The 110,586-nt window shown below is 60.5% G+C and carries 111 protein-coding genes, 2 tRNA genes and 6 pseudogenes; 85 read left to right on the top strand and 34 right to left on the bottom strand.

The genetic code is table 11. The annotated features are described in order from the left end of the window. Positions 1–239: 239 nt before the first annotated feature. Both PFEN_RS12695 and PFEN_RS12690 read right to left on the bottom strand, forming a co-directional pair. Entirely contained in the window at positions 240–1,157 is a 918-nt protein-coding gene (locus PFEN_RS12695) for a putative 2-dehydropantoate 2-reductase (protein WP_191487172.1), read from the bottom strand. Then, entirely contained in the window at positions 1,157–2,110 is a 954-nt protein-coding gene (locus PFEN_RS12690) for a diguanylate cyclase domain-containing protein (protein WP_191487171.1), read from the bottom strand. Before PFEN_RS12690 ends, PFEN_RS12695 begins: the two co-directional genes overlap by 1 nt. 118 nt (positions 2,111–2,228) lie before the next feature. Between PFEN_RS12690 and PFEN_RS12685 the strand changes: the two genes are divergently transcribed. Together PFEN_RS12685 and PFEN_RS12680 are read left to right on the top strand one after the other, a co-directional pair. Beyond that, on the top strand, positions 2,229–2,714 hold the full coding sequence (locus PFEN_RS12685; protein WP_191487170.1) for a YajQ family cyclic di-GMP-binding protein: 486 nt from the start codon (positions 2,229–2,231) through the stop codon (positions 2,712–2,714). Between the two features lie 122 nt (positions 2,715–2,836). Continuing rightward, complete coding sequence (locus PFEN_RS12680) at positions 2,837–3,679, top strand: mechanosensitive ion channel family protein (RefSeq protein WP_191487169.1); 843 nt, start codon at positions 2,837–2,839, stop codon at positions 3,677–3,679. Positions 3,680–4,166: 487 nt separating this feature from the next. Here PFEN_RS12680 and PFEN_RS12675 read toward each other — a convergent pair whose 3' ends face one another. Further along, positions 4,167–5,516 (bottom strand): OprD family porin, encoded by a 1,350-nt coding sequence (locus tag PFEN_RS12675; protein WP_191487168.1) that lies wholly within the window; start codon positions 5,514–5,516, stop codon positions 4,167–4,169. Positions 5,517–6,475: 959 nt separating this feature from the next. Between PFEN_RS12675 and PFEN_RS12670 the strand changes: the two genes are divergently transcribed. Next, on the top strand, positions 6,476–6,907 hold the full coding sequence (locus PFEN_RS12670; RefSeq protein WP_191487167.1) for an HIT domain-containing protein: 432 nt from the start codon (positions 6,476–6,478) through the stop codon (positions 6,905–6,907). Next, entirely contained in the window at positions 6,904–7,110 is a 207-nt protein-coding gene (locus PFEN_RS12665; protein ID WP_191487166.1) for a SlyX family protein, read from the top strand. The genes PFEN_RS12670 and PFEN_RS12665 overlap by 4 nt, the downstream gene beginning before the upstream one ends. 62 nt (positions 7,111–7,172) lie before the next feature. On the opposite strand, the gene PFEN_RS31190 is transcribed toward PFEN_RS12665, so the two are convergent. Beyond that, a complete protein-coding gene (locus PFEN_RS31190; RefSeq protein WP_191487165.1) occupies positions 7,173–7,778 on the bottom strand; it encodes a cold-shock protein in 606 nt (201 codons plus the stop codon). 366 nt (positions 7,779–8,144) lie between these two features. Here PFEN_RS31190 and PFEN_RS12655 point away from each other — a divergent pair, with 366 nt between their 5' ends. The 32 genes and pseudogenes from PFEN_RS12655 (at position 8,145) to PFEN_RS12505 (ending at position 34,198) form a co-directional block, all read left to right on the top strand. Continuing rightward, complete coding sequence (locus PFEN_RS12655) at positions 8,145–8,615, top strand: Dps family protein (protein ID WP_100938823.1); 471 nt, start codon at positions 8,145–8,147, stop codon at positions 8,613–8,615. A 256-nt stretch (positions 8,616–8,871) separates the two neighbouring features. After that, positions 8,872–9,210 (top strand): ribbon-helix-helix domain-containing protein, encoded by a 339-nt coding sequence (locus PFEN_RS12650; protein WP_191487481.1) that lies wholly within the window; start codon positions 8,872–8,874, stop codon positions 9,208–9,210. 166 nt (positions 9,211–9,376) lie between these two features. Beyond that, the gene (locus tag PFEN_RS12645; RefSeq protein ID WP_191487164.1) at positions 9,377–9,598 is read left to right on the top strand and encodes an FmdB family zinc ribbon protein; all 222 of its coding nucleotides are present in this window, start codon (positions 9,377–9,379) and stop codon (positions 9,596–9,598) included. A gap of 83 nt (positions 9,599–9,681) precedes the next feature. Then, positions 9,682–11,457, top strand: coding sequence for an aspartate--tRNA ligase (gene aspS / locus PFEN_RS12640; RefSeq protein WP_191487163.1), 1,776 nt, complete (start codon positions 9,682–9,684; stop codon positions 11,455–11,457). 130 nt (positions 11,458–11,587) lie between these two features. Further along, positions 11,588–12,334, top strand: a complete 747-nt coding sequence (locus tag PFEN_RS12635; protein WP_191487162.1) for a YebC/PmpR family DNA-binding transcriptional regulator — start codon at positions 11,588–11,590, stop codon at positions 12,332–12,334. A gap of 16 nt (positions 12,335–12,350) precedes the next feature. After that, positions 12,351–12,875 (top strand): crossover junction endodeoxyribonuclease RuvC, encoded by a 525-nt coding sequence (gene ruvC, locus PFEN_RS12630; RefSeq protein WP_100938827.1) that lies wholly within the window; start codon positions 12,351–12,353, stop codon positions 12,873–12,875. 115 nt (positions 12,876–12,990) lie between these two features. Next, the gene (gene ruvA, locus PFEN_RS12625; RefSeq protein WP_191487161.1) at positions 12,991–13,605 is read left to right on the top strand and encodes a Holliday junction branch migration protein RuvA; all 615 of its coding nucleotides are present in this window, start codon (positions 12,991–12,993) and stop codon (positions 13,603–13,605) included. Continuing rightward, on the top strand, positions 13,606–14,664 hold the full coding sequence (gene ruvB / locus PFEN_RS12620; RefSeq protein WP_191487160.1) for a Holliday junction branch migration DNA helicase RuvB: 1,059 nt from the start codon (positions 13,606–13,608) through the stop codon (positions 14,662–14,664). Between the two features lie 138 nt (positions 14,665–14,802). Beyond that, a complete protein-coding gene (ybgC, locus tag PFEN_RS12615) occupies positions 14,803–15,270 on the top strand; it encodes a tol-pal system-associated acyl-CoA thioesterase (RefSeq protein ID WP_191487159.1) in 468 nt (155 codons plus the stop codon). After that, positions 15,260–15,955 carry a protein TolQ gene (gene tolQ / locus PFEN_RS12610; RefSeq protein ID WP_191487158.1) on the top strand — a complete coding sequence of 232 codons (696 nt, stop codon included), beginning with the start codon at positions 15,260–15,262 and terminating at the stop codon, positions 15,953–15,955. The genes ybgC and tolQ overlap by 11 nt, the downstream gene beginning before the upstream one ends. Before the next feature lie 14 nt (positions 15,956–15,969). Continuing rightward, on the top strand, positions 15,970–16,422 hold the full coding sequence (gene tolR, locus PFEN_RS12605; protein WP_191487157.1) for a protein TolR: 453 nt from the start codon (positions 15,970–15,972) through the stop codon (positions 16,420–16,422). Next, positions 16,422–17,486 (top strand): cell envelope integrity protein TolA, encoded by a 1,065-nt coding sequence (gene tolA, locus PFEN_RS12600; protein WP_191487156.1) that lies wholly within the window; start codon positions 16,422–16,424, stop codon positions 17,484–17,486. Before tolR ends, tolA begins: the two co-directional genes overlap by 1 nt. Before the next feature lie 47 nt (positions 17,487–17,533). Next, a complete protein-coding gene (tolB, locus tag PFEN_RS12595) occupies positions 17,534–18,784 on the top strand; it encodes a Tol-Pal system beta propeller repeat protein TolB (protein WP_412071438.1) in 1,251 nt (416 codons plus the stop codon). Between the two features lie 54 nt (positions 18,785–18,838). After that, the gene (pal, locus tag PFEN_RS12590; protein ID WP_191487155.1) at positions 18,839–19,336 is read left to right on the top strand and encodes a peptidoglycan-associated lipoprotein Pal; all 498 of its coding nucleotides are present in this window, start codon (positions 18,839–18,841) and stop codon (positions 19,334–19,336) included. Positions 19,337–19,342: 6 nt separating this feature from the next. Next, complete coding sequence (ybgF, locus tag PFEN_RS12585; protein WP_191487154.1) at positions 19,343–20,164, top strand: tol-pal system protein YbgF; 822 nt, start codon at positions 19,343–19,345, stop codon at positions 20,162–20,164. A gap of 164 nt (positions 20,165–20,328) precedes the next feature. Next, entirely contained in the window at positions 20,329–20,976 is a 648-nt protein-coding gene (gene queE, locus PFEN_RS12580; protein ID WP_191487153.1) for a 7-carboxy-7-deazaguanine synthase QueE, read from the top strand. Position 20,977: 1 nt separating this feature from the next. After that, on the top strand, positions 20,978–21,667 hold the full coding sequence (gene queC, locus PFEN_RS12575) for a 7-cyano-7-deazaguanine synthase QueC (RefSeq protein ID WP_191487152.1): 690 nt from the start codon (positions 20,978–20,980) through the stop codon (positions 21,665–21,667). A gap of 63 nt (positions 21,668–21,730) precedes the next feature. Next, a tRNA-Lys gene (locus PFEN_RS12570) sits at positions 21,731–21,806 on the top strand. A 227-nt stretch (positions 21,807–22,033) separates the two neighbouring features. Beyond that, on the top strand, positions 22,034–22,267 hold the full coding sequence (locus tag PFEN_RS12565; protein ID WP_224770954.1) for a type II toxin-antitoxin system Phd/YefM family antitoxin: 234 nt from the start codon (positions 22,034–22,036) through the stop codon (positions 22,265–22,267). A gap of 77 nt (positions 22,268–22,344) precedes the next feature. Next, positions 22,345–22,599 (top strand): PIN domain-containing protein, encoded by a 255-nt coding sequence (locus PFEN_RS12560; RefSeq protein WP_412071437.1) that lies wholly within the window; start codon positions 22,345–22,347, stop codon positions 22,597–22,599. 196 nt (positions 22,600–22,795) lie between these two features. Continuing rightward, positions 22,796–24,060, top strand: a pseudogene (locus PFEN_RS12555) (HD-GYP domain-containing protein). A 713-nt stretch (positions 24,061–24,773) separates the two neighbouring features. Beyond that, positions 24,774–25,376, top strand: a pseudogene (locus tag PFEN_RS31455) (methyl-accepting chemotaxis protein); the annotation flags it as partial. A 12-nt stretch (positions 25,377–25,388) separates the two neighbouring features. Continuing rightward, positions 25,389–25,757 carry a response regulator gene (locus tag PFEN_RS12545; RefSeq protein ID WP_191487150.1) on the top strand — a complete coding sequence of 123 codons (369 nt, stop codon included), beginning with the start codon at positions 25,389–25,391 and terminating at the stop codon, positions 25,755–25,757. 31 nt (positions 25,758–25,788) lie between these two features. After that, complete coding sequence (locus PFEN_RS12540) at positions 25,789–26,106, top strand: lipid asymmetry maintenance protein MlaB (RefSeq protein WP_191487149.1); 318 nt, start codon at positions 25,789–25,791, stop codon at positions 26,104–26,106. A 4-nt stretch (positions 26,107–26,110) separates the two neighbouring features. Further along, positions 26,111–28,252 carry a chemotaxis protein CheA gene (locus PFEN_RS12535; RefSeq protein WP_224770953.1) on the top strand — a complete coding sequence of 714 codons (2,142 nt, stop codon included), beginning with the start codon at positions 26,111–26,113 and terminating at the stop codon, positions 28,250–28,252. 23 nt (positions 28,253–28,275) lie between these two features. Beyond that, positions 28,276–29,517: pseudogene (locus tag PFEN_RS31450) on the top strand (methyl-accepting chemotaxis protein); the annotation flags it as partial. 33 nt (positions 29,518–29,550) lie between these two features. Further along, positions 29,551–30,678 (top strand): annotated as a pseudogene (locus PFEN_RS31445) (methyl-accepting chemotaxis protein); the annotation flags it as partial. 3 nt (positions 30,679–30,681) lie between these two features. Continuing rightward, complete coding sequence (locus PFEN_RS12525; protein ID WP_191487147.1) at positions 30,682–31,194, top strand: chemotaxis protein CheW; 513 nt, start codon at positions 30,682–30,684, stop codon at positions 31,192–31,194. An 89-nt stretch (positions 31,195–31,283) separates the two neighbouring features. Beyond that, on the top strand, positions 31,284–31,811 hold the full coding sequence (locus PFEN_RS12520; RefSeq protein WP_191487146.1) for a chemotaxis protein CheW: 528 nt from the start codon (positions 31,284–31,286) through the stop codon (positions 31,809–31,811). Further along, positions 31,808–32,611 carry a CheR family methyltransferase gene (locus PFEN_RS12515; RefSeq protein WP_191487145.1) on the top strand — a complete coding sequence of 268 codons (804 nt, stop codon included), beginning with the start codon at positions 31,808–31,810 and terminating at the stop codon, positions 32,609–32,611. Before PFEN_RS12520 ends, PFEN_RS12515 begins: the two co-directional genes overlap by 4 nt. A 1-nt stretch (position 32,612) precedes the next feature. Continuing rightward, positions 32,613–33,125 carry a chemotaxis protein CheD gene (locus PFEN_RS12510; protein WP_191487144.1) on the top strand — a complete coding sequence of 171 codons (513 nt, stop codon included), beginning with the start codon at positions 32,613–32,615 and terminating at the stop codon, positions 33,123–33,125. Then, positions 33,122–34,198: a protein-glutamate methylesterase/protein-glutamine glutaminase gene (locus tag PFEN_RS12505; protein ID WP_191487143.1), complete on the top strand. Its 1,077-nt coding sequence runs from the start codon at positions 33,122–33,124 to the stop codon at positions 34,196–34,198. Before PFEN_RS12510 ends, PFEN_RS12505 begins: the two co-directional genes overlap by 4 nt. Positions 34,199–34,213: 15 nt before the next feature. Here PFEN_RS12505 and PFEN_RS12500 read toward each other — a convergent pair whose 3' ends face one another. After that, positions 34,214–34,843, bottom strand: a complete 630-nt coding sequence (locus tag PFEN_RS12500) for a response regulator (RefSeq protein ID WP_191487142.1) — start codon at positions 34,841–34,843, stop codon at positions 34,214–34,216. After that, positions 34,840–37,584: a PAS domain S-box protein gene (locus PFEN_RS12495; protein ID WP_191487141.1), complete on the bottom strand. Its 2,745-nt coding sequence runs from the start codon at positions 37,582–37,584 to the stop codon at positions 34,840–34,842. Before PFEN_RS12495 ends, PFEN_RS12500 begins: the two co-directional genes overlap by 4 nt. A 357-nt stretch (positions 37,585–37,941) precedes the next feature. Between PFEN_RS12495 and PFEN_RS12490 the strand changes: the two genes are divergently transcribed. Further along, positions 37,942–39,003 carry an HD domain-containing phosphohydrolase gene (locus PFEN_RS12490; RefSeq protein ID WP_191487140.1) on the top strand — a complete coding sequence of 354 codons (1,062 nt, stop codon included), beginning with the start codon at positions 37,942–37,944 and terminating at the stop codon, positions 39,001–39,003. A gap of 211 nt (positions 39,004–39,214) precedes the next feature. Beyond that, the gene (locus PFEN_RS12485; RefSeq protein WP_191487139.1) at positions 39,215–41,185 is read left to right on the top strand and encodes a putative bifunctional diguanylate cyclase/phosphodiesterase; all 1,971 of its coding nucleotides are present in this window, start codon (positions 39,215–39,217) and stop codon (positions 41,183–41,185) included. Between the two features lie 57 nt (positions 41,186–41,242). On the opposite strand, the gene PFEN_RS12480 is transcribed toward PFEN_RS12485, so the two are convergent. Together PFEN_RS12480 and coaA are read right to left on the bottom strand one after the other, a co-directional pair. Continuing rightward, positions 41,243–41,485, bottom strand: coding sequence for a co-regulatory protein PtrA N-terminal domain-containing protein (locus PFEN_RS12480; RefSeq protein ID WP_191487138.1), 243 nt, complete (start codon positions 41,483–41,485; stop codon positions 41,243–41,245). A gap of 2 nt (positions 41,486–41,487) precedes the next feature. Continuing rightward, positions 41,488–42,414, bottom strand: coding sequence for a type I pantothenate kinase (gene coaA, locus PFEN_RS12475; RefSeq protein ID WP_191487137.1), 927 nt, complete (start codon positions 42,412–42,414; stop codon positions 41,488–41,490). A gap of 244 nt (positions 42,415–42,658) precedes the next feature. On the opposite strand from coaA, the gene nadA reads away from it, so the two are divergent. Further along, positions 42,659–43,717: a quinolinate synthase NadA gene (gene nadA, locus PFEN_RS12470; RefSeq protein WP_191487136.1), complete on the top strand. Its 1,059-nt coding sequence runs from the start codon at positions 42,659–42,661 to the stop codon at positions 43,715–43,717. A gap of 135 nt (positions 43,718–43,852) precedes the next feature. On the opposite strand, the gene PFEN_RS12465 is transcribed toward nadA, so the two are convergent. Continuing rightward, positions 43,853–45,286 (bottom strand): M48 family metalloprotease, encoded by a 1,434-nt coding sequence (locus PFEN_RS12465; protein ID WP_191487135.1) that lies wholly within the window; start codon positions 45,284–45,286, stop codon positions 43,853–43,855. 127 nt (positions 45,287–45,413) lie between these two features. Between PFEN_RS12465 and PFEN_RS12460 the strand changes: the two genes are divergently transcribed. Further along, positions 45,414–45,653, top strand: a complete 240-nt coding sequence (locus PFEN_RS12460; protein WP_191487134.1) for a sulfurtransferase TusA family protein — start codon at positions 45,414–45,416, stop codon at positions 45,651–45,653. A 14-nt stretch (positions 45,654–45,667) separates the two neighbouring features. Here PFEN_RS12460 and PFEN_RS12455 read toward each other — a convergent pair whose 3' ends face one another. Next, complete coding sequence (locus tag PFEN_RS12455; protein ID WP_191487133.1) at positions 45,668–46,141, bottom strand: peroxiredoxin; 474 nt, start codon at positions 46,139–46,141, stop codon at positions 45,668–45,670. A gap of 10 nt (positions 46,142–46,151) precedes the next feature. Continuing rightward, positions 46,152–46,712, bottom strand: a complete 561-nt coding sequence (locus PFEN_RS12450) for a glycine cleavage system protein R (protein ID WP_191487132.1) — start codon at positions 46,710–46,712, stop codon at positions 46,152–46,154. A 326-nt stretch (positions 46,713–47,038) separates the two neighbouring features. Between PFEN_RS12450 and dapA the strand changes: the two genes are divergently transcribed. The 5 genes from dapA (at position 47,039) to PFEN_RS12425 (ending at position 50,714) form a co-directional block, all read left to right on the top strand. After that, positions 47,039–47,917 carry a 4-hydroxy-tetrahydrodipicolinate synthase gene (gene dapA, locus PFEN_RS12445; RefSeq protein WP_191487131.1) on the top strand — a complete coding sequence of 293 codons (879 nt, stop codon included), beginning with the start codon at positions 47,039–47,041 and terminating at the stop codon, positions 47,915–47,917. Positions 47,918–47,934: 17 nt separating this feature from the next. Continuing rightward, entirely contained in the window at positions 47,935–49,038 is a 1,104-nt protein-coding gene (gene bamC, locus PFEN_RS12440) for an outer membrane protein assembly factor BamC (protein WP_191487130.1), read from the top strand. A gap of 4 nt (positions 49,039–49,042) precedes the next feature. After that, the gene (locus tag PFEN_RS12435) at positions 49,043–49,843 is read left to right on the top strand and encodes an MBL fold metallo-hydrolase (RefSeq protein WP_191487129.1); all 801 of its coding nucleotides are present in this window, start codon (positions 49,043–49,045) and stop codon (positions 49,841–49,843) included. Then, positions 49,830–50,540: a phosphoribosylaminoimidazolesuccinocarboxamide synthase gene (purC, locus tag PFEN_RS12430; RefSeq protein WP_191487128.1), complete on the top strand. Its 711-nt coding sequence runs from the start codon at positions 49,830–49,832 to the stop codon at positions 50,538–50,540. Before PFEN_RS12435 ends, purC begins: the two co-directional genes overlap by 14 nt. Positions 50,541–50,624: 84 nt before the next feature. Further along, positions 50,625–50,714, top strand: a tRNA-Ser gene (locus PFEN_RS12425). Between the two features lie 95 nt (positions 50,715–50,809). Here PFEN_RS12425 and PFEN_RS12420 read toward each other — a convergent pair. Beyond that, a complete protein-coding gene (locus PFEN_RS12420) occupies positions 50,810–51,184 on the bottom strand; it encodes a helix-turn-helix domain-containing protein (RefSeq protein ID WP_191487127.1) in 375 nt (124 codons plus the stop codon). A gap of 199 nt (positions 51,185–51,383) precedes the next feature. On the opposite strand from PFEN_RS12420, the gene PFEN_RS12415 reads away from it, so the two are divergent. Continuing rightward, positions 51,384–52,304 (top strand): LysR family transcriptional regulator, encoded by a 921-nt coding sequence (locus tag PFEN_RS12415; protein WP_191487126.1) that lies wholly within the window; start codon positions 51,384–51,386, stop codon positions 52,302–52,304. A 25-nt stretch (positions 52,305–52,329) separates the two neighbouring features. On the opposite strand, the gene PFEN_RS12410 is transcribed toward PFEN_RS12415, so the two are convergent. After that, a complete protein-coding gene (locus PFEN_RS12410) occupies positions 52,330–52,611 on the bottom strand; it encodes an addiction module antidote protein (RefSeq protein ID WP_191487125.1) in 282 nt (93 codons plus the stop codon). Then, the gene (locus PFEN_RS12405; RefSeq protein ID WP_412071436.1) at positions 52,608–52,946 is read right to left on the bottom strand and encodes a type II toxin-antitoxin system RelE/ParE family toxin; all 339 of its coding nucleotides are present in this window, start codon (positions 52,944–52,946) and stop codon (positions 52,608–52,610) included. The genes PFEN_RS12410 and PFEN_RS12405 overlap by 4 nt, the downstream gene beginning before the upstream one ends. 154 nt (positions 52,947–53,100) lie before the next feature. Here PFEN_RS12405 and PFEN_RS12400 point away from each other — a divergent pair, with 154 nt between their 5' ends. After that, positions 53,101–53,460, top strand: a complete 360-nt coding sequence (locus PFEN_RS12400; RefSeq protein WP_191487124.1) for a 5-carboxymethyl-2-hydroxymuconate Delta-isomerase — start codon at positions 53,101–53,103, stop codon at positions 53,458–53,460. 207 nt (positions 53,461–53,667) lie between these two features. On the opposite strand, the gene cynS is transcribed toward PFEN_RS12400, so the two are convergent. Next, positions 53,668–54,138, bottom strand: a complete 471-nt coding sequence (gene cynS / locus PFEN_RS12395) for a cyanase (protein WP_191487123.1) — start codon at positions 54,136–54,138, stop codon at positions 53,668–53,670. A gap of 34 nt (positions 54,139–54,172) precedes the next feature. Then, on the bottom strand, positions 54,173–54,832 hold the full coding sequence (locus tag PFEN_RS12390) for a carbonic anhydrase (RefSeq protein ID WP_191487122.1): 660 nt from the start codon (positions 54,830–54,832) through the stop codon (positions 54,173–54,175). 111 nt (positions 54,833–54,943) lie between these two features. On the opposite strand from PFEN_RS12390, the gene cynR reads away from it, so the two are divergent. From cynR to PFEN_RS12365, 5 genes are all read left to right on the top strand, one after another. Beyond that, positions 54,944–55,852: a transcriptional regulator CynR gene (gene cynR, locus PFEN_RS12385; protein ID WP_191487121.1), complete on the top strand. Its 909-nt coding sequence runs from the start codon at positions 54,944–54,946 to the stop codon at positions 55,850–55,852. 164 nt (positions 55,853–56,016) lie between these two features. Next, complete coding sequence (locus tag PFEN_RS12380) at positions 56,017–56,682, top strand: class I SAM-dependent methyltransferase (RefSeq protein WP_191487120.1); 666 nt, start codon at positions 56,017–56,019, stop codon at positions 56,680–56,682. A gap of 141 nt (positions 56,683–56,823) precedes the next feature. Further along, positions 56,824–57,957 carry a ribonuclease D gene (gene rnd, locus PFEN_RS12375; protein ID WP_191487119.1) on the top strand — a complete coding sequence of 378 codons (1,134 nt, stop codon included), beginning with the start codon at positions 56,824–56,826 and terminating at the stop codon, positions 57,955–57,957. Further along, positions 57,954–58,247, top strand: a complete 294-nt coding sequence (locus tag PFEN_RS12370) for a YcgL domain-containing protein (protein ID WP_191487118.1) — start codon at positions 57,954–57,956, stop codon at positions 58,245–58,247. The genes rnd and PFEN_RS12370 overlap by 4 nt, the downstream gene beginning before the upstream one ends. Positions 58,248–58,373: 126 nt before the next feature. Continuing rightward, complete coding sequence (locus PFEN_RS12365) at positions 58,374–59,306, top strand: D-2-hydroxyacid dehydrogenase (protein ID WP_191487117.1); 933 nt, start codon at positions 58,374–58,376, stop codon at positions 59,304–59,306. An 88-nt stretch (positions 59,307–59,394) separates the two neighbouring features. Here PFEN_RS12365 and PFEN_RS12360 read toward each other — a convergent pair whose 3' ends face one another. Next, positions 59,395–59,988, bottom strand: coding sequence for a nitroreductase family protein (locus tag PFEN_RS12360; RefSeq protein ID WP_191487116.1), 594 nt, complete (start codon positions 59,986–59,988; stop codon positions 59,395–59,397). A 156-nt stretch (positions 59,989–60,144) separates the two neighbouring features. On the opposite strand from PFEN_RS12360, the gene PFEN_RS12355 reads away from it, so the two are divergent. Together PFEN_RS12355 and PFEN_RS12350 are read left to right on the top strand one after the other, a co-directional pair. After that, positions 60,145–60,594: a YcgN family cysteine cluster protein gene (locus PFEN_RS12355; protein WP_191487115.1), complete on the top strand. Its 450-nt coding sequence runs from the start codon at positions 60,145–60,147 to the stop codon at positions 60,592–60,594. Positions 60,595–60,618: 24 nt separating this feature from the next. After that, positions 60,619–61,857, top strand: coding sequence for a hypothetical protein (locus PFEN_RS12350; RefSeq protein ID WP_191487114.1), 1,239 nt, complete (start codon positions 60,619–60,621; stop codon positions 61,855–61,857). Between the two features lie 50 nt (positions 61,858–61,907). Here PFEN_RS12350 and PFEN_RS12345 read toward each other — a convergent pair whose 3' ends face one another. Further along, positions 61,908–62,375: an RNA methyltransferase gene (locus tag PFEN_RS12345; RefSeq protein WP_007926908.1), complete on the bottom strand. Its 468-nt coding sequence runs from the start codon at positions 62,373–62,375 to the stop codon at positions 61,908–61,910. Positions 62,376–62,423: 48 nt separating this feature from the next. Beyond that, a complete protein-coding gene (locus tag PFEN_RS12340) occupies positions 62,424–63,131 on the bottom strand; it encodes a glutathione S-transferase family protein (RefSeq protein ID WP_191487113.1) in 708 nt (235 codons plus the stop codon). 125 nt (positions 63,132–63,256) lie between these two features. On the opposite strand from PFEN_RS12340, the gene PFEN_RS12335 reads away from it, so the two are divergent. Further along, complete coding sequence (locus tag PFEN_RS12335) at positions 63,257–63,838, top strand: TetR/AcrR family transcriptional regulator (RefSeq protein WP_191487112.1); 582 nt, start codon at positions 63,257–63,259, stop codon at positions 63,836–63,838. A 55-nt stretch (positions 63,839–63,893) separates the two neighbouring features. Here PFEN_RS12335 and PFEN_RS12330 read toward each other — a convergent pair whose 3' ends face one another. After that, positions 63,894–64,796, bottom strand: coding sequence for an HD-GYP domain-containing protein (locus tag PFEN_RS12330; protein ID WP_191487111.1), 903 nt, complete (start codon positions 64,794–64,796; stop codon positions 63,894–63,896). Between the two features lie 135 nt (positions 64,797–64,931). On the opposite strand from PFEN_RS12330, the pseudogene PFEN_RS31440 reads away from it, so the two are divergent. Next, positions 64,932–66,080, top strand: a pseudogene (locus PFEN_RS31440) (methyl-accepting chemotaxis protein); the annotation flags it as partial. After that, positions 66,054–66,935, top strand: a complete 882-nt coding sequence (locus PFEN_RS31435; RefSeq protein ID WP_412071435.1) for a methyl-accepting chemotaxis protein — start codon at positions 66,054–66,056, stop codon at positions 66,933–66,935. The pseudogene PFEN_RS31440 and the gene PFEN_RS31435, both read left to right, overlap by 27 nt. A 12-nt stretch (positions 66,936–66,947) precedes the next feature. On the opposite strand, the gene PFEN_RS12320 is transcribed toward PFEN_RS31435, so the two are convergent. Together PFEN_RS12320 and PFEN_RS12315 are read right to left on the bottom strand one after the other, a co-directional pair. Beyond that, positions 66,948–67,322, bottom strand: coding sequence for a YajD family HNH nuclease (locus tag PFEN_RS12320; protein ID WP_017124556.1), 375 nt, complete (start codon positions 67,320–67,322; stop codon positions 66,948–66,950). A 50-nt stretch (positions 67,323–67,372) separates the two neighbouring features. Then, a complete protein-coding gene (locus tag PFEN_RS12315; RefSeq protein ID WP_191487109.1) occupies positions 67,373–68,059 on the bottom strand; it encodes a spermidine synthase in 687 nt (228 codons plus the stop codon). 82 nt (positions 68,060–68,141) lie between these two features. Here PFEN_RS12315 and PFEN_RS12310 point away from each other — a divergent pair, with 82 nt between their 5' ends. After that, positions 68,142–68,423 carry a hypothetical protein gene (locus tag PFEN_RS12310; protein ID WP_191487108.1) on the top strand — a complete coding sequence of 94 codons (282 nt, stop codon included), beginning with the start codon at positions 68,142–68,144 and terminating at the stop codon, positions 68,421–68,423. Here PFEN_RS12310 and PFEN_RS12305 read toward each other — a convergent pair. Together PFEN_RS12305 and PFEN_RS12300 are read right to left on the bottom strand one after the other, a co-directional pair. Further along, positions 68,420–68,893: a cyclic nucleotide-binding domain-containing protein gene (locus PFEN_RS12305; protein ID WP_191487107.1), complete on the bottom strand. Its 474-nt coding sequence runs from the start codon at positions 68,891–68,893 to the stop codon at positions 68,420–68,422. The genes PFEN_RS12310 and PFEN_RS12305 overlap by 4 nt on opposite strands. Positions 68,894–68,984: 91 nt before the next feature. Continuing rightward, positions 68,985–71,036, bottom strand: a complete 2,052-nt coding sequence (locus PFEN_RS12300; RefSeq protein ID WP_191487106.1) for a S9 family peptidase — start codon at positions 71,034–71,036, stop codon at positions 68,985–68,987. A gap of 20 nt (positions 71,037–71,056) precedes the next feature. On the opposite strand from PFEN_RS12300, the gene PFEN_RS12295 reads away from it, so the two are divergent. From PFEN_RS12295 to PFEN_RS12285, 3 genes are read left to right on the top strand one after another with little or no spacing between them, the layout of a single operon-like run. Next, positions 71,057–71,626, top strand: coding sequence for an MFS transporter (locus tag PFEN_RS12295; protein ID WP_191487476.1), 570 nt, complete (start codon positions 71,057–71,059; stop codon positions 71,624–71,626). A 32-nt stretch (positions 71,627–71,658) separates the two neighbouring features. After that, positions 71,659–72,435: a class II glutamine amidotransferase gene (locus PFEN_RS12290; protein ID WP_191487105.1), complete on the top strand. Its 777-nt coding sequence runs from the start codon at positions 71,659–71,661 to the stop codon at positions 72,433–72,435. An 11-nt stretch (positions 72,436–72,446) separates the two neighbouring features. Further along, positions 72,447–72,980 carry a DUF2937 family protein gene (locus PFEN_RS12285; protein ID WP_191487104.1) on the top strand — a complete coding sequence of 178 codons (534 nt, stop codon included), beginning with the start codon at positions 72,447–72,449 and terminating at the stop codon, positions 72,978–72,980. A gap of 25 nt (positions 72,981–73,005) precedes the next feature. Here PFEN_RS12285 and PFEN_RS12280 read toward each other — a convergent pair whose 3' ends face one another. Then, positions 73,006–73,938, bottom strand: coding sequence for a LysR family transcriptional regulator (locus tag PFEN_RS12280; protein ID WP_191487103.1), 933 nt, complete (start codon positions 73,936–73,938; stop codon positions 73,006–73,008). Between the two features lie 159 nt (positions 73,939–74,097). Here PFEN_RS12280 and PFEN_RS12275 point away from each other — a divergent pair, with 159 nt between their 5' ends. From PFEN_RS12275 to PFEN_RS12260, 4 genes are all read left to right on the top strand, one after another. Continuing rightward, the gene (locus PFEN_RS12275; RefSeq protein ID WP_191487102.1) at positions 74,098–75,384 is read left to right on the top strand and encodes an MFS transporter; all 1,287 of its coding nucleotides are present in this window, start codon (positions 74,098–74,100) and stop codon (positions 75,382–75,384) included. A gap of 63 nt (positions 75,385–75,447) precedes the next feature. Then, positions 75,448–76,200, top strand: a complete 753-nt coding sequence (locus tag PFEN_RS12270; protein ID WP_191487101.1) for a 5-oxoprolinase subunit PxpA — start codon at positions 75,448–75,450, stop codon at positions 76,198–76,200. Then, positions 76,197–76,901 (top strand): 5-oxoprolinase subunit B family protein, encoded by a 705-nt coding sequence (locus tag PFEN_RS12265; protein ID WP_191487100.1) that lies wholly within the window; start codon positions 76,197–76,199, stop codon positions 76,899–76,901. Before PFEN_RS12270 ends, PFEN_RS12265 begins: the two co-directional genes overlap by 4 nt. Continuing rightward, positions 76,898–77,815 (top strand): biotin-dependent carboxyltransferase family protein, encoded by a 918-nt coding sequence (locus PFEN_RS12260; RefSeq protein ID WP_191487099.1) that lies wholly within the window; start codon positions 76,898–76,900, stop codon positions 77,813–77,815. The genes PFEN_RS12265 and PFEN_RS12260 overlap by 4 nt, the downstream gene beginning before the upstream one ends. Before the next feature lie 189 nt (positions 77,816–78,004). Here the strand turns inward: PFEN_RS12260 and PFEN_RS12255 are convergent, their stop codons facing one another. Both PFEN_RS12255 and PFEN_RS12250 read right to left on the bottom strand, forming a co-directional pair. After that, on the bottom strand, positions 78,005–79,183 hold the full coding sequence (locus tag PFEN_RS12255; protein WP_191487098.1) for a vWA domain-containing protein: 1,179 nt from the start codon (positions 79,181–79,183) through the stop codon (positions 78,005–78,007). Positions 79,184–79,251: 68 nt separating this feature from the next. Beyond that, the gene (locus PFEN_RS12250) at positions 79,252–80,097 is read right to left on the bottom strand and encodes an AAA family ATPase (RefSeq protein WP_191487097.1); all 846 of its coding nucleotides are present in this window, start codon (positions 80,095–80,097) and stop codon (positions 79,252–79,254) included. Between the two features lie 245 nt (positions 80,098–80,342). Here PFEN_RS12250 and cysK point away from each other — a divergent pair, with 245 nt between their 5' ends. From cysK to PFEN_RS12235, 3 genes are all read left to right on the top strand, one after another. Next, entirely contained in the window at positions 80,343–81,317 is a 975-nt protein-coding gene (cysK, locus tag PFEN_RS12245) for a cysteine synthase A (RefSeq protein WP_191487096.1), read from the top strand. Positions 81,318–81,534: 217 nt separating this feature from the next. Further along, positions 81,535–82,473 carry an aspartyl/asparaginyl beta-hydroxylase domain-containing protein gene (locus PFEN_RS12240; RefSeq protein ID WP_191487095.1) on the top strand — a complete coding sequence of 313 codons (939 nt, stop codon included), beginning with the start codon at positions 81,535–81,537 and terminating at the stop codon, positions 82,471–82,473. Positions 82,474–82,820: 347 nt separating this feature from the next. After that, positions 82,821–83,684 carry a DMT family transporter gene (locus PFEN_RS12235; RefSeq protein ID WP_191487094.1) on the top strand — a complete coding sequence of 288 codons (864 nt, stop codon included), beginning with the start codon at positions 82,821–82,823 and terminating at the stop codon, positions 83,682–83,684. A 165-nt stretch (positions 83,685–83,849) separates the two neighbouring features. On the opposite strand, the gene PFEN_RS12230 is transcribed toward PFEN_RS12235, so the two are convergent. Further along, positions 83,850–84,761, bottom strand: coding sequence for a DMT family transporter (locus PFEN_RS12230; protein ID WP_191487093.1), 912 nt, complete (start codon positions 84,759–84,761; stop codon positions 83,850–83,852). Between the two features lie 143 nt (positions 84,762–84,904). Between PFEN_RS12230 and aceK the strand changes: the two genes are divergently transcribed. The 7 genes from aceK (at position 84,905) to PFEN_RS12195 (ending at position 95,968) form a co-directional block, all read left to right on the top strand. Continuing rightward, entirely contained in the window at positions 84,905–86,626 is a 1,722-nt protein-coding gene (aceK, locus tag PFEN_RS12225; protein ID WP_191487092.1) for a bifunctional isocitrate dehydrogenase kinase/phosphatase, read from the top strand. Between the two features lie 97 nt (positions 86,627–86,723). After that, complete coding sequence (hrpA, locus tag PFEN_RS12220; RefSeq protein ID WP_191487091.1) at positions 86,724–90,635, top strand: ATP-dependent RNA helicase HrpA; 3,912 nt, start codon at positions 86,724–86,726, stop codon at positions 90,633–90,635. A 254-nt stretch (positions 90,636–90,889) separates the two neighbouring features. Beyond that, a complete protein-coding gene (locus tag PFEN_RS12215) occupies positions 90,890–92,011 on the top strand; it encodes a beta-ketoacyl-ACP synthase III (protein ID WP_191487090.1) in 1,122 nt (373 codons plus the stop codon). 61 nt (positions 92,012–92,072) lie between these two features. Further along, entirely contained in the window at positions 92,073–92,684 is a 612-nt protein-coding gene (locus PFEN_RS12210; protein ID WP_191487089.1) for an RNA polymerase sigma factor, read from the top strand. Beyond that, positions 92,678–92,917, top strand: a complete 240-nt coding sequence (locus PFEN_RS12205) for an anti-sigma factor family protein (RefSeq protein WP_191487088.1) — start codon at positions 92,678–92,680, stop codon at positions 92,915–92,917. Before PFEN_RS12210 ends, PFEN_RS12205 begins: the two co-directional genes overlap by 7 nt. A gap of 244 nt (positions 92,918–93,161) precedes the next feature. Beyond that, positions 93,162–94,532, top strand: coding sequence for an OprD family porin (locus PFEN_RS12200; protein ID WP_191487087.1), 1,371 nt, complete (start codon positions 93,162–93,164; stop codon positions 94,530–94,532). Positions 94,533–94,843: 311 nt separating this feature from the next. Further along, a complete protein-coding gene (locus PFEN_RS12195) occupies positions 94,844–95,968 on the top strand; it encodes a GNAT family N-acetyltransferase (protein WP_191487086.1) in 1,125 nt (374 codons plus the stop codon). Between the two features lie 28 nt (positions 95,969–95,996). Here the strand turns inward: PFEN_RS12195 and PFEN_RS12190 are convergent, their stop codons facing one another. From PFEN_RS12190 to PFEN_RS12175, 4 genes are all read right to left on the bottom strand, one after another. Next, positions 95,997–97,829 carry an ABC transporter ATP-binding protein gene (locus tag PFEN_RS12190; RefSeq protein WP_191487085.1) on the bottom strand — a complete coding sequence of 611 codons (1,833 nt, stop codon included), beginning with the start codon at positions 97,827–97,829 and terminating at the stop codon, positions 95,997–95,999. A 98-nt stretch (positions 97,830–97,927) separates the two neighbouring features. Then, positions 97,928–98,491 (bottom strand): peptidylprolyl isomerase, encoded by a 564-nt coding sequence (locus PFEN_RS12185; RefSeq protein WP_191487084.1) that lies wholly within the window; start codon positions 98,489–98,491, stop codon positions 97,928–97,930. 3 nt (positions 98,492–98,494) lie between these two features. Then, positions 98,495–99,298 carry an alpha/beta fold hydrolase gene (locus PFEN_RS12180; protein WP_191487083.1) on the bottom strand — a complete coding sequence of 268 codons (804 nt, stop codon included), beginning with the start codon at positions 99,296–99,298 and terminating at the stop codon, positions 98,495–98,497. A gap of 14 nt (positions 99,299–99,312) precedes the next feature. Beyond that, positions 99,313–100,236 carry a LysR family transcriptional regulator gene (locus PFEN_RS12175; RefSeq protein ID WP_191487082.1) on the bottom strand — a complete coding sequence of 308 codons (924 nt, stop codon included), beginning with the start codon at positions 100,234–100,236 and terminating at the stop codon, positions 99,313–99,315. A 49-nt stretch (positions 100,237–100,285) separates the two neighbouring features. Between PFEN_RS12175 and PFEN_RS12170 the strand changes: the two genes are divergently transcribed. From PFEN_RS12170 to PFEN_RS12160, 3 genes are all read left to right on the top strand, one after another. Further along, positions 100,286–100,600, top strand: a complete 315-nt coding sequence (locus tag PFEN_RS12170) for a 3-phosphoglycerate kinase (protein WP_191487081.1) — start codon at positions 100,286–100,288, stop codon at positions 100,598–100,600. Between the two features lie 147 nt (positions 100,601–100,747). Continuing rightward, entirely contained in the window at positions 100,748–101,347 is a 600-nt protein-coding gene (locus PFEN_RS12165; protein WP_191487080.1) for an FMN-dependent NADH-azoreductase, read from the top strand. 375 nt (positions 101,348–101,722) lie between these two features. Beyond that, positions 101,723–102,583, top strand: coding sequence for a carboxylate/amino acid/amine transporter (locus PFEN_RS12160; RefSeq protein ID WP_191487079.1), 861 nt, complete (start codon positions 101,723–101,725; stop codon positions 102,581–102,583). On the opposite strand, the pseudogene PFEN_RS12155 reads toward PFEN_RS12160, so the two are convergent. After that, a pseudogene (locus PFEN_RS12155) lies at positions 102,580–103,188 on the bottom strand (mechanosensitive ion channel family protein); the annotation flags it as partial. The gene PFEN_RS12160 and the pseudogene PFEN_RS12155 sit on opposite strands and share 4 nt — an antisense overlap. 340 nt (positions 103,189–103,528) lie before the next feature. On the opposite strand from PFEN_RS12155, the gene PFEN_RS12150 reads away from it, so the two are divergent. Beyond that, positions 103,529–104,356, top strand: coding sequence for a DUF6685 family protein (locus PFEN_RS12150; protein ID WP_191487078.1), 828 nt, complete (start codon positions 103,529–103,531; stop codon positions 104,354–104,356). Between the two features lie 1,217 nt (positions 104,357–105,573). Here the strand turns inward: PFEN_RS12150 and PFEN_RS12145 are convergent. Continuing rightward, positions 105,574–105,858 (bottom strand): helix-turn-helix domain-containing protein, encoded by a 285-nt coding sequence (locus PFEN_RS12145; protein ID WP_191487077.1) that lies wholly within the window; start codon positions 105,856–105,858, stop codon positions 105,574–105,576. Positions 105,859–106,595: 737 nt separating this feature from the next. Here PFEN_RS12145 and PFEN_RS12140 point away from each other — a divergent pair. From PFEN_RS12140 to PFEN_RS12115, 6 genes are all read left to right on the top strand, one after another. Continuing rightward, positions 106,596–107,495, top strand: a complete 900-nt coding sequence (locus PFEN_RS12140) for a hypothetical protein (protein ID WP_191487076.1) — start codon at positions 106,596–106,598, stop codon at positions 107,493–107,495. Between the two features lie 62 nt (positions 107,496–107,557). Then, on the top strand, positions 107,558–107,980 hold the full coding sequence (locus tag PFEN_RS12135; protein ID WP_191487075.1) for a hypothetical protein: 423 nt from the start codon (positions 107,558–107,560) through the stop codon (positions 107,978–107,980). A gap of 68 nt (positions 107,981–108,048) precedes the next feature. Beyond that, positions 108,049–108,543 (top strand): hypothetical protein, encoded by a 495-nt coding sequence (locus PFEN_RS12130; RefSeq protein ID WP_191487074.1) that lies wholly within the window; start codon positions 108,049–108,051, stop codon positions 108,541–108,543. Positions 108,544–108,603: 60 nt separating this feature from the next. Beyond that, positions 108,604–108,801: an AbrB/MazE/SpoVT family DNA-binding domain-containing protein gene (locus PFEN_RS12125; RefSeq protein ID WP_191487073.1), complete on the top strand. Its 198-nt coding sequence runs from the start codon at positions 108,604–108,606 to the stop codon at positions 108,799–108,801. A gap of 244 nt (positions 108,802–109,045) precedes the next feature. Further along, on the top strand, positions 109,046–109,327 hold the full coding sequence (locus PFEN_RS30600; RefSeq protein ID WP_224770951.1) for a hypothetical protein: 282 nt from the start codon (positions 109,046–109,048) through the stop codon (positions 109,325–109,327). Between the two features lie 479 nt (positions 109,328–109,806). Then, positions 109,807–110,586, top strand: a 780-nt coding sequence (locus PFEN_RS12115; protein WP_191487072.1) for a hypothetical protein, incomplete at its 3' end; no start/stop codon positions are given.

Here is a 110,586-nt window from a genome sequence, read left to right as displayed (position 1 = left end):
GTCCTGTTTCGAGAGACGAAGGGAAGCGGGCAGGGGGCTACCGCCAAGCCTTCCTTGAGTGTACCAAACTCAGGATTTACCGGAACGCCGCGAAGAGGCCGTTGAGGCCACCAAAAGCTGTGGGAGCAGGATTCATCCGCGAAGAGGTCGTTGAGGCCACAAAAAGCTTCGTCGGAACGCCGCCCGGACCAAGCACCGCTCCCACATCCATGGTGACCTACTCATCTATGATGACCCACTCAGGTACTGGGCAAACCCTTTGCCATCAGATGAGCCACCAGCCGGTTGTACAGGCGGCTCAGGTGCGGCAGGTTGCGGTGATGGCGTGCCGCCGCCGAGCAAGCATAGCCCAGCAGGTAGCCGATTTCGGTACGTCGCCCCTGAGCGACGTCCTGATGCATGGAGGAATAGTTCGCCGCCGTGGCCTGGATCACCCGTTCCACTTCGCTGTGCAAGTCCAGGGCGGCGGCCGGCTGGCCGCAGCATTCGAGCAGCTCGGCCAGTTCGGCGCAGAGTGTGGCGACTTCACAATGATGTTCCAGCAAGCCGCCGTTGCGGCAATCGTAGAGCACCGTCAGCGGGTTGATGGCGCAGTTGAGCGCCAGCTTGCGCCAGAGCCGGGTGAGGATCTGGGTGTTCCATTCATGGGGAATGCCAGCCAGTGTCAGGTCATCGAGCCAGTACGGTGGCTGGGGGTGGGCGACATCCCCCAGCCAGGTGAAACCGTGACCGGCGAACACCACGCGCCAGTCACCATCGCGAAAGGCGCCTTCGGTACTGGAGGCGAACAGGCAGCGCGCGTGCGGTGCCCGGGCCGCGACCGCGTCCTGGCTGCCAAGGCCGTTTTGCAGCAGCACCAGTTCGGCGCCGGGGGTGAGCCGTGCAGCGAGGCGGGCCACCGCGGCTTCGGCGTCGTAGGCCTTGCAGGCAACCAGCAAGCGCTCGATGGGGGTGTCGGCGTCGAGGCTCTGGGCGGGAATCGCAAAGCGTTGTTCCTGGCCTTGTTCGATCAGGGTCAGGCCGCCTGCCGCCTCATACGCCGCCAGCCGCGCGGTATCGCGCAGAATAAGCTCGACCGGCAGGCCAGCCCTGGCCAACCGGGTGGCCCACAGGCTGCCCAGGCTGCCGGCGCCCAGTACATGCCAGTGGGTGCTCATCAGCTGCGGGCCGGCAAGCGTTTGGCGCTGACCGTGCCGGCGGTATAGGACTCGAGCAGCAGTTGCTCGGCTTCGTCGAACAGGGTTTGCGGGTCCAGCGGGAAGCACTTGTTGTCCAGGCCGACCAGACTGATGCCGGCCTTGAGCTCAATGGGGCCGGCGTTGGTCATGAAGGTCTTGAGGTTCAGACCGTCGTGCAGGCGCTTGAAGCTGCTGGGCGCGCATTCCTGAAGGTCGGGCGGCAGGGTCATCAGGACGAAATGCCGCTCATCCAGGCGGGCCAGCACGTCCAGTGGGCGCACCAACTGTTGCAGGCGGCGGGCGATGGCTTGCAGCAGTTCGTCGTAGAGATCGTTACCATATTGGCGTTGTAGCAATTCGGCCTGTTCGATACCGATCAGCAGATAGCAGATGGCGCCGCCACGGGCCTGGACCTGGCGCAAGCTGTCGACGAGTTTCTGGCGCAGATAGCGGGCATTGCCCAGGCCGGTCAGGGAGTCCACCAGGTTGCGCTGCTCGAGGCTCGCGATATTCTGGCGCAGCAGGCGGTTTTCCTGGCGCAGGCGCTGCAAGGTGTTGCACAGGCGGTCGGCGGCGAGCACGCGGGTCAGCAGGTGGCGCTCGACATCGAGCGGGGCGAGCAGGTCGTCGATGTCGTTGTCCGAGGTTTCGTCCAGCAGGATCGCGGGTGATTGTTCGCTGATCAGCAGCACATAGGTGTAGTGATCGTTCATCTCGTCCCGTTGCCGGACCTTGGCGGCCAGCGCCAGGCCCGCGTTGCCCGCGCAGATCAGCAGGCTGGTGGCCCGCTGGTCGAGCTGCTCGAGTGCCAGGACGCTGTCATTGGCCTGACGGATGTCCTGATAACCCGCGCGCTGGAGGCTGCCGCCCAAGGTACTGCTGGCCAGATTCTCGTCACTCACCAGCAAAATGCTCAGATCCGGGTTCGGCATGGGTGACTCACAAGTGAATGAGTGGGAAGAACCGCTATAATGCTCGCGGATTTTAACCGTCAAACCTGGCGCGCTCCATCGGTATTGAGTGGCGCCGATTTAATTTTGGAGAAAAACGATGCCGTCGTTCGACGTGGTATCCGAACTGGACAAGCACGAAGTCACCAACGCCGTCGAGAACGCCGTCAAGGAGCTGGACCGTCGTTATGACCTCAAGGGCAAGGGCTCCTTCGAGTTCAAGGAAAAAGAACAGACCATCACCTTGACCGCCGAGGCCGAGTTCCAGCTCGAAGCCATGCTGGAGATTCTGCGCATGGCCCTGGTCAAGCGCAAGATCGACGTCCGGTGCCTGGAAATCAAGGATGCCTACGCCTCCGGCAAGCTGATGAAGCAGGAAGCGACCTTCAAGGAAGGTATCGACAAGGACACGGCGAAGAAAATCGTCGCCCACATCAAGGACGCCAAGCTCAAGGTCCAGGCCGCCATCCAGGGCGAGCAGGTGCGGGTCACCGGCAAGAAGCGCGACGACCTGCAGGAGGCCATTGCCAACCTGCGGGCCAAGGAATTCGACGTACCGCTGCAATTCAACAATTTCCGCGACTGATCTAGTCTGTCAGGGAACCTCTGGGAGTTATCGGCGTCGGAGGGCCCAGCCACGGTGAAACGATGGGCCGCATGGCGCGGCCAGCGTTTTGCCGGGTCATCGCATGGTAACCGGAGAGAACAATGGATTTGAACGCGCAAGTGGATCACCTGGTCAAGGCCTCGGAAGCCTGGATCCCGATGATCATGCAATACGGCAGCCGTGTGTTGCTGGCCATCGTCACCCTGTGCATCGGTTGGTGGTTGATCAACAGCCTGACCCACCGCGTGGGCAAGCTGCTGGCGTTGCGCAATGCCGACCTGGCGCTGCAGGGGTTTATCAGCAGCCTGGCGAACATCATCCTCAAGGTACTGCTGATCGTCAGCGTCGCCTCGATGATCGGTGTGGAGACCACCTCCTTTGTCGCGGCCATCGGTGCGGCGGGCCTGGCCATCGGCCTGGCGTTGCAGGGCAGCCTGGCGAACTTCGCCGGTGGGGTCTTGATCCTGTTGTTCCGGCCGTTTCGTATCGGTGACACGATCACCGCGCAAGGGGTGACCGGGACGGTCGACAGTATCCAGATTTTCCATACCATCCTGCGCACGGGTGACAACCAGACGGTGATCATGCCCAACGGCAACCTGTCGAACGGCATCATCACCAACGCCAACCGTCAGGCCACCCGCAAGGTGGTGTTCGATGTCGGCGTGGATTTCCAGGCGAATCTGCAGGATGCCCGCGCGGTGCTGCTGGAGATGGCGAAGGATCCCCGGGTGTTGGCCGATCCGGCGCCGGCGGCGGTGGTTGCGGCGCTGGGGGCGCACTCGATCACCATGTCGTTGCGGGTGTGGGTCAATACCGCCGATTACGGCGATGTGTTGTTCCTGTTCAATGAGCTGGCACGGGACCGCCTGAAAGCGGTGGGGATCGAGATTCCGTTTCCGCAACAGGTGGTGCGGATGCTGCAGGAAGAGTCGGCGAAGTAATCTCGAGGTGGGTGCCTGGCCGCAGGCCGGGCATCAAGGGAGCAAGAATGCTGGACTGACGATGTGAATGCCATTTTGATAGCGCGCGACCCCTTGTGGGAGCCTGGCTTGTCGGGACGCCGCATCGCAGCGAAGAGACCCTCAAGCCTGGCGACAATTGCGTGAGCTGCGCAATCTCTTGTCGGTGCGGCCGGTCGACGTTCGATTGCCAGCGATGGCGGTGGTGAATGTGACGCCGGAATCGCGAGCAAGCTCGCTCCTACAGGTTTTGCGGCGTTTTCAATATTCACGTATTCAACGAGTGGCACTGGGGCGAAAGCTCTTTTTTTGTGCCCGTAGTCAAGGAGGGGCGGCTGATTATGATGTTTGTTATTCATTAGTTAGCTATCAGGTTCCGGACTAAACGTCGATGCAATAAAAAAGGCCCATCACCAGGATGGGCCTTTCTTCAAACGAGTGTCACATCATCAAGCAAGTAATCAGGTGATTACAGGATGGTGATTGGGTACTCGGTGATCAGACGGAACTCGTTGACGTTGCCTTCTGCGTCATCCGCATTGCCGCGGTGCCAAGCTTGGCGTGCACGGAAGGACAGGTCTTTCAGAGGACCAGACTGTACGACGTACTTGGCTTCCAAGTTGGTTTCGAAGTGGTGACCGTTTGAACCGTAGCTATTACCCGCGTAAGGGGTATTAGCTGCGATCTTGCTACCATCGATACCTGTACCGTGGACATAACGAGCCATGAAGCTCAGACCTGGGATACCGTACTCAGCCATTTTGATGTCATAACGAGCCTGAATGGATTTCTCGTTAGGACCGTTGAAGTCGGAGTACTGAATCGAGTTTGCCAGGAAGATCGAGTCGCCACCTTGGTGGCCGGGCACCCCATTAGACATGCCACGTTCTACACCGATGTAGTCGAATGGCGTGTCACCGTGCACCTTCTGGAAGGCCAGGGTAACGGTGTGTGCTTTGAGGAACGAGTAAGCCGCTGCCAGCGAGTAAGTGGTGTTACTGATATCACCTGCCAGCGCCCTACCGGTATCGTTGGTGCGATAGAGGTTGAAGTCGAAGTTCAGGCTTTGATCACTAGCCATTGGCAGGGTGTAGTTGACGTTGGTGTAGTACTGGTTCCAGACATCCTCGAGCTTGGCACCGTACAGGGAGGCAGTCAGGTTGTCATTGATGGCATATTTGCCACCCATATAGTCGATGCTCTTGGCCCGAACGTGAGTGTAGGCGGTAGTCAGAGTGCCCTGAAGAGTGGTGTAGTCCGAGCTGCTGCCACCGTAAAAATGACCGGCTTCGAGATCCAGGTCTTTGACTTCACTGCTCTGCAGTTCAAAACCACGGGCGGTTTGCTGGAACAGACGGCTGCCGCCTACGGCGAATACTGGCGAAGTGGTAGGAGTGAAGTCGCCGAATTTCAGCTGGGTTTTGGAGAAGCGAACACGGACATCCGCGCCTGCTTTACCAAAGCTGTTGTTGACGCCACTTGCGCCGTGACTCAGGTTACCGGTACCTACATGGTCGTCAGTGCCGTCAAGCTTGAAGCCGGCATCGCCGAAGACATCTACACCTACGCCGACAGTACCTTGGGTATAGCCAGAGCTGAATTTGCCCAGTACACCTTGAGTCCAGTCTTTCTGGTCGTTGTTACCGTGATCTTGATTGGTCCGGTTGAAGTAGTAGTTCTTCAGAACTACACCAGCCGAAGCACCTTCAACAAAACCCTTGGCATCAGCCTGAGAGGTTACGAACGGTTCGGCCATGGCCAGTTGGGTGCCTGCTGCGGAAACAGCCAGGGCGATCATGCTCCACTTCATCACGCGCATCGTGATTTGCTCCTTTGGTTTAGGAAGAGTACTGCCGTCCCACCTGTATTTTTGTCTGGGCGGCTCTTTCTTTTTTGTGTCGGCGCAAACTTATATCACGCCGACAAACTTGGCGATACTTGCACACCTATCCTTGCGGCTTCTTTACGACCCTGTCGCAAAAAGCTAGCTCCATGTCGCAAATTCACAGCCCATATATCACAGGCCGTACAACTTCAGCGCCGTTTTCAAGCGCATGAGCATAGAAGGAAAGCATCTATGTTCAAGCCCTGAACGCTCCATGGTCGCACCGTTCAGCGTTGTTACGATGTCGCAGGGGCTTCAGCATCCGGGCCGGCCCTCTGTCGCGACTATTTACTCACCGATGCAACAAGCATGCACAAAGTGAAAAAAACGTTAGAAAAAATTCACCGGCCCGCCTCATCGCGCTGAAACCCTTATGAAACCTAGGGTGGCTGCCGTTTTCTCTAGCTCTTGACGTACTGCTTTTCCTTGTGCTGCTAATCCATTGAAAATCCATGGAAAGCGAAAAACGTTACCGGTCCACACTCTGACTGGGTAGTCGGGGGTGAGGTGTGCACTAATAGTAGCCGTAGTGTGCGGTTTTGGTGCAAAAAGCTGATCGGCAGTTTCCCTGTGGGCAGCGAGTACCGGCAAGCAGTCCTCCCTTATCCCTTGAGTCAGCTGTTGCGCTCGATGACGTAGGTCAAGAATTTCAGAAAAAGGTGACATTTTTGTGGTGGCGTGGGTTTCTTCTGGTCGATGTGTAAATTTGTGGTGTTTCTTGCGCCAAAAAAGCGCTGCCTGTTCCATCCTGGCGCGGCTTGTGCTCTTTATTCGCGCATTTTCGACCGGTGCCCGCCTGGCTCGTGAATCGACGGCCAATCACGGGTATCCTGATGGCCTGTCGCCGGGCGTTCGCCGGGCACAAACCTACCCGTCCCGCAGGAGTATTCACGGTGTTCGTTCTCGATTCGCGCCTTCAACAAGACACCTTGCCGATGGCGGACCTGCCGCTGTGCCGCGTGCTGCTGTCCAATGATTCGAATTACCCCTGGTTCATCCTGGTGCCAAGGCGTGCGGATATCAGTGAAGTGTTTCAACTGGAAGTGGCCGATCAGGCGCAGCTGTGGCGCGAGACCACGGAGCTGGCGCAGGTGCTCCAGCAGGTTTTCCAGGCGGACAAGATGAATGTCGCGGCCTTGGGCAATGTGGTCAGTCAGCTCCATATGCATGTGATCGTCCGTCGGCGCGACGATGTGGCATGGCCGGCACCGGTCTGGGGCAAGCATCCGGCCCGGCCTTATAGCGACGAGGAGGTCGCCACGATTCGCGAACAGTTGCGCGTGGCGTTCCAGCATGATGAACATTTTGTTCCGGTGAGCGTATGAACACTGAAGATCGCGTGACCGAACTGGAAAGTCGCCTGGCGTTTCAGGATGACACCATTCAATTGCTCAATGATGTACTGGTGGAGCAGCAGCGCGTGGTCGAGCGCCTGCAATTGCAGATGGCGGCGCTGCTCAAGCGCCATGAGGAAATGATGGGACAGTTCGAGTCTTTCGAGGAAGAAGCGCCGCCGCCTCATTATTGATCAAAGGCTGGACCATAAAAAACGCGAGGCAGCCAGGCTGCCTCGCGTTTTTTTGTGGGCGCTCAGCGACGCGGCAGGGCTGCGATCACGTCTTCGGCCTGCAGGCCCTTGTCCCGGTTCATCACCGAGAACTCCACGCGCTGGCCTTCGACCAGGACGCGGTGGCCTTCGCCACGGATGGCGCGAAAGTGCACGAAAATATCATCGCCGGAATCGCGCGAGATAAAGCCGAAACCCTTGGAGGTGTTGAACCACTTGACGGTGCCGGTATCGCGATTGCTCATGTCGTAGTTGTGGGAAGCCGCCGCCGGGGCCGATTTCTTGTAGAAACTCACCGCCAGGTGCAGCAGTACGGCAAGCACGGCGGCCAGCAGACTCGGGAGCACGGCGGGTTGGCCGCCGATCAGGGTCAGAGGGGCGAGCAGGGTGAGGATTTGCAGTGCCACGGCGACGATCAGCAGGATGCTGACCAGGATTTGCAGTTGATGCCGTGGGCCCTTGTTCCAGTAGGGAATGACTGGCGCGAGGGTCAGGTTGAGCAAGCCGAAGAATGCCAGGTACAGCGCATCGGGTTGTTGCAGGTAAGGCAGGGCTTCGGATCGCAGGCTGGGGATAAAGGACAGCAGCAGGGCAACAGCGCCCGTTAGCAGGTGGACGATTTTCAACATTTTGATTGACTCACTCAAGACGGATCACAAGGAAGAGCGGGTGGCACACGGTTCGCTTCTGGAAAAAAGGTGAGGCGTTGGGCACGTGTGGGCATCCGCCTATGCGCCTCTGCCAGAGATTCGACAGTGACGACACAGCCTCTATTTAACAGCAAAGCCCATGCCTTCTCAAACTTCGGCGCCTGGCCGCTGTCGGAGAGTTTGCCGCGGGACTGGGTCGGATTCGGCAAGGTCCGCGAGCCAGACGCTTGCAAGGGCGGGCAAGGCGGATTTGTCGTGGTGGTTCCGGCACTGCAAGTTGCAGGCATTTGCTAGAGTGGTCCTGCGCCTTCGAAGACGATGTTCATTCTGATAAAGGGAGTACATATGGCTATTGATATCGGTATCAGCGAAGCGGACCGCAAATCCATTGTTGAAGGTCTTTCGCGTCTTTTGTCGGATACCTACGTGCTTTATCTGAAAACCCACAACTTTCACTGGAATGTCAGCGGGCCGATGTTCCGCACGCTGCATTTGATGTTCGAAGAACAATACAACGAGTTGGCCCTGGCGGTGGACCTGATCGCCGAACGCATTCGCGCCCTGGGTTTTCCGGCGCCGGGGACCTACTCCACCTATGCCCGGCTGTCCTCCATCAAGGAGGAAGAAGGGGTACCCAGTGCCGAGGAAATGATCAAGCAGCTTGTGCAAGGCCAGGAAGCGGTCACGCGCACGGCGCGCGGGCTCTTTCCGTTGCTGGACAAAGTCAGCGATGAGCCCACCGCGGACCTGCTGACCCAGCGCATGCAAGTGCATGAGAAAACCGCCTGGATGTTGCGTGCCCTGCTGGAGGGCTGAGCTCGCCCGGGCATGAATGAAGCCGCCGCGGTTTCGTTCATGGCGTGAGTCTTCCCATCCGGGATGCAGGGTGCGGCGCAAGCGTTCGCCTGCACCCTGTCCCGGGCTTTTCGTTGTTCTCCTTTATTTAATGGACCCTTCCTACAGAGGCTGTAGTGCAGTCTGCTGGATAGGGTTTTTTACTTAATGTTTTATGTCAGGAGGTTTGCCAGGAGCGCCTTTATTCAAAGGTGTGTAGCGACGGAGTGCGATGAAAATGGTTCAGTGGGTGGGGCATGAAGTGGGGAGTTCCGGTTGTTTGCGCAAGACCCGGGTGGATCCCCTGTTGCTGGATTTCGATATTGGATTGGCAAAACCGGTTTCGCGTTCGGTGCGTTTGAATGGTTTTGCCACCTGCTTGCGTCTGGAGGAGGTTTATTGGAAGGTATTGGCCGATATTGCCAGTACCCATGACTGTACGGTCAATGCCTTGCTGTCCAATGTCGATATGGAAGTTCACCTGCGATATGGCGGGGTGAAGAATTTCAGTGGCTTGATTCGGGTGGTGTGTGTCGTGCATCTGCTGACATTGGGCGGTTTATCCCGGGCGATATAGGCCTGGCCGGGCGTCTCGGTGGATTCACGCGGTGGCCTGGGCTGAGGCAGTGACCGGTCCACGGCTGCAAAGGCTCGATTTAACGGATATAATCCCGCTCTTTGCTGCATGGCCCGTCCCGGGCTCGGGCAGCAGTGATGCCGTTATCTGATTGCCGAGACGCCCCATGCCCATGTACGACTACCAATGTGCTTCCTGCGCTCATCAACTGGAAGCCATTCAAAAGATCAGTGATGCACCGCTGGTCGACTGCCCGGCCTGCCAGGCACCGCAATTGAAGAAAATGCTCTCCATGCCGGGTTTCCGCCTGAGCGGTACCGGCTGGTACGAGACGGATTTCAAGACCGGCAGCAAGAAAAACCTGGCCGGTGGCGATAAAGCCGACTGAAATAAGCGACACGAGCGGGCGCTTGTCGCGTTGCCAGGACAAGACCTCCACCGAATTCGAATGACTAGAAGCGAACCACGACCATGATGCGCAGCCACTATTGCGGCCAACTGAACGAGAGCCTGGAAGGCCAGGAAGTCACCCTTTGCGGATGGGTCCACCGTCGTCGCGACCATGGCGGGGTGATTTTCCTCGATATCCGTGACCGCGAAGGTCTGGCCCAGGTGGTCTTCGACCCGGATCGCGCCGATACCTTCGCCGCCGCCGATCGCGTGCGCAGCGAGTATGTGGTCAAGATCACCGGCAAGGTACGCTTGCGTCCGGCCGGTGCCGGCAATGCCAACATGGCCTCCGGTGCGATCGAAGTGCTGGGCTATGAGCTGGAAGTGCTGAACGAAGCGGAAACCCCGCCGTTCCCGCTCAACGAATACTCCGATGTCGGCGAAGAAACCCGCCTGCGCTATCGTTTTATCGACCTGCGTCGTCCGGAAATGCTCGAGAAGCTGCGTCTGCGTTCGCGCATGACCACCAGCATTCGCCGCTACCTGGACGAAAACGGCTTCCTCGACGTCGAAACCCCGATCCTGACCCGTGCGACCCCCGAAGGCGCCCGTGACTACCTGGTGCCGAGCCGCACCCATGCCGGCAGCTTCTTTGCCCTGCCGCAATCGCCGCAGTTGTTCAAGCAACTGCTGATGGTGGCCGGCTTCGACCGTTACTACCAGATCGCCAAGTGCTTCCGCGACGAAGACCTGCGTGCCGACCGCCAGCCGGAATTCACCCAGATCGACATCGAGACCAGCTTCCTCGATGAAAAAGACATCATGGGCCTGACCGAAGGCATGATCCGCAACCTGTTCAAGGAAGTGCTGGGTCTGGAGTTCGGTGAGTTCCCGCACATGACCTGGGACGAGGCCATGCGTCGCTACGGCTCCGACAAACCGGACCTGCGTATCCCGCTGGAACTGGTGGACGTTGCCGACCAGCTCAAGGACGTTGAATTCAAGGTGTTCAGCGGCCCGGCCAACGACCCGAAATGCCGCGTGGCCGCCTTGCGCGTCCCGGGTGCGGCGAGCATGCCGCGCAGCAAGATCGACGAGTACACCAAGTTCGTCGGCATCTACGGGGCCAAGGGCCTGGCGTACATCAAGGTCAACGAACGCGCCAAGGGCGTTGAAGGCCTGCAGTCGCCGATCGTCAAGAACATCCCCGAGGCCAACCTCAACGTGATCCTTGATCGCGTTGGCGCGGTCGATGGCGATATCGTGTTCTTCGGTGCCGACAAGGCCAAGATCGTCAGCGAAGCCCTGGGCGCGTTGCGGATCAAGGTCGGCCACGACCTCGAGCTGCTGACCTGCGAGTGGGCGCCGATGTGGGTCGTCGACTTCCCGATGTTCGAAGAGAACGACGACGGTAGCTTCACCGCCTTGCACCACCCGTTCACCGCGCCGAAGTGCTCGCCGGAAGAACTGGAAGCCAACCCGGCCACCGCGCTGTCCCGTGCCTACGACATGGTCCTGAATGGCACCGAGCTGGGCGGCGGTTCGATTCGTATTCACCGCAAGGAAATGCAACAGGCGGTGTTCCGTCTGCTGGGTATCAGCGAAGCGGAACAGGAAGAGAAGTTCGGCTTCCTGCTCGACGCGTTGAAATACGGCGCGCCGCCCCACGGTGGCCTGGCCTTCGGCCTCGATCGCCTGGTGATGCTGATGACCGGCGCGCAGTCGATCCGCGAAGTGATCGCGTTCCCGAAAACCCAGAGCGCGGCCTGTGTCATGACCCAGGCGCCAGGGGCGGTGGACGCCAATGCCTTGCGCGACTTGCATATCCGCCTGCGCGAAACCCCCAAGGCAGAGTAAGACGGACCCGAGGGCGCATCCACTGGATGCGCCTTTTTTCAAGGTCGAGACTTTTTATTGTTGGCCGCTGTCCCAGGGCAGGGCGGACAATGTTTCATTGCAATGTTTCAAAGAGCATTCGGAGCGAGTTATGGCAGGTCATTCCAAGTGGGCGAACATCAAGCACCGCAAAGAACGTCAGGATGCCAAGAAGGGCAAGATCTTCACCAAGTGGATTCGTGAGCTGACCGTTGCCGCTCGTCAGGGCGGTGGTGATCCGGGCTCCAATCCACGCCTGCGCCTGGCGCTGGACAAGGCCCTCGGCGCCAATATGAGCCGCGATATCATCGATCGCGCGGTGGCCCGTGGTGCCGGTGCGGCCGACACCGACGATATGGTCGAACTGAGCTACGAAGGCTACGGCCCCGGCGGCGTCGCGGTGATGGTCGAGTGCATGACCGACAACCGCAACCGCACCGCGGCGGCCGTGCGCCACGCGTTCAGCAAATGTGGCGGTAACCTGGGGACCGACGGTTCCGTGGCCTATCTGTTCGAACGCAAGGGGCAGTTGTCCTTCGCGCCGGGCATCGATGAGGACGCGCTGATGGAAGCGGCGATGGAAGCCGATGCCGATGACGTGGTGACCCACGACGACGGCTCGATTGACGTGTTTACCTCGTTCGCCGGCTTCTATACGGTGCGTAACGCCCTGGACGCGGCGGGGTTCAAGGCGGCTGACGCGGAAATCGTCATGCTGCCGACCACCAGTGCCGAGCTCGATCTGGAGGGCGCGGAAAAGGTGCTCAAGCTGATCGACATGCTCGAGGACCTGGACGACGTGCAGAACGTCTACTCCAATGCCGATATTCCCGAATCGGTGGCCGAACAGCTCGGCTGACCCAAGCGCAGGCACTATGACTTTGATTCTTGGTATCGACCCCGGTTCGCGTATCACCGGCTATGGTGTGGTGCGCGATACCGGGCGTGGCTGCGTATATGTGGCGTCGGGTTGTATCCGCACCGGCAGTGGCGAACTGCACGAGCGTTTGCAGATCGTCTACCGCAGTGTCCGCGAGGTGATCCAGACCTACGGTCCGGTAACCATGGGCATCGAAAAGGTGTTCATGGCGAAAAACGCCGATTCGGCGCTCAAACTCGGTCAGGCGCGGGGCGCGGCCATTGTCGCCGGCGCCGAGGAAAACCTCGAGATCGCCGAGTACACCGCGACCCAGGTCAAGCAGGCCGTGGCCGGCACGGGCGGCGCCAACAAGGAGCAGGTGATGATGATGGTCATGCATTTGCTCAAACTCACCACCAAGCCGCAAATAGACGCCTCGGATGCCCTGGCGATTGCCCTGTGCCATGCGCACACCCGCTCCAGTCTCTTGCCCCATGGCCTGGGCGCTGCACGGAGCCGTGGCGGTCGCCTGCGTCTCTGATAGCATCATCGTCTCAAACAATTTTGCTGGTCGATAGTGCCCCACCGGACAAGGTAGTGCGCTATCGTTCCGAGTCGTCAGCCACTGGTCTGGCCAGAAAGTAAGGATCTGATACGTGATTGGACGTTTGCGCGGCACCCTGGCTGAAAAACAGCCGCCGCACCTCATCCTTGATGTGAATGGCCTCGGCTATGAGCTGGAAGTGCCGATGACCACGCTTTACCGCCTGCCGTCGGTCGGCGAGCCGCTGACCCTGCACACGCATCTGGTTGTGCGCGAGGATGCCCAGTTACTCTATGGCTTCTTCGGCAAGCGCGAGCGCGACTTTTTCCGCGAATTGATCCGGCTCAATGGCGTCGGGCCGAAGTTGGCCCTGGCACTGATGTCGAGCCTGGAGGTCGACGAACTGGTGCGTTGCGTGCAGGCCCAGGACACCTCGGCGCTGGTGCGGGTGCCCGGCGTTGGCAAGAAGACCGCCGAGCGCCTGCTGGTCGAGCTCAAGGATCGCTTCAAGGCCTGGGAAACCGTGCCGAGCATGTTTGCCCTGGTGCCCAACCAGCCAGACGGCGTGGCCGCGGTGCCGGTGGCCAGCGCGGAAACCGATGCGGTCAGTGCGCTGATTTCCCTGGGCTACAAGCCTCAGGAGGCGAGCAAGGCGGTGTCGGCGATCAAAGACAAAGGCCTGAGCAGCGAAGACATGATTCGTCGCGCCCTGAAGGGAATGATCTAAGTGATTGAAGCCGACCGTTTGATTACCGCCTCGGGCGGACGCGACCGCGAGGAAATCCAGGATCGCGCCATCCGGCCGTTGAGCCTGGCCGAGTACATCGGCCAGCCGACGGTCAAGGAGCAGATGGAGCTGTTTATCCAGGCGGCGCGCGGGCGCGGCGAATCCCTTGATCACACCCTGATCTTCGGCCCGCCGGGCCTGGGTAAGACCACCCTGGCCAATATCATCGCCCAGGAAATGGGCGTGTCGATCAAGAGCACTTCGGGGCCGGTATTGGAACGGGCCGGAGACCTGGCGGCGCTGCTGACCAATCTCGAGCCTCACGATGTGCTCTTTATCGATGAAATCCATCGCCTGTCGCCCGTCGTCGAGGAAGTCCTGTACCCGGCGATGGAGGACTTCCAGCTCGATATCATGATCGGCGAAGGCCCGGCGGCGCGCTCGATCAAGCTCGATCTGCCGCCCTTTACCCTGGTCGGCGCCACCACGCGCGCCGGCATGTTGACCAATCCCTTGCGTGACCGCTTTGGTATCGTCCAGCGTCTTGAGTTCTATAGCATCGCGGACCTGGCGATCATCGTCACTCGCTCGGCGGGCATTCTCGGCTTGCCGCTGGACCCTGAAGGTGCCTTCGAGATCGCCCGACGGGCCCGTGGTACGCCGCGGATCGCCAACCGTTTGTTGCGTCGGGTACGCGACTTCGCCGAAGTGCGGGCCAAGGGCCATATCACCAAGGCCGTGGCGGACCTGGCCTTGAACCTGCTGGATGTCGACGAACATGGTTTCGATCACCAGGACCGGCGTCTGCTGTTGACCATGATCGAGAAATTCGACGGCGGTCCGGTCGGCGTGGACAGCCTGGCGGCGGCGATCAGCGAGGAGCGGCATACCATCGAGGATGTACTCGAGCCCTACCTGATCCAGCAGGGCTATATCATGCGCACGCCCCGTGGACGGGTGGTGACCCGGCATGCCTATCTGCACTTTGGTTTGAACATTCCGTCACGCTTGGGTGAAATGCCCGTGGTAGACGAGTTTCTGGATGCGCTGGACGAGTAATGGCAGGATCGGGGCTGATTTATTCGCGGTTTGCGTTGTCCGAGGGGCACGTGTCACGAATCTTCATGCAAAAAATCGTCGAAGGATGAAAAACAGTTGCCTGGCCGGATTGGCAACCTGAGGAGTAAGCACTAGAGTATGCGCGCGCAAAACGGGGTTCAGTCGTTCGCACATCGCTGTCGCGTTTATTACGAGGACACCGATGCCGGCGGCATCGTGTATTACGTCAATTACCTTAAGTTCATGGAGCGGGCTCGGACCGAGCGGCTACGGGAGTTGGGCTTTGCCCAATCGTCGCTGGCAGGGGAGAACCTGTTGTTCGTCGTGCATTCCAGCGAAGCGCGGTACCACGCGCCGGCGCGATTGGACGACGAGCTTTCGATCAGCGCCGAGGTGATTGAGCTGAACCGTGCGAGCCTGCGCTTCAAGCAGCAGGTCAGGCGGGCTGATGATGAAACGCTGCTCTGCGAAGGGCGGTTCCTGGTGGCCTGTGTGCGCGCCGATAGTTTAAAACCCCGGGCCATTCCAGAAGCCTTGCGTTCGGCCTTTGCCGACACAAGCGGCGCGGGTACTCACTTAGAGCAGGAGATAAAGCGTGGAAGCTAACGTCGTCGACCATTCCTCCATGTGGAGCTTGGTCAGCAATGCCAGCATCGTGGTGCAATTGGTCATGCTGATCCTGGTGGCCGCCTCGGTCACCTCGTGGATCATGATTTTTCAGCGCAGCAACCTGTTGCGTGCCGGTCGCCGCGCTCTGGAGAGCTTCGAAGAGCGCTTCTGGTCCGGTATCGACCTGTCCAAGCTGTACCGTCAGGCCGGCAGCAACCCGGACCCTGATTCGGGCGTGGAACAGATCTTCCGCGCCGGCTTCAAGGAGTTCTCCCGTCTGCGCCAGCAACCGGGCGTCGATCCGGAAGCGGTCATGGAAGGTGTGTCGCGGGCCATGCGCGTGGCCATCTCCCGTGAAGAAGAAAAGCTCGAGCAGAGCCTGCCGTTCCTCGCCACCGTCGGCTCCGTCAGCCCGTACATCGGTTTGTTCGGTACCGTCTGGGGGATCATGAACTCCTTCCGTGGCCTGGCCACCGCCCAGCAGGCGACCCTGGCCACCGTGGCCCCGGGTATTTCCGAAGCGCTGGTGGCCACCGCCATCGGCCTGTTCGCGGCCATTCCGGCGGTGATCGCCTACAACCGCTTCGCCTCCCGTGGCGAGGCCCTGATCAGCCGTTACTACACCTTCGCCGATGAGTTCCAGGCGATCCTGCACCGTAAAGTGCACACCAGCGAAGAGTGAGCAGGTAAATCCCCATGGCCCGAGTTCGCCACAAACGCAAGCCGGTCGCCGAGATGAACGTGGTGCCCTACATCGACGTGATGTTGGTGCTGCTGGTTATCTTCATGGTGACCGCGCCGATGCTCAATCAGGGCGTGAAGGTTGATCTGCCCAAGGTTTCCAGCGAAGCCTTGCCGCAGGACAACAACACCCAGGTCCTGACCATTTCGATCAAGGCTGACAAGACCTACTACTGGAACCTTGGCAGCGAAGTCGACACCGAAAAACAGCAGGACAGGGCGATGACCCTGCCGCAGATGACCGATGCGGTGACCAAGATCATTCGCGCCGGCACTGAAAGTGGCAAGCGTACCCAGGTGTTCATTCGCGGTGACAAGACCGTCGATTATGGCTCCGTCATGGGTGCCATGGGCGGTCTGCAGAAAGCCGGCGTCGGTAATGTTGGCTTGATTACCGAGGCCCCCTGATGCACCAACAGCGAGAGCCGTCCGCTTCGGAAAGCTACTTCTGGCCTAGTGTCTGGGCGATCGCCCTGCATATCCTGATCTTTGGCATGCTGTTCGTCAGCTTTGCCATGACGCCGGAATTGCCGGAGGCCAAGCCGATTGTCCAGGCGACCCTGTATCAACTGAAATCGAAAAGTCAGGCAACCACCCAGACCAATCAGAAGATTGCCGGTGAGGCGAAGAAATCCGCCGCGCGCCAGACCGAAGTCGAACAGATGGAGCAGAAGAAGGTCGAGCAGGAAGCGATAAAGGCTGCGGAACAAAAGAAAGAGGAAGCGGCTCAAAAGGCCGAGGAAGCCAAGAAGTCCGAAGAAACCAAGAAAGCCGACGAGGCGAAAAAGGCCGATGAGGCCAAGAAGGCCGACGACGCGAAGAAGGCTGCCGAAGCGAAAAAGGAATTGGCTGATATAGCCAAGAAGAAAGCCGAGGACGAAGCCAAGAAGGCCGCTGAAGAAGAGGCCAAGAAGGCTGCTGACGAAGCGAAGAAAAAAATCGTCGAGGACGCCAAGAAAAAAGCCGCCGAAGACGCGAAGAAGAAAGCCGAGGCTGACGAGGCGAAGAAGAAAGTCGCTGAAGACGCGAAGAAGAAAGCTGCCGCCGATGCTGCGAAGAAGAAATCGCAGGACGCGGCGCGTAAAGCTGCCGAAGATAAAAAGGCCCAGGCCCTGGCAGACTTGCTTTCCGACACGCCGCAGCGCCAGCAGGCCCTGGCCGATGAGCAGGGCGATGAAACGGCTGGCAGTTTCGACGATCTGATTCGTTCCCGTGCCGCGGAAGGTTGGGCACGTCCGCCTTCGGCGCGCAAGGGCATGACGGTGGTGCTGCAAATCGGCATGTTGCCGGACGGTACGGTGACCACGGTCTCGGTGGCCAAGTCCAGCGGTGACGGCCCGTTTGACGCCTCGGCGGTAGCTGCGGTCAAGAATATTGGTCGTTTGACGGAAATGCAGGGAATGAAACCGAGCGACTTTGCGCCCTATCGTTCCTTCAAGATGACATTCACACCTGAGGATCTAGCCTTGTGAGAAACCTTCTTCGAACAATGCTTGTCGTGATCTGCTGCCTGGCAGGGATGGCGATGGCGGATGAAAAGAACATTCTGGTCACCAGCGGCAGCGATCGGGCCACGCCTATCGCGGTCGTACCGTTCGGCTGGCAGGGCGGTAGCGTCCTGCCAGACGACATGGCCCAGATCATCGGCGACGACTTGCGTAACTCCGGTTACTACTCGCCGATTCCGAAGCAGAACATGATCAGCCTGCCAACCCAGGCCAGCGAAGTCATCTACCGTGACTGGAAGGCCCTGGGCGCCCAGTACATCATGGTCGGTAGCATTGTTCCCTCGGGCGGTCGCCTGCAGGTGCAGTACGCGCTCTTCAACGTCTCCACCGAGCAGCAAGTGCTGACCGGCAGCGTCTCGGGCACGGTCGATCAGTTGCGCGACATGTCGCACTACATTTCCGACCAGTCGTTTGAAAAGCTCACCGGCATCAAGGGCGCGTTCTCCACGCGCATGCTCTATGTCACGGCTGAACGCTTCTCGGTGAACAACACCCGTTACACCCTGCAACGCTCGGACTATGACGGCGCGCGCGCGGTGACCCTGCTGCAGTCGCGCGAGCCGATCCTGTCGCCGCGTTTTGCCCCGGATGGCAAGCGTATCGCCTACGTGTCGTTCGAACAGAAGCGTCCGCGCATCTTCGTCCAGCACATTGATACCGGTCGCCGTGAGCAGATCACCAACTTCGAAGGCCTCAACGGTGCGCCAGCCTGGTCGCCGGACGGTACGCGCCTGGCGTTCGTGCTGTCCAAGGACGGTAACCCGGACATCTATGTGATGAACATGGCCACGCGCCAGATGAATCGCGTCACCAGCGGCCCGGGTATCAACACCGAACCGTTCTGGGGCAAGGATGGCTCGACCCTCTACTTCACTTCCGATCGCGGCGGCAAGCCACAGATCTACAAGACCAACGTCAATGGCGGCGGTGCGGAGCGGGTGACCTTCATCGGTAACTACAACGCCAACCCGAAACTGTCGGCGGATGAGAAAACCCTGGTGATGATCCATCGCCAGGATGGCTTCACCAATTTCCGGGTAGCGGCTCAGGATCTGCAACGTGGGACAGTAAAAATACTGACAGACACCAACCTTGATGAGTCAGCCACTGTCGCACCCAACGGCACCATGGTAATCTACGCCACCGCCCAGCAGGGCCGGGGAGTCTTGATGCTCGTGTCCATCAATGGACGCGTAAGGCTCCCGCTTCCTACCGCTCAAGGCGAAGTCAGAGAACCTTCCTGGTCCCCTTACCTGAACTGACGCGGCGCTACAAAGATTTTGCTTAACACACTGGGGTTCATTAGGAGTTTTACGATGGAAATGCTGAAGTTTGGTAAATTTGCTGCGCTGGCTCTGGCCATGGCTGTAGCTGTAGGTTGCTCGTCCAAAGGCGGCGACAATGCCGGTCAAGGCGCTGTAGATCCAAACGCTGGTTACGGCGCTAACACTGGTGCAGTCGACGGCTCCCTGAGCGAAGAAGCTGCTCTGCGCGCTATCACCACTTTCTACTTCGAATACGATAGCTCGGACCTGAAGCCAGAAGCCATGCGCGCCCTGGACGTTCACGCCAAGGACCTGAAAGCTAACGGCGCTAAAGTCGTTCTGGAAGGTAACACCGACGAACGTGGTACTCGCGAGTACAACATGGCACTGGGCGAGCGTCGTGCGAAAGCCGTTCAACGCTACCTGGTACTGCAAGGTGTTGCTCCAGGCCAACTGGAACTGGTTTCCTACGGTAAAGAGCGTCCAGTTGCTACTGGCCACGACGAGCAGTCCTGGGCTCAAAACCGTCGCGTCGAACTGCGTAAGTAATTCGTCATGCGAACGTGCCGTCGTGCTGTAACTGTTCTGGCTCTCAGCCTCATGCCGCTTGCGGCGTGGGCTGCGGTTCCTGTGGTCGATGACAACTCCGGCAATAATAGCGGTGGGAGTTATCCGCCTGCGGGTTACGGTACGAACGGCGCCTATGCCGGGGGAGGGGTTTCGACCCCTGTCTCGGCACAGGGCGAGCTGTTCAATCAATTGCAACGCATGCAGGAACAAATCGCGCAGCAGCAAGGCGTGATCGAAGTTCTGCAAAACGATATTGCGCGCATGAAGCAGGAAAACCTGGAGCGATACCAGGATCTTGATCGGCGCATAGGTAGTGGCGGCGCTCCGGCGGCTGCAGCTCCCGATAATTCTTCAGCCGGTGGCAATGTCAGTGCCGCCGCCGGTGCCGTACCCGCTGCCCAGGCCCCCGCGGCCAGCAGCGAGCCGGGTGATCCGGCCAAGGAAAAGCTCTACTACGATGCTGCCTTCGACCTGATCAAGGCCAAGGACTTCGACAAGGCCAGTCAGGCGTTCAGCGCTTTCCTGCGCAAGTACCCGAATAGCCAGTACGCCGGTAACGCGCAGTACTGGCTGGGTGAAGTGAACCTGGCCAAAGGTGACCTGCAAGGCGCCGGTCAGGCCTTTGCCAAGGTCAGCCAGCTGTATCCCAAGCATGCCAAAGTGCCGGACTCGCTGTACAAGCTGGCGGATGTCGAGCGTCGCCTGGGTCATACCGACAAGGTCAAGGGTATTCTGCAGCAGGTAGTTTCCCAATATCCGGGAACTTCCGCCGCGCAGTTGGCACAGCGCGATCTGCAGCGTATGTGATGGCCGACGGCCCGTTTGAAGAAACCCGCGCTTGCCGCGGGTTTTTTCGTTAGAATTCACCCCCATTTTTATGAAACACGCTGTCCTGGACTATGCGATTGCAGGTTCATGGCGGTGCCTGACTGAGGCGGACGGCCTGTTTAGCTGTTACGCCCGTGGCGACTATGCAAGACACATTGAGAATTACCGAAGTTTTTTACTCGTTGCAGGGTGAAACGCGGACGGCTGGGCTGCCCACCGTTTTCGTGCGCCTGACCGGCTGCCCGCTGCGTTGCCAGTACTGCGACAGTGCCTATGCCTTCAGCGGCGGCACCCTTATGACCCTGGACAGCCTGCTGGAGCAGGTGGCTGGTTACCGCCCGCGCTATGTCTGCGTGACAGGTGGCGAACCCTTGGCCCAGCCCAATGCCATTCCCTTGCTCAAGCGACTCTGTGACGCGGGCTACAGTGTGTCCCTGGAAACCAGCGGCGCGCTGGACATCTCGCCGGTGGACACACGGGTCAGTCGCGTGCTCGACCTGAAGACCCCGGGCTCGAAAGAATCGCAGCGCAACCGCTACGAGAACATCGAGCTGTTGACCGCCAACGACCAGGTCAAGTTTGTGATCTGCTCGCGGGAGGACTATGACTGGGCGGTGTCCAAGTTGATTCAGTACGGTCTGGAGCGGCGTGCCGGTGAAGTCCTGTTCTCGCCGAGCCATCACGATCTGTCGGCCCGCGAACTGGCCGACTGGATCGTGGCGGACAACCTGCCGGTGCGCCTGCAACTGCAGTTGCACAAATACCTATGGAATGACGAGCCGGGGCGCTGATATGACCACGCAAGCAAGCACTGAAAAGAAAGCGGTGATCCTTCTCTCCGGGGGCCTGGATTCGGCCACCGTGGTGGCCATGGCGCGTGCCCAGGGTTATAGCTGCTACACCATGAGTTTCGACTACGGCCAGCGGCACCGTGCCGAGTTGCAGGCGGCCGAACGGGTGGCGCGCGACCTCGGCGCGATCGAGCACAAGGTGATCGGCCTGAACCTCAACGGCATCGGCGGCTCGGCCTTGACCGACAGCAGCATCGATGTGCCCGAAGCGCCGAGCGAAGGGATTCCGGTGACCTACGTACCGGCGCGCAACACGGTGTTCCTGGCGCTGGCCTTGGGTTGGGCCGAGGTGCTGGGGGCTCGGGACATCTTTATCGGGGTCAACGCGGTGGACTATTCCGGTTATCCGGACTGCCGTCCCGAGTTTGTCGAGGCCTTTGAAACCCTGGCCAATCTCGCGACCAAAGCCGGCGTCGAGGGCAATGGTTTCCGCATCCAGGCCCCACTGCAGAACCTGAGCAAGGCCGATATCGTCAAAGCCGGGGTCAAGCTGGGGGTCGACTATTCGCTGACTGTATCCTGCTATCAAGCGGATGCTAACGGCTTTGCATGTGGGAAATGTGACAGCTGCCGACTGCGTGCCGAAGGCTTCGCAATGGCCGGAATCAGCGATCCGACACGTTATTTTTGATTTTTTTCATTTAAAGTGTTGAATTCCCGTTAGAAATCAGTATTATACGCGCCACCACACAGCGGGTCGTTAGCTCAGTTGGTAGAGCAGTTGGCTTTTAACCAATTGGTCGTAGGTTCGAATCCCACACGACCCACCATATTTGTTGTAGAAGAAAATCCGGAAAGCCCACGAAAGTGAGGATTTCCGGATTTTTTTTGCTTGCGAGAAGTGCCGACGCGGCACCGAGAGCATTGAGTGCGCGGGTTGCTCGATTCATCTGTGCCATTAGCAAACAAATATTGTTCTGATGGGTGCGTTGTTGCTACAGGAGCGGCTCCTTAAGCTGAGATCCAGTTAGCCACCCCCCAAAAAAGGAACTTCATCATGGGCAACGTCGCTCTGTTTCAAGCCGCTGAGGCCGGCGCCGGTATTGCCTGTTTCACCCAGGCCACCGTGCGTGGCAAGCCTGCGCATGTTCTGCTTTCCGTTGAGGAATACCAGCGCTTGGCTGGCGGTAATACCAGCATCATTGATGTTCTGGCGATGCCCGGTGTTGAAGATATTGCATTCGATCCGCCGCGTGCTGTCATCCATCAGCGACCTGCTGATCTTTCCTGATGTTTATTCTCGATACCAACGTGGTTTCCGAGCTGCGCAAGGCGAAATCGGGCACGGCAGATGGTGGTGTGCTTCAGATGGAGCGACGGGATACGGCCCAGGGAGACCTTCTACGGACGTGGCTGGATCAGCATGTGATCCCCGGTTTTTCCGGGCGCATTCTGGCGGTCGATACCGCTGTGGTACTGCGCTGTGCTCGACTGCATGTACCCGCCCCCCGTGCTGAGCGGGATGCATTGATTGCAGCCACGGCCCTCGTCCACGGGATGTCGGTCGTTACCCACCCCCTGTTCGGCACGCTGGCAGCCGTTGACCTTAGCCTGCGGGCTTAGGGATTTTCCTACCCGGTTCCCCATTATCCCTACCCTGAAATAGGGATACTCCGATGGCGAGGCATACCCGCATGCGGTGATATTTTTTCATGCCAGTCAGGTTTCCCGTCATGTTCCATCGCTTGCCGGCTCGATAGACGGGGGCGTAGCGGAACATTCAGCGAGGGCTTGTCGCTACCTGAAAAGGGGCTCAATCGTGCTGAAAAAAGTCTTCGTCGCTGATCTGAGCGTCGGTATGTATATCCAGGAACTGTGTGGTCCCTGGATCGATCACCCGTTCTGGAAAAAGAGCTTTCTGCTTGAGGATGAACAGACCCTGGCGAAAGTTCGGGACTCATCCATTACCCATGTCTGGATCGATCCCGCCAAGGGGCTCGATACGCCGGTTGTGGTGCAGGATGAGCTTCTCTGCGAAGGGCCGGTTGTCGCTCCTGTCGTGCCAATAGCGCCCGTCCTCCCCCGGCCAAGCCCTCCCGCGCCCGGGTGACGATGAGCGACGAACTGGTCCGCGCCGCCAACGTCTGCGCCAGGTCCAAGGCCGCGGTCATCGAGATGTTTGGCGATCTGCGCATGGGCCGGGTCATCCAGGTGGATCACGTGGCCGACATGGTGCGGGAGATCTCCGATTCCCTGATGCGTCATCCGGACGCCCTGATCAATCTGGCGCGCCTCAAGACCGCCGATGAATACACCTACATGCATTCGGTGGCGGTTTGTGGATTGATGATCGGCCTGGCCCGCCAGTTGGGCCTGCCGCCGCTGCTGGTACAGGATGCCGGGCTCGCCGGCCTGCTCCACGACATCGGCAAGATGACCATACCGGAGACGATCCTCAACAAACCATCGGCGCTGACTGAAGTCGAGTTCGAGACGATCTGCTCACACCCGGAGGCCGGGGCAACGTTGCTCGACCACCAGTACTTCAGTTTGCGGGTACTGGACGTTTGCCTGCATCACCACGAGAAAATCGATGGCAGTGGTTATCCGCACAAGCTGCGTGGCAGCCAGATCAGCCTGTTCGCGCGAATGGCCGCGGTCTGCGATGTCTATGACGCCATTACCTCGGACCGCCCCTATCGCCGCCACTGGGGGGCGGCCGAGTCGATTCACCGGATGGCCGGATGGGAGGGGCACTTCGATCAGAAGGTGCTTTACGCCTTTGTCAAATGCGTCGGGATCTATCCGGTGGGGGCACTGGTGCGCCTTCGCAGCGAGCGCCTGGCCATTGTCATGGAACAGAACGCCGACTCCTTGCTGATCCCCAAGGTCAAGGTTTTCTACTCGATAGCGCGCGGCATGCCGGTGGCCCAGGAACTGGTGGACCTGGCCAGCGGGCAGGACGCGATCGTCGGCCTGGAGTTGGAGAAAAATTGGGGTTTCAACCATCTCGAGACGCTTTGGACGGAGGGCGTTTGTAGGGATTTTCCTAGTTGCCGTCCTGCAAGTCCTAGTTGCAAATAGGGATGCTCCGATAGTTGCGTTGATGTCGTTGGGCCATTCTTTCTCCAGACCGACGAAATACCAGCCCAGCGCTTTTGCCGATGCATGACCGCTCCTCTGGTTTTTCTGATCCGCCCTGATCTGGAGAGACGAAGGTGAAAGGACAGACGCTTGCTTCCCCCGTGAACCTGACGTTGCTGCCAGCAGTCTTGAGTGGCGCGCTCGGTTGCCTGGCGATCCTGCTCGGCACGGGCCTGACCGTTCTGGCCATGGGCAGTTGTGCCGCGGTGCTGTTGGGCTCCTTGTTGATCGGCACTGTTGCCTTGCGTGCCCTGAGCGCCGGACAACGCCGCCAGGAACAGGAACTCGAGCAATTGCGCCGGCCTGCGGCGGTATCTCCGGATGAGGGCTTGGGCGAGGTCTGCAGCCAGGTTCTGCCGATCTGGTGCCGCCAGATCGACGCGGCCCGTAGCCTCAGCGAAGAGTCGATTCTCAACCTCAGTAATCGTTTCGCCACCTTGTCGGGCGATATCAGTGCCTCCGCCTCCAGGGGCGCCGGGCAGACTTCCGGGGCCCGGTTGGTGGAGATCCTCGAAGTCGGTCAACGTGACCTCGACGCGATCATGGTTGCGCTACGCAGTGCCCTGTTACGCAAGGAGTCGGAGCTCAAGGAGGTCCTGATGCTGTCCGACTTCACCTCCCAACTGCAGGAAATGGCCAAATTCGTCGGTGACATCGCCAGCCAGACCAATCTGCTGGCGCTGAACGCGGCCATCGAGGCGGCTCGCGCCGGTGACGCCGGTCGCGGTTTCGCGGTGGTGGCGGATGAAGTGCGCAAGCTGTCCAGTCTGTCCGGCGACACCGGCCTGAAAATCAGCGAGACGGTGAACACGGTCAATGCGGCGATCTCCCGGACAGTCGAGCTGTCCCGGCATCAGGCGCAGCAGGACGCGCAGACCCTGAGCCATTCCGAACAACTGGTGTCCCAGGTGATCGAGCATTTTCGGCACAACGCCCAGGCCATTGTCGACACCAGCAGCAGCTTGCAGCAGCAGAGCGAAAACGTCGCCAGCGAAATCGCCGACGTACTGGTGGCCCTGCAGTTCCAGGACCGGGTCAGCCAGATGCTCAGCCTGGTCAACAAGGACCTCGGCAAGCTGCATGCACACATGAACGAACGTCAACAGCTCAGCCAGGCCGGCGTCATGCCGCCGCTGATCGGCGCCCATGACTGGCTCGAGCAACTGGCCAGCACCTACACCATGCCAGAGCAGCACGCGATTCATCACGGCAAGTCCCTGGCTGGCAGTGCTTCATCCGACATCACCTTTTTCTAGGGAGCATCCCCCATGAACAAAACCATCCTGATCGTCGATGACTCCGCCTCCATTCGCCAGGTGGTCAGCATCACCCTCAAGGGCGCCGGTTACGACGTGATCGAAGGCTGTGACGGCAGAGATGCCCTGAGCAAGCTTGACGGTCGCAAGATCCACCTGATCGTCAGCGACGTGAATATGCCGAACATGGACGGCCTCAGCTTCGTCAAGGCCGCCAAGCAGATGCCGGCCTACAAGTTCACGCCGGTCATCATGCTCACCACCGAAGCGTCGGAGTCGATGAAACAACAGGGCCAGGCCATTGGCGCGAAAGCCTGGATGGTCAAGCCCTTCCAGCCCGCGCAGATGCTCAGCGCCGTGTCCAAATTGATCATGCCGTAACCGTCCAGGGAACCCTGGAAAGGAGATTGTCATGTCACACACCATGCCCTGCCTGCGTCGGATCCTGGTCCTTGAGGGACCGCTGACCATCTACACCGCCACCGAGCGTCGGGATCTGCTGCTGGAGCTGTTTCCCCTGGCGCAAGAGGTGGAGATGGACCTGGGCAGTGTCGACGAACTGGATACCGCCGGCCTGCAATTACTGGTACTGGCCAAGCAGGAGTCGATCCGCCAGGGCCGTACCCTGATCCTGAGCAATCACAGTGCCGCGGTACTCCAGGCTTTTGATTTGAGCGGCTTGCACCACTATTTCGCCGAGCCGCTTGTTGCTCATGCGCAGAGAGGCTGACGCCATGACCCCGCCGATGAACCTGGACGATGTGCTGCAGACCTTTATCGCCGAAAGCCAGGAGCTGTTGTTGTTGATGGAGGATGCGCTGCTGCAGATCGAGCAGGTCCCCGACGACGTCGACACCATCAACGCGTTGTTTCGCGTGGCCCACACCATCAAAGGGTCCGCCGGCCTGTTCGGCCTGACCCCCATCGTCGCCTTCACCCATGTGGCGGAAAGCGTGCTGGATCGGGTCCGCGGTAATGAGCTGCGGGTGGATGAGGCACTCAGTGCCTTGTTCCTGCAGGTTCGCGACCACCTGGGCGAACTGATCGAGCTGCTGGCCCGCCATGGCGACCTGCAAGGTCTCACCGCCGATCACGAACGGCAGGGCAGCGCGCTGGTGGCACGGCTCAATCATTATCTGGAGGCGTCCCTGGCGCCGGAGCCCGGGACACTCGTGGCCCCGCCTGCGTCCGACTCGGCGGCTGGCTTGCGCCATTGGCACCTGTCGCTGCGTTTCGGTGCCGATGTGCTGCGCAATGGCATGGATCCCTTGTCTTTTCTGCGCTACCTCAAGAGTTTCGGGCAGATCACCGGGGTGGTCTGCATGACCGACGGCCTGCCCGAAGTCGCGGCAATGGACCCCGAAAGCTGCTACCTGGGTTTCGAGTTGGGTTTTCTCAGTGAGGCCGATCAGGCGACCATCGAGAGCGCTTTCGACTTCGTTCGCGAAGACAGCCAGATCTGCGTGCTGCCGCCAGAGCGTCAAGCCGCGGACTTCCAGGCGCTGATCGGGCGCCTGGGTGGTGACCCGGAGGTGTTGCTGGAGGCGTTCATCGCCTGTGGTTCGCTGACCCGCGAGGACTGGCGGTTGGCAACTCAAGCGCCGGAGCCGGCCCCCGAGAGCGTGCTGGATCAGTCGAGCCCTCAAGGTGACGGGCTGTCCAGAGCCAAGGCCCCCAGGGATGCACGCGCGGTCGAGGGCAACCTGATTCGCGTCGATGCCGGCAAGCTGGATCAACTGATCAACCTGGTGGGCGAGCTGATCATCGCCGGTGCCGGCGCCAACCTGGTGGCGGTGCGCAGCGGTATCGGCGAGATGATCGAGGCCGCCAGTTCACTGTCGCGCCTGGTCGAGGAGGTGCGCGACAGCGCCCTGACCCTGCGCATGGTGCAGATCGGCGCGACCTTCAACCGTTTCCAACGAGTGGTTCGCGATGTCTCCAAGGAGCTGGGCAAGGACATCGTCCTGCAGGTCAACGGCGCGGAAACCGAATTGGACAAGACCGTGGTCGAGCGCATTGGCGATCCCTTGACCCACCTGGTGCGCAACGCCATGGATCACGGCATTGAAGCCCTGCAATTGCGCCGCGAGCGGGGTAAACCCGCGCAGGGCACCGTTCGCCTCAACGCTTATCACGAAGCCAGCAGCATTGTCATCGAAGTCTCCGACGACGGGGGGGGCCTGAACAAGCAGCGGATTCTGGCCAAGGCCCGGGAGCGGGGTTTGCTGGCCGAGGGGCAGGTGCTGGCGGACAAGGACATTCTCAACCTGATCTTCGAACCGGGTTTCTCCACCGCCGAACAGGTCAGCAGCTTGTCCGGCCGGGGCGTCGGCATGGACGTGGTGAAGCGCAACATCATTGCGCTGCGCGGCAGCGTCAACCTGGAAAGCGAGGAGGGCGTCGGCACCACGGTACGCATCCGTCTGCCACTGACCCTGGCGATCATCGATGGCTTTCTCATCGGGGTCGGCAAAGCCTCTTATGTGGTGCCCCTGGATATGGTCGAGGAGTGCATCGAGCTGAGCGCCGATGATCGCAACGATCAAGACTATCTGGACCTCAGGGGCTCGGTACTGCCGGTCCTGCGGCTACGGGAAATGTTCGCCATCGACGAGCCGAACCATGGCCGTGAAAACATCGTGGTGGTGCATTACGCCGGCGTCCGGGTGGGGCTTGTGGTCGATCAGTTGCTGGGCGAGTTCCAGACGGTGATCAAACCACTGGGCAAGTTGTTCGGCACGGCCCATGGATTGGGTGGTTTCACCATTTTGGGGAGCGGCGCGGTGGCGCTGATCCTGGATATTCCCAAACTACTCGGGCAAGTCGCCAGCCAGCAGAAGCACGGCGCGACTCTCAGCCCTGAACTGACTCAATAGTTTTCACCCTGGAGTGCAGCATCATGACCGTCAAAAAGAATATCTCGCTGTTGGTCGCGTCCGCCCTGTTGGGCATCCTGATCCTGGGCACTGTCAGTCTCCACCTGATGGGCGGGGTCCGAACCATGGCCGGCTACGCCCAGGTCAATACGGTTCCCAGCATTGTCTTGCTCGACCAGGTGGCCGAGACCCTGGCCGACAGCCGCAATCTGCAGTGGCAAAGCCTTTCCGCGTCGCTCGACAACCGCCCGGCGCTGACCGGCAAGGCCCAGGCGGCGGTGGCACAGGCGCTGGATCGCTATCAGAAAGAGTTGATCTCTGATGATCACGACGCGGCGTTGCTCAATAGCCTGCGCGCTCGCATCGATGACTACAACCGTAGCCTGGAACGTTTCGACAGCCTGCTCAAAAGCGGCGATCAGGCGGCGGCGCGCGGCCTGTTGTTCGACAGCGAAGCGGCGCGGGATAAGGTTGCGGTGGCCTTGGGCGATATGCGTCAGTACAACCTGGAACTGGGTGGCAAGGCGGCCCAAGCCGCGACCGGGACTGAGCAGGCAGCGTTGTACACCGTGATCCTGGTGGGGGGTGTGACTTTACTGGTCACCATCCTGTTGGGCTTTTTCCTGGCGCGTGGTCTGTTGCGTACCCTGGGCGGCGAGCCAGATGAAGTCCGGGTCCTGACCGAGCACCTGGTTGCCGGTCAACTGGAAACCGTGACCAGTGGTAATGGTGTTGTACGGTCGGGTCTGCTGGGTTCCATGCAACAACTGAGCGGTACCCTGAACCAACTGGTCACGGAAATGAACCACATGTCCGTCGAGCATGATAAAGGCGATATCGAGGTGCAGATCGAGGCCGGCCGTTTCGCCGGAAGCTACGGGCTGATGGCGCAAGGGATCAACAATATGGTCAACGGCCATATCAGCGTGAAGAAACAAGCCATGGCCTGCATCAAATCGATCAGCGAGGGCGACCTGGACGCTCCGCTCCAGGCTTTCCCCGGTAAGAAAGCCTTTATCAATGTCACCATCGAACATCTGCGCAGCACGATCATGGCCTTGATCGCAGAGATGCGTCGGATGTCGGAGGAGCATGAGAAAGGCGACATCGATGTGCAGATCGATGCACAGAAATTCCAGGGCTCGTACCGTCAGATCGCCCAGGGCATCAATGACATGGTCAATGGCCACATCAGCGTGAAGAAACAAGCCATGGCCTGTATCCGTGCGTTCGGCGAAGGTGACCTGTCGGCGCCCCTGGCCCGCTTCCCCGGCAAGAAAGCCTTTATCAACGACAACATCGAGCAGTTGCGCCGCAATATCCAGGCCCTGATCGAAGACACCCGCCGGCTGAGCGAGGATGCCGTGGTCGGCAAACTCGATACCCGCGCCGACAGCACCCGGCACCAGGGCGACTTCCGCCGCATTGTCGAGGGGATCAATAGCACCCTGGACTCGATCGTCGCCCCGCTGAGCGAGGCGATGGAAGTCATGGCGGCGCTGTCCAGCGGCGACTTGACCCGCAGCGTCAAGGGGCACTACCAGGGCAGCCTGCAAGACTTGAAAAACTCGGTCAACGAGACGGTCAGCAAGCTCTCGCAAATCATCGGTGAAGTACGCAGTTCCGCCGATTCGCTGTCCAGCGCTTCGGAAGAGATTTCCGCCACCGCGCAGAGCATCAGCCAGTCGGCCTCGATGCAGGCCGCGTCGGTCGAGGAAACCTCGGCGTCGCTGGAGCAGATGTCGGCGTCGATCGCCCAGAACACCGAGAACGCCAAAGTCACCGACGGCATGGCGGGCAAGGCCACCCAGGAAGCCAGCGAAGGTGGGCAGGCGGTGAAAGACACGGTTTCGGCGATGAAAACCATTGCCGAGAAGATCGGTATCGTTGACTCGATTGCCTATCAGACCAACCTGCTGGCGCTCAACGCGGCGATTGAAGCGGCCCGTGCCGGCGAGCATGGCAAGGGCTTTGCCGTGGTCGCGGCGGAAGTGCGCAAGCTGGCGGAACGGAGCCAGATCGCGGCCCAGGAGATCGGTCAAGTGGCGAAGAACAGTGTCGCCCTGGCCGAGCGTGCCGGCAGCCTGCTGGATGAAATCGTGCCCTCGATCACCAAGACCTCCGACCTGGTCCAGGAAATTGCCGCCGCTTCCGAGGAACAGTCGATTGGCTCCGAACAGATCAATGGCGCCATGTCGCAGATGAGCCAGATTACCCAGCAGAACGCCTCGGCTTCCGAGGAGTTGGCGGCTACCGCCGAGGAAATGAGCAGTCAGGCCGAGCAGTTGCAGGAACTGATGGGCTTTTTCACCTTGCAGGGCGGTACCGCTTCCGCATCGGTGCTGCGTGTTGCCCCTTCCAGCCAGAAGGGCATGCAGGGCAGCGAGCATGCCCATGAGGGCGGTTTCATTCGTTTCGGGAGTTGAGTCATGAACCCAACAGCCACCAGCGTCCTCGAACCGGGGGCGCGGAACCCGGGAGAGGGCGAGCCCTCACAGTTCCTGACGTTCACCTCGGCCAGGGAGACCTACGCCATCGATACCTTGTGCGTGCGCGAGATCATCGAGTACGGCCAGGTCACCCAGGTGCCGATGATGCCGGACTTTATCCGCGGGGTGATCAACCTGCGCGGCTCGGTGGTACCGGTGATCGATCTGCAGGCGCGCTTCAGCAGAGGCACCACGCAACAGGGCATTCGCACCTGCATCGTGATCCTTGAGGTGTTCCAGGATGGCGATTCGCAGGTGCTGGGTATCGTCGTCGACTCGGTCAGCGAAGTGATCGAGATCGACTTGGCCGACATCAAGCCGGCCCCGGTGATTGGCAACCGGATCCGCGGGGATTTCATTCGCGGCATGGTCAGGGTCCGGGGAGAGTTCCTGACCTTGCTGCAAGTCGACCAGGTGCTCTGCGTCAGCGAAATCGCCGGCCAACTGCACTGAGTGCTGTTGTCGGGCACCGGGCAAGCGGGTGCCTCTGTCCAATCTTGAGAAGGGAACGGCCGTTCACGGCCGGCCCCGGGGAGTGAGCCATGTCTGAATCCATTACGCTTCTGCGACCGCCACGGGAGGCGGTACCGACCCAATACCTGACATTCAGCCTGGGGCAGGAGATGTTTGCCGTCGATACCTTGAGTGTCCGGGAGATTGTCGAGTATGGCCCGATCACCGCGCTGCCGCTGGCGCCGCCGAGCATCCGTGGGGTGACCAACCTGCGTGGCGCGGCGATTCCGGTGCTGGATCTGGGACTGCGTTTTGGCGGCAGCCTGACGCAGCAGAGTCCGCGCACCTGCATCGTCATGCTGGAAACCCGCGGGGCGGGCAGCTCCGGTCTGGTGGGCATCATTGTCGATGCGGTCAGCGAGGTGCTGGAGATCACCGCGGATCAGATCGAGCCCGCACCGGCCCTCAATGGCCGCCTCAGCCCGGCGTTCATATTGGGCATTGGCAAGCTCAACAGCGGCTTTGTCCTGCTGCTGGACATCGAGCAGATTCTCAGCGCCGACGACTGGTCGGCGTTGCAACCCCAGGGTGCGCTGGCACAAGGACTGGCCTCATGAATGTGATTCTCTCGGACAATGAGTTCCAGCAGTTTCGCACGATGATTCGTGAGATCGCCGGCATCAGCATGTCCGACGCGAAGAAGCAATTGATCAGCGGTCGCCTGGCCAAGCGCCTGCAGTTTTTCAAACTGACCAACTATGGCAGCTATTATCGCCTGCTGATGAAGGACAAGGCCGAGCTGCAGATGGCCGTGGATCTGTTGACCACCAACGAGACCTATTTTTTTCGCGAGCCGCGGCATTTCGAATTTCTCAAGGAGACGATTCTCCCCGAGTTGCGCGGCCATGGCGCGGTGCGGGTCTGGAGTGGCGCCTGTTCCACGGGTGAAGAACCCTACACCCTGGCCATGGTCCTGGCCGACAGCCTGGGCACGCGGCCGTGGGAGATCGTTGCTTCGGATATCAGCTCGCGCGTGCTCGACAAGGCCCGTACCGGACGCTATCCGCTGGATGCCATCAAGGGCATCCCCGAGGCGCTGTTGAACAAGTACTGCCTCAAAGGCGTCGGCAGCAACTCCGGGATTTTCATGGTCGATCCGGGACTGGCGTCGCGGATCGAGTTCAGTCCGATCAACCTGAACAACCCGATACCGGCGGTGGGTCAGTTCGATGTGATTTTCCTGCGCAACGTGATGATCTATTTCGACAACCAGACCAAGTCCCAGGTGGTGCAGCGTTTGCTCAAGCACCTCAAGCCCGGTGGTTACTTCGTCATTAGCCATTCGGAGAGCCTGAATGGAATTACCGATGATGTGCAGTTGGTCAAACCGTCAATCTACCGCAAGCCCGCGGTCTGAGATGTCTGGAGTGGTGGAGCATTTCCTGCAGCCGGGCGAAGTGGTCTTTGGCGGCCGGCAACTGCGCTTGCGTACCTTGCTGGGGTCCTGCGTGGCGCTGGTGCTCTGGCATCCGCAGCGGTTGCTGGGGGGAATGTGTCATTACATGTTGCCGTTGCGTCACGGGCGGGATTCGGGCGACCTCAATGGTCGTTACGCCGCCGACGCGCTGGCGCTGTTGTTCACCTTCATCCGCCAGGCCGAGGCGCGGCCCGAGCAGTTCGTCGTCAGCGTCTTTGGTGGCGGCGACATGTTTCCCAGTGCCCGGCGGCATGGCGGGGTCGGCATCGGCGAGCTGAATGTGCATGCCGCCCGGCGTTTGATCAAGGCCCATGGCCTGCGTTGCGACGTGTATCACGTGGGCGGCCAGGGCTATCGCAGCCTGGTGTTCGATGTCGCCAGCGGGAGCCTGCAACTCAACCATACCGACTCGGCCGCAGGTCGGGTCGAGCCCCCGAGGAGCCGCGCAAGATGACGGATATCAAGGTATTGATTGTCGACGACTCGGCGGTGGTACGTCAGGTATTGAGCGCGACCCTGGGCCAGGCCAGTGGTATTGAAATCATCGGTGTCGCGGCCGATCCGGTGTTCGCCATGGAAAAGATGAGCAAGCAGTGGCCGGATGTGATCGTGCTGGACGTGGAGATGCCGCGCATGGACGGTATCACCTTCCTGAAAAAGCTCATGGCCGAACGTCCGACACCGGTGGTGATTTGCTCGACCCTGACCGAGAAGGGCGCCAAGACCACCTTGCAGGCCCTGGCGGCGGGGGCGGTGAGTATCGTCACCAAACCCCAATCCAACCTGCGCCAGTTCCTGAGCGAGAGTGCCGATGAGCTGATACATGCGGTCAAGGCCGCAGCCAGGGCCAATATGAAACGGGTCCTGGGCTCCCAGGGCGTTGCCGCAGTGGCGCCCAAGCTCACCGCTGATGCCATCCTGCCAGCGGGCAGCACGGCCATGCTACGCACCACCGAGAGCATTGTTGCCCTGGGCACTTCCACCGGTGGCACCCAGGCCCTGGAGCAGGTGCTGCGGGTGTTGCCGCGGGTTTGCCCGGGTATTGTCATCGTCCAGCACATGCCGGAAAAATTTACCGCCGCCTTTGCCGAACGCCTCAATCAGGTCTGCGAGATCGAAGTCCGTGAGGCCCGACACGGCGACCGGGTGATGCCGGGGCGCGCCTTGATCGCCCCGGGAGGCCAGCACATGCTGCTCAAGCGCAATGGTGCGCAGTATCAGGTGGATATCGTCGAAGGTCCGCCCGTCAGCCGGCACCGGCCTTCGGTCGATGTGCTGTTCCGCTCGGTCGCGCGGGGTGCCGGCAGCAATGCGCTGGGCATCATCATGACCGGGATGGGCGATGACGGTGCCCGGGGGTTGAAGGAGATGCGCGATGCCGGTGCCAGGACCCTCGGCCAGGACGAGGCCTCTTGCGTGGTTTACGGCATGCCGCGGGAGGCGTTCAAGCTGGGGGCGGTGGAGCGGGAGTTGCCGCTGGAGCAGATCGCCGGGGCGATCCTCGGTATCTGCGGGCACGCTCGCTGAGGCCGCGGAGCCGGCTCAGAGCAGTCCCTGGTTGAGGGCATAACGCACCAGGTCGGTGCTGGTGGTGAAGCACATCTTCTCCATCAAGCGGGTCTTGTGGGTGCTTACGGTCTTGTTGCTGATCACCAGTTGCTCGGCGATCTGATTGACGCTCAGGCCCTGTGCCAACATGCGCAGGATCTGGAATTCCCGTGCTGAAAGTGCTTGCGACGGGCTTTCGGGAGACAGGCCGCTGCTCTGCAGGGCGATCTGTTCGGCCAGTTCCGGGTCAAGATAGCGACCACCACCACTGACCTTGCGGATGGCGGCGAGCAGGGTCTCCGGGTCGTGGTCCTTGGTCATGTAGCCCGAGGCCCCGGCGCGGAGTGCCCGTTGGGCGATATGGGCTTCGTTGTGCATGCTCAGGATCAGGATCGGCAGCTTCGGATAATGGGCGTGGATACGTCCGATCAGGTCCTCGCCGCTGCTACCGGGCATGGTCATGTCGAGCAGCAATAGGTCGATTTCGGTGTGGCGCAACAGCTCCAGGACCTGGGCGCCGTTTTCCGCCTCGGCCACCACGGAAAAATCCTTGACCAGGGCAAACAGCTGCTTGAGGCCTTCGCGCATTATTCTGTGGTCGTCGGCCACCATCAGTCGGATCATGAGTCGTGCCTCCTTGAGTCGGGTACCTTCAACTGCACGCTGGTGCCGCCGCCGATCCTGCTGGAAATATGGGTGGTGCCCCCCAGGGTCAGGCCGCGTTCGCGCATGCCCAGCAGCCCGAGGGTTTTGCCGGACAACCCCCGCTGTTCGAAACCCTTGCCGTTGTCGGTGATCTCCAGTGACCAGCCACTGGCGGTTTTTTCGAGCGTTACGCTGACGTGGCTGGCCTCGGCATGACGGGCGATATTGGTCAGCGATTCCTGGGCGATCCGAAACGCCGCGGTAGCGGCGGCATCCTCCAGTTGTACCGGCTGCCGGGGGAGCTGCAAGTCGCAGGCAATGCCCCATTGTTGCCTGAACGTATCGGTCAGCCACTCCAGGGCGGCCACCAGCCCCATGTTGAGGATCGACGGGCGCAGGCTGGTGGAGATGTTCCGCACCACCTGGACCGTCTGATCGATCAGTTGCAGCAGCCGTGTGACCTGTTCACTGAGCTGCGGTACTTGCTCGCCGTACTGAAAGCGCAACAGCGAAGTGCCCATGCGGATCGCTGTCAGGTGTTGCCCCAATTCGTCATGAATTTCCTGGGCGATCAGCTTGCGCTCCTCTTCCCGGGCACTTTCCCGGCTGGACATCAGTTGCCGGAGTTGATTGTTCAGCGCGGCCAGGCGTTGCTCGGCCACCCGCAGTTTGGAAATATCGCGGACCACCGCCAGTACGGTGCCGATGCGCCCCTGGACGTTTTGTTCAGGAACCAGGCTGATGTGGTAGACCCGTTGCTGGCGTTGCTGGCCACTGAGCACATACTCGTGCTCCAGGGGCTGGCCGGTTTCCACCGCTTCGAGCAGCGCCTCCTGGAACAGCTGGCTTTGCAGGTTGCGTGGCAGGATTTGCAGCAGGCGTTTGTGCAGCAACCTGGCCTTGGGCCGGTCCAGCCAGCGTTCCAGCGCCGGATTGATGAACAGCAGCTTGCCTGACGGACTCAAACGCGCAATACCATCCGGTGAGTTTTCCACCAGGGTGCCGATTTCTTGCTGGCGGGCCCGCTCGTTACGCTGGATTTCCCGCAGGTCGGTGATGTCTCGGGCAATGCACACCATTCGGTGCAGCCGGCCGTTGGCGTCGGCCACCGGCACCAGGTTGAAATGGATAAAGAACGAGCGCTCGCCGCAGGGCAGGTGCGCATCGAGCTCGATGGGGGCACCGACCGCGATGCAGTGTTGGCAGATCGCCTCGACCACTTGCGCGGCTTCGCTCGGCAGCCATTGCTCCAGGGCCTGGCCGATCAAGTCCGCATGATTCCTGGCGAGCATCTGGCAGAGCATCGGATTGGCCTCCAGGCAACTGAACCGCTGGTCGGCATCGATGGCCAGCAGGCAGAGCATGTCCTGGGTGTGATCGAAGATTTCGCGATAACGACGCTCGCTTTGCGCGAGGTGGTCCAGGGCGGAACAACGCTCCCAGGCGATGGAGCCGATATGGCTGGCCATCTGCGCATACTTGCGGTCTTGTTCATGCAGTGGGTGTTCGCCGTTGGTAAACAGCACGATGGCCCCCAGTACCTGGCCGCTGCTGTTGACCACGGGCTCCAGCCAGCAGCCCCGATAACCGGCCAGCAGGGCGGGTGTGCTGAAGTTCAGGTGCGCGGCATCGGTCCTCAGGTCGTCGATCAGCCGGCGTTGCTCGAAGAACCCTGGAATGTGGTTCAGGTCCTTGGCCAGGCAGGCCTGGATCGATTGCGGGTCGTCGGGCGGTGGAGGTGGATTGTCGCTGCCGGGCTCGGTCTTGAAGACGATGGCATGGTGAAACTCCGGGGTCAGTACCTCCAGGTAGGTGCTCAACAGCGGCAGCACGGTGCGTAGCGCACCGTCGGTGATCATCACCTGGAAAATCGCCGAGCGTGCATTCTCTGCTCGTTCTTGCTGGCGCAGCGAGCTGACATTCTGGGCCATGACCAGCACCCCGGAGATATCGGCGCTGTCCTCATGCTCCACCGTCAGGCTGCAGAGAAATGCCACGGCGCGCCCGGAGTAAGGGTCCTTGCTTTCCAGCAGTTGGGTGGCGGGGATACCGGTGGACAGGGTGTGTTGCAACTGCGCGCGGAACTCCTCGTCGATCGGTAGAGCGTGGGAGGCCTGGGACGACGTGCGTTCGATGCTGGGAACGTCGGGAAAACCGCGGGTGCGTTCGAACTCGGGGTTGGCATAGATGCGTTGTCCGAGACGGTTGTAGCGCAGGATGATATTGGGCGAGTTCTGTGCCAGGGAACGGTATTTCTGTTCATTGCTCAGCAGCGCCTGGCGCAAGGCCAGGTGCTCACTGATGTCCTCGAACTGGGACACGTAGTAAAGGGCTTCGCCTTTCTGGTCGCGGGCGACGCCGATGGTCAAGCGTGCCCACAGCACGCTGCCGTCCTTGCGCAGGTAACGTTTTTCCAGGGTCAGGCTCGAACGCTGGCCCTGGATCAGCCTGGGGATTTCGTCGCGGCCGGCCTGGAGGTCGTCCGGGTGGGTCAGTTGCTGGAACGAGGTGCCGCGCAGCTCTTCTTCGCTGTAGCCGAGCATCCGACAGAGCATCCGGTTCGCGGCAATCCATTCGCCGCTCAGGCGCAGCAAGGCCAGGCCGGTGCCGGCGGAATTGAAGGCCAGGCGATAATCCTGCTCGGCGGGAGCTGGCGGCAGTGCATCGGTTTCGTCAGCGCCTTGGGTCGGTGCGACGCCTGCTGTGACAGCTGAATCCATTCGCCTTTCTCCCGATTATCCTGCCTGGAGCATAGCGCAAGCATCCGTCAGTATGAACGCCTGTTCGCTCTGGCGACATGGCGCCCCCATCGCCAGCTTGATGCTGGCCGGTGGGCCGGCCGCTTGCGTCACGGCCCGTTTGCCGACGGAAGGACGTCTGGCGGTTTGGACAAATGTTTAAGACATGAACAGATTGATGTCAATATGATGTCATGTAGTTAATCGTGTGTCGTCGAGTCTCTTGATGAAAGTAGCTAAGCTTCGCAGGGGGCATCCGCGCGAATGGATCTGCTGTGCTTTTGCCAAGATCGACAGCGCTCGTAGCGACGGAATACTGGTCATGGGAGTGACGGATTTATGTTCTCCAAAGTAGGCGCTGAAAGTGAGATCGTCATTATCGATGACGTTCCGGTCAACCTCCGGCTGTTGGATTCTTGCTTGCGGGCCTCCGGGCTCAACAACATCAGAACCTTCTCCGACTCCACCGAAGGGCTGGCCTGGCTGCAGGCCAACCCCTGGGACTTATTGTTGCTGGACCTGTATATGCCGGTGCTCGACGGCTTCGAGATTCTGGAACGACTCAAGCAGCGCAGTCGGATCGAGTCGCCCATCATCATCGTGACGGCCCTGAATGATCCGAAGAACCGCCGTAAAGGTTTGGAGCTGGGCGCCAACGACTTCATCAGCAAGCCCATTGATCTGCCGGAAGTACTGCTGCGGGTGCGCAGTTGCCTGGAGCTGGCCCAGACTACCCGCTTGCTGCGCGATGCCAATGGCGATCTGGAACGCAAGGTCGAACGGCGTACGGCTCAACTGGAGGCCGGCTACCAGTCGATCATCAAGAGCCTGGGCCGGGCCGCCAGCTACCGTGACCACGACACGGGCAGTCATATCCGTCGCATTGGCGATTCCGCGGCGATGTTGGCCAAGGCCTGCGGCATGCCCAGGCAATGGTGCGAACTGATCCGGATGGCGGCACCGATGCACGATGTCGGGGAAATCGGCATAGAAGAGGCGATATTGCAAAAGCCCGGGCCGCTGACGGCGCAGGAGCGGGAAGTCATGCAGGAACATCCGCGCATTGGCTATGAACTGTTGCATGACAACAACGGCTCGCCGCTCACCGAGCTGGCGGCGGAGATTGCCCTGGCGCACCACGAACGCTGGGACGGCAGCGGCTACCCCAACCGTTTGCAAGGCGAGGCAATCCCTTTGTCGGGTCGGATCGTGGCGATCTGTGATGTCTATGACGCACTCAGAATGCCACGGCCCTACAAGCAGGTCTGGAGTGTCGAGCGCTCAAGGGAATATCTCTGTGAACAGGCCGGCCGGCATTTTGACCCGCAGCTCGTGGATATTTTTTGCGGCTTGCTTGATGCGGTCGAAGAGCTGGATGTGACGGCTAGACGCGCTCAGTGAGGGGCAGTGATCCCGCCTCGAGTCATGGTTGTGGCTAAGGGATCCGACCAGCGACCTCTTGAGGTGGCCATTCGTCTGTCGCCAGGGGTTATGCTCTAAAGAAAAGAACGCTAGCGCCGACAGTTGTATCGAGCAGGTCTTCATTTTCGATCAGCTACTTGAAAGGGATGAGCGCTGCACGCCTTCACTGCGCAGACAGAGAGGCATTGCGATGATAAGAAAACTCCTGGATACGCTGCGGACCCTCATGTCCGTACCCCGCGACAATCCCAAGCTGCTCCGGGCCCAGTACCGGGCCTTGTCCCGCCAATTGCCGCTGATGTACCTGGTCCTGCTGCTCAATATGTGGGCGCTGGTCTTCACTCACCTGCCCAGCGCGCCCTTGTGGCTGACATTGCACATCCCGCTGGTCATGACGGTGGTCTGTGTGCTGCGCGCCTGCATGTGGTTGCGTAGTGCCAGACGCTTGCCCGACGATACGCAGATCCTGGCATCACTGCGGCGAACCAATCAATTGGTACCTGTTATCGCCGGTGCCTTCACCTGCTGGTCCCTGGCCCTGTATCCCTACGGCGACGCTTATTCTCAGTCTCAGGTCGCCTTTTTCATGGGGATCACGGTGATCGTCTGCATTTTTTGCATGATGCACCTACGCCCCGCGGCGTTGACCGCCACGCTGGTGGTCAACGTCGCGTTCGTGGTGTTTTTCGCCTCGACCCACAATCCGGCCTTTATTGCCACTGCGGTGAATGTCCTGCTGGTGTCGCTGGCCATGCTGATCATCCTGCAGCATCACTATCACGACTTCACCCGCTTGGTGAATGTGCAGGCGCAGACCGAACGGCTGGGCAACGAGAACCTGCGACTGGCCAATCAGGACAGCCTGACCGGGCTGCCCAATCGCCGACAGTTCTTCACCACCCTGGAGAGCGCCATGAACCTGGCGATCGCCGAGCAAAAGCGCCTGGCGGTAGGGATTCTCGATCTCGATGGGTTCAAGCCGGTGAACGATCTCTACGGCCACAGCGTCGGCGACAGGATTCTGATCATGGTGGGGCAGCGCTTGCAGCAGTTGGCCGGGGCAACGGTGCATGTGGCGCGGCTGGGTGGGGATGAGTTCGCCCTGGTGCTCGAAGGCGATCTCAGCGACGAGGATTTGCAGGTCTTCGGCAGGACCGTGTGCGAGCAGTTGCACGTGGAGTTTTTGCTGGTCGATGTGCCGATCCAGATCGGCGCCACCCTGGGCATCGCCACGTTTCCCCATTGCGCCGCCAGTGCCGTGCAGCTATTCGAATACGCCGACTATGCGCTCTATCAAGGCAAACGCCATAACCCCGGTTCGATGTGCCTGTTCTCGGCCAGCCATCGCGAGCAGTTGCATCGCGACGCCATCACCGAGCAGGCGTTGCGCAGGGCGGTGCTGGACAAGGAGTTCTTCGTGCTGTTCCAGCCGATTCTCGACAGTGACAGTGAAACCATTGCCTTCGAGGCCTTGGCCCGCTGGGAAAGCCCGGAGCTGGGCCTGGTTTCCCCGGCGCAGTTCATTCCGATTGCCGAACGCATCGGCCTGATCAATCGCCTCACGTTACCTTTGTTGAGGCAGGCGTTGGGTATGGCGCGGCTCTGGCCTGAAGGCATGCGGCTTTCATTCAATCTGTCGGTCCACGACTGTGGTTCCGCCGAGAGCGTGCAATCGATCATCGATGTAATCAAGGCCAGTGGCTTCAATCCGGCGTGTCTGGACCTGGAAATCACCGAAACCGCGGTCATGCAGGACATTCCCCAGGTGCAATGGGCGATCGGGCGCTTTCGCAAGCTGGGCTGCGGTATCTCGCTGGACGATTTCGGCACGGGCTATTCAAGTCTGAGCCAGCTGCATGCCTTGGCGCTGACGAAATTGAAGATCGATCGCAGTTTTATCACCGGTATTCATCTCAACCCCGCGAGCTACAAGATCGTCAAGTCGCTGGTGACCCTGAGTCTCGACATGGAGCTGGAGTGTGTGGTCGAGGGGGTCGAGACATTCGAGGAACTCCAGGCTCTGCGTAGCCTGGGGTGTACGCAGGTGCAGGGGTTCTTCTTCAGTCGTCCCGTTACGTTCGCCGAAACCCTGGTCTGGTTGGCGCAGGCGGAGGTGCGGCGAGGGCCGTGGGACCCCGAACAGGCGTTGAGTTCAGCCTGAGCTGATCTCGCTGCCTGGCTGCGCCGCCGCACAGTCGCACGGCCTTGGGCGCGCCGCTCAGGGCTGGTCCACCGATCTTTCGCTGTGCGCGGAACTCGCCATTCGAGTGGCCAGGCGGGCTTTGGCGGCTTGTTGGGCGCGGACAATTGCCTTGGCATCCTCACGCTCGAGGAAGCGTGCCATCGATTCGTCGCGCTGGGCCTGCATGCGGGCGATGACCCGGGCACCGCCGCCTTCGGCGAGGGCCGTAACGGGGACGCTCAACAGGGCGATACTCAGCAACACGTTGAAGGGCTTCATGATTAACGTAACCAGATCTCGCTGACTGAATGATCCGCCGCCTTGCGTAGCACCAGGTCGGCCCGCTCGCGGGTCGGCAGGATATTCTCCAACAGGTTGACCCGGTTGATATCCCGCCAGATCTGGCGCGCGGCCTCGGGCGCCTCCTCGGGCGTCAGGTCGGCGAGTTTGCGAAAGTACGCACCGCGGGCGCGGAACGCGGTTTTCTGCAGCATCAGAAAGCGCGCCACGTACCACTGCTCGATGTCTTGTTCATCGGCATCCAGGTACACCGAAAAGTCGAAGAAGTCGGAGACGATGGTCGAGGGCTTCTGCCCGTCGACGCCATCGGTCTGCAGCACGTTGAGGCCTTCGAAGATCAGGATGTCCGGTTGGTCGATCACCTGGTACTGGTCGGGCACGATGTCGTAGCTGACATGGGAGTAGATCGGCGCCTCGATGTTGTGTTCGCCGGCTTTCACGGCCGCGAGGAACTTGACCATGTGCTTGCGATCGTAGCTTTCCGGAAAACCCTTGCGGTGCATGATGCCATCGGCCATCAGCTTGCTGTTGGGGTAAAGGAAACCGTCGGTGGTCACCAGGGCGACATTCGGGTGATCCGGCCAGCGCGCCATCACCGCCTGCAGGACACGGGCAAAGGTGCTCTTGCCGACGGCGACGCTGCCGGCGATGGCTATGATGTAGGGCCCGCGGTGGGTCGGGCGCCCCAGGAAGGTATCGCGGATCCCCGTCAATTGGCGAGCGGCGCCGATATGCAGGTTGATCAGCCGCGACAGGGGCAGATAGACGTTGGCGACATCTTCCAGGGAGACATCTTCGTTCACCCCGCGTAACGCCGACAGATCTTCTTCCGATAGGGTCAACGGCGTGCTGGCACGTAGTTCCGCCCACTCGTTGCGGGTCATTACGAGGTATTCATCGGATCTCATCGGTTGCTATCCAGGCCTCTTCAATGGGCCGATTATCCAACGCTTTGCCCCCGCTTGTCCGAAGATCAGAATAATCTTTTGAATTCATTGGATATTCTGTAGCCTTGCGCGGCTGCAAAGCAGTCCATGCCTGATGGATTCACTTTCCCGGTCCGTACATCGCACCTGATATCCCGTCTCGGAAAGGGGCGGGGGCCGGGGTATACTCGACTTTCGCGCTCTCGCGCTTGCAGGTCTTGCGAACATGACGCAGATTTCCGAACGCCTTCTGGTTCAAGCCCACCTTGATGCCAAGCAACCCAAACCCTTGAGTGCCGCCGAAGAGGCGCGGCTACGCGCGGATATCGCCGCTGAGCTCAAGGCCCGGGACGCAGTGCTGGTGGCTCACTTTTATTGCGATCCGGTGATCCAGGCGTTAGCCGAGGAAACCGGTGGTTGTGTGTCCGACTCCCTGGAGATGGCCCGCTTCGGTGCCGCGCATCCGGCCAAGACCGTGCTGGTGGCGGGCGTGCGCTTCATGGGCGAAACCGCCAAGATCCTCACCCCGGAAAAGCGCATCCTGATGCCGACCCTGGAGGCGACCTGCTCGCTGGACCTGGGCTGCCCGGTGGATGAGTTTTCCGCTTTCTGCGACCAGCACCCCGAGCGCACGGTGGTGGTGTATGCCAACACCTCGGCGGCGGTGAAGGCGCGGGCCGATTGGGTGGTGACGTCCAGTTGCGCGCTGGAGATCGTCGAAAGCCTGATGGACAACGGCGAAAGCATCATCTGGGCGCCGGACAAGCATCTGGGGCGCTACATCCAGAAGGAAACCGGTGCCGATATGTTGCTCTGGGACGGTGCTTGCATCGTCCACGAGGAGTTCAAGTCCAAGCAATTGGAAGACATGAAGGCGCTGTATCCCGAGGCGGCGATCCTGGTGCACCCCGAATCACCGGAGTCGGTGATCGAGCTGGCCGATGCGGTGGGGTCCACCAGCCAGTTGATCGCGGCGGCGCAGCGTCTGCCGAACAAGACCTTTATCGTGGCCACCGACCGCGGCATTTTCTACAAGATGCAGCAGTTGTGCCCGGACAAGGTGTTCATCGAGGCGCCGACCGCCGGTAATGGCGCGGCGTGCCGCAGTTGCGCGCATTGCCCGTGGATGGCCATGAATACCCTGGAGCGTACCTTGCAGTGCCTGCGGGAGGGCAGCAACGAGATCTTCGTCGATCCGGCGGTGATTCCCCGCGCCGTTCGCCCGCTCAAGCGCATGCTGGATTTCACCCAGGCGGCACGTTTGAAACTGGCGGGGAATGCCTGACCGGCATCTGCAGGAGCGAGCCTGCTCGCGATGGGCGTCAACGATAACGCGGGGTACCTGATACCCCGCGGTGTTTGGGCTAGCATCGCGAGCAATCGAGTGTCGACCGGCTGCTCCTACAGGGGGCTGATGTTGTCAGCCGCCCATCATTTCCTTGACCATGCGCTCCTGATCGATCAACTCCTTCTGGCGCGCATCGATGCGCGCGGCCAGTTGGAAGTTCGGCGCGCGCCGCTTGGCGAAGTCCAACTGCTGGATCGCCTGCTTGAAGTCGCCCACCAGCGCAAAGTATTCGGCCCGTGCCTGGTGCAGGCCGATGATATTGCCGGACTGGCCGCGGGTTTCGGCGAGTTGATACCAGACGTCCGGGTCATCCGGGCGAATCTTCAATAAGGCATCCAGAGCCTTTTCCGCCTCGGCGGGGCGATTCTGCTTGATCAGCAGGTCGATACGTTCCTGCTTGAGCGGGTAGCTGGCGGGATATTGCTGCAGCATCCGGTCGACCCGTTGCAGGGCTTCGGGAAAGCGGCTGGCCGCTGTGTCCAGATCGATCTGCGCCAGGTTGTAGGTGATGTCATTGGGTGACTTGTCCAGCAGCGGCTTGAGGGTCTCGCGCGCCTCGTTCAACTGCGCGGCCTTGACCTGGGCGATGGCCAGGCCATAGCGGGCCACCTCGGACTTGGGGTTCTCGTCCAGTTGCGCGCGAAAGCGCTTGGCCGCCAGGCCCGGGGAGTCTTCATAGGACAGCAGCACGCGGGCGCGGATCAACTGATAACGCAGGCTGTCCTCGATGCCGCCAGGCTTGGACTGCTCGGCGCGGTTGCGGGTGTCGGCGATCCGCGACTCGGTGACCGGGTGGGTCAGCAGGAATTCCGGCGGTTTGGCGTCGAAGCGGTAGATACGCATCAGGCGCTCGAACATGGTTGGCATCGACCGCGGGTCGTAACCGGCCTTTTCCAGATTGAGGATGCCGATACGGTCGGCTTCCTGTTCGTTCTGGCGCGAGAACCGCTGTTTCTCCTGGAAGGCCGCGGCCTGGGTGCCGGCGATGGTGGCGATGCCGGCGTCACCGCCGCCCGCCGCCGCGATCACGATCCCGGTCAGCAGCGCCGCCATCATCGGCAGTTGCATGCGTTGCTGGGCTTCCACGCCACGGGCGAAGTGGCGTTGCGACAAGTGCGCCAGTTCGTGGGCCAGTACCGCGGCGTATTCGCCCTCGGTCTGGGCGTTGAGGAACAGCCCGCCGTTGATCCCGACGATCCCGCCTGGCGCGGCAAAGGCGTTGAGCTGATTGCTGTCGATCAGGATGAACACCAGGCGCCGGTCCTGCACCTGGCTGCTTTCGGCCAGCTTGTAGACGGTGGTTTCGACGTAATCCTTGAGCTGCGGGTCATTGAGTTGCTTGACCTGGCTGCGTAACAGGCTCAGCCAGGCACGGCCCAGTTGGAACTCCTGTTGCGGGGAGACAATGGCGGAACTGGCGTCGCCGAGTGACGGCAGGTCGTCGGCGAAGCCCGGGGAGGCGAGCAGGCAAGCGAGCGTCAACAAGGTGGGGCGCAGAAAAGTCATGCACAAGGCTCTAGTCGGCAAAGCCCATACTGTAGCCGGACACTGGGCTGGCGACCAGAGCCGCTTCCACTTGAGGTATTCTAGGTGTCTCGAATCGACCATCCGGCGCCGCGCCAGGAGTGAAGCAATGACCGAAGTTGTAGAGCACGACGCCGAGCTGGACGCCAGTGGCCTGAACTGCCCGCTGCCGTTGCTCAAGGCCAAGCTGGAGCTCAATCGCCTGGCCAGCGGCGCGGTGCTCAAGGTGATTGCCACCGATGCCGGATCGCAGCGCGACTTTCGCACTTTCGCCAGGCTCGCCGGACACGCCCTGATTCATGAAGAGGAAGTGTCCGGCGTTTATCGTTACTGGTTGCGCAAGGCCTGACGCATGGCCTCGGTTCAGGCCTGGTGCAGCGCCTGGGCCGCCGCCAGCACGGCATCCACGTGGCCGGGTACCTTCACGCCGCGCCATTCCTGGCGCAGAACGCCCTGGGCATCGATCAGGAAGGTGCTGCGGTCAACGCCCAGGTATTCCTTGCCGTAGAGCTTCTTCAACTTGATCACGTCGAACAGTTGACAGACGGCTTCGTCCTTGTCGCTGATCAGCTCGAACGGAAACGCCTGCTTGCCCTTGAAGTTCTCATGGGCCTTCAGGCTGTCGCGGGACACGCCGAAGACTTCGGTATTGGCGGCCTGGAAGGCGCTGTACTGGTCACGAAAGCCCTGGCCTTCGGTGGTGCAACCCGGGGTGCTGTCCTTGGGGTAGAAGTAGATCACTACCTGCTTGCCCTTGAGGCCCGCGAGGCTGATGGTCTGCCCGCTGGTGGCCGGAGCCTGGAAATCGGCGACGGGCTGATCGATGACGACGGCCATGGAGGCTTCCTTACATTGGGTTTTGTGGGCGCCACGGTTCGATCAGGGCGTCGAGGTTCATCGCGTCGGCGAAGTCCAGGAACTGATCGCGCAACCAACTGATCTGCACGCCGGCGGGCAGGGTCACGGTAAAGGTGGCGTTGAGCATGGTGCCGCCGGTCTGGGGAGCCAGATACGTGTCGCAGGTCAGGTTTTCCAGCTCGACGTTATGGTCGATGAAGAACTGGCACAGCTCGTTGATGATGTCCGAGCGGTAGGCCGAGCTGACATAGGCGACGTAAGGCAGTGCCTGGGGACGGTTCTCCAGGGCGCCGCTGCGCACCACGCTGACGATGAAGGCATGCTTCTTCGCCAGGTTCGGCAGGCCGGCTTCAAGGCGCGCCAGGGCATCCCAGCTGCCGGAAATCTGCAGGACCAGCGCGCTGTACTCGCCATGGCGGGTCAGGCGCGAGGTCACGACGGCGCAGCGGTTTTCATGGCTGGCGCGGCACAGGACGTTGGTCAGCTCCATGGGGTTGGCGCCGAGGGCACTGATGACAAGGAATTGTTCGCGGACTGTGGGGGTGGACATGCAGCATTCCTAAAGCGATGAGCGGTCGGTACCTTGGGTCGGTCACGGGCTGGGTTCGGGTATCCGGATGCGGATGGCGAAGCCTGGAATCGAACGCTGGCGCCGGTTGCCGTCTCGCGGGGGACGGGCGGCGGCCAGGCCGGAGCGGGCTTCGGGCAGCAAAAATGGAGGCTGGAACCCGGCACATGAGGGACTCGGCACCGATCAAAGTCTGAAGGGTAGCGAAAACCTGCGCTCAGGGGAATGCTCATAGACAGTACTTCGCTTGTACAAGCCTGATGGCGCCAGTACCATTACCGCTCTCTTTTTCCGGCAGGAGCGGTTGCATGATTGCGGGCAGTATGGTGGCACTGGTCACTCCCATGGATGCACAAGGTCGTCTTGACTGGGACAGCCTGAGCAAACTGGTGGACTTCCACCTGCAAAACGGCACCAACGCCATTGTCGCGGTCGGCACCACGGGTGAGTCGGCCACTCTCGATGTGAACGAGCATATCGAAGTGATTCGTCGCGTGGTCGCCCAGGTTGCAGGGCGTATCCCGGTAATTGCCGGTACGGGCGCCAATTCGACGCGTGAGGCGATCGAGCTGACCACCAATGCGAAAACCGCCGGCGCCGACGCGTGCCTGCTGGTGACTCCTTATTACAACAAGCCGACCCAGGAAGGCCTGTACCAGCATTTCCGTACTATCGCCGAAGCGGTCGACATCCCGCAGATCCTCTACAACGTTCCGGGTCGCACCGCGTGCGACATGCTGACCGAGACCGTGATTCGCCTGTCGAGCGTGCCGAACATCATCGGCATCAAGGAAGCCACCGGCGACCTGGAGCGGGCCAAGGCGATCCTGGCCGGTGTCGGCAGCGATTTCCTGGTGTATTCCGGCGATGACGCCACCGCGGTCGAGCTGATGCTGCTCGGCGGCAAGGGCAATATCTCGGTGACCGCCAACGTCGCGCCACGTGAAATGAGCGACCTGTGTGCCGCCGCCATGGCCGGCAAGGCCGACGAGGCCCGGGCAATTCACGAAAAACTGATGCCGCTGAACAAGACCCTGTTCATCGAATCCAACCCTATCCCCGTGAAATGGGCACTGCATGAGATGGGCTTGATGCCGGACGGTATCCGTCTGCCGCTCACCTGGCTCAGTGCCGCCTGTCACGAACCGCTGCGGCAGGCCATGCGCCAGTCCGGCGTCCTGGTTTAATTGAGGAAATACCCCGCATGAAGCGATTGGCCGGACTTTCTGCACTTGCCTTGATTATCTCCAGCACCAGTGGCTGCGCCTGGCTGTGGGGCCCGGAGGGTTATTTCCGCGACCGTGGCAGCGATTACCTGGATTCGAAACAGACCCCGGCGATGCAATTGCCGCCGGATGTCGCCACCAGCAAGCGTCTTGACCCGCTGCTGCCGATCCCGCGCAACGTCGCTGACGACACCGCCAAGGGCCCGTACGAAGTGCCGCGTCCGCTGCCTTTGCAGGCCTCGGCCAGCGCCAGCGACTACAGCCTGCAGAAAACCGGCGACTCGCGCTGGGTGGTGGCCCAGCATGCCCCGGCCGAAGTCTGGCCAGTAGCCTTGCAGTTCTTCCAGGACAACGGTTTCCGGATCGACGCGCAACGTCCACAGACCGGTGAGTTCACCACGGCCTGGCAGCGTTCCGACGAACTGTCGGCGGTCATGGGCAAGCGCCTGGCGACCGGTGACAACGAAACCCGCGTGCGGGTTCGTATCGAGCCAGGCGTGCAGCGCAATACCAGTGAAGTCTACGTGGTCAGCGCCCAGCGCCCGGCTGGCAGCACGGCCAACGTTGATTTCACCGCACATTCGGTCAATACCGGCCTGGATGCGGCCCTGGTCGACGAAATGCTCTCGAGCATGAGCCGCAGTGCCGAGAAGGGTGGTTCGGTGTCGTTGCTGGCCGCGCGTGATTTCGATACCCCGAGCCGTGTCAGCCTCAGTCAGGACGGCAGCGGCAACCCGGTGCTCAACGTTGGCGAAGACCTCGACCGTGCCTGGTCGAGTGTCGGTCGTGCGCTGGAGCAGGGCGACTGGCGCGTCGAAGACATCAACCGCAGCCTGGGCCTGTACTACATCAACCTGGCGGAAAAAGCCGAGAAGAAGAACGACGAGCCTGGCTTCTTCGGTAGTCTGTTCGGCAGCAAGCCGAGCAAGGAAGAGATCGAGACCCGCGCCGTGCGTTATCAGGTTCGCCTGAGCAAGGTCGGCGACAACGTTCAGGTTACCGTCGAGAAGGACATCAACACCGTGGCGCCGGCCGACGTGGCCCGTCGGGTGTTGGGCGTGATTCAAGACAACCTGGGCTGATCCGGTGCGGTTTGCCGTTCTCGGCAGTGGTAGCCAAGGGAACGGCACGCTGATCGCCAGTGACGACACGTTGATCCTGGTCGATTGTGGTTTCTCGCTGCGGGAAACCGAGCGACGTCTGGCGCGCTTTGGGGTGAGTCCGACGCAATTGAGCGCGATTCTGCTCACCCACGAACATGCCGACCACGTGCATGGCGTGGGTTTGCTGTCGCGGCGCTACAATCTACCGGTGTATCTGAGCCGCGGCACCTTGCGCGGCTTGCGCAAGCCGATCGAGCCCGCGGGGTTCGTGGCGGATGGCGAGACCTTGCGGATCGGCGCCTTGAGTATCGAAGTGGTGGCGGTGGCCCACGATGCCCTTGAGCCGACGCAGTACGTGTTCAGCGACGGGCGGCGGCGTTTCGGCCTGCTGACCGACCTGGGTTCCTATTGTGGCCGGGTCATGGACAGCTACAGCGGTCTCGACGCCTTGATGATCGAGGCCAATCATTGCCGCGACCTGCTTGCCCGTGGCCATTACCCGGCCTTTCTCAAGCAGCGGGTTGGTGGTGAACTGGGACATTTGAACAACCACCAGGCGGCGAGCCTGGTGGCCGAGTTGGGCTGGCAAGACCTGCAACACCTGGTATTGGCCCACCTCAGTAGCAAGAACAACCTGCCGCGGCTGGCCCGGCAATGTTTTGTCGATACCCTCGGGTGCGACCCGGAATGGCTGCAACTGGCCGATCAGGATTCAGGGCTCGACTGGCGACATATCGCCTGGCCCAACAACTTAACAAGCGGAGCCCATCATGGAAAAACGTGAAGAACTCTACCGCGGCAAAGCCAAGTCGGTGTACAAGACCGACGACGCCGACCGCTTGATCCTGCTGTTTCGCAACGACACCTCGGCGTTCGACGGCAAGCGCATCGAACAGCTGGACCGCAAGGGCATGGTGAATAACAAGTTCAATGCCTTCATCATGCAGAAGCTCGAAGCGGCCGGTATTCCGACCCAGTTCGACAAACTGCTGGGCGACAACGAATGCCTGGTGAAAAAGCTCGACATGATCCCGGTGGAATGCGTGGTGCGTAACTACGCGGCCGGCAGCCTGGTCAAGCGCCTGGGCGTGGAAGAGGGCCTGAAGCTCAATCCCTACACCTTCGAACTGTTCCTCAAGGACGACGCCAAGGGTGACCCGTTCATCAACGAATCCCACGTCGTGGCGTTCGGTTGGGGCACTGCCGAGCAGTTGGCGCGGATGAAAGAGCTGTCGCTCAAGGTCAATGAAGTGCTGAGCAAGCTGTTCGACGACGCTGGCCTGCTGCTGGTGGACTTCAAGCTGGAGTTCGGTGTATTCCACGGCCAGATCGTGCTGGGCGACGAGTTCAGCCCGGACGGTTGCCGCCTGTGGGACAAGGAAACCCGCAAGAAGATGGACAAGGACCGCTTCCGCCAGGGCCTCGGTGATGTCATCGAAGCCTACGAAGAAGTCGCCAACCGTCTGGGTGTACCGCTGTAATCGACGCAAGCATCTGATAGCACGGAAATTTTTTTGCTTGGGGGGTTCGCTTCCGGCAAAGGTGCTGTTATGATGCGCGCCGTTGGAGAGATGCCAGAGTGGCCGAATGGGACGGATTCGAAATCCGTTGTACCTTCACCGGTACCTAGGGTTCGAATCCCTATCTCTCCGCCATACATAGAAAAGCCCCTGAAATCGTGAGATTTCAGGGGCTTTTTCGTTATGGGAGAACTCTGTGCATAACGTATGCAGCTTCGGCTCGGGGGAAATCATCCCACTGCTTTCATTGGCCTGATCAAGCTCTCAGCTGGAATCCCAAACATCTCATGCAGTTTCCAGATCATTGGCAGGGTAAGTGCCCGCTTGCCATTCAGCACCTCATAAACCCGATTCTGCTGGCCAATGGCTGGCACCAGGTCGGCTGCTGACAACCCCGATTGCTCCATCCTGAACCGTATGGCATCCACCGGGTTGGGCAGGTCGACCGGAAAGTGCTTGGCTTCGTAGACTTCGATCAGAGTGATCATCACCTCAAGGTAGTCGCCTTCTGGATAACCAGGTTCCGGTTCGTTGTCGAACAACGGGGAAACAGACCTCAGTGCCTCCTGATAGTCCTGCTCGGTGTGGATTGGGCGAATGTTCATGGGTTACTCCATTTCAACGGTATCGGCATCAATGGCGTCGTGCCGTTTATGCGTGCCGACGAACTATAAAAATGCGGCTGGGGTTGCGTCAAAGAACCATTGATTCGATATTTGTCCGCGCAACCCGTCCCTTCGTCGTCTGGACACGTTCCTCTCTGCCTTCCTACACTGAGGCGGAATCGAGGAGTTGGAACCACAGATGAACCGCAACGAACTGCGCAAAGCCGATATCAACCTGATGGTGGTGTTCGAAGCACTGATGCTCGAACGCAATGTGACGCGGGTGGCGGAGAAATTGTTTCTCGGCCAGCCGACCATCAGTTCGGCGCTCAATCGCCTGCGGGCGATGTTCAATGATCCGCTGTTCATCCGCGTCGGACACCGCATGGAGCCCACCGCCCGGGCCGAGGAGATAATCCAGCACCTGTCACCGGCACTGGACTCGCTGTCCAATGCCTTGAGCCTGACCCATGCATTCGACCCGACCAGCAGTACCATGACCTTTCGCATCGGCCTGTCGGACGATGTCGAGTTCGGTTTGTTGCCCACGTTGCTGCGGGCACTGCGCCAGGAAGCGCCGAATGTGGTGATCGTGGTCCAGCATGTCGACTACTGGCGTATTCCCGATCTGCTGGCTTCCGGTGACATTACCGTGGGCATCAGCCAGACCCGGGGTTTGCCGGCCAATGCCAAGCGCAAGCTGTTACGCCATATCCAGCCGCGGATTCTGCGGGCCGACGCCTCGACGACGCCCTTGACCCTCGATGAATATTGCGCACGGCCGCACGTCCTGGTGTCCCACACCGCCAACATCAGCAGCCTGGCCGACGAGTGGCTGGCGGAAATCGGTCGCAAGCGCCATGTGGTGCTCTCCGTGCCGCAATACAGTGCCTTGCCGGCCTTGCTGGCGGGCACCGACCTGGTTGCCAGTCTGCCGGATTACACGGCCAAGGCCATGGCGGCTTCGGGATTGCTGTTTGACGAGGCGCTACCGTTCAAGGTGCCGAACCTGGACCTGTCGATGGTCTGGCTCGGTATTGTCGATACCGATCCTGCCGAGCGTTGGCTGCGCTCGCGGCTTGAGCACTTCATGAGTGATCGGCAGCCCCTGGTCTCTTGAGGGCGGCTGTGCCGGGCGGGTTTGCTCAGGTGGGTTGCACCACCAGTTTCACACCCAAGGCGTCAACCAGCTTCAGCAGGGTGTCGTAGCGGGGTTTGGCTCCGGGAGCCAGGGCCTTGTAGAGACTCTCGCGGCCCAAACCGGAGTCGCGGGCAACCCGGGTCATGCCGCGGGCCTTGGCGACGGCGGCCAGTGCCGCGAGAAATACGTCGGGATTCTGGTCTTTCAGGGCGACGTTGAGCAGTTCGGCAATAGTCGCCTCGTCGCTCAGGTAGTCGCTGGCTTCAAAGGGCTTCAGCGGGGTCATGTTCGATCACCTCGTTCGATCTCGCTCAGGATCAGCCTGGCGTGTTTGATGTCACGTTTTTGCGCTGACTTGTCGCCAGCGCACAGCAGCAAAATCAGAATCTCACCCCGGCGAGCGAAATAGACGCGATAACCGGGGCCTGTATGAATACGCATCTCACTCACCCCATCGGTGACCATCCTCGTATCGCCCAGCGCGCCAAATTGTGCCGAGATCAGGCGGGAGAGGATGCGTGCCTTGGCGATCGGATCCTTCAGTCGCCGCAGCCAATTGTCGAATGCTTCGGTGGTGACCAGGGTGTGTGTTGGTTTTGAGTGTAGTAGTTCGGATACGATTTTCAAAGTGTCTACGCCGTTTTTTTTACCTTGACCCTTTTGTATTTGGTCCAGGAGCGGCCGGCGCGCCAATGCGCTATCGTTGCACGATCTTTCCCGAAGGCCGCGTGTTATACCCGTGCGCCTTCCTATCTCGCTGTTTCGGAGCCTGCCAATGCCTCATGTTTTCCTGGAATACACCCCCAACCTGACTGAATTCGACGCCGACAAGGCGTTGCTGCGGATCAATCATGCGTTGGTGGCATCGGGTCAGTTCGGAGCCGAGTTCGACATCAAGAGCCGGGCCACGCAACTGGGGGCATTTCGCGTGGGGACCGGGTTGGGTGAGCGTGGTTTCGTGCATGTGAAGTTGGCGCTGTTGAGCGGGCGTTCGGCACAAATCAAGAAACAACTTTCCGAGAGCCTGCTGGCGGCCTTGAAGGATCTCGGCGACTGGCCGGAAGGTGTCGAAGTGCAACTATCGGTGGAAGTGGTGGATCTGGATCGCGAGTCCTACGCCAAGGTCGTGCTCTGATCGGGCGATAGAATCCATCCCGGAAAAACCCGCGAAACCTGTGGGCAGCCGGCTTGCCGGCGATGAGGTCCTTGAGCTTGGCGCTGTTCTTGCGGACGCCATCGCCAGCAATCGAGCGTCGACCGGCTGCCCCTACAGGTCGGCATTCCAGCGCCGGATAGCCGGTACGGTGCTTCACCGGGAAATACCGGCAAGCTCAGCGCTCGATCAGAACGGTTTGGTCGGCAGGTACTTGCCATCCAGGGTAATGACCGCCCGCGAGCCGCCTTCCGGGTCTTCGACTTTCTTGATATCCAGCTTGAAGTTGATCGCACTGATGATGCCGTCGCCGAACTGTTCGTGGACCAGGGCTTTCAAGGTAGTGCCGTAGACCTGGAGCATTTCGTAGAAACGATAGATCGTCGGGTCGCTCGGGATACCGCCTGGAATGCTGCCGCGCAACGGCACGCTTTGCAGCAGGCGACTGGCGTCCTGGTCCAGGCCAAGCTTTTCACACACGACATTGGCGGCACTGGCCGGCAACGGGTGTTGGCCGAGCAGGGCGGCGGTGACGAAGGCCAGGCTCAAGCCGGTGCCGTCGGTCAGGTCCTGCCAGGACAGGTTCAGGCGCTGCTTGGCGTCGATGATGGTGTCGGCCAGGGCCAGGCGTGGAGCTTGTGCGAATTGGGACTGCAACATGGTGATTTCCTCGTTTTCGTGTGTAGGACTCAGGTCAGGCGACCTGTGGCGATTGTGTCGACAACGCGCAGTTCCGCGGCTGTTCGGCGAGTGAGACAAAGCGACCGGTGCTGCCGTCAAGGGCGGCGATGGAGCCGCTCTCGATGTCGTACACCCAGCCATGCAGGTTCAACCGGCGTTGTTCCAGCGCCAGGGCGACCGCCGGGTGTGTCTTGAGGTTAGCCAACTGGGCGATCACGTTTTCCCGGACCAGGGCGTCCAGCCGGGCCTCGGCCGAGGCATGGCCGCGGGCGGCGTTGATGACCTTGGCCGACTCGGCATGGCGCAGCCAGTTGGCCACCGCGGGCAGGTGGTCGAGGCACTTGCAGGTGGAAATGGCGGTCATTGCGCCGCAGTCGGAATGACCGCAGATCACGATATCGCGCACCCCCAGCACCGCCACCGCATACTCCACCGTGGCTGAGACGCCGCCCGGCTCCGGGCCATAGGAGGGCACGATGTTGCCGGCATTGCGAATCACGAACAGATCGCCAGGCTCCTGCTGGGTCAGCAGTTCCGGTACCACCCGGCTGTCCGAGCAGGTGACGAACAGGACGGCGGGGTTCTGCGTGGTCGCCAGGTGCTTGAACAGGGCGCTGCGGGTCGGGAAGGCTTCGCGCTGGAACTTCAGGAATCCGTCGATGATGGCTTGCATGGGGCTTCTCCTTGCGAGTGGCTGATGGGGCAAGGATCGGAGTTTTCAGGCATAGCGTCCAAGATCGGCTTATTATGAAAGCTATAAGTCCTGCCTATAGTTGAGCGCCCGATGCTGCTGCGTCATATCCGTTATCTGCTGGCCGTCGCCGAACATCGCAATTTCACCCGGGCCGCCGAGGCCTTGCATGTCTCCCAGCCGACGCTGTCCCAGCAGATCCGGCAGTTGGAGGACAACCTGGGGGCGGCGCTGTTCGACCGCTCGGGGCGCGGTATCCGCCTGACCGATGCCGGCGAGGCCTATGTGCGTTTTGCCCGCCTGGCCCTGCAGGACCTGGAAGCGGGAAAGCGGGCGATGCACGATGTACGGGATCTGAGTCGTGGCAGCCTGCGTCTGGCCATGACACCGACCTTCACCGCCTACCTCATCGCACCGTTGTTGCATCGTTTCAACAGCCTCTACCCGGGCCTCACCCTGAGTGTCCAGGAAATGCCCCAGGATCGCCTTGAGGCCGCGCTGGCCGAGGATCTGCTGGATATCGGCATTGCCTTTAGCGGAATGCACCTGGCGGATATCCAAAGTGAGGCCCTGTTCACCGAAACCTTGAGTCTGATGGTCGGCGTGACCCATCCGCGAGCCGCTGGAAAGGCCCTCGATGCCGGCGATCTGGAACAGCAAGCGCTGGTCCTGCTCAGCCAGGATTTCGCCACGCGCCAACACATCGACCTCTATTGCCGCCAGCAGGGCATCGCACCGCGCATCGCCATCGAGGCCAATTCCATCAGTGCGATTGTTGAACTGGTACGGCGCGGTCATTTGGCGACAATCCTGCCCACGGCCATTGCCCTTGAGCAGCCGGGACTGCTGGCATTGGAGCTGACGCCGGGGTTGCCCCGGCGCACAGTGGCCCTGCTCAGTCGCAAGGGGGCCTGGCGCAGTGCCGCCTGCCGGGCGTTCGCGACGTTGGCGGGGCAGTGGCGGGAGAGTTCAGTCCCGTCCGCCGGGCAGTCGGATCGGTAACGTGTTGAACAATTAGGGCGGGAATTTTTCACGAAATATTGATGCGCGCCTGACTAAGGTTCGAAACGTTGTCGAGTGGCTGCTTGCGGCTTGCGACAGCCCTTCAAGCCGATCCGTGTGTTCGATCAGCCCGGTACAGGTTCAGCCCTGAGAGTTCGTCAGTCATGCCCGCGCAACCGCCTTCAACCGTTGAGCTAGAACTTGCCCGCCAGCAGGCGCGCGAGCAGGCCCGGGCCGGCCAGCAGAAGCGCCCCGGCAGCCTGCTCCGGCGTCTCGGGCTGGCGCGTGAAAAACAGTGGGTGCGCCAGTCATTGAAGTTGGCCGGCGAGCCTGGCCTGGTTCTGGACCTGCCCTGCGGTGCCGGGCGTTTCTGGTCGGTGTTGGCCGAGCGGGCCAACCGGGTGATCCTGGCGGCCGACCCCTCGCAGGACATTCTGGACCAGTGTGCGGTGCATCATTCCCCCGATGTGCTCAAGCGGGTCAGGACGTTTCACAGTTCAGTGTTCGCCATCGGCTTGCCGGAGAATGCGGTGGACTGCATTTTCTGTCTGCGCTTGTTCCAGCATGTCAGCGACACTCAACAGCGAATGGCGATGCTGCGCGAATTCCACCGGGTCAGCCGTGACACCGTGATTCTCTCGTTGTGGATCGACGGCAAGGTCATGGCCTGGCGTCAGCGCCGCCTGGCCCAGGAGACGCAGCGCATCCTGCTCAACAAGGCGCGGGTCGAAGAAGAATTTCGCCAGGCCGGTTTCGAGATCGTCGGTCATCGGGATTTCTTTCCTGGCTATGCCCAGCGTCGGCTCTATGTCTTGCGCAAGAACAACTGACCCTGGCATGCACACTTCAATTCGCTGGGTAAGGCTATTCTTGTTGCTCAGTAGGTTCTTTCGTCTATGCGCTTGCAGAGTGAATGCTCGCAAACCCCGGTGGCGAGATATACTGCGTGCCATTCTTCAAGGGAGAGCCGTGTGGCCATCGATATTCACTGGATTCGCGACAACGATAGCCTCGGTCGGCATTGCGCCCAATGGCAACAGTTAGCCTTTGTTGCCCTCGACACCGAATTCATGCGGGTCGACACCTTTTATCCGATTGCCGGACTGATCCAGATCGGTGACGGTGAGCGCGCCTATCTGATCGACCCGCTGAGCATCGACCGCTGGCAGCCCCTGGCCGCCTTGCTGGAAGACCCGGCGGTGGTCAAGGTCGTGCACGCCTGCAGTGAAGACCTCGAAGTGCTGTTGCGCCTGACCGGCAGCTTGCCAGTGCCGTTGTTCGACACCCAGCTCGCGGCCGCGTACCTGAACCTCGGATTCTCCATGGGCTATTCGCGCCTGGTACAGGAAGTCCTTGGCATCGAGTTGCCCAAGGGCGAAACCCGTTCGGACTGGTTGCAGCGGCCCCTGTCCGAGACACAGGTCAGCTACGCCGCCGAGGATGCCGTGCATCTGGCCGAGGTCTACACGCGCCTACACCCGAAGCTGTCGGCCGACAAGTACGCCTGGGTCCTGGAAGATGGTGCGGAGCTGGTGGCCAATCTGCGTCGCGAGGTCGATCCTTACGAGGTCTATCGCGAGGCGAAGCTGGCCTGGAAACTGTCCCGGGCCCAATTGGTCGTGCTGCGCGAGTTGTGCGCCTGGCGCGAACGTGAAGCCCGCGCCCGCGATCTGCCGCGTAACCGGATCGTGCGTGAACACTCCTTGTGGCCGTTGGCCAAGAGCCAGCCGGACAACCTGGTGGCACTGGCCCGCATCGAGGACATGCACCCGCGTACCGTGCGCCAGGACGGCGAGTTCCTGCTGGAACTGATCAAGCGGGCCGCTAGCGCGCCGATGGACCAATGGCCGCCAGAGGTGCCCGAGCCGTTGCCGATCGAGGCTTCGGCGTTGATCAAGCGCCTGCGTGCCCTCGGCCAGGCCGAAGCCGAGCGCCTGGGCATCGCGCCGGAGTTGATGCTGCGCAAGAAAACCCTGGAAGCGCTGATCAAGAGCGGCTTCCCCGATGGACCTTACCAATTGCCCGATTCGCTGCGTGGCTGGCGCCGCGAGTTGATGGGCCAGGCGCTGCTCGACAGCCTGGCCGCCGCCGGAGAACAGCCTTGAAACGTATCTGCTCGATCTATCGAAGCCCGCGCAAGAACGAGATGTACCTCTATGTGCTCAAAAGCGATGCCCTGGAACGCGTTCCGGAGAATCTGCTGCTGGCTTTCGGTAAACCGCACCACGCCTTCGACCTGGTCCTGACGCCCGAGCGCAAGTTGTCGCGCGAAGATATCCACCAGGTGCTGGAGAATCTCGAAAAGCAGGGGTATCACTTGCAGATGCCGCCGGCCGAAGACGAATACATCGAACATTTGCCCGAAGAGCTGTTGCGGCGCAATGATCCGATCTGATGGCTATCCCTGAGTGCTCTGTCCGGAGTGCTCGATTCAAATGGACTGTATTTTCTGGCAGTGGCCGATGACGATGGAGCGAACTCCGTCGGCGGCTGCCTGCACCGCTTTTGAAAGGTTTGAACCATGCGCGTTCTGATTGCCGAACACGACCACGCCCTCTATGCCCGCCTGCTGCGCGAGGGGGTTCCTGAACTTGAAGTCATGACCAGCGGCGATTTGGCCACGCTTTCGGGGATGGCGGCCGACTGTCCGGTCTGGCTGGGTCAGCCGGATCTGCTGGCAACCCTGCTGCGCCAGGGGCACAAGCCCCAGTGGCTGCAATCGACCTGGGCGGGTGTCACACCGCTGCTGAGCGAGGGCCTGCCACGCGATTACCGCCTGACCCGGGCGGTGGGGATTTTTGGCCAGGTGATGGCCGAGTATGTGCTGACCTACATGCTGGGGCATGAGCGCGAGGTCCTGGCCCGCCTGGTCAGTCAGGTCGAGCGCAAGTGGGACAACCGCGCGGGCCAGAGCCTGGCCGGCCGCAAGGTATTGATTGTCGGTGCCGGGGATATCGGCCAGAGCGTTGCGCAGTTCCTGCAACCCTTCGGCGTCGAGTTGTATGGCATTGCCAGTACCGCGCGGGAGCAGGCGCCGTTCATCCAGGTGACGGCGCTCGATACCCTGGGCGAGTGGGTTGGCCAGGTGGACTACGTGATCAACCTGTTGCCCAACACACCCAATACCCATGACCTGTTCGATGCGGCGCTGTTCAAGCGCTTCAAGCCCAGCGGGTTGTTCATCAATGTCGGGCGTGGCGTGGCGGTGGTCGATGCTGACCTGGTGGAGGCCTTGAAGGAAGGGCATCTGGCGGGGGCGGTGATCGACGTTTGCCGGCAAGAGCCGTTGCCGCAGCGGCATCCGTTCTGGACGGCCTGGGGGTTGCTGTTGACGGGGCACAGTTCGGCGCCGACTTCGCCGACGATGATGGCGCAGTTGTTTATCGAGAACCTGCGGGCCTACCAGGCCGGGGAAACACTGCGCGGGGAAGTGGATTTCGAGCGCGGCTACTGAGTCTGGCGAGGTTTTTGTGGGAGCGGGCAAGCTCCGCTCCCACGGCTGGTGCTGCTCATTCTCGTTGTGACAGTGAACAGCCTCTGGGCTACAGGCTGAAATCACCTTCGGCTACCAGCGCGCTCAACGGCAGGCGTGGACTTGGCACCTCACGGGCCTGCAGGTAATCGGGCAGGCTGGCCTTGTCGCCGAGCTTGCCGATGGCCACTGCCGCGTGCAGCGCATAACCTTCTGGAACCTTCAGTTCCTTGCGGGTCAGCTCCTGGTCGAAGCCGGCCATGCCATGGCTATGCCAGCCGCTGTTGCTGGCTTGCAGCGCCAGATGGCCCCAGGCCGAGCCGGTGTCGAAGGTGTGCCACAAGGCTGGGGTTTCCTCGCTGGCGCCGGGGGCGGTGAAGGTGGTTTTCGAAATCACGATCACCAGGGCCGAGGCGTGCTGCGCCCAACCACGGTTGAATTCGTTCAGCAGGCCGAGGAAGCGTTCCCAGTTCGGCGTGTCACGTCGCGCATAGAGAAAGCGCCAAGGTTGCGAGTTATAGGCCGAAGGTGCCCAGCGGGCCGCTTCGAAGAAGCTCAGCAGGGTTTCTTCCGGGATGCTTTCGCCGGTAAAGGCGCGCGGCGACCAGCGCTGGATGAACTGGGAGTCGATCGGATAATCGGCGACGCGTGGGTTGGCGCTCATGGGGGAAGTCCTGACGGGGGAAAATAGAGGAGAAAGCTACTGTGCCGCGAGCGGGCTGACAAGTCTTGTTCAACCGACAGTCGCCGGCGCTTGGCCGCGACGGCGCGGCGCACTAGACTGGCGGCCTTTTCACTCCCCGATGCAGATGTCTGAACCATGGCCGCGAAAGTCGAACCCTTCTGGATACGCAAGACCCTTGAGCAACTCGATCAGGAGGAGTGGGAATCGCTGTGCGACGGTTGTGGCCTGTGCTGCCTGCAAAAGCTCGAGGACGAAGAGGACAACAGCGTGTATTACACACGCATTGCCTGCAAGCTCCTGGACCTGAAAACCTGCCAGTGCAGCGACTACGCCAAGCGTCGCGACTCGGTGCCGGATTGCATCCAGCTCACGCCGGGCCAGGCCGACCAGTTCAAGTGGCTGCCGCCGACCTGTGGCTATCGCCTGGTCAGCGAAGGCAAGGACCTGCCACTTTGGCACCATCTGGTCTGTGGTGATCGCGATGCGGTACATCACGAGCGGATTTCCCAGTCCGGGCGCATGCTGGCCGAAGGCAGCGTGCCCGAGGATGATTGGGAAGATCACCTGATTTTCCGCGCCGGCTGATTCGCGCATTTCCCAAGGAGTTCCATGTCGTTACATTGCCGATCACCCCTGTTCCTGCTGCTGATGGTGTTCAGCGGCATGGGCTGGGCCGGGAAGAAGGTCGACCTGGATTATCATGTCCGCCTGTTACCCCAGAGCGACCAGGCCGAAGTGCGGCTGACCCTGACCCAGGGGGCGGCGGTGCGCAGCCTGGATTTCGATCTCGGCACCCAAGGTTACTACCGCGACTTCAAGGCCGATGGGCAGTGGCAACTGATTCCCGGCCTGACGACCGACAGCCGTCGCGGTGTCTGGCGTCCGGCGCCGGGCAAGGCCAGCCTGAGTTATCGGGTCAGCATCAGCCATCCACGCGGCAATGGCACTTTTGCCAGCCGCATGACGCCGACCTGGGCGCTGTTGCGTGGGGAAGACCTGGTGCCGCCGGCCCATCTGGATCAGCAGGACGGTAGTGAACTGGTTTCACGTCTGGAGTTCGAGTTGCCCGACGGTTGGAAAAGCGTCGAAACCGCCTGGCCACGCATCGGCAAGAACCGTTTTCGGATCGACAATGTCTCGCGCTTGTTTGATCGGCCTGTCGGCTGGATGCTGGCCGGTGACCTGGGCAGCCGGCGGACCCGGTTGGGGGAGACCGATGTCACGGTCACGGCGCCTCGTGGCGAGCACATGCGACGCATGGATGTGCTGACGCTGCTGACCTTCGTCTGGCCCAAAATGCAGGAAGTGTTTCCGCGCAACCCCGGCAAATTGCTGGTGGTGGGGGCTGGTGGGCCGATGATGCACGGTAGCCTGGCGGCCCGTGATTCGATCTACCTGCACAGCACCGGCCCGCTGATCAGCGAGTCCGGGGAAAGTGCCTTGGTGCGCGAGCTGGTTCACGTGTTCGGGCGGATCAACGACAACCATCGCAGTGACTGGATCGGCGAAGGGCTGGCGCAGTATTACGCGATCGAGCTGGTGCGCCGTGCCGGCGGGATGAGCCAGGAGCGTTATCAGGCGTTGCAGGAGCGCTTGGCCCGGGTCAGTCGCAAGGTCACCACGTTGCGGGGCGAGCAGGTGAGTGGGGCGACGGTTTCGCGGGCGGTGTTGCTGTTGCAGGAACTGGACCGCGAGATTCGCCAGCAGACCGATGGCAAGCACTCCCTGGACGATGTCAGCCGTGCTGCGATGCGCCTGGATACCGTCAATACCCAGGAGTTCATCCAGTTGTGCGAGAACGTGATGGGCGAGCCGTCGAAGGTGCTGGCCAGCAGCCTGCTGAAGTAATGCTGGTCTTTCGGAGCAGCATCGCCAGCAAGCTGGCCGACGCTGAAAGACTAGAACTTGGGGCCGGAACGAGTGTTGTTGCCCTTGGCCAGACGGTCATAGAGCACCACGTTGACCGTCGCCGCCAGGTTCATGCAACCGGTGGTCGGGATATACACCACGTCCTCGCACCAGTCGCGGATGTCCTTGTCCAGCGAACCGTCTTCCGGGCCGAAGATATACAGGGCCCGATCCGGATGGGTGTATTCCGGCAGCGAGCGCGCACCCTCCACCAGTTCGACGGCCACCGGCACGCAGCCCAGCGGCAGGATTTTCTTCAGGTCGTCGATGCCGATCAGCGGAATGTCCTGGTGGACTTTCTTGGTATCGGTAACGAAGTCCCTGGCCCGCTCATAGCGCTTGCCGGTGTAAAACACCGAGGCCACGCCGTAGCAGCCAGCCGCACGCATCACCGAGCCGACGTTCTCCGGTGACTTGGGGTTATACAAACCAATGCAGCTGTACCTTTTGTTTGCCACGAGCCGGGTGCCTTCCAGAAAAAAGACACGATTATACCGGCATCTCCGTCAGCTCGTGGTGTCGGGATAGTTCGAGGGGAACAGCGCGCGGCGGGTTTGCTCGTCGTTGACCTGCTTGAAAGCATGGCTCTTGCCGACCTGGCGGGCACGAGCCACGGCCGGACGAACGTCGATGCGTTGGAACCAGGCCGACAGGTGGGGGTAGGCCGCCAATGGCGACGCTTCGCCTTTGAGCACGCGCGCAGCCCGGTCGATCCAGCCCCAGGCCGAGATATCGGCGATCGAATAGTTGTCCCCGACGATATAGTCGCGCCCGGCCAGATGCCGGTCCAGTACCCGGTAGTGCCGCTCGGCTTCACGACGATAACGATTGATGGCATAGGGAATGCTTTCCGGGGCCGAGTACTGGAAGTGCACCGCCTGGCCGGAGAAGGGGCCCAGACCGGTGCCGATAAACATCATCCAGGACAACAGTTCGCCCCGATTACCGGGCTCGCCGCCGAACAGCCCGGTCTTCTCACTCAGGTACAGCAGGATCGCATTCGAGTCGAAGACTCGGACTTCGCGACCGTCCGGACCCTCGCTGTCGAGGATCGCCGGAACCTTGCCGTTGGGATTGATCGCGAGGAACTCCGGGCTGTGCTGTTCGCCCTTGCTGGTATCGACCGGCACACATTCGTAGGGCAGCGCTGCTTCTTCAAGAAACAGGGCGACTTTGGCCGGATTGGGCGTCGGGTGGAAAAAGAAACGGATCATGTCGAAAGGTCCTGGCTGATATTTTGGATCGATTGATATAAAATAGGCCAAGCCCAGGTGCATGGCAATCGTCGTGTGTTTCAACGAATATCTGCGCCACTTCAATTTGAATCCATGTGTGAGTTATGGCGCGACCCAGAGAATTTGACGAGGCCGCGGCGCTGGAGGCGGCGATCCGCTGCTTCTGGTCCCGCGGCTACGAGGCCACTTCCGTACGGGATCTGGCGCTGGCCATGGGGATTACCGGGGCCAGCCTGTACAACGCTTTCGGTGACAAGCGCGCGCTCTTCGCCCTGGCGCTCGATCACTACATCAAGCGTGGCTTTTGTGAACGCTCCGCACGCCTGGAGCAGCAACTGCCACCCCGCGAAGCCATCCTGACGTTCTTCAACGAGATCATCGAACTGTCGCTGAGCGACCCCGAGCACAAGGGCTGTTTTATCGTCAATGCGGCCCTTGAGGTGGCGCCCCACGATCCAGAGTTCAAGGCGGTATTGGCCACGGTCCAGGAGGGGATGGAAGGTTTTTTCCGGCGCTGTATCAGTGCCGGCCAGGCCCAGGGCAGCATCAATATGTCGCAACCGGCGGACGATCTGGCGCGCCTGTGCCTGGGGGTATTGATGGGACTGCGGGTGCTGGCCCGTTCAAGGCCGGAACGGGAACTGTTGGAAGGGCTGGTGCGACCGCTCTTTGGGTTATTGAAATAATCTGTCTTGATGATGGCAGTCGGATGGATGGCTGTAGGCGCGAGCTGGCTCGCACCTACAGGGCCGGGGCGAATTGACGCTGTACCAGGCGCTCGATCAACTCGACATCGGCCTCGGGGCTGAGATCTTTCGCGCTGCCGGCCGCGCCGGTGGCCTGCAGTTCCAGCGCACTGCCCGGTGCCGTCTGGTGCAGCACATAGTCGGCGCCGCAATTGCCGCAGAACACATGATCGCCGGCGCGGTGCGCGCGCTTGAGCACCACGGTCGGCCCGCACATGGCGCAGTGCCGCAGGGGAATGCCCTGGTCGGTATGGCCGATGATCGGGCTCAAGTCCCCTGACTCCCCCAGTTGAATGAACAACGCGCCAAAGTGCGCGTCGAACTGGGTGCCGAGGTTCTTGCCGATGATCTGTAACGCCTGTGCCTGCGGCATGCCCGCACGATAGGGGCGGGTGCTGGTCATGGCATCGAAGGCGTCGCAGATACCGACGATGCTTGCCAGGTGCGGAATCTCGCCGGCCTTGAGCCCCAAGGGATAACCCCGGCCATCGGGCATCTCATGGTGCAGGCGCACGGCGTCCTCCACCAACACCGCCAGCGGGTGGGCATGCAGCAGCCGAAAACCGATGTCGGGGTGGGTCTTGATCACGGCGTATTCCTCGTCGCTCAAGGGTCCGGCCTTGCGCAGAACCGCGTCGGGAATACCAACCTTGCCCAGGTCATGGACAAAACCGCCCAAGGCGATCCGCGCCACTTCCTCCGCCGCGAAGCCGGCTTTCTGCGCCAGCAGCTCGCAGAACTGCGCCACTCGCCACAGATGCCCGCCGGTGTAGGGATCCCGCGCCTCCACCACCCAGGCCATCACCAGCAGGCTCGACAGCAATTCCTGTGCCGGGCGCGAAACCTGCGTCGGTTGGCGGGCGCCCAGCAGCTTTTGAATCAATTGGTTCAGCTTCATCGACGGCGTTCTCGGTACAGAAACAAGGAGGATGTCCTACATGCAGGCACTTTGCCCTGTTGAGAGGGTATAGGGCTTTAAATTACAGCCGTTGGAAAAAATCTTGGCCTTGTGTTTTAGATCGATCGATTTAGAATGCCAGTCATCTCAACGTGCCTCAAGGCATTTGGCGCATTGCCTCGGCCGGCTGACGGCCTCACAGGAGAGTTCGTTATGGTCGCCGACTGGTTGATGGGCGCTTCGGTACGCCGCAAGTTGACGCTGGGGTTTGGCATCGTGTTGCTGCTCACGGCGCTGCTGAGCGGCATCGCCTGGTACAGCATCGGGCAACTGACGATGCGTAGCGAAGCGCTGGTGGACAGTGTCTCGCTGGACACGCAGATCGCCGCCGTGCGCTTGCAGGAAAACGAATTCGAGCGCACCGGGCAAAGCGCGGCGGTCGACGCCTATGCCGGGCAGATGCAGGCTTTGTATGCTGGTGTCGACAAATTGCAGATGAGCCTGGAAACCGACGCACAGGCGACCCTCACGCGTATCCGCGAGGTGGCCCGGGCTTATCAGCAGAGTTTTGCCGAGTTCGTCGCGGCCCGGCGCCAGGCCCGCGAAGCGGAAAGGGCCATGGTGCCGGTGATGGAGAATATCGCCGAGCAACTGACGCGGTTGCGTAGCCAATTCTTCCTGCAAATGCGCAGCGATCCGGCGGTCACCGTCGATCAGGCGCAGTCGGTGGTCGAGCTGCAATGGCTGATGGCGCAATTGCGCGATCAGGTGCGCCTGTATATCGCCGATCCGCTGCCCGAAGCGCAGTTGCGTGTTTCGCAGATGGCCGACCGGATTCGTGTGCAAGGTAACGATTTGTATGGGCAACTGCCGGGTGATGCCTTGCAGACGCCGTTGCTCGGAGCGTTGCAGGCGGCGGTGACCTACCAGGACCGGGTCGTGGACTTTAGCGACAGCGTGCTCAAGAGCCAGCAGGCGAAACAGGCGATGCTGGCGCAGGCGGGTGACTTGCAGCAACTGAGTGCGGCGGTCTATCAACTGCAATTGCAAGGGCGCGCTCACGATGTGCGAATGGCTCGCGGCGAGCTGTTGCTGGCGGGAGCCCTGGCGCTGTTGCTGGGTTTGCTCTCGGCCTGGGCCATGACCCGGCAGATCGTCCCGCCGCTCAAGCGGACCCTGGCCCTGGCTCGGCAGATCGCCTCGGGCGACCTGACCGGTAACCTGGAAAGCCGTCGGCGTGACGAACTGGGACAAATGATGACGGCCATGCGGGAAATGGCCGGGCATCTACGTCAACTGATCGGCAGCATCGGCGACGGCACGCGTCAACTGACCCAGGCCGCCGAAGGCTTGTCGACGGTCACCGCCCACGGCAGCGCGGGAATCTCGCAACAGCGCCAGCAGACCGAAGAGGTTGCCGGCGCCATGGCTGAGATGGTCGACAGTGCCCAGCATATCGCCCGCAATGCCCAGCAGGCCTCGGAGGCGGCGCAGGCGGCCGAGCGACGCAGTGTCGAGGGCAATCGTGTGGTGAGCCAGGCAATCGAGCACTTTGAAGCCCTGGTGCTCAATGTCGATCGCTCCGCCCTGGCAATGGAGCGTCTGCGTGAAGACGGTGAACGCATCGGCGGTGTTTTCGGGGTTATCCGCGAGGTGGCGGAACAGACCAATCTGCTGGCACTCAACGCCGCTATTGAAGCCGCGCGCGCCGGTGAGGCGGGGCGAGGCTTTGCGGTGGTGGCCGATGAAGTAAGGGCGCTGGCCCAGCGCACCCAGCGCTCCACCGAGGAAATCGAGGGGCTGATCGCGGCCCTGCATGGCGGTACCGAGCAGGCCACGGCAATCATGCGCCAGAGCCAGGACATGAGTCTGTCCAGTGTGGTCCTGGCCCGTGAAGCCGGTGGCGTGCTCAGTGAAATTCGCCAGTCGGCGTCGCTGATCCAGTCGATGAACTCGCAGATTGCCACGGCCGCCGATCAGCAAACCCGCGCTTGCGAACAGATCAGCGGCAATCTGGAACGCGTGCGCCATATTGCCGACGCATCGGCGCAGTCGAGTGCCCGCACGGCGACGGCGAGCCTCGAGCTATCACGCCTGGGCGGTGATCTCAGCGTGCTGGTCCAGCGATTTACGGTCTAGCCGGTGTAGCCATTACTCGTCTTTCTTCATCAATCCGGCCAGCGCCGCGAACGGGTTGTGAGTGGCCTTGGCGATCTTCGGGCTGCTCAGGGAGCTATCGCCGAAGTACTGCTGGTCGGTGTAGCGCGAGTGCTCGTTGTCATGGCAGAACAGGCACAGCAGCTCCCAGTTGGAACCGTCCTGCGGGTTGTTGTCATGGTTGTGGTCGCGGTGGTGCACGGTGAGCTCGCTGAGGCGCTTGCCGGAAAATTCACGGGCGCAGCGACCGCAGACGTGCGGGTACATTTTCAGCGCCTTGTCACGATAGCCCATCTCTTTATCGCGTTTCGCATCGGCCAGGATACGGTCCAGCTTGGCGGTATGGGAGGGAGGGTTGGCCGAACTCATGGGGTCACCTTGTCGAAGGGGTTAATGACGGTTATGCGGCAAAGTCTAGCTCAGTTCTTGAGCTTCTCGGCGATCCAGATGGTATGGCGCGTCCCCTTGTTGCCGTGGGCATGGACCTGGACTTCCTCGGCCTTGAAGCCGGCCTTGCGCAGCTTGTCGCAGAAGTGGCTGTCGGCGCTGGCCGACCACACCGCCAGCACGCCCTTGGGCCGCAGGGCCTTGGCGCAGGCGTTCAGGCCAGCGCTCGAGTAGAGCCAGCTGTTGGCTTTCTGGGTCAGGCCTTCAGGGCCGTTGTCGACATCGAGCATGATCGCATCGAAGCCATTGGGCTCGGCCTGCAGGACCTTGGCCACGTCTTCCAGGCGAATCAGCGTGCGCGGGTCGTCCAGCGGCCGCCCGGCTTTTTCCCCCAGCGGACCGCGGTTCCATTCGACGACCCCTGGCACCAGTTCGGCGACCACGACTTCGGCGGTCTTGCCCAGGTGCTTGAGCGCCGCGGCCAGGGTGAAGCCCATGCCCAGGCCGCCGATCAGCACCCGCGATTGCGGCCGGCCGGCGACCTTGCGGCAGGGGATTTCCGCCAGGGCATCCTCGGAGCCGTGCATGCGGGTGTTCATCAACTGCCCGCCGTCGCCGCCCTGAATCTTGATCACGAAGTCTTCGCCATACTCGAACAGGCACAAGGCACCGCCGTTTTCGGGAATCGGGGTGGTGTCCAGCAGCACGAAACGTTTCATGGAAATCTCATTGGGAGGGGCAAAATAGCCGCGTTGCGAGTAGCCTGAAGGCAGACAGAGAAGTCTGGCAACGGAGCCATTGATGAAACGCGCTATTGTAGCGGTCATTGCCTTGACCGCGCTCACCATTACCACTGCACGGGCCGAGGATCTTTCGCCAGTGCCGGTCACGCCAAAACCGGGGGCGCCAAGTACCGCCACCCCGACGCCATCCCCGCAGATCACCCCACGCACGCCAGCCAAGCCCGGCGAGCCGCTGCCGAGCATTGAGTTGCCGCAGCCGCCCAAGGACCAGACCCAGCCGGGCCCGGAGCAGAACGACAAGGCTGAGAAAACAGATAAAGCGCAGGAAAGCTCCAGCTAGACCTGTTGCGAGAGCAGTTGGCCATCCGCCATGCGCAGTCGCTTGGACAGCGCAATGGCGATGGCTCGAATGATCTTGGCGGCGATCTTCGGCGCGTCGTGGAGCATCTTTTCCAGGGAGTCCTTGCCCAGGTTCAGCAACTGGCAATCGCTGGCCGCCACGCAACTGGCCGAGCGCCGTTCGCCATCGAGCACCGCCATCTCGCCGAAGGCCCGGCCGGCGCGCAAGGTGGCGATCACCACCGGTTGACCCTCGGCGTTGCTCTTCTGCACGTTCACGTTGCCGCGATGAATGATGCACATGAAGGTCCCGGCATCACCCTCGTTGAAGATGGCTTCGCCCTTGGCGACGCTGCTGATGCTGAAATAGCCGGCAGCGGCGAGGCAGTCCGCCGGTAGCAAGGTGGCGAACAAGCCGCAGTCCATCAGCATGTCGCGGATTTCGTTATTCAGTAAGGTCGGCTCTGACATGGCTCACGGTCTTTTCTTGTCGCTTGTTATTCTGTGCGGGCATTGAAACCCGACGGCCCAGAGTTAAGACCAGGACGCCGGACAGAGTTCCTCAGACCAGGCCCAGAACCTTGAACACGAAGGCGTATTCGAGGGCTACGTCACGTAATCCCTGGTAACGACCGCTCATGCCGCCATGGCCCGCACCCAGTTCGGTCTTGAGCAAGAGTAGATGTTCGTCGGTTTTCGTGGCCCGCAATTTCGCCACCCATTTGGCCGCTTCCCAATACTGCACGCGACTGTCGTTGTAGCCGGCGATCACCAGGGTCGCCGGGTAGGCCTGGGCACGCACGTTTTCATACGGCGCGTAGGCTTTGATCCGCGCATGGACCTCGGGCTCCTCGGGATTGCCCCATTCGTCGTATTCGGTAACGGTCAGCGGCAGGTCCGGGTCGAGCATGGTGTTCAGCACATCGACGAACGGCACTTCGGCGATGGCGGCCTGGAACAGTTCCGGGCGTTGGTTGAGCACGGCGCCGATCAACAGGCCGCCGGCACTGCCGCCGCTGATGGCCAGTTGTTTGGAGGTGGTCAGGCCTTCGGCGATCAGGTGCTCGGCGCAGGCGATGAAGTCATCGAAGCTGTTCTGCTTGTGCGCCTGCTTGCCGGCGCGATACCAGGCTTCGCCCAATTCGCCGCCGCCGCGCACATGGGCGATGGCGAAGGCCATGCCTCGCTCCAGCAGGCTCAGGCGGGCGTGGGAGAACCATGGGTCGAGGCTTTCGCCGTAGGCACCATAACCGTAGAGGTAGAGGGGCGTGGCCTGGCCTTGCAATTCGCGCTTGACCACCAGGCTGATGGGCACTCGCGTGCCGTCCGCGGCCGTGGCCCAGAGGCGCTGGCTGACGTAGGCATCCGGATCGAAGTCGCCGAGCACCGGGGTTTGCTTGAGCACGCGCTGTTCGCCGCTGGCCAGGGTCAATTGGCGGATCTGGGCCGGGCGATTGAGCGCTTCGTAGCGCAGGCGGATGGTCGGGCTGGTGAATTCCAGACTGTCCTGCACGTAGAGGCTGTAGGCGGCATCCGGCAGTTGCACGCGATAGTGCGGCAGGCCCTTGGGCCGCACTTCGAGGATCGGCAAGCCGCCTTCACGCAGGCTCAGGCACAGGGCCGAGGCGTTCAGGGTCAGGCCTTCGAGCATTACCTGATCGTCGTGGGGCACCAGCAATTGCCAGTCGGCACGGCTTGGCACGCCGTGGTCCGGGGCCTGAAACAGCGCGAAGTTGATGCCGTCCTGGTTGCTGCGGATAAACCAGCTCCACTGTTCCTGATACTGGCCGTGGTCGACGAAGTACTCGTGGCCTTCGACCCGTGGTGCCAGGCAGGTAAAGGCCTGGTCCGGGGTGTTGGCGTCCAGGGCCCAGGCTTCGCTGGTGGTTTTGCTATTGAACAACACCACCAGTTGCCGCTCGGAGCTACTGCGGTAGCAATGCAGGAAGAAGCGCCCGTCGGTTTCCCGCAGGACCTCTTCGGCCGTGCTGTCGCCGAGGCGATGGCGATACAGCTTGTGCGGGCGATGGGTATCGTCCAGTTCAGCGAAAAACAGCGTCTGGCTGTCATTGGCCCAGGTCATGCTGCCGTCGCAGTCGTCGAACGGCAATTCGCTGACCGCGCCGCTGTCGAGTTCCTTGACGTACAGGCGATAGACCTCTTCGCCGCTGGTGTCGAGGCTATAGGCCAGGCGCCGATGATCCGGGCTGACGCTGAATGCGCCGAGGGAGAAGAAACCGCCCGCGGCCAGCACGTTGGGGTCGAGCAGCAGGGCTTCGGCGCTTGCATCCACGCTCAGGCTGTCATCGGTCGGACGCGGGCAGCGGTAGTGCCGCGGATATTCGTCGCCGGCGGTGGTGCGGGTGTAGTACAGGAATGGGCCCCAGGGCGAAGGCAGGGACAGGTCGGTTTCGAGAATCCGGCCCTTGATCTCCTCGAACAGGGTTTCGCGCAGTTCGCTCTGGTCGGCCAGTTGGGCCTGCTGGTAGCTGTTTTCGGCCTTGAGGTAGTCGAGCACGGCATCGCTGTCGCGCTCCTGCAACCAGGCGTAAGGGTCCGCGCCCGCGTCGCGGCGGGCAATCGGGGCGCTGTTGGCGCTGTTGGCGAGGGACATGGTGAACTCTCTGTGGGCGGATCGCTGACGGCGGGGCAGCCGGACCGGCGAAAAGCCGTTATCATAGGCATCTATTTGCCTGCCTTGCCATGGACACCATGACCGAGAACGACTATCTGATCGCCTGGGGCTGCTACGCCTTCGCCGCCTTGGGCTGCCTGTTGGTGTGGTTTCGCCTGACCCGCTGGATCTGGCGCTGGTTGCGCGAGCCGCTGCGCGTGGTGATGGCGGTGCTGCTGTTCAGCCCGACCATTATCGACCCGGTGAAGGAAAAATTCGCCCCGGCGGTGGCCATTACGGCCCTGGACCTGCTGTTCAAGGTCGGCAATAACGCCTGGCGCGCGGTTTCCGATCTGTTCATGTACTTGATGATCGCCGTGGGCGTTTATCTGGTCTTTGCCTTGATTCGTTGGCCCATCGAGCGCTCCATCAAGGCCCGTCGCCCGCAGCCGGTAGCCGCTGGCACGCCCCCGGAGGCCGAGCCCGAGGAAGACGATCAACCGTTCGCGGCGGTCGATCGCGGCGAGCGTTATGGGCGCCAGCCGCCGACCGGTGGCAATGGTCGTCCGCGGGTCGAACCGCGTCTGTAACGGCGTCCCTGCATTGAAGCGAGAGTCCGAGCATGTGTGAATTGTTGGGCATGAGCGCCAATGTACCGACCGATATCGTTTTCAGCTTTACCGGCCTGATGCAGCGCGGGGGACGTACCGGGCCCCATCGCGACGGCTGGGGCATCGCCTTCTATGAGGGCCGGGGCTTGCGCCTGTTCCAGGATCCGGCGGCGAGCTGCGAGTCCGAGGTCGCGCAGTTGGTACAGCGTTACCCGATCAAGAGCGAAGTGGTGATCGGGCATATCCGCCAGGCCAATGTCGGCAAGGTCTGCCTGTCCAATACCCATCCTTTTGTCCGCGAGCTGTGGGGACGCAACTGGTGTTTCGCCCACAACGGCCAGTTGGCGGACTTTCAGCCACCGACCGGCTTTTATCGCCCGGTGGGCGATACCGACAGCGAAGCGGCCTTCTGTGACTTGCTCAATCGCGTGCGCCAGGACTTTCCCGAGCCGGTGGACATCGAAGTGCTATTGCCGTCGCTGGTCCAGGCCTGTGCCGAGTACCGCGGCAAGGGGGTGTTCAACTGCCTGCTCAGCGACGGCGACTGGCTGTTCTGCTATTGCTCGAGCAAATTGGCCCAGATCACCCGGCGCGCGCCGTTCGGGCCGGCGCGCTTGAAGGATGTCGACGTGATCGTCGACTTCCAGGCCGAAACCACGCCCAATGACGTGGTGACGGTGATTGCCACCGAACCCCTGACTGAAAACGAAACCTGGACCCGCTACGAACCGGGCCAATGGAGCCTGTGGCGGCGCGGCGAATGCGTCAGCCAGGGCCAGACCGAATAAGGAAGTCCGTTATGTGGTTGAGTTACCTGCGGCTGATTCTGTTTACCCTGGGCCTGTTGATCGGGGTCCAGGTACCGGGCTTCATCAATGACTATGCCAAGCGGGTCGAGGCGCACCTGATTGAGGCGCAGACCAGTCTTCAGGGGTTCCAGAAGACCGCCGAGCAGTTCTTCAACGGTGACTTGCAAGCGCTGGTGGCGCATTACCGCGCCAGTGACGATCCGGTGTTTCGTAGCGATGCCGAGAGCCTTGGCACCTTGCTCAACCGTCAGCGCCTGCTGGACGACCAGTTCCAGGCCATGCAGGGCCCCTGGTACAAACGGGCGTTGCAGGTGGCGTATGCGGCCGATCCGGCGATCCGCCAGGAAACCTTGCAGGGTTATACCTACCAGGTGCTGTTGTCGCCCGAGGCGATCGGCTGGGCAATGGGCGCGGCGCTGTTGTTCTCGTTCGTGATCGAAGGCTTCTTCCGCCTGGTGGACTGGGTGGTGCTGGGCGGCAAGCGCCAGCGCGAACGCCTGGCGCGGCGTGAGCGGGGTTGGTAAGAGTCCCCCCCACACAAGTCCTGTGTCATTGGTGGGCGAGGGTGGGCTTGCTCAGAACCACATACTGCTCGCCCAGCTTGTCCGCGTAGCTGTGCAGTACCTCCTGGCACAGCGCGACAATTTCCTCCACCAACTCCACGCCAACCCGCCAGGACACCACCACTTCCAGGTTCGGTGGGCGTACATCCAGGGCCAGCAAGGTCAACTCGCCGCGCATCAGTTCTTCCCTGACCAGCACCGGCGGCAGGGCACCGATGCCGAATCCGTCGCGCAGTAGCCGGGTAATCGCCGATACCGAATTCACGCAGTTCAACCGTGGTGTCGGAACGCCGTGGATCTGCATCAGGCCGAGAATTTCCTGGTGCGGTCGCGAGTTTTTCGAAAAGGTCACGATCCGTTCCCGGGCGATCTCGGCGAGGCTTGCGTATTCGCGGTTATAGATCGAGTTGCTGGCCACCACCCAGCCCATCGGGTGGCTGATCAGTTCCAGGCTGCGAATCGATTCCTGACGCAGCAGATCGGTCTGCAGCACCAGGTCGAGAAAGCCTTTTTGCAACTGATCGCAGAGGTTCAGCGCGGTATCGGCCACCAGTTCGATTTCCACCAGCGGAAAACGGTCCGACATCTGCGCCACCAACGGGCTGAGCCAGGTATGGATCACCGTATCCATCACGCCGATGCGCAAGCGCCCGACCTTGGTCGAACTGATTTCGATGGCATGCTTGAGCGCCTGCATGGTGTCCATCATCTGCTCGGCATAGTCGAGCACCTTGAGCCCTTCGGGGGTCAGGCTGACACCGCGGGAATCACGCAGGAACAGCTTCACCCCCAGCTCGCTTTCGAGCACCGCGATGCGGCTGGAAATGGAAGCCTGAGTGGTGAAGAGCTTGTCCGCCGTCAGGCGAAAACTCTTCAGCCGCGCGACCCAGACGAAGGTTTCGAGAAATTTGAGGTTCATGCAATCAACTTTTTCTTATGCCAGGGCAGGACTTTTATTAGTTGGACGCAGAGGGCCCGGCCAACGAAAAATGGCCCTCGACCGGTCAGGCACGATAAGCCTAAGCCTGGGCGGTCGCCAGAACAATACCAATAAGTTTTACGCGGAGAATTTGCCCCCATGACTACGCCCGGCTCGCTGGATGTCACTTCAACCGAGGGCACGCCCGGTCCGTTCACCTGGTACCGCCATCTCAATCAGCAGGAACGTCGAACGTTCTGGAGCTGCAAGATCGGTTACGGCCTGGATGGCATGGATACCCAGATGCTCAGTTTCGTCATCCCGACGCTGATCGCCCTCTGGGGCCTCACCACCGGCCAGGCCGGGCTGATTTCCACCAGCACCCTGATTGCCTCGGCCCTCGGCGGCTGGATCGCCGGCATCCTTTCCGACCGCATTGGCCGGGTACGCACCCTGCAACTGACGGTACTCTGGTTCGCCGTGTTCACCTTCCTCTGCGGTTTCGCCCAGAACTACCACCAGTTGCTGGTGGCCCGCACCTTGATGGGCTTTGGTTTCGGTGGTGAGTGGACCGCCGGCGCGGTGTTGATGGGTGAGGTGATCCGCGCCAAGGACCGTGGCAAGGCGGTCGGCATGGTGCAATCGGGCTGGGCTCTGGGCTGGGGACTGACCGCGATCCTCTATGCGGCGCTGTTTTCGCTGCTGCCGCCGGAAGACGCCTGGCGCGCCCTGTTCGTGTTGGGCATCGTCCCGGCGATCTTTGTGATTTTCGTGCGTCGCCTGGTCAAGGACCCGGAGATCTATCGCCAGGCCAAGGCCCAGGAGGCGCCGAGCCAGCCGGCGCGGTTCTACGAGATCTTTGCCCCGGGCATGCTCAGTATCACCCTGCGGGCCTCTTTGCTGACCACCGGTGCCTTGGGCGGTTACTACGCCATCACCGCCTGGTTGCCGACCTATCTGAAGACTGAACGGGGGTTGAGCGTGCTCGGCACGGGCGGTTACCTGGCCATGGTGATTGCCGGTTCCTACATCGGTTATGTGATCAGCGCGTACCTGACCGATCTGCTGGGGCGCAAGAGGAACTTCATCCTGTTCGCCGTCGGTTCTTTCATCATTGTGCTGTTGTACACCCAGTTGCAGGTCAGCAATGAGGTCATGTTGTGGCTGGGCTTGCCGCTGGGCTTTTTTGCCTCGGGGATTTTCAGCGGCATGGGGTCGTTTCTCACCGAGCTGTTTCCCACGCGGATCCGCGGTTCCGGCCAGGGCTTCTGCTACAACATCGGCCGCGCGCTGGCGGCGTTTTTCCCGCTGTTGATCGGTCTGCTCAGCCAGAAAGTTTCCTTGAGCCTGGGGATTGGCGCTTTTGCCGCCGTGTCCTACGGAGTGGTGATTCTCGCCGCCCTGAGCCTGCCGGAAACCCGTGGCAAGGCACTCGAAGCGCAGTAATCTGTGGGTATTTGTGAAAAGTCCCACATTAAGAAAAGTTAAAAGCCCACAGGAGCAACCACCGTGAGCCGCTTGTTATTGAATTGCGATATCGGCGAAAGCTATGGCAACTGGACCCTGGGTCTGGATGCGCAGGTCATGCCGTTTATCGATTGCGCCAATGTGGCCTGCGGTTATCACGCGGGCGATCCGAGCATCATGCGCAAAACGGTTACCTTGGCCCTGGCCAATGACGTGCGTATCGGTGCTCATCCGGCCTATCCCGACCTGGTGGGTTTCGGTCGCCGCTCCATGGCCTGCACGCCGCAGGAAATCCAGGACCTGCTGCATTACCAGATCGGCGCGCTGGACGGTATCTGTCGGGCGCAGGGTGCCCGGGTGAGTTACGTCAAGCCGCACGGCGCGATGTACAACGACATGATGGCCAACCCCGAGCAACTGCGCGCGGTGATCCAGGCCATTGCCGCCTATGACCGGGGACTGCCGCTGATGTTGCTGGCAATGCGTGACAACAGCGCGGCCCAGGCCCTGGGTGATGAATACGGTGTCGAATTGTGGTTCGAGGCTTTTGCCGACCGTGCCTACGATTGCGCGGGGCGCCTGGTGTCGCGCCAGTTGCCCGGCGCCGTGCTTCACGAGCCTTCACTGATCGTCGAACAGGCACTGACCATCGCCCGTGGTGACAGCCTCGCCGCCAGCGATGGCAGCGCGTTGCGCCTGCAGGCCAATACCCTGTGCGTGCACGGCGACAACGCCAGCTCGGTGGCCGCGGTACAGCGTATCCGCGAGGCCCTGGACCGGCAGTCGCAACCATGAAGCCACGGATTGAAGTGGTCGGGATCGACTGTCTGATGGTGCGGCTGTTCGACGTGATCGCTGAAGAGAACATGCCGTGGATGCTCGCTGCCGGCGAGCGTTTGCGCGCTGGATTCGCCGGGCACCTGATCGATCTGGTGCCGTCCTATACCACCTTGATGGTGCATTACGACCTGCTGGCGTTGAGCCCGTCCCAGGCCCGGGAACTGATTGCCGCGGCCTTGACCGACCTGGCCCCGAACACTGCGGGCGGGGGCCAGTGCCATGTGTTGCCAGTGTGGTACGACCCGAGTGTCGGCCCGGAACTGGGCTTGTTGGCCGAACGCGCCGGCTGCTCGGTCAGCGAAGTGATTCGCTGCCACAGCGCACGCGAATACCAGGTGTTCGCCCTGGGTTTTGCTCCGGGGTTTGCCTTTATGGGATTGGTCGACGAACGGCTGGCCGCCCCGCGCCTCAGCACCCCGCGCAAACGAGTCGCGGCGGGGAGCGTGGGGATTGCCGAGCGCCAGACTGCGGCTTACCCAGTGGTCTCGCCGGGGGGCTGGAATTTGATCGGGCGTACCCCGAGCAAGCTGTTCGACCGTGAGCGTGACGGCTATAGCCTGATGCAGCCGGGCGATACAGTACGTTTTGCCGCGATCGACCACGCTGAATTCATTACGTTGGGTGGCGATGACACGCCGCTGGGGGGCTTGGCATGAGCCATCTGTTGATCGAGGCAAGTACGCCGCTGTGCCTGTTGCAGGATGCCGGGCGTTTTGGCGTGCGCCATCTGGGCGTGACCCAGGGCGGAGCGTTGGACTGGGTATCGATGTTCTGGGCCAACCACTTGCTGGGTAATGCGCCAGATGCGGCGGTGGTGGAAGTGACCCTGGGCGGGTTGACGCTGCTGGCGCAGGAGGATTGCTGCCTGGCTTTGGCCGGCGCCGATCTGGGCGCGCGGGTAGATGGCCAGGCGCTGGCGCCCTGGTGCAGTTTTGTCTTGAGGAAAGGCCAGCGCCTGCAATTGATTCAACCACTGTCGGGGGCGCGGGCTTATCTGGCCGCGCCGGGTGGTTTCATCGCGCCGAAAGTCCTTGGCAGTGCCGCCTGCGTGGTCCGCGAGGAACTCGGTGGGTTGGATGGCCTGGGGCGGCCTTTGGCCAAAGGCGGTTGCCTGGAATATCGCGGATCGGCATCGGCGCCAAGAGGATTATCAGGCGCGCGGGTGCCGGATTTCAGTTCCAGTGCGCCCTTGCAGGTGGTACTCGGGGCGCAGATCGGCGAGTTCAGCGGACAAAGCCTGTTTGATGCATTCAACAGTGTCTGGACCCTGGATACCCGTGCCGACCGCATGGGTATTCGGCTGTTGGGGCCGGAGTTGAAGTACCAGGGCGAGCCGATGATTTCCGAGGGTATTCCCCTGGGGGCGATTCAGGTGCCACCGGACGGTCAGCCGATTGTGTTGCTCAATGATCGGCAGACCATTGGTGGGTACCCGCGCCTGGGGGGATTGACGCCATTGTCGCTGGCCCGCTTGGCGCAATGCCTGCCGGGGACGCAGGTCAGGCTGGCGCCGGTGGTGCAGGAGACGGCGCATCGGCAACAGGTCGAGTTCCTGCGCCGGTTTGCCTGACACCGCTCTCCTTTGTGGTGAGCGGGCTTGCCCGCGCTGGGGTGCGCAGCGCCCCCAAACCTGCAATCGCGGTGTATCAGAAATAACCGGGATTATGGTTTTACGGCTGCCGCGCAGCCGAACGCGGGCAAGCCCGCTCGCCACAGGTGTTTGCTCGCCACAGATGTCTGCTCAGCATAGGCGTAGTGGTTACTTGGACAGGAAGCGCATTCCTTCCTCCAATCCCCGCAAGGTCAGCGGGTACATCTGATCCTCCACCAGATCACGAACGATCCCGGTGGACGCCGTGTAATTCCAGGTGTCCTTCGGATACGGATTGATCCAGATAAGCTTCTTGTACTTGGCCATGAAGCGCTGCATCCACACATAGCCAGCTTCTTCGTTCCAGTGCTCGACACTGCCGCCGGCCTGGGTGATTTCATACGGCGCCATGGCCGCGTCACCGATGAAGATCACTTTGTAGTCGGCGCCGTACTTGTGCAGCAGGTCCTGGGTCGAGGTGCGTTCCGAGCCCCGGCGCAGGTTGTTCTTCCACACCGATTCATAGACGAAATTGTGGAAGTAGAAGTACTCCAGGTGCTTGAACTCGGTCTTGCAGGCCGAGAACAGCTCCTCGCAGATCCTCACATGGGCGTCCATCGAGCCGCCGATGTCGAACAGCAGCAACAACTTGATGGTGTTGCGCCGTTCCGGGCGCATCTGGATATTCAACAGGCCGGCATCGCGAGCCGTGTGGTCGATGGTGCCGTCGATATCCAGCTCTTCCGCCGCGCCCTGGCGCGCGAACTTGCGCAGGCGGCGCAAGGCTACCTTGATATTGCGCGTGCCCAGTTCGACCTGGTCGTCGAGGTTCTTGTACTCGCGCTGGTCCCAGACCTTGACCGCCTTGCCCTGGCGCTTGCCAGCGTCGCCGACGCGAATGCCTTCGGGGTTGAAACCGCCCGAGCCAAACGGGCTGGTGCCGCCGGTGCCGATCCACTTGTTGCCGCCAGCGTGACGTTCCTTCTGTTCTTCCAGGCGCTTCTTGAATTCCTCGATCAGCTTGTCCAGGCCGCCGAGGGACTGGATCTGCGCGCGCTCTTCGTCGCTCAGCGAACGCTCGAACTCCTTGCGCAGCCAGTCTTCGGGAATCAGGGCCTGGAGGTGCTGGTCAAGTTTTTCCAGGCCATTGAAGTAGGCACCGAACGCCCGGTCGAATTTGTCGAAATGCCGCTCGTCCTTCACCAGGATCGCCCGGGCGAGGTAGTAGAACTCGTCCATGTCGGCGAAGGTCACGCGCTGTTTCAGCGCGTTGATCAGGTCGAGCAGCTCGCGCACCGACACCGGAACCTTGGCGGCGCGCATTTCATTGAACAGATTGAGCAGCATGGCAATGGCCCTTGAATGAACGTGGGTCTGTTCGAAAGCTCGCCGCGCGGGCCGCTTTCGCACTGAGCCTAACGGCTGCCGCGCCGGCTCATGAAGGCCAGGCGTTCAAGCAACTGCACGTCCTGTTCGTTCTTCACCAGGGCCCCGGCCAAAGGCGGAATGGCCTTGGTCGGATCGCGCTCGCGCAGTACCGCTTCGCCGATATTGTCGGCCATCAGCAGTTTCAGCCAGTCCACCAATTCCGAGGTCGATGGCTTTTTCTTCAGGCCCGGGACCTTGCGCACATCGAAGAATACGTCGAGGGCTTCGCTGACCAGGTCCTTCTTGATGTTCGGGTAGTGCACGTCGACGATTTTCTGCAGGGTGACGCGGTCTGGAAAGGCGATGTAGTGGAAGAAGCAGCGGCGCAGGAAGGCGTCCGGCAGCTCTTTTTCGTTATTGGAGGTAATGATGATGATCGGGCGTTTCTTCGCCTTGATGGTTTCATCGATCTCGTAGACGTAGAACTCCATCTTGTCGAGTTCTTGCAGCAGGTCGTTGGGGAACTCGATGTCGGCCTTGTCGATTTCGTCGATCAGCAGGATCACCCGCTCGTCGGATTCGAACGCTTCCCACAGCTTGCCCTTTTTCAGGTAGTTGCGAACGTCGTGGACCTTCTCGTTGCCCAGCTGCGAGTCGCGCAGGCGGCTGACCGCATCGTACTCGTAGAGGCCCTGGTGCGCCTTGGTGGTCGATTTGATATGCCAGGTGATCAGCTTGGCGCCGAAGGATTCGGCCAGTTGTTCGGCCAGCATGGTCTTGCCGGTGCCGGGCTCGCCCTTGACCAGCAGCGGACGCTCCAGCGTGATGGCGGCGTTCACCGCCAGCTTCAGGTCATCGGTGGCGACGTAGGCCTGGGTGCCTTCGAACTTCATCTGCAATTCCTCGGACGATAACGCCGGCCGGGTTCGACGGCGGGCGGGGGAAAACCATGGCCGACTATAACGCGACGCCCGGCCGAGTGTGAACGCAGACGGCTTATTCAGTCTCTGAATGAAGCGTCGGATCATGACCGGGTCCGTTGCGCGCCATCGCTGCGCGAGGTGTCCCGACTGGACGCCCGCAACCCTGAGGCATAACCTTTAAAGTTCCCGTCAACGCTGCACGAAAGGACCCCGTCATGAGCCGTATTTTTGCAGACAACGCGCACTCCATCGGTAATACGCCGCTGATCCAGATCAACCGTATCGCGCCCCGTGGCGTGACGATCCTGGCCAAGATCGAAGGGCGTAACCCTGGGTACTCGGTGAAATGCCGGATCGGTGCCAACATGATCTGGGACGCCGAAAGCAGCGGCAAACTCAAGTCGGGCATGACCATTGTCGAACCGACCTCCGGCAATACCGGCATCGGCCTGGCGTTCGTGGCCGCCGCGCGGGGCTACAAGCTGCTGCTGACCATGCCGTCCTCCATGAGCCTGGAACGGCGCAAGGTACTCAAGGCACTGGGCGCGGAGTTGATATTGACCGAACCGGCCAAGGGCATGAAGGGGGCCATTGAAAAGGCCACGGAGATTGTCGCGAGCGACCCGGGCCAATACTTCATGCCGGCGCAGTTCGACAACCCGGCCAACCCGGCCATCCATGAAAAGACCACCGGCCCGGAAATCTGGAACGATACCGACGGCGCGGTGGATGTGCTGGTGGCCGGCGTCGGCACTGGCGGCACCATTACCGGGGTTTCGCGCTATATCAAGTTGACCCGGCACAAGCCGATCCTCTCGGTGGCGGTGGAGCCGCTCACCTCGCCGGTGATCAGTCAGACCCTGGCTGGCGCCGAGGTCAAGCCGAGCCCGCACAAGATCCAGGGCATCGGCGCCGGTTTCGTGCCGAAAAACCTCGATCTGGCAATGGTCGACCGAGTCGAACTGGTGACCGACGAAGAGTCCAAGGCCATGGCCCTGCGGTTGATGCAGGAGGAGGGGATTCTCTGCGGGATTTCCAGCGGCGCGGCCATGGCGGTTGCCGTGCGCTTGGCGCAGACGCCGGAAATGCAGGGCAAGACCATCGTCGTGGTGTTGCCGGACTCCGCTGAGCGTTACCTGTCGAGCATGTTGTTCAGCGATCTGTTCAGCGAACAGGAGATGCAGCAATAACCCGGCAGGGGCAGGGCAATACCTCACTGACCTGGATCAGCTACCGTTCAGCCGTTTCTTGTTAAAAAGAGGCTTTATTGCCGAATCGGCAACACTGAATCTGTGAAGCCATGGGTTTTTCCCGGCGCCGGTAATGTTTATCATGGCCGGCTGCCACGTGGGGTGAGTCGAGCGGCACCGGCACACTTGTGCGTTGCCCATTTTCGAGGAGTGTTGAATGAGCTTTTCCTTTGCCGCCAAGGCCACAGTCCTGCTGCTGTTCCTCGGCAGTACGCTTTATGTGCATCTGCGTGGCAAGGCGCGTCTGCCGCTATTGCGCCAGTTCGTCAACCATTCCGCCGCTTTCGCGCCGTATAACGCCTTGATGTACCTGTTTTCCAGCGTGCCGTCCAAGCCTTACCTGGACCGCAGCAAGTTTCCCGAGCTGGATGTGCTCAAGGACAACTGGCAGGCCATTCGCGAAGAGGCCATGCACCTGTTCGACGAAGGCTATATTCGTGCCGCCGAGAAGAACAACGATGCCGGTTTCGGCTCGTTCTTCAAGAAGGGCTGGAAGCGGTTCTACCTCAAGTGGTACGACAAGGCCCTGCCGTCGGCCGAGTTGCTGTGCCCGAAAACCGTGGCCCTGGTGAACTCGATCCCTAACGTCAAGGGCGCGATGTTCGCCCTGTTGCCTGGCGGCAGTCACCTCAATCCGCACCGTGACCCGTTTGCCGGTTCCTTGCGCTATCACCTGGGGTTGTCCACGCCGAACTCCGACGACTGCCGGATTTTTGTCGACGGCCAGGTCTATGCCTGGCGCGACGGCGAAGACGTGATGTTCGACGAGACCTACGTGCATTGGGTCAAGAACGAAACCGAGCAGACCCGCGTTATTCTGTTCTGCGATGTCGAGCGTCCGCTGAGCAGTCGTTTCATGACGGCGGTCAACCGCCGGGTCAGCGCCTTCCTCGGTCGCGCCACGGCTCCGCAGAACGTCGATGATGAGCGGGTCGGTGGGATCAACCAGGTCTATGCCTGGAGCAAACGTTTCAGTGACAAGATCAGTGGCATGGTCAAGCGCTTCAAACGCGCCAATCCGCAGGGCTATCGCGCCATGCGCCCGGTGCTGGCGGTCGTGGTGTTCGCCGCGCTCGGTTATTGGTTGTTCGGCTGACCCATTGCAATTGCTGCCGAGCGCTGGTTATAGTCGGCGCTCGGTGTTTCAACCGATTCACCTTCCTCGGTAAAAGATCAGCACATGCCCGTTTCCTTGCTCAATGCGGTAGTCGATTCAGCGCTCAACGCTGCGGTCGTGCCGTGCGGGAACCAGCAGCCTGTGCAGATCAGTCATTACCCCCCACCTGTCAGTAGCACGCCGGTGTACGCAGTCGTATCACCGCCGGGTGTTGGCTTTTTGGGCTGATCGGCAGTATTTGCCGTTCCCCTGTGCCCGCCTGAAAAAACTACTGAATGTTCAGCTTTGCGCTGAATCGGCTTTTGCCTGAATCACAGGTGGTATCCATGTCGGCTTTTTCAAAACAATCCGCAACCGCGGCGGCCTCGACGAGTCTGTTTGTCCTGCTCTGGAGCAGTGGGGCGATTTTCTCCAAATGGGGGTTGGCCCATGCCTCGCCGTTCGCTTTCCTGTTGATCCGTTTTTGCATCGCCCTGCTGGGGCTGATGGTGTTGGTCCCGCTGCTCAAGCTCAAGCTGCCGCGCAAGGGCAAGCCGCTGCTCTATGCGGCGGCAACTGGCCTGGTGTTGTTGGGGGCCTACCAGATTTTCTATCTGCTGGCCCTGGACCTGAAGGTTACGCCCGGGGTCATGGCAACGATCATGGGGGTGCAACCGATTCTTACGGCGGTGCTGATGGAGCGGCGGCGCTCCTGGAGTCGGATGTTCGGGCTGGGACTGGGGTTGGCGGGGCTGATCCTGGTGGTTTACCAGGGCATCGGCCTGGCCGGCATGTCCCTGGCCGGGATGCTGTTCGGTTTGCTGGCCCTGGCCAGCATGACCGCGGGGTCCATCATGCAGAAGCGCATCAGCGATAACCCACTGGGCACGCTGCCGGTGCAGTACCTGGCCGGGTTGTTGCTGTGTGGGATCTTCGTGCCGTTCCAGCCGTTCCACTTCGAAACCGGCAGCGGCTTTGTCGTGCCGGTGCTATGGATGGGCCTGGTAGTGTCGGTGCTGGCGACCTTGTTGCTGTACCGGCTGATTGCCCGGGGTAACCTGGTCAATGTCACCAGTCTGTTCTATCTGGTGCCGGCGGTGACGGCGGTGATGGATTACCTGATCTTCGGTAACCGCCTGGCGGCGCTGAGCATGCTCGGCATGGGGTTGATTATCGTCGGCTTTGTGTTTGTGTTTCGCAAGGCTGGCTAAACGGCGGTAACGGGCGCATTGGCCGGGTTTTACCGCGCCCGTTCCGGCCCCTTCGCGGGCAAGCTCCGCTCCCACAGTGTCCATGTCTGGCCGGGATTTTGCGGTGTGACCAGGTCCTGTGGGAGCGGAGCTTGCCCGCGAAGGGGCCTGGAGGTCAGCTGATAACTAGCGGTCAGCCACGCTGGCCACCTTCAACGCCGCCCCGGGCTTCAGTACCAGCCACAACGCCAGCGCAATCAACATCCCGCCATACACATGGGCCATGGACAGTGGCTCGTCAAGAAACAGCGCCCCCCACAGCACCCCGAACACTGGAATCATGAAGGTCACGGTCATCGACCTGACCGGGCCGATATCGCTGATCAGGCGGAAATACATGATGTAGGCAAACGCCGTGCACACCAGGCCCAAACCCAGCAGGGACAGCCAGACGCTGATCCCGCCCCAACTGGCCGGTGGATGGACGATGGCGCTGTAACCGAAGAACGGCAGGATCACCAGGGTCGCGCCGAACATGCTGCCCATGGCCGATAGCCGTGGATCGAGCCCCCCTTGATGGTCGAGCCAGCGGCGGGTGAGGAACCCGGCAAAGCCGTAACTGGTGGTCGCCAGCAGACACGCCATCGCCCCCATCAGTAATTCAAGGTTGAAGGTTACAGGTCCGGCGCGGGTCAATACCGCAACCCCGAACAAGCCGAGGAAGATCCCGAGCAGCTTGTTCCGGCTCAGTTTTTCGTGGAAGAACAGGCCGCCGATCAACACGCCCATCAGCGGTGTGGTGGCGTTGAAGATCGATGAATAACCGGCCGGCAGTACCTGGGCCGCGACCGAGTACAGGGTCGCTGGCAGCCCGGAGTTGATGACGCCGAGCATCAGGCAAACCTTGAACTTGCCTTTGAAGTCCCAGTTGATACGCATCAGCGTGAGGATCACCAGCAGCCCGACGGCGGCAATCGAAACACGAAAAAAAGCGCTCGGAAAAGCACCAAGTACGGGAGCAATGATCCGCATGAACAGGAAACTGGCACCCCAGACAGCGGCCAGTATGAACATGCGCAGGATATCGACGGGTCTCACGATGGCTTCCTTGGCAGGCTAGGGCGAGCCAGTGTCACCGCATGTAGTTGGCAAGGCAATGGTTGCGTTGCTCAAGCGTTGGCCTCTAAGCTCAAGCGAATCGTGAACAGCACAATCTCGAACAATAGCGCAGGGGTTCAACTATGCCGCAGCCATGGCCGGCCGCCGATATCGCCCGCATGATCCTCGATGGTTTCGACGATTACCGTGAGCACTTTCGGCAGATTACCGACGGCGCCCGCGCCCGTTTCGAAGGCGCCCGCTGGCAGGAAGCACAGGCCGCTTCGGCGGCACGCATCAACCTGTATGAAGAGAAGGTCGCTGAGGTCAATGCCCGGCTGCGCGCGACCTTTGATGAAAGTACCCTGCTGGATGTCACGCTCTGGCCCCTGGTGAAAAGCGCCTATATCAGCCTGATCGACCTGCGTTTCGACGATGAACTGGCGGAGACCTGGTACAACTCGACCTTTTGCGGCCTGTTCAGCCATGACCTGATCAGCGACGGTTGCATGTTCATTCACACCACCCGGCCCTCGCTGCGGCGGGCGCGGGCGGCGCAAACCCGTACCTACCGGCCCCAGGGCGAATTGTCGGGCATGCTCGAACAGATCTTTACCGACTACCGCTTCAGCGAGGCCTACGCTGATTTACCGGGCGACCTGCGGCGCCTGGAAGCCCAGTTGCGGGAAAACCTGCCGGACTGGGTGTGCAAGGATCCGGAATTGAACGTCGAACTGTTCTCGTCGGTGCTGTACCGCAACAAGGGCGCCTATCTGGTGGGGCGGATCTACACCCCGGATGAACAATGGCCACTGGTGATCCCGTTGCTGCACCGCGAAGGGCGTGGCATCCAGATCGATGCCCTGATTACCGACGAAGCCGAAGTGTCGATCATTTTTTCCTTCACCCGCTCCTATTTCATGGTGGATGTGCCGGTGCCGGCGGAGTTCATCGGCTTCCTCAAACGTATTCTGCCGGGCAAGCATATCGCCGAGCTGTACACCTCCATTGGCTTCTACAAGCACGGCAAGTCCGAGTTCTACCGGGCGCTGATCAATCACCTGGCCAACTCCGACGACCGTTTCATCATGGCCCCGGGTATCCGCGGCATGGTCATGAGCGTGTTTACCCTGCCGGGCTTCAACACCGTGTTCAAAATCATCAAGGACCGCTTTTCGCCATCGAAGAACGTCGACCGCGCCACGGTGATCGAGAAGTATCGGCTGGTGAAAAGTGTCGATCGGGTCGGGCGCATGGCCGATACCCAGGAGTTCGCCGACTTCCGCTTTCCCTTGAGCAAGTTCGAGCCGGCGTGCCTGGAGGAATTGCTTGAGGTGGCGCCATCGACGGTACAGGTCGAGGGCGACACGGTGCTGATCCGTCACTGCTGGACCGAGCGGCGCATGACCCCGCTGAACCTGTACCTGGAAAACGCCAATGATGCCCAGGTTCGCGAGGCGCTGGAGGACTATGGCCTGGCGATCAAGCAACTGGCCGCCGCCAATATCTTTCCCGGCGACATGCTGCTGAAGAACTTCGGCGTGACCCGTCATGGCCGCGTGGTGTTCTACGACTACGACGAGATCTGCTTCCTGACCGAAGCCAACTTCCGGCACATTCCCGCGCCGCGCACGCCCGAGGATGAAATGGCCTCGGAACCCTGGTATTCCATCGGGCCGATGGATGTGTTCCCGGAGGAGTTCCCGCCCTTCCTGTTTGCCGATATGACGCAGCGCCGGCTGTTCGACCAGTTGCATGGCGAGTTGTATGACGCCGACTACTGGAAAGGCCTGCAAGAGGCGATTCGGGCGGGCAAGGTGATCGACGTGTTTCCGTACCGGCGCAAGGAGCGGGATAACGAATAATCCGTCGGGGCGCTTCGGCAACGCAGTTGGCATCATTTTTCAGCGCAAATCTGCGACAATCCGCGCCTGCCTAAAATAGACGACCTTTGCGTACCTGATGACTGACGAATCGCCCGCTATCGACCAACTGCTGAAAAACCTCGACCAGGCCATGATTGCCGACCGCCACCGGTTGCGGCGGCAGTTGCTCGAGTTGCGCAAGAAGCCCGACGAAAGCAAGTTGGCCCAATGGGTCGAGCGGATGCGGGCATCCTGTGCCCAGGTCACGGCCCGCGCCAAGAGCGTGCCGGTGATTCGTTATGATGACAGCCTGCCCATCGCCGCCAAGCGCGATGAGATCAAGGCTGCCCTGCTCAAGCACCAGGTGCTGATTATCGCCGGTGAAACCGGTTCGGGCAAAACCACCCAGTTGCCGAAGATCTGCCTGGAAATCGGCCGTGGTCAGCACGGTCTGATCGGTCACACCCAGCCGCGCCGGATTGCCGCGCGCAGCGTGGCGAGCCGGGTCGCCGACGAGTTGGCCACGCCCCTGGGGGCGCTGGTCGGTTATCAGGTGCGCTTCGAAGACCAGAGCGAGGCCAATACCCTGGTCAAGCTGATGACTGACGGTATCCTCCTGGCGGAAACCCAGAATGACCGCTACCTGGAACGCTACGACACGATCATCGTCGACGAGGCCCACGAGCGCAGCCTGAATATCGACTTCCTGCTCGGCTACCTGAAAACCCTGCTGCCCCGGCGTCCGGACCTGAAGGTCATCATCACCTCGGCGACCATCGATCTGGAGCGTTTTTCCAAACACTTCAACGATGCACCGATTGTCGAAGTGTCCGGGCGGACCTTCCCGGTGGATACCTGGTACCGCCCACTGACTTCGCAACAGGATGAAGAGGGTAACAGTGTCGAGGACGACCTGACGGTGGACCAGGCGATTCTCGCCACTCTCGACGAGATCGCCGCTTTCGAGCGCAGCGAGCGCAAGAGCCCGGGCGATGTACTGGTGTTCCTGCCCGGCGAGCGGGAGATTCGCGACGCCGCGGACATGCTGCGCAAGGCCCAGCTCAAGCACACGGAAATCCTTCCTTTATATGCACGGCTGTCACCGGCCGAGCAGCAGCGGATTTTCCAGTCCCATCCGGGGCGTCGGGTGGTGCTGGCGACCAACGTCGCGGAAACCTCGCTGACCGTGCCGGGGATCCGCTACGTGATCGACAGCGGTACGGCGCGCATCAGCCGCTATAGCTACCGCGCCAAGGTCCAACGCCTGCCGATCGAAGCGGTTTCCCAGGCCAGTGCCAACCAGCGCAAGGGCCGTTGCGGGCGGGTCGAGCCGGGTATCTGCGTGCGCCTGTACAGTGAGGAGGACTTCAACGGCCGTGCGGAATTTACCGACCCGGAGATCCTGCGCACCAACCTCGCGGCGGTGATCCTGCAGATGCTGCACCTGCGCCTCGGCGAAATCACCGCATTTCCGTTTATCGAGCCGCCGGACGGCAAGGCCATCAGCGACGGTTTCAACCTGCTGCAAGAGCTCTCGGCGGTCACCCGCGAGAATCAGCTGACAGCGCTGGGCCGCCAGTTGGCGCGCCTGCCGGTGGACCCGCGGATGGGCCGCATGCTGCTGGAAGCGGCCACGCTCGGCAGCTTGCAGGAAGTGCTGATCGTCGCCAGCGCCATGTCGGTGCAGGACCCGCGCGAGCGTCCGCCCGAGCGCCAGCAGGCCGCCGACCAGGCCCACGCGCAATGGAAGGATGTGGACTCGGATTTCGCCGGCCTGATCAATGTCTGGCGCGGCTTCGAGGAGCAGCGCCAGGCCCTGGGCGCCAGTGCGTTGCGCAACTGGTGCCGGAAGAACTTCCTCAATTACCTGCGCCTGCGCGAGTGGCGCGACTCCCACCGCCAATTGGGCCTGATCTGCCGTGACCTGCAGTTGAGCGTCAACAAGGAACCGGCGGACTATCCCAAGCTGCACAAGGCGGTGTTGTCCGGGCTGCTCAGCCAGATCGGCCAGAAGACCGAAGAGGGTGACTACCTCGGCGCGCGCCAGCGCCGGTTCTGGGTCCATCCGTCCTCGGGGTTGGGCCGCAAGCGTCCGCAATGGTTGATGGCCGCCGAGTTGGTGGAAACCACCAAGCTTTATGCGCGCATGGTCGCCAAGATCGAGCCGGACTGGATCGAGCCCCTGGCCGGACACCTGATCAAGAAGAACCACTTCGAACCCCATTGGGAGAAGAAACGTGGCCAGGTCGTGGCCTTCGAACAGATCACCCTGTTCGGCCTGATCGTGGTCGGGCGCCGTCCGGTGCACTTCGGCCCCATTGATCCGCAGGCCTCTCGCGAGCTGTTTATCCGCGAGGCGCTGGTGCGCGGCGAGATCCAATCGAAAGCCAGGTGCCTGAGCGCCAACCAGCAATTGCTCGAACAACTCGATGAGTTGGAGGCCAAGGCCCGGCGCCGCGATATCCTGGCCGATGAAGAAACCCTGTTCGCCTTCTACGATGCGCGTCTGCCGGCGGAGATTCACCAGACCGCGACCTTCGACAGCTGGTATCGGGTCAACAGCCAGAAAGACCCGCAACTGTTGATCATGCGCGAAGAGGATGTGCTCGCCCGCGAAGCCAGTGAAGTCACCGCCGCGCATTATCCGGACACCCTGCACCTGGGCGACCTGGCCTTGGCCTTGAGCTATCACTTCGAGCCCAACCATCCGCGCGATGGCGTGACCCTGCGGGTGCCGGCACCCTTGTTGCCGGCCCTGCCCGGCGAGCGTCTGGAATGGCTGGTGCCGGGGGTGATCGAGGCCAAGTGCATCGCCCTGGTGCGTAACCTGCCCAAGGCCTTGCGCAAGAACTTCGTGCCAGTGCCGGATTTCGTCAAGGCCGCCCTGCAACGGATCGAGTTTGCCGAAGGCTCATTGCCCCAGGCGCTGGGCCGCGAGTTGCTGCGCATGACTGGCGCGCGGGTCGGCGACGAGGCTTGGGCCGAGGCGGCGCAGCAGGTGGAAAACCATCTGCGGATGAATCTGGAGATCGTCGACGCCCAGGGCAAGTTCCTCGGCGAAGGTCGCGATCTGGCCGAACTGACCGCACGTTTTGCCGAGGCCAGCCAGGCCGCCCTGGCCGTGCCGCAGACCGCGAAAAGCCAGCAGCCGGTGCAGGCCAAGGAGTTCGCCGCGGTGGCCCAGAGCACCCAACAGAAGATTGCCGGGCTGTCGATGACGGTGTACCCGGCGCTGGTGGAGGAGGGCGGCACGGTCAAGGAAGGGCGTTTCTCCACGCCGGCCGAAGCCGAGTTCCAGCATCGCCGGGCCTTGCAGCGCCTGTTGCTGCAACAGTTGGCCGAGCCGGCGAAGTTTCTCCGCGGCAAGCTGCCGGGCCTGACCGAACTGGGCTTGCTCCATCGCGAGCTGGGCCGGGTCGAGGCGCTGGTGGAAGATATTTTGCTGGCCAGCCTCGACAGTTGCGTACTGGAAGGGGAGGACAGCTTGCCGCGCGATGGCGTGGGGCTGGCCTCCCTGGCCGAACGCAAGCGCGGTGCCTGGATCGAGCATGCCGAGCGCCTGGCCCGTTTGAGCCTGGAGATTCTCAAGCTCTGGCACGTTCTGCAAAAACGCTTCAAGGGCAAGATCGACCTGGCCCAGGCAGTGGCGCTCAATGATATCAAGCAGCAGCTGAGTCAGCTTATTTATCCTGGTTTCGTCCGGCAGACGCCGGGTGCCTGGCTCAAGGAGTTGCCGCGTTACCTCAAGGCCATTGAACTACGCCTGGAGAAACTGCCGGCCCAGGTGCAGAAGGATCGGGTCTGGAGCACCGAACTGGCGGGGCTTTGGGCGCAATACCAGGCCCGCGCGGCCAAGCATGCCCAGGAAGGCAAGCGCGACCCGCAGCTGGAGCTTTACCGCTGGTGGCTGGAGGAGTATCGGGTGTCGTTGTTTGCCCAGCAGTTGGGGACCAAGGTGCCGATTTCGGACAAACGCCTGGGTAAACAATGGAGCCAGGTCGAAGCTTGACGCGCGGTTTTTTTCGCCGGGCTGCTGCAAACCGTTCAGTTGTGCTCCATTGATCTCGGTCCTAGGGCCAAATCCCGATGTTTATGGCACACTTGAAAGCTATAAATGCCGATTTCACGGTTTGAGCGCTGTTTGTCGGACCGGGTCGGAAGAAAACGACTCCAGGCCCATTCCCGCTTTCATGGGATTGGCCCTTTTATGTGTTGGTACGAATGTACCAATGCCTTCTGCCTGAACAGAATAGAGGAACGAGCGTGCATAACGTCGTCATCAGCGGCACCGGCCTGTACACCCCGGCCAACAGCATTTCCAACGAGGAGCTGGTGCAGTCTTTCAACACCTATGTGCAACAGTTCAACCTCGAAAACGCCGCCGCCATCGAGCGTGGTGAGCTTCAGGCGCTGACCGAGTCCAGCGCCGCGTTCATCGAGAAGGCATCCGGCATCAAGAGCCGTTTCGTGATGAACAAGGACGGTATCCTCGATCCGCGGCGCATGAAGCCGCGTCTGCCCGAACGCTCCAACGATGAGTGGTCGGTCCTTTGCCAGATGGCCATCGGCGCCGCCGAACAGGCGCTGCAACGCGCGGGCAAGACCGCCGCCGACATCGACGGGGTGATCGTCGCCTGTTCGAACCTGCAACGGGCCTACCCGGCTATCGCCATCGAGGTCCAGGAAGCCCTCGGTATCCAGGGGTTCGGCTTCGACATGAACGTCGCCTGTTCCTCGGCGACCTTCGGCATCCAGGCCGCCAGCAACAGCATCCAACTCGGCCAGGCCCGGGCGATCCTGATGGTCAACCCGGAAGTCTGCACCGGTCACCTGAACTTCCGCGACCGTGACAGCCATTTCATTTTCGGTGATGCGGCGACGGCGGTGATTCTGGAACGGGCCGACCTGGCGACTTCGCCCTATCAGTTCGATATTGTCGGCACCAAGTTGCTGACCAAGTTCTCCAATAACATCCGCAACAACTTCGGCTTCCTCAACCGCGCGGCGGAAGAGGGAATTGATACTCCGGACAAGCTGTTTGTCCAGGAAGGTCGCAAGGTGTTCCGCGATGTCTGCCCGATGGTGGCGGAGCTCATCGCTGCGCATTTGCAAGAGAACCAGTTGAATATTGGCGATGTGAAGCGCTTCTGGCTGCACCAGGCCAACCTCAGCATGAACCATCTGATCGTCAAGAAACTGCTGGGCCGCGAGGCGACGCTGGAAGAAGCGCCGGTGATTCTCGATACCTACGCCAACACCAGTTCGGCCGGCTCGGTGATTGCCTTCCACAAGAACCAGGACGACCTGGCCGCCGGATCGCTGGCTGTACTCAGTTCGTTCGGTGCCGGCTACTCGATCGGTAGCGTGATCCTGCGCAAGCGTTGAGTGCGCTTGCAGGAGCCGTTGCATCATTGAATTGGCGTGGATCTTGAACCCGAGGTTGTGAATGGCTGCGCCGGACGATAGTCAACTGCTGGAACGCTTGCTGGCAGGCGAACAAAAGGCCTACAAGGAGTTGGTCAGTACCTACCAGAGCGCCATGCGGGCGGTGGCCTATGCCATTGTCGGCAGCCGCCAGGCCGATGAAGCGGTGCAGGACGCCTGGCTGGCGGTGGTGCGCAACCTGGCGGGCTTCCAGGGCCGCTCCAGTCTCAAGACCTGGTTGTTGACCATCACCGCCAATGCGGCGAAGAACCGCTACAAACAGAACCGTCGCGAAGTGTTGCTGGATGATCTGCCATCGCCCCACGGCACCATCGGCGACGAACGCTTTGCCGCTGACGGCCACTGGGCACTGGCGCCGCACGCCTGGCATGAGGACAGCCCCGAGGCCCTGCTCAGCGAGGACGAACTGCGCCAGTGCCTGGAACATACCCTGTTGAGTCTGTCCGAGTTGCAGAGCAGTGTGTTGCTGTTGCGTGAGCGCCAGGGTCTGGAGTTGGAGGATATCTGTAATCTTCTGGGGCTCTCGCTCTCTAATGTCAGGGTGCTGTTGCACCGGGCACGATTGAAGGTCTTCGCGACCGTGGAGCATTTTGAGGAGACCGGCGAATGCTGACCTGCAAGGAACAAGTGGCGCGTTCCAGCGACTATCTCGATGGCCAGTTGAGCTTTCGTGAGCGTCTGATGGTGCGTCATCACTTGATGTTCTGCCCCAACTGCCGGCGTTTCATCCGGCAGATGCGCTTGATGCAAGCCACGCTGAAGCAGATGCCTGAACCACCGGTCGAAAATCTTGACGCCTTGTCCGCGCAACTGGCCGCACAACGCCGGGGCGCGGAAAAGCCTTAATTCCAAAAAGCCACTACTTTTTTACCGAAGCCCTGTAAACCGGGGCTTTGCGCTGAGGTGTGCCTGTTGAAAAAAGTTCCGCTGTCATAAAACCTTAATGTTATGGCAACTGCGCTGAAATAACCCCACGCCAAGATTCCCTCCCAACAAAGCAGGTCAGGCCCGGCAATGGCTGCACACCCGCATGATGGCAACGGATGCCACGAAAAGACCCGAAAAAGTTGAATCCAAGAGGAGCGAAACAATGAACAAGTGCACCTTGGCCCTGGCAGTGGCCGTAGGGGTTTTGTCCCAGCAGGCGTATGCCGAAGGGCAAGCTGATGCTAAAGGTTTTATCGATGGTGCTACGTCGACCCTGGGTCTGCGTAACTTCTACATCAATACCGATAACCGCAGCGGGAAACCCTCTCAGAACCTGAACTCGGAATGGGGCCAAGGCTTCGATCTGCGCTTCAATTCCGGTTACACCCAAGGCACTGTTGGTTTCGGTCTTGATGTGATTGCCCTGGAAGGTATCCGACTGGACACCGGTGGTGGTACCAACGGTGCGAGTAAAACCAACTACAGCAGTACCGTATTCCCGAGCGAGGCCACTAACGGCAAGAACGCCAAGTCCGTCAGCGACTTCGGCAGTGTGGGCCTGACCGGCAAGGTGCGTGTTTCGCAGACTGAGCTGAAAGTCGGTACCCTGTTGCCGAACAACCCGGTGATCAAATACAACGACGGTCGTCTGTTGCCACAAACCTTCACCGGTGGTCAGATCACTTCGAACGAGATCAAGGACCTGACCCTGACCCTCGGCCAAGTCGAGAAGGCCAAGGGCCGTAACTCGACCAACGACGAAGATCTTTCGATCGCTGGCGCCAACAGCTCTTCCGATTTCTCCAAGGGCAAGTTCAGCAACAAGTTCCTGTACGGCGGCGCCGACTACAAGATCACCAAGGATCTGGTTGCGTCGTACTACTACGGCGAGCTGAAAGATTTCTACTCGCAGAACTTCCTGGGTCTGGTGCACAACTGGGCCATCGGTCCTGGCGTGCTGAAAAGCGACCTGCGCTACTACCGTAGCCGCGACAACGGTGCCAACGGCAACAACTCTGCCTACTTCACCTCCGGCTACTATCCAGATAACGCGACCATAACCCGTGGCAAGGTCGATAACGACCTGTACAGCTACCTGGCCCTGTACTCGGTTGCCGGCCACACCTTCGGTGCTGGTTATCAGTACACCAAAGGCGATAGCGACTTCCCATGGTTGAACCAGGGTGACGGCTCGTCGAACAGCACCATCACCGACATGCAGATCCAGAAGTTCGCTCGCGCTGGCGAACGTACCTGGCAAGCTCGCTACGCCTACGACTTCGCCAAGGTTGGCGTACCTGGCCTGACCGCGGGTGTGATCTACCTGCACGGCGATAATATCCAGAACACTGCTGGTAACCAGAGCGAGTGGGAACGCGATATCAGCCTGGCCTACGTGATTCCTGAAGGCACCTTCAAGAACCTCGGTTTCGCTTGGAAAAACGCCATGTGGCGTACCAGCACCCTCGTTTCTACTAGCGGCGACCAAGATGAAAACCGTCTGATTGTCAGCTACACGATTCCACTGATGTAAGCTCCGCTCTTTTGGCGCCCCGCTCGATGTAATGTCGTCCGGGGCGTTTTTTTGTCTGGCCTTTACACGCGCCGGGGTTCAGTCCCTTCGTGATATATGCCCTCGAAGCTTTCGGTCGAACAGCCCGGCCGCTGTCCTGGAACCTTCTGGAATGGTGTTCCCGGGCGACTTTCAAGTCCAATGAAATAGTTTTTAAGATTCCCTTGCTGACCGATTTTCAGGCCGCTATCGATTTTTTATCCTGCCTGTCGCCCTTCCTGCCGTACTTACGCGATACTCGCCCTGCGTGTTGCACCTGCCTGGGGATATCGATGCCGTTACAACGTCTGCAAAGCCTCTCCGAGGTCTCTGCCGAGCAATGGGATGCGCTGGTGCCCGCTGGCCAGCCCTTCCTCGGTCACGCGTTCCTGAGCGCCCTGGAGGACAGCGGCAGCCTCGGCCCGCACTCGGGCTGGCAGCCGGAGCATTTGCTGCACGTGGAAAACGGTCGGGTGCTGGCGGCCTTGCCGAGTTATCGCAAATGGCATTCCTATGGCGAGTATGTGTTCGACCACGGCTGGGCCGAGGCCTGTGAGCGGGCGGGTATCGCCTACTACCCCAAACTTCTGACCGCCGTGCCGTTCAGCCCGGTCGGCGGTGCGCGGCTGCTGGCGGCCAGGGCCGAGGACGGATTCGAGCTGTTGGCCGCGTTGCCGGGCTATCTGGAAATCGAGGCGCTTTCCAGCGCCCATATCAACTTCACCGATGCCCTGGCCGATGCCGCCCTGGCTGAACAACCCGACTGGTTGCAGCGCTACGGTTGCCAGTTTCACTGGCAGAACCGTGGCTACCGGGATTTCCAGGACTTCCTCGATACCTTGAGCTCGCGCAAGCGCAAGCAGATGCGCAAGGAGCGCGAGCAGGTCGCCGGGCAGGGCTTCGATTTCCAATGGCTGGAAGGCCGAGAGTTGAGCGAAGCGCTATGGGACTTCGTCTATGCCTGCTATGCCAATACCTACGCCGTGCGCCGTCAGGCGCCCTACCTGACCCGGGAATTCTTCAGTCTGCTGGCCGAACGCATGCCCGAGTCGATCCGCGTGGTCCTGGCCAGGCAGGGCGGGCGCCCGGTCGCCATGGCCTTCAGCCTGATCGGCGGCGACAGTTTCTACGGTCGTTACTGGGGCTGCCTGGCGGAGTTCGACCGGTTGCATTTCGAAACCTGCTTCTACCAGGGCATGGATTACGCCATCGCCCAGGGACTGCAACGTTTCGATGCCGGTGCCCAGGGCGAGCACAAGCTGATTCGCGGCTTCGAACCGGTGATCACGCATTCCTGGCACTACCTGCGTCACCCGGGACTACGGGCGGCGGTGAAGGATTTCCTCGCACAGGAGCGGCAGGGGATCCTGGCCTACGCCGAAGAGGCGAGGGCGGCGTTACCCTACCGCCAGGCCTGATCCCCCCCTGCAGGAGCAGCCGGTCGACTCAATCGATCCCGACAAACCCGCCGGTCTGATGCTGCCACAAGCGAGCATACAGGCCGCCATGAGCCAGCAGTTCGGCATGACTGCCGGTTTCGGCGATCCGGCCGTTTTCCAGTACCACCAGCCGGTCCATACGGGCAATGGTCGACAGTCGGTGGGCAATGGCGATCACGGTCTTGCCCTCCATCAAGGTCTCCAGGCTCTCCTGGATCGCCGCTTCCACTTCCGAGTCCAGGGCCGAGGTCGCTTCGTCCATGATCAGGATCGGCGCGTTCTTGAGCAGCACCCGGGCAATCGCGATGCGCTGGCGCTGGCCACCGGACAGTTTCACCCCGCGCTCACCGACATGGGCATCAAGGCCGGTACGCCCCTGGGCGTCCGACAGTAGCGGGATGAATTCGTCGGCCCGGGCCTTGCGCGCGGCTTCCCAGAGTTCTTCATCGCTGGCATCGGGCTTGCCGTACAACAGGTTGTCGCGGATCGAGCGGTGCAGCAGCGAGGTGTCCTGGGTGATCATGCCGATATGCTCGCGCAGGCTTTCCTGGGCCACCTCGGCGATGTTCTGGCCGTCCACCAGGATGCGTCCGCCTTGCAAGTCATAGAGCCGCAGCAGCAGGTTGACCAGGGTCGACTTGCCGGCGCCCGAAGGGCCGATCAGGCCGATTTTCTCGCCCGGACGAATCGTCAGGTTGAGGTCGCTGATCACCCCGCTGCGTTTACCGTAATGGAAGTCCACGTGTTCGAAGCGCACCTCGCCCTGGCTGACCGCCAGGCGCGGTGCCTGTTCACGGTCGGTGACGCTGACCGGTTGGGCGATGGTCTGCAAACCGTCCTGGACCATGCCGATATTTTCGAAAATGCCGTTGACCACCCACATGATCCAGCCGGACATGTTGACGATACGGATCACCAGGCCAGTGGCCAGGGCGATGGCGCCGACCGAGATCAGCGACTGGGTCCACAACCACAAGGCCAGGCCGGTGGTGGTGACGATCAGCAGGCCGTTCAGGCTGGTGATGGTCACGTCCATGCTGGTCACCACCCGCGAAGCCAGTTGGGTTTTCTCGGTCTGCTCCACCAGAGCCTCGCGGGCGTATTGCTGCTCGAAGCGGGTGTGGGCGAAGAGTTTCAGGGTGGTGATATTGGTGTAGCCGTCGACGATCCGCCCCATGAGTTTGGAGCGCGCCTCGGAGGAGATCACCGAGCGCGCCTTCACCCGCGGGACGAAGTAGTACAGCGCGCCGATATAGCCGGCGATCCAGATCAACAGTGGGATCATCAGGCGCCAGTCCGCCTCGACGAACAGTACCAGGGAACTGATGACATAGATCAGCACGTGCCAGAGCGCATCGACGGCCTGCACGGCGGAATCGCGCAGCGAGTTGCCGGTCTGCATGATGCGCTGGGCGATGCGCCCGGCGAAGTCGTTCTGGAAGAAGTTCAGGCTCTGTTTGAGCACATAACTGTGGTTTTGCCAGCGAATCATGCTGGTCATGCCCGGGCTGATGGTCTGGTGCACCAGCAGGTCGTGCAGGCCGAAGAAGATCGGGCGCAGGACCAGCGCGACCACCGCCATCCACAGCAGCTCGCGGCCATGGACCTGGAAAAAGTCGGTATTGGGGGTGCCCTGGGCCAGGTCGATGATCCGGCTCAGGTAGCTGAACAGCGCCACTTCGATCAGCGCGGCGAACAAACCGACGATCAACAGCGCGACGAAACTGGGCCAGACCTGGCGCAGGTAATACAGGTAGAAGGGCAGGACGGTGTTCGGTGGAGCGGCAGTGGGGGCGTCGCGAAAGATATCGATCAGTTGTTCAAAACGACGATAGAGCATGGGTTCTGACGCCCGTCGGGCGGGCTCTCCTTGAAGGTGAAACGGCGGCCCGCTTCAAGCGCTGAGTCAGGCTTGCTGCTTGAAGCTGGCCGCTGCTTTTAGTCGATCCGCTTGGCCGACTTGATGAACACTGGATCTGCCGGTACGTCCGACATGCCTTGCTTGGTGGTGGTGGGCGAGTTGACGATGATATCGACCACGTCCATGCCCTTGACCACCTTGGCGAATACCGCATAGCCGGCATCGCGGCCCGGGTCGAGGAAGTCATTGTCCTTCACGTTGATGAAGAATTGGCTGGTGGCCGAGTTCGGATCCGACGTCCGCGCCATCGACAGGCTGCCACGCACGTTATGCAGGCCGTTGCTGGCTTCGTTCTTGATCGGCGCCTCGGTCGGTTTCTGCAGCATCTGCGCGGTGAAGCCGCCGCCCTGGACCATGAAGCCCGGAATCACCCGGTGGAAAATCGTGTTGTTGTAGAACCCCTTGTCGACATAGGCGAGGAAGTTCTTGGTACTGATCGGCGCATGCACCGGATCCAGCTCGATTTCGATGATGCCGTTGGTGGTCTCCAGTCGTACATGGGGTGCCTTGGCGGCGTCGGCGGCCATCAGTTGGGTGGCGAACAGCACGGAGCCGGTGAACAGGGCGATTTTTTTCAGCATGGTTCAGTGATCCTGGGTGGTGGTTTCGACTGCGGTTAGAAACTCAAGCAGGGTTTGGTTGAAGACCTGGGGTTGATCCAGCGGCGTGGCATGACGCGAGTCCGCGATCACCACCAGGCGCGCATCGGGGATCAGTTTGACATAGCTTTCCTTCAGCGCGACCGATGTGTAGTCGTGGTCGGCGCTGACGATCAGGGTTGGACAGGCGATCCGTGAAAGTTGTTCCTGGACACCCCAGCCGACGATGGCGTCGAAGCTGGCGAGATAAGCACGTTTGTCGTTTCTTGCCCAGCGCTCGGTCATCTTGCGCCGCAATTGCGCCTGTCCGGGCTTGGGAAACAGCATCGCGCTCAGGGCCTTGCCGATGCGCTTCGGGCCCAGCAGTCGGGCCAGGCTCCAGCGCTTGGCCCATTGCAGGTAGTCGCCGGGTTTGCGTACCTTGACCTCGGGCACACTGTTGACCACGCACAGGCTCCTGAACATCCGTGGCTGGTCCACCGCCAGCTGGAAGCCGATCATCCCACCCATGGACAGGCCCACCAGATGCGGGCGGTCCAGGTTCAGGTGTTCGATCAAGGCCAGCACGTCGGCGCTGAATCCGGCGATGCTGTAGCGTTCCCTGGGTTTGTCGGAGCGACCGTGGCCACGTATGTCCATGACGATCACCCGGTGCCGCGCGGCCAGTGCTGGCACCTGCATTTCCCAGTCTTCGGTGCTGGAGCCGAGGCCGTGGATCAGCAGCACCGGCGTGCCCTGGCCGTACTCCTCATAATGCAGCGTGCAACCTTCATGTTCGAAATAGGCCATCGGTCAACGTCCTGTCAGGCTTGTTGGGGCGCGGCGAAAGGGGCGTCCAGCGGCGCGGTGTCGAAGGTGCGCAGCAGTTCGACCAGAATCTGCGTGGCCGGTCCCAGGGGCTTGTCCTTGTTCGAGTACAGATAAAACGTCGGGTGGCGGCTGCCGCCCTGATCCAACGGTAGCACTTTGAGCAGGCCTTCCCGGATTTCCCGTTCGATCATGTGCCGGGGCAGCCAGGCGAAGCCCAGGCCGTTGCCGATGAAGGTGGCGGCGGTGGCCAGGCTGCCGACGGTCCAGCGCTGCTCGGCGCCGAGCCAGCCGACATCGCGCGGTTGCTGGCGCCCGGAGTCGCGGATCACCACCTGCAGCTGGCTTTCCAGGTCCTGGAAGGTCAGCGTGCGTTGCAGGCGGTGCAAGGCGTGCTCCGGGTGGGCGACGGCGACGAATTCCACCGCGCTCATCTCGGTGCCCAGGTAACCGGGGATATTGAAACTGCTGATGGCGAGGTCCGCGACGCCTTCGAGCAGGACTTCCTCCACCCCGGACAGCACTTCTTCGCGCAGGCGCACGCGGCAACCGCGGCTCTGCGGCATGAACGCGGTCAGGGCGCGGACCAGGCGGGCATTGGGATAGGCGGCGTCCACTACCAGGCGCACCTCGGCTTCCCAGCCTTGCTCCATATGGTGGGCCAGGTCTTCCAACTGGCTGGCCTGTTTCACCAGTTGCCGGGAGCGCCGTAGCAACACGCCACCGGCCTCGGTGAGCACGGCCTTGCGCCCGTCGATGCGCAGCAGCGGCACGCCGAGCTGATCCTGCATGCGGGCCACGGTGTAGCTGACAGACGACTGCGAACGGTGCAGGGCTTCGGCGGCCTGGGCGAAGCCGCCGTGATCGACCACGGCCTGCAGCGTTCGCCATTGATCAAGGGTCACGCGGGGCGCTTTCAAGTTGGGTTCCTCTTGTCCTAAGCTGGCAGCCCTTACTGGAGGCTGGCGAATGAGAAAAATCTGTTGTGTGTTGCTGGTCATGCTGCCCTTGACGGCATGGGCTTATCCCATCGAGGTCGAGAAACACCTCAACGGCCTGAGCATCGACTACACGGCCTTCGATACCGATACGGATATCGGCGCCATCCAGGTGAACAACTACGGGAAAACCGATGCTCTCTGCACGGTGGTGTTCCGTAACGGGCCGGAGTCCCCGCGGACCCGCAAACTCGAAGTGGCCGCCGGAAAGAGTAAGAACGCCAGCGCCAAATTCACCCGCAGTATCATCAGGCTGCGCCTGGAGCTGACCTGCACGGCAAAATGAAGCCCCTGAGCATTCTGCCAAGCATGCTCCGCCTATCAACAAATTTATAGATAGGTTGCAGTCATTTTTTCGGCTTTTTTATCGGATGAACGCTGTTTAATCTCCATTCCATCGACTTACAGCCTTTAGCGATGGAGCTTCTATCCCATGTCCCGTGTACTGATCATCGAAAGCAGCGCCCGTCAGCAAGATTCGGTTTCCCGTCAGTTGACCCAGCAATTCATCGGTCAATGGCATGCCGCCTACCCGGCCGATCCGATCACCGTCCGTGACCTGGCGAGCGATCCGGTGCCCCATCTGGACAGCCACTTGCTGGGCGGTTGGATGAAACCCGCCGAGCAGCGCACGGCTGCCGAGAAGGCTGCGCTGGAGCGTTCCAACCAACTGACCGACGAACTGTTGGCGGCGGACGTCCTGGTACTGGCGGCGCCGATGTACAACTTCGCGATCCCCAGCACCCTCAAGGCCTGGCTCGACCATGTGCTGCGTGCCGGCCTGACTTTCAAATACACCGAGACCGGCCCGCAAGGTCTGCTGGTCGGCAAGCGAGCCTATGTCCTGACCGCTCGTGGCGGGTTGTATGCCGGTGGCACCAACGATCATCAGGAACCCTACCTGCGCCAGGTACTGGCGTTCATCGGTATCCACGACGTCACCTTCATTCATGCCGAAGGACTGAACATGGGCGGCGACTTCCAGGAAAAAGGCCTGAACCAGGCCAAGGCCCGTCTGGCACAAGTGGCTTGAAGGCTTAATGTTCAGCTAATCGCCGGTTGTTTTAGTGTCGCCAGCAATAGCGCTGCGAGTAGTCCCTTCAAGTTGTTCGCGCATCGAACCTCCCTTTGCACTGGTTGCTCCCTGAGTGCATGCAACCCGATCCGGCCGCCCAGCCCGATCGGGTTTTTTTTCGTCCTGGATTCCTTGTGCGGCGGAAAGTCGCTAAGGTCGCGGCCATTCAATGAGCGGTATTACTTTTTTGTGGTGAGCGGGCTTGCCCGCGCTGGGGGGATGCGCCCCCAAAAAGCGTTGGCCCCGGTGTGCCAGGTAGATCGGGATCATAGGTTTACGGCTGCTTCGCAGTCGGGCGCGGGCAAGCCCGCTCGCCACATGTACGAGGTACTCATGGGTTATCTACTTTTCGTCACGCTGCTCCAGGCGTTTTCCTTCAGCCTGATCGGTGAATACCTGGCCGGCCATGTCGACAGTTACTTCGCCGTGCTGGTGCGGGTGCTGCTGGCCGGCCTGGTGTTCATTCCGTTGACCCGCTGGCGCCAAGTGGAACCGGCGTTCATGCGCGGCATGCTGCTGATCGGCGCCTTGCAGTTCGGCGTTACCTACGTGTGCCTGTACCTGAGTTTCCGGGTGCTGACGGTGCCGGAGGTGCTGCTGTTCACCATTCTCACGCCGTTGCACGTGACCTTGATCGAAGATGCCTTGAACCGGCGCTTCAACCCCTGGGCCCTGCTCGCGGCCCTGGTGGCGGTGGCTAGCGCGGCGGTGATCCGCTACGACCGGATCAATCCGGATTTCTTCATGGGTTTCCTGCTGCTGCAACTGGCCAACTTCACCTATGCCGCCGGGCAAGTGCTTTACCGGCATCTGGTGGCGCGGCACCCCAGCGACCTGCCGCATTATCGGCGTTTCGGCTATTTCTACCTGGGTGCGCTGGCCGTGGCGTTGCCGGCGTTCCTGTTGTTCGGCAAGGCCAACTACCTGCCCGAGGCGCCCTTGCAATGGGCCGTGCTGCTGTTCCTCGGGTTGGTGAGCACGGCGCTGGGGATGTACTGGTGGAACAAGGGCGCGTGCCTGGTCAATGGCGGCACGCTGGCGGTGATGAACAACCTGCATGTGCCGGTGGGCTTGCTGATCAACCTGTTGATCTGGAACCAGCATGAACCCTTGGGACGGTTGTTCTGCGGCGGCTTGGTGATCCTCGCGGCGGTGTGGGTCAGCCGCCTGGGCGTGCGTCCGCTCAGGGCCTAGAGCGCATGCTCTCGCGGCTCGGGAATATGGCTGGCGGCCAATAGCGCCGGCAACATCCCGGCCCGCAGGTCGTTGCCGCTGGGTTGCTGGTACAGGCTCAGGCCGAACTCCGGCAGCACCGCCAGCAGGTAATCGAAAATATCCCCCTGGATGCGTTCGTAATCGGCCCAGACGGTGGTGCCGGTGAAGCAGTAGATCTCCAGCGGCACGCCCTGGGCGGTGGTCTGCATCTGGCGGACCATGCAGGTCATGTCCTGCTGGACCTCGGGGTGACTCTTCAGGTACGCCAGGGCGTAGGCGCGAAAGGTCCCCAGGTTGGTCATGCGCCGGCGGTTCGCCGCCATTGCCGCGACATTGCCCTGGGCCTCGTTCCAGGCCTTGAGTTCGGCCTGCTTGCGACCGATGTAGTCGGTGAGCAGGCGCACCCGGCTCAGCCGCTGTTCTTCGTCATCGTGCAGGAAACGTATGGCTCCGGCGTCGATGAACAGGCTGCGCTTGATCCGTCGGCCACCGGATTGCTGCATGCCACGCCAGTTGCGGAACGACTCGGACATCAGCCGCCAGGTCGGGATCGAGACGATGGTCTTGTCGAAATTCTGCATTCGTGAGTAGATGGGTAGAATGGACAGAATAAATCCATACAAAACAATATCTTAATTTTTTTAGTGTCCGTCCATTTTTTTGGATTTCAATGGACACCCATATTCCGCCGAGCCCCACCTTGGCCATCCCGCGCAGCGAGCCCAGGTCTCCAAATCAGCCACTCCCGTACACAGGTGGGAAGTGCACAAGGTTCAGTAGCGGTTGCGGATGGATCTCGGCATTCTTGTTTTGACAGCCTTGAGCACCTCGCCAAGGCACGGATAAGGAACCTTCCATGATCAAAAATCCATCAAGTTTTTACGGGACTCATTGCTCGAAGACCTCGGTCAGCCGATGACCCTCATGAATCTGCTCCGCGCAGATCCAGGCCTGAACCGGCATCTGGCCGAGCATGAGACTGGGCTCAGCGCGAGCGAAATAGTCCGATGGAATGAGTTTGGCCGCGTGGCACATCAGTCTGGCGGGTATTTACCCCACAAGCTTAACGGTTGGACCCGTTGCCCTGGCGCGTCTCACAACTATGGCTCGACAAGCTTGGACCGCAAGGACCTACTGAGCCTCGGGACGGTGAGGGAGATTGAGCACTGGAGCTGCGATATTCAGGACGTGTATGGCTTTGCCGCGTCTAAGTCTGAGCTGCATGACTTTCAGAGCATGGACGCAATGGTGGAGAAAAACTCCCGGCCAATGATTACCCCCATCTCCAAAGAGAAGCTTGAGGAAAACCTTGCCTGGCCTGAGATCCGTATCATTTCGCAAAAGGGCCACGACTTCTTCTCAACCTGGACATGGGACGGGCGGGTTTATTTAATTAATAGTGGCGGGTCTCATCATTTTGCCGCAGCCAAATACATTGCGAAGCGCATTGAGGTCGACGTTCCTCTACATGGGCGATACACGATTTTTGGCATCAACCAGCTGGCGGTGTCGAGCCTACGGCGTGATTTCGACATCTACGTGATGTCTTGGCATTGCGAGCAACAGCTGGAATTCCATCGCGCAATGAGGAATTTCGAGGCAACGTATTATTGGAAGGACCTACCCCGTCCTTACACTGACCAGGTCGCAATCTTCCTTCCTAAAGCCGAGAAACGTTCAGCAAGAGTCTCTCAACTGTTGCGCGAGAAGGGATTTCAGGATCTAGGCCGCTACCTCCAAAGCCTCGGCTGATCTGCGGGGCCTACTGGGCATGAGCAAGTTGGTCGGTGATGCAATACCTTCGGTTGCGTAACGTTCCTGCTCGCATGTTTTAGTCCAAGAGCATGTCTCTAGAGTAATGTTCGTAGGTTTTTTGATGCGGCAGTTGTCGCGCAACTGCAAAGTTGTGCGACAAATTCTACATTTGCTGAGGTTGGCCCTTTTAGGGATCCTCCGAACAAGTCGGTTTGAGCTTACCATCCCTGTGTGAGTCCGGGGAGAGGCGGCAGGTGCTCATATGGTTATTTTGAGCCCTAGAATGTATCGCAGTATTGTACACTTCAACCCGAGCCTCCTCTGAGTACGCACAATGACCTCAATCTACTTCTTCTGGCTCGTACTGCTCGCGTTAATCGGATTGCGAGTGCTTGAACCACACCTGCCACTGTCACGCTCTCAGAAGTATGGGGTCCCGAAGTTATTTATTTTTAAATGCATAGCGGCAGGGGCGCAGACCTCATTGAAAACCACGGTCATCTTGACACCAATCCTCATAGCAGCTGCAATTACATTGCGAGGTGGTGACATTGAATTGCTGTCAAATCCGACAGCCCAAGAATATGGCTGGCTAACTCCAGGAGTTACAGCAGAGCTGCTCTTGAGCTTTTTGTTCGCGCCATTATTTACCAAGCACCGCAGTTGGAAACCCACCAAATCTCACTGATAGGTGTTGGCCGTACGACACTGGTTGATAAGCCACCGATGAGCTGAACGGAGCTTGCACGTTTAGTCATCTGAGGCCTGGGCATCGGAAAGAACGAGGCGTCGGCTACGGCCAAACTGAGACGCGATTTTGCTGAAAGCCTGTTGAAATCGCTCTTCAGCCGCATTTCTCTCATCCAGAGACGCCGCTCGCCAGCGAGCCATCCATGCGTTTCTGCTCTCGCTAGCCTCAGCTTGTTTCTGAGCCTTCAACTGGACCAGCTCCTCGAAGCTCGGCTTTAGCCGAGATCCCTCCGTTACGCCGTTATCCGTACTGTCAGTCATAGCCTCGGCCCTCCGCTTACCTTGATCGAGATTCTAGCCAAAATCGCGCCCAGAAGTGGTATTCAAGCAACGGTCAGATGCCCGCAACAGCGCTCAATCCTGGCACACGCCTTGAGCGGAGCTATGAAGCGTGATGGTGAGGGGAGAACAAAGAGGTGCAGTGCTGTGAGGCGGTACGAGGAGCATTCAGGCTCGTAGAGCCCCTACGCAACACGCTTGGTGTCATCTAACGCTGCTTGGAGCGCTTGGAGGCCATCTTCTTCAGTAAGGCCAGCAGCTTCTGCTGTTGTGAGGGCCATCAGCACCGCCGGGCTTACATCCAACACGCTTGATAGCTCACAAAACATCGCAATCGTCGGGGATGCCTTACCTTTTTCGAGCATTCGCACATATCTGTCCGTGGCTGCTGGATGGAAATCTTCCTGAGTCAAACCGTTCCGCGAGCGTAGACGTGCGAAAACGCGACCAAATGCCTCGTTGAGTTCCATTTTTCTGCCCAAAGCGGGCATTGGAACGCTTGCAGATTGTTCCAAACAGGAAGCATACTTCCGGTTCTTGGGATTTATTTTCGGTAGTCGGCCTAGGTGTTGTGCCGAAACGGTGCCCTGATTTGGGGGAGGCTGGCGGATTTATTGGCGTGGGGAAGGGGGACGGATGTTTGCAACAAGCGGGTCAGCGGACTCAACCGATGTTTTTGCATCAGATTCGGAGGTAACCAGGCATGAGATCGTTGGCCATGACGAGGCTTTTCCCTGGCTCCATGTCTGCTACGGAATCCCTTCGATAGATGGGTTTCGAATGAAGTGGGTCTTCTTCACAGACCATTCTGATTTCGATGCATTCCTCGCTGAAAAGCCGAGTAGTCGTAGGCCGATTGTTAGTGTTCAGCGAATGCAAGGTAGCAAAAATATTCCGTACATTTACCGGTTGCTTCCTATCCGGCGCGTGTGGAGTTTTGTTGTTGGTGGAGACACTCATCACCGGTACGAAATGCACAACCACACCCTGGAATATTCGCACCCGACGGTAGAAGGTCATGACGAAGAGCGACTTTTATATGAGGAAGAATAGCGGTTTGACCTCGTCAAGGGTTTGAATTTGTCTGTCTCAGATAAGATTTTAGTATTGCTTGTTTGTCGGATATTAATAAAGCTCCGCAAATGCTGCGTGTATCGCTGACGTAACGACTGTTTGTGATGTTATTATTAGACAAAAGGATTGTGGTATGAATGCTAAAAAAAGCATTTCACCGAAGTATTTTGCGGTAGGTATAATCGTTGGGTTATGCAGTACATTTCTTGTTGCATGCTCAGATAGTGATGCCGATGCAAAAAAGGTAGAGAAAAAAGCTGAGGTCCAGCCTCCGAAACAGAGTGAAGCGGAGAAAAAATTCGCAGCACTCAATCAGCCGAGGAGCATCGAACTGCCACCTCTTGAATTGGCGGATGTTTCAAAATACCAAGACATGCTGAATCCTATGACGGCTTTGCAGATTTATACTGCGCAGCATACGTGGGACGAAACACAGGATGATGTCGTTGATTCTGTAAAAAATGCTATTCAGGTACGTACGGAAAATCCAGATCTCTACAAGTACGGGTATGAGATTCTAACGGCCCAAGATGCATTCCGGAAAAAAGATTTAAGCGATAAGATTTTTGCCATTGTGAAAGATGAGGCTGGAAAGTTCGGATCGAATAGATTGGTTAAAGCTATCATTCCGGATCATCTTGCAGCATATGACTTTGCATCCAAAGGGTTCAAAGTGTCTAGCTGTATGTTCTCTGATAAGCTTGAATACAGTAAAGAGGAAATGCGAAATGAGGCTAGCTTCAAGCGTGCCAGCCCAACCCGCTGTTACTATAATCCAGGTCCGACAGACTACAAGATAGGCCTCACTGGTGGTTCAAAATTTTTTTTTGATGTACCTGACGAAGCTCAGGCCCGTAAAATTGAGGCTGCTCGCCCTACGTCAAATATTGTGGTTTACGGTTACGTAAAAAATATCGAGCGTGAAACCATTACTGACCATTTTGGCCCCAAACGCTATGTTCTAGTCGCTCCTCAACGAGTAGACGTGGTTGACACTGCGAGCGGTTCGGTTCTGCTATCCAAAACTTTGTGAATTAACTCCGACTGTTGTGGCGCGTCCTTGCGTCGAGGTTGTCTGAGTAACAGGGAAATATCATGATTCATCAGTTTGCGCTGATAGCGGGCGTCGCTGTACTCAGTGGATGCGCGGCGTTGCATTCATCGAGTGAGTGCGAAGCTAATTTCAGCACGGAAGGTAGCATCGTTACCGGTAAAAAACTTACGACATCTTCGATGCTGCCTGGTGTTACTCCTGATCTAGCATTCCAGCGGCTGTCGGCCATTATGTTGGAGGAAGGATTTCACATTGAATCTTCAGACTCGCGAGGAGGGCTTATATCAGCGTACCAGGACGTCAACTACAGCAAAAAAAGGGCACCGTTGAACGCCATTGTTGAAGCATTGCCGTCAGGTACAAAGGTGACGTTGGTTTTTGTGGCCGCAGCGGGGATTTACGCTCCAGATAGCGGCGCGCAGGACGAGTTCTGCAAAATCATCAATGGTGTAGTTACGAAATAGAGTTCGGCTTCAATTTATGTGGCTGCCCAGTAATTTATGACGATTTAAATTATTATGGAGGTACTTCTATGGCTTCGAAAATTGAGATGCTTGAAGGTGTGGTCTCGCATGTAAGTCGCGGTACAAAGGTTCATGGGAGTATCCAAACATCGGCTATCACCGGTAAAACTAGCGGTTCAATGAGTTCTGGGAACGTTTATGCGTTTCGAGTGAACGGTCGACCGGTGGAGTTTCTTACAAGTGATGCGGTCAGTTTGGCTGACGGGGACACAGTACGCGTTGCAGGAACGGTGAAGAAGGGGTACCTTGTTTGTTATGCACTGAAGAATTTTAATACCCAGGCAGAATACAATAATTGTATTTGGGGGCTGGAGACTCTTGGATATTTCATTATGCTGTCCGGAATCCCTGCTATTGTGGTAGTGATAGGGCTTGTGCTGGTTCCTTTAGGAGTGGCCTTAATTATAGGCGAACGACGGAAGAAAAAATGCATTGCCATGGTCGCAAAAGGAGTCACCTCTCAGACCCTGCCGCAAGCTTCTGGTGACGGATCCCCGGCGTAAATCGCCGGGATTGTTCTACTGGTCGAAAGCTGCCAATGGGGACCAAGAGGGCGAACCTACATGAGTCAGTCAGAAAGCTTCACTGTCAAATGCCAAGACCCAGGAGATGGCAGCGGGGACGTCATAATCGATCTCCCCCATGAGGTTTTAGCGGCCATGAATGTTGCCATTGGTGATCGGCTAAGTATCGAGCTGATCGATGGATCTATTGTGTTGAAGCCCGTCCGGGATGCTGATCAACATGATCGGTTGTTTTGAACACAAAGTAGTGATCTTGGTAGGTAGGCTGTTGTGTCGAATTTCACAAAATTAGTGATGGCAGATGAACCGGATTTGCCTGAGCGCGTTCAGAAGAACTTTCGTGACGAGAGTGTTCTGAGCGATGGGCGCACTCCAATGAGGGTGCTTCTGTCGCTGGTCTCGTCGCGCTGATTACACTGTTCGTGGTTTCAACTCCAATAGCTTTATACATGTTGGGGATAGCTTCCTCGATGAGTACACGATGTTGGCGGACTGGACTCAGAAAACGTATGGCGTCGAGCTGAGCACTTGGAAGCGGATACGTACTGACCTAGAAGTGGTAACCGGTTTTGGCTTCCGGGACGCATCAGTTGCGCGAATCCAAGTCTGGCCATTCGACCCGATGTCACTGAGCTTCGATGCGCTGAAAATCGCGGTTGCTGTGTCATACACTGACGTTGAACTGATTAGGGAGGAGAGAGTCGTAGGCGCACTGAATGATCTGCTGGATATTTACAACTTTGAAGCGGACCCGCAGAGCTAGCAGGCAGTGGCAGGATTTCTTTCCTGCCACTGTCATTCGATATAGGAAAAATAGGGCCTCCAGAGCTTTTAGCCGATTTTTTTGAAAAAATGTCACAATGGTCTTTTCTGGCCACAGAAACCCTTGGCTCCTTCGGCGCCGCCGGTTAACCACACTGGTTTGGAAAGTGCGTTCCGCGAAAGGATCAGCGGCGTTGAGGTTGGCTCATGGGCTCTTCATTAGCAGCGACCATCTAGGATGCTAAGCAGGTCACTTGAAGTGAAAGAAGACATCCGGTTGACATCTCTCATCCAGCTCTCACGTCATCCAGGCCTAGCGGTGAATCGTCTCTGCGTGCTCCGTGGCTGAGAGAGCGGGCAGCAGCAGGCTTAGCTATTTTATGCTTGTTAGCTGTTCAGCTAATGGTAGGATTAGGCCTAAGATTTAGCTGATATGGCAATTTTTGCTGTTCAGCTAAAAAGGCTTATGAGGCTAAGGTTATGGATCAATATCACCGTCAACATTCAGGCGGATTCGAATTCGAGAAGCTTGTGCTGGAGGAGCTGACGAGGACTCTCGAAGAGGCCTTAGGTCCTGATGCCAGCGTGCGACGTGTGCCGGGGATGGCGTTTTCCTCAACAGCTGATTCCGAGCCAGACGGGTTGATTGAAATCCAAACCCCCTACAAAAAGCTGATGATCTATGTAGAGGTCAAAAGGGACGTCTATCCGCGAGACATCAGGGACGCCGTATGGGCGCTCAACAACTACATGCGCTATCAGGACCATGCTCACGACGCTATTGGGATGCTTGCTGCTGGTTCGCTAAGCCCTGGAGCCAAGGAGGAACTGAAGGCACAGAACATAGCTTCCTTCGATCTGGGAGGCAGTCTCCACCTGAAACACGAGACCTGGCTAATCAGTATCGATAAACCCTCCAAGCGCCTGAAAAAATACTCACATAGCGTAGACCTCTTCACTGACGCACGAGGGAGTGTGGTCCATGCCCTTTTGATGCATGCCAACGAATGGCTTACAGGCGCGGAGCTAGCAGAGCATGCTGAGACCTCTTCGTACACCTGCTCTCTCGTCTTACAGGAGCTGACGTTGCGTGAGTGGGTGGAGTCTGCTGGTGGAGGGCCGAGCAAGCGCAGAATGCTCATTCGCCCTGAAAAGCTCTTGGATGCCTGGGCTGAGCAATGGCAGGAGCGCAAAGAGAAGCAGACGAAATGGTACACCTTCGTCGAAAACCCCAAGCACATGCTGGCTCACTTGGCAGAT

The sequence above is a fragment of the Pseudomonas sp. FEN genome (genome assembly GCF_904067045.1).
GTDB lineage: Bacteria > Pseudomonadota > Gammaproteobacteria > Pseudomonadales > Pseudomonadaceae > Aquipseudomonas.
Note: the sequence above shows the minus strand (reverse complement) of the source record. Positions and strands in the feature narration are given on the sequence as shown.

Excerpts from the sequence above, each read along its gene's own strand:
- PFEN_RS12355 (WP_191487115.1), top strand. The coding sequence starts at position 60,145 with ATGGCCGCGAAAGTCGAACCCTTCTGGATACGCAAGACCCTTGAGCAA.
- PFEN_RS12380 (WP_191487120.1), top strand. The coding sequence starts at position 56,017 with ATGCCCGCGCAACCGCCTTCAACCGTTGAGCTAGAACTTGCCCGCCAG.
- nadA (WP_191487136.1), top strand. The coding sequence starts at position 42,659 with ATGACGCAGATTTCCGAACGCCTTCTGGTTCAAGCCCACCTTGATGCC.
- PFEN_RS12255 (WP_191487098.1), bottom strand. The coding sequence starts at position 79,183 with ATGCTGCTCAATCTGTTCAATGAAATGCGCGCCGCCAAGGTTCCGGTG.
- PFEN_RS12680 (WP_191487169.1), top strand. The coding sequence starts at position 2,837 with ATGGATTTGAACGCGCAAGTGGATCACCTGGTCAAGGCCTCGGAAGCC.
- PFEN_RS12500 (WP_191487142.1), bottom strand. The coding sequence starts at position 34,843 with ATGATCCGACTGATGGTGGCCGACGACCACAGAATAATGCGCGAAGGC.
- PFEN_RS12490 (WP_191487140.1), top strand. The coding sequence starts at position 37,942 with ATGTTCTCCAAAGTAGGCGCTGAAAGTGAGATCGTCATTATCGATGAC.
- PFEN_RS12410 (WP_191487125.1), bottom strand. The coding sequence starts at position 52,611 with ATGACCCCGCTGAAGCCCTTTGAAGCCAGCGACTACCTGAGCGACGAG.
- PFEN_RS12510 (WP_191487144.1), top strand. The coding sequence starts at position 32,613 with ATGTCTGGAGTGGTGGAGCATTTCCTGCAGCCGGGCGAAGTGGTCTTT.
- PFEN_RS12560 (WP_412071437.1), top strand. The coding sequence starts at position 22,345 with ATGGAGCGACGGGATACGGCCCAGGGAGACCTTCTACGGACGTGGCTG.
- PFEN_RS12450 (WP_191487132.1), bottom strand. The coding sequence starts at position 46,712 with ATGTCCACCCCCACAGTCCGCGAACAATTCCTTGTCATCAGTGCCCTC.
- PFEN_RS12400 (WP_191487124.1), top strand. The coding sequence starts at position 53,101 with ATGCCTCATGTTTTCCTGGAATACACCCCCAACCTGACTGAATTCGAC.
- PFEN_RS12160 (WP_191487079.1), top strand. The coding sequence starts at position 101,723 with ATGGGTTATCTACTTTTCGTCACGCTGCTCCAGGCGTTTTCCTTCAGC.
- PFEN_RS12275 (WP_191487102.1), top strand. The coding sequence starts at position 74,098 with ATGACTACGCCCGGCTCGCTGGATGTCACTTCAACCGAGGGCACGCCC.
- aspS (WP_191487163.1), top strand. The coding sequence starts at position 9,682 with ATGATGCGCAGCCACTATTGCGGCCAACTGAACGAGAGCCTGGAAGGC.
- PFEN_RS12280 (WP_191487103.1), bottom strand. The coding sequence starts at position 73,938 with ATGAACCTCAAATTTCTCGAAACCTTCGTCTGGGTCGCGCGGCTGAAG.
- queE (WP_191487153.1), top strand. The coding sequence starts at position 20,329 with ATGCAAGACACATTGAGAATTACCGAAGTTTTTTACTCGTTGCAGGGT.
- PFEN_RS12505 (WP_191487143.1), top strand. The coding sequence starts at position 33,122 with ATGACGGATATCAAGGTATTGATTGTCGACGACTCGGCGGTGGTACGT.
- PFEN_RS12180 (WP_191487083.1), bottom strand. The coding sequence starts at position 99,298 with ATGGCCTATTTCGAACATGAAGGTTGCACGCTGCATTATGAGGAGTAC.
- PFEN_RS12185 (WP_191487084.1), bottom strand. The coding sequence starts at position 98,491 with ATGCTGAAAAAAATCGCCCTGTTCACCGGCTCCGTGCTGTTCGCCACC.
- PFEN_RS12165 (WP_191487080.1), top strand. The coding sequence starts at position 100,748 with ATGTCCCGTGTACTGATCATCGAAAGCAGCGCCCGTCAGCAAGATTCG.
- PFEN_RS12350 (WP_191487114.1), top strand. The coding sequence starts at position 60,619 with ATGTCGTTACATTGCCGATCACCCCTGTTCCTGCTGCTGATGGTGTTC.
- PFEN_RS12130 (WP_191487074.1), top strand. The coding sequence starts at position 108,049 with ATGGCTTCGAAAATTGAGATGCTTGAAGGTGTGGTCTCGCATGTAAGT.
- PFEN_RS12170 (WP_191487081.1), top strand. The coding sequence starts at position 100,286 with ATGAGAAAAATCTGTTGTGTGTTGCTGGTCATGCTGCCCTTGACGGCA.
- PFEN_RS12145 (WP_191487077.1), bottom strand. The coding sequence starts at position 105,858 with ATGGAACTCAACGAGGCATTTGGTCGCGTTTTCGCACGTCTACGCTCG.
- ybgC (WP_191487159.1), top strand. The coding sequence starts at position 14,803 with ATGCGCGCGCAAAACGGGGTTCAGTCGTTCGCACATCGCTGTCGCGTT.
- cynS (WP_191487123.1), bottom strand. The coding sequence starts at position 54,138 with ATGTTGCAGTCCCAATTCGCACAAGCTCCACGCCTGGCCCTGGCCGAC.
- PFEN_RS31190 (WP_191487165.1), bottom strand. The coding sequence starts at position 7,778 with ATGTTGAAAATCGTCCACCTGCTAACGGGCGCTGTTGCCCTGCTGCTG.
- PFEN_RS12565 (WP_224770954.1), top strand. The coding sequence starts at position 22,034 with ATGGGCAACGTCGCTCTGTTTCAAGCCGCTGAGGCCGGCGCCGGTATT.
- PFEN_RS12495 (WP_191487141.1), bottom strand. The coding sequence starts at position 37,584 with ATGGATTCAGCTGTCACAGCAGGCGTCGCACCGACCCAAGGCGCTGAC.
- PFEN_RS30600 (WP_224770951.1), top strand. The coding sequence starts at position 109,046 with ATGTTGGCGGACTGGACTCAGAAAACGTATGGCGTCGAGCTGAGCACT.
- PFEN_RS12420 (WP_191487127.1), bottom strand. The coding sequence starts at position 51,184 with ATGAACATTCGCCCAATCCACACCGAGCAGGACTATCAGGAGGCACTG.
- PFEN_RS12190 (WP_191487085.1), bottom strand. The coding sequence starts at position 97,829 with ATGCTCTATCGTCGTTTTGAACAACTGATCGATATCTTTCGCGACGCC.
- PFEN_RS12235 (WP_191487094.1), top strand. The coding sequence starts at position 82,821 with ATGTCGGCTTTTTCAAAACAATCCGCAACCGCGGCGGCCTCGACGAGT.
- cynR (WP_191487121.1), top strand. The coding sequence starts at position 54,944 with ATGCTGCTGCGTCATATCCGTTATCTGCTGGCCGTCGCCGAACATCGC.
- PFEN_RS12655 (WP_100938823.1), top strand. The coding sequence starts at position 8,145 with ATGGCTATTGATATCGGTATCAGCGAAGCGGACCGCAAATCCATTGTT.
- PFEN_RS12260 (WP_191487099.1), top strand. The coding sequence starts at position 76,898 with ATGAGCCATCTGTTGATCGAGGCAAGTACGCCGCTGTGCCTGTTGCAG.
- PFEN_RS12390 (WP_191487122.1), bottom strand. The coding sequence starts at position 54,832 with ATGCAAGCCATCATCGACGGATTCCTGAAGTTCCAGCGCGAAGCCTTC.
- PFEN_RS12540 (WP_191487149.1), top strand. The coding sequence starts at position 25,789 with ATGTCACACACCATGCCCTGCCTGCGTCGGATCCTGGTCCTTGAGGGA.
- PFEN_RS12300 (WP_191487106.1), bottom strand. The coding sequence starts at position 71,036 with ATGTCCCTCGCCAACAGCGCCAACAGCGCCCCGATTGCCCGCCGCGAC.
- tolR (WP_191487157.1), top strand. The coding sequence starts at position 15,970 with ATGGCCCGAGTTCGCCACAAACGCAAGCCGGTCGCCGAGATGAACGTG.
- PFEN_RS12310 (WP_191487108.1), top strand. The coding sequence starts at position 68,142 with ATGAAACGCGCTATTGTAGCGGTCATTGCCTTGACCGCGCTCACCATT.
- PFEN_RS12135 (WP_191487075.1), top strand. The coding sequence starts at position 107,558 with ATGATTCATCAGTTTGCGCTGATAGCGGGCGTCGCTGTACTCAGTGGA.
- queC (WP_191487152.1), top strand. The coding sequence starts at position 20,978 with ATGACCACGCAAGCAAGCACTGAAAAGAAAGCGGTGATCCTTCTCTCC.
- PFEN_RS31435 (WP_412071435.1), top strand. The coding sequence starts at position 66,054 with ATGACGGCCATGCGGGAAATGGCCGGGCATCTACGTCAACTGATCGGC.
- cysK (WP_191487096.1), top strand. The coding sequence starts at position 80,343 with ATGAGCCGTATTTTTGCAGACAACGCGCACTCCATCGGTAATACGCCG.
- PFEN_RS12415 (WP_191487126.1), top strand. The coding sequence starts at position 51,384 with ATGAACCGCAACGAACTGCGCAAAGCCGATATCAACCTGATGGTGGTG.
- PFEN_RS12285 (WP_191487104.1), top strand. The coding sequence starts at position 72,447 with ATGTGGTTGAGTTACCTGCGGCTGATTCTGTTTACCCTGGGCCTGTTG.
- dapA (WP_191487131.1), top strand. The coding sequence starts at position 47,039 with ATGATTGCGGGCAGTATGGTGGCACTGGTCACTCCCATGGATGCACAA.
- coaA (WP_191487137.1), bottom strand. The coding sequence starts at position 42,414 with ATGAGATCCGATGAATACCTCGTAATGACCCGCAACGAGTGGGCGGAA.
- PFEN_RS12125 (WP_191487073.1), top strand. The coding sequence starts at position 108,604 with ATGAGTCAGTCAGAAAGCTTCACTGTCAAATGCCAAGACCCAGGAGAT.
- PFEN_RS12340 (WP_191487113.1), bottom strand. The coding sequence starts at position 63,131 with ATGATCCGTTTCTTTTTCCACCCGACGCCCAATCCGGCCAAAGTCGCC.
- PFEN_RS12525 (WP_191487147.1), top strand. The coding sequence starts at position 30,682 with ATGAACCCAACAGCCACCAGCGTCCTCGAACCGGGGGCGCGGAACCCG.
- PFEN_RS12360 (WP_191487116.1), bottom strand. The coding sequence starts at position 59,988 with ATGAGCGCCAACCCACGCGTCGCCGATTATCCGATCGACTCCCAGTTC.
- PFEN_RS12455 (WP_191487133.1), bottom strand. The coding sequence starts at position 46,141 with ATGGCCGTCGTCATCGATCAGCCCGTCGCCGATTTCCAGGCTCCGGCC.
- PFEN_RS12695 (WP_191487172.1), bottom strand. The coding sequence starts at position 1,157 with ATGAGCACCCACTGGCATGTACTGGGCGCCGGCAGCCTGGGCAGCCTG.
- PFEN_RS12665 (WP_191487166.1), top strand. The coding sequence starts at position 6,904 with ATGAACACTGAAGATCGCGTGACCGAACTGGAAAGTCGCCTGGCGTTT.
- ruvC (WP_100938827.1), top strand. The coding sequence starts at position 12,351 with ATGACTTTGATTCTTGGTATCGACCCCGGTTCGCGTATCACCGGCTAT.
- pal (WP_191487155.1), top strand. The coding sequence starts at position 18,839 with ATGGAAATGCTGAAGTTTGGTAAATTTGCTGCGCTGGCTCTGGCCATG.
- tolA (WP_191487156.1), top strand. The coding sequence starts at position 16,422 with ATGCACCAACAGCGAGAGCCGTCCGCTTCGGAAAGCTACTTCTGGCCT.
- PFEN_RS12210 (WP_191487089.1), top strand. The coding sequence starts at position 92,073 with ATGGCTGCGCCGGACGATAGTCAACTGCTGGAACGCTTGCTGGCAGGC.
- PFEN_RS12460 (WP_191487134.1), top strand. The coding sequence starts at position 45,414 with ATGACCGAAGTTGTAGAGCACGACGCCGAGCTGGACGCCAGTGGCCTG.
- PFEN_RS12685 (WP_191487170.1), top strand. The coding sequence starts at position 2,229 with ATGCCGTCGTTCGACGTGGTATCCGAACTGGACAAGCACGAAGTCACC.
- PFEN_RS12240 (WP_191487095.1), top strand. The coding sequence starts at position 81,535 with ATGAGCTTTTCCTTTGCCGCCAAGGCCACAGTCCTGCTGCTGTTCCTC.
- purC (WP_191487128.1), top strand. The coding sequence starts at position 49,830 with ATGGAAAAACGTGAAGAACTCTACCGCGGCAAAGCCAAGTCGGTGTAC.
- PFEN_RS12690 (WP_191487171.1), bottom strand. The coding sequence starts at position 2,110 with ATGCCGAACCCGGATCTGAGCATTTTGCTGGTGAGTGACGAGAATCTG.
- PFEN_RS12250 (WP_191487097.1), bottom strand. The coding sequence starts at position 80,097 with ATGAAGTTCGAAGGCACCCAGGCCTACGTCGCCACCGATGACCTGAAG.
- PFEN_RS12305 (WP_191487107.1), bottom strand. The coding sequence starts at position 68,893 with ATGTCAGAGCCGACCTTACTGAATAACGAAATCCGCGACATGCTGATG.
- ybgF (WP_191487154.1), top strand. The coding sequence starts at position 19,343 with ATGCGAACGTGCCGTCGTGCTGTAACTGTTCTGGCTCTCAGCCTCATG.
- PFEN_RS12265 (WP_191487100.1), top strand. The coding sequence starts at position 76,197 with ATGAAGCCACGGATTGAAGTGGTCGGGATCGACTGTCTGATGGTGCGG.
- PFEN_RS12315 (WP_191487109.1), bottom strand. The coding sequence starts at position 68,059 with ATGAAACGTTTCGTGCTGCTGGACACCACCCCGATTCCCGAAAACGGC.
- PFEN_RS12485 (WP_191487139.1), top strand. The coding sequence starts at position 39,215 with ATGATAAGAAAACTCCTGGATACGCTGCGGACCCTCATGTCCGTACCC.
- PFEN_RS12290 (WP_191487105.1), top strand. The coding sequence starts at position 71,659 with ATGTGTGAATTGTTGGGCATGAGCGCCAATGTACCGACCGATATCGTT.
- PFEN_RS12515 (WP_191487145.1), top strand. The coding sequence starts at position 31,808 with ATGAATGTGATTCTCTCGGACAATGAGTTCCAGCAGTTTCGCACGATG.
- PFEN_RS12195 (WP_191487086.1), top strand. The coding sequence starts at position 94,844 with ATGCCGTTACAACGTCTGCAAAGCCTCTCCGAGGTCTCTGCCGAGCAA.
- PFEN_RS12480 (WP_191487138.1), bottom strand. The coding sequence starts at position 41,485 with ATGAAGCCCTTCAACGTGTTGCTGAGTATCGCCCTGTTGAGCGTCCCC.
- tolB (WP_412071438.1), top strand. The coding sequence starts at position 17,534 with ATGGCGATGGCGGATGAAAAGAACATTCTGGTCACCAGCGGCAGCGAT.
- PFEN_RS12365 (WP_191487117.1), top strand. The coding sequence starts at position 58,374 with ATGCGCGTTCTGATTGCCGAACACGACCACGCCCTCTATGCCCGCCTG.
- PFEN_RS12205 (WP_191487088.1), top strand. The coding sequence starts at position 92,678 with ATGCTGACCTGCAAGGAACAAGTGGCGCGTTCCAGCGACTATCTCGAT.
- PFEN_RS12635 (WP_191487162.1), top strand. The coding sequence starts at position 11,588 with ATGGCAGGTCATTCCAAGTGGGCGAACATCAAGCACCGCAAAGAACGT.
- PFEN_RS12330 (WP_191487111.1), bottom strand. The coding sequence starts at position 64,796 with ATGAAGCTGAACCAATTGATTCAAAAGCTGCTGGGCGCCCGCCAACCG.
- hrpA (WP_191487091.1), top strand. The coding sequence starts at position 86,724 with ATGACTGACGAATCGCCCGCTATCGACCAACTGCTGAAAAACCTCGAC.
- PFEN_RS12465 (WP_191487135.1), bottom strand. The coding sequence starts at position 45,286 with ATGACTTTTCTGCGCCCCACCTTGTTGACGCTCGCTTGCCTGCTCGCC.
- PFEN_RS12645 (WP_191487164.1), top strand. The coding sequence starts at position 9,377 with ATGCCCATGTACGACTACCAATGTGCTTCCTGCGCTCATCAACTGGAA.
- PFEN_RS12675 (WP_191487168.1), bottom strand. The coding sequence starts at position 5,516 with ATGCGCGTGATGAAGTGGAGCATGATCGCCCTGGCTGTTTCCGCAGCA.
- bamC (WP_191487130.1), top strand. The coding sequence starts at position 47,935 with ATGAAGCGATTGGCCGGACTTTCTGCACTTGCCTTGATTATCTCCAGC.
- PFEN_RS12150 (WP_191487078.1), top strand. The coding sequence starts at position 103,529 with ATGAATCTGCTCCGCGCAGATCCAGGCCTGAACCGGCATCTGGCCGAG.
- PFEN_RS12535 (WP_224770953.1), top strand. The coding sequence starts at position 26,111 with ATGACCCCGCCGATGAACCTGGACGATGTGCTGCAGACCTTTATCGCC.
- PFEN_RS12140 (WP_191487076.1), top strand. The coding sequence starts at position 106,596 with ATGAATGCTAAAAAAAGCATTTCACCGAAGTATTTTGCGGTAGGTATA.
- PFEN_RS12335 (WP_191487112.1), top strand. The coding sequence starts at position 63,257 with ATGGCGCGACCCAGAGAATTTGACGAGGCCGCGGCGCTGGAGGCGGCG.
- aceK (WP_191487092.1), top strand. The coding sequence starts at position 84,905 with ATGCCGCAGCCATGGCCGGCCGCCGATATCGCCCGCATGATCCTCGAT.
- PFEN_RS12650 (WP_191487481.1), top strand. The coding sequence starts at position 8,872 with ATGGTTCAGTGGGTGGGGCATGAAGTGGGGAGTTCCGGTTGTTTGCGC.
- PFEN_RS12320 (WP_017124556.1), bottom strand. The coding sequence starts at position 67,322 with ATGAGTTCGGCCAACCCTCCCTCCCATACCGCCAAGCTGGACCGTATC.
- PFEN_RS12200 (WP_191487087.1), top strand. The coding sequence starts at position 93,162 with ATGAACAAGTGCACCTTGGCCCTGGCAGTGGCCGTAGGGGTTTTGTCC.
- PFEN_RS12545 (WP_191487150.1), top strand. The coding sequence starts at position 25,389 with ATGAACAAAACCATCCTGATCGTCGATGACTCCGCCTCCATTCGCCAG.
- PFEN_RS12520 (WP_191487146.1), top strand. The coding sequence starts at position 31,284 with ATGTCTGAATCCATTACGCTTCTGCGACCGCCACGGGAGGCGGTACCG.